The following is a 106207-nucleotide window of genomic DNA, read 5'->3' on the forward strand; positions in this document are numbered from 1 at the left end:
GATCTCCTTCGGAGTCAATCGCGCGCCGGACGCCGCCGGTCATCCGGAAGTGGTGCAGTACGTGCCACGCGACGTCGACGCCCAACTTGACGCCCGACTGGAAGCGCTGGCGGAGACCGGCGGAATACTGCTCCTGACCGGGGATTCGGCGGCGGGCAAGTCGCGGGCCCTGTTCGAAGGCATGGTTCGCAATCTCCCGGAGCGGTCGGTCTGCAAGCCGGATCCCGACGCCGACCTGGCCTTCCTGCACTCCCCCTCCGAAATCGAATACGAGAGCGTCGTGTGGCTCGACGACCTGCACACCTACCTGCGGTCCGACGGGCTGACGCCGTCTCTGCTCGACCGGCTCGTCCGCCGGGGCACGGTCGTGCTCGCGACGCTGCGCACCGAGTTCTACGAGCACTACACGGATGGGGAGGACGCGCCGTCACTCTCGCAGAGCAGCGGGCCGCGTCTGCCGTCCTCGCCGGGCAGGGTGATCCGCGCTGCGCACCACCTCACGCTGGACCGGATCTGGACCGACGACGAGCGGCAGGCCGCGTCGGCGCGCCAGGACCCGCGCGTCGTCGCGGCCTTGAGCGCCGACCGGGCGCACGGGGTGGCGGAGTACCTGGCGGCGGGGCCGCAGGTCCTCAAGCGGTGGAAGGCCGCCTCCCGGGTGCGGGGCAACCCCCGGGGGGCCGCGCTCGTCGAGGCTGCGGTCGCCCTTGCCCGCACGGGTGTGGACAGTGCGCTGCCACCGGATTCACTGGAACGCCTCCACGAGTACTTCCTCGACCTGGCGGGCGGTCCAGCGCTGCGTCCGGAGGACATGGCGGACGCATGGAAGTGGGCGTCCCGGATCGTGCTGGGCGTGACCAGTCCCCTGGTGCCGGGCCGGGGCGGAACGTGGAAGCCGTTCGACTACCTAGTGTCCGATGCTGCGCGCCGGGCCCGTCCGAACGAACTCCCGGAGCAGGTGTGGGAAGAGACGCTGCGCGTCGTGGACGATACGCGCCGGGTGCTGGTGTCGACCGTCGCCAAGGCGGCGGGCCGGCCGGAGGTGGCCAAGGAGGTGCTCCGTCCCCTCGCGGAGGCAAACGATCCAGACGGCCTGATCAATCTGGGGGTGCTGCTGGCAGAGGAGGAAGAATACGACGGCGCCGCCCGCTGCTTCGAGCGCGCTGCCGCTCTGGGCGACTCCATGGGGGCACACAATATGGGTGCCGTCTCCTTCATGCGGGGGGATCTGGAAGCGGCCCGGGAGTGGTACGAGCGCGCGATCCAGAGTGGGGAGCGGATGTCGATCGGAGCCCTCGGCCTGGTTCACGAGAAACTAGGCGACCAGGACGAGGCGGTGGCACTCTGGAAGCGCGGTACCGAGGCCGGAGATCCCGGGAGTGCGCTGCACTACTCGGACTGGCTGAGGTCGAAATGGCAGTCGGTCGAAGCCGTCGAAGCCCTGAGAGTTGCTGCTGACGGCAAGATCCCGATCGCCGCCCTCTCGTACGCCGGTGTCCTCCTGCATAGGAAGGACCACAAGACGGCGAATGCCTACGTGTCGCGTGCCTACGCCGCAGCGGTTGAGCAGGGGGAGCTGGGTGATCCGATCGGCTGTCTGATGGCCGGTGTGACGGCGTACTCCTTCGGCGACGTCCGGCTGGGGAAGAAATGGTGGAGCCGGGCGCAGGAGCGTGGCTGCCCCTCGGACTGGGTGGTCCTGGAGGCGGAGGAGGGCTCGTCCGGACTGCGGCACCTGGCTTTCAGCCAGGTCTGCCTGGACAGACTCGGAGAGGAGGAAGCCCGTTCGCTCATGCAGTTGCTCTGGGCCGGCGACTGCCAGGAGTGCGGGTACCCCTTGGGCGACGGTGTTCCAGCGCTCCACGTGGATGACACCTTGATGATGGCCTACGCGCGGCTCTTCCACTTCGGACTGTGCCGGTATCCGCACTGGAACGAGTCGGCCCTGACCCAGATAGCCAAAAACGCCGGCATCAGCTGGAAGGCATTCACCGCCGGAGTGCCCATGGGGGAGGGATTCGGCCCGCTCTGCCTTCCCGCCCTCGTGGTCAACCCGTCTTTCGAGATCGCCCAGTTGGTCCGCAGCGGGGAGCGCTGGACGGCGACGGCGGCGTGCGGGCCCCGGTCGAATGGCGCCCAGGTGATCGACCTGCGACCGGTGTGGTCCGGGCTGCCGCCCAGGTCCTCCGACGGGCGCGCCTGGGCACTCACCGGCCCCGGCGAGGTTGCGGTGGTAACGCCCGGGCAGGCCTGGAGCGCTCCGGCGACCGAGGCGTTCATCGCGCTGGTGGAGCAGTACGGCGGAATGCTGCTCATCACGGCGAGCACCGTCGGGCCCGAGTCCGAGGCCTCGGTGGATGTCCTGGCGGATGTCCTGCAGGCCTGGGACTCGATGACGAGGTGGGTCCCCTTGGCGCCTGGGGCTCCGGGGTAGGCCGTTCCCTGCGGATCATTCGATTGGCTGCTGCCCATTGCAGACGCCCCGCAGCACGAGATCGACCGCCGCTTCCACGCCATCGTCACCGACGTAGTCGGCGCCCCGACCGAACTGGTCAACGAGCACGGCGCCCTGGCCTGGCAGCAGCGCACCGCGCTGTGCGGCCACCCGCTGCCTGACGCGGTCGAGAGCATCGACTGCCCGCTGTGCTTCCCCGGGCAGTTCCACGACGCCGAGACCGGCCCGCACTGCAACGTCTTCCGGTACTACGGCCCGGCCACCGCCCACTCTCTCAGCCCCGACTCGCTGGGCCTCGATCCGGACCTGATCGACCTGTACCACGCGATGCCAGCAGCGTCGAACAGAAACAGGCCCACAACTGGGCCAACACGGCGATCACGCCTGGCTTAAAGGCCTCTACAAAATCCGATTCAGCTCAAACCGCTGGTGACGGCCTTCTCAACCATCGAACACCCTGTCTTCACACCCTATGGTCGGGCGCGGCCACCTGCCCGCGCCCGACCAGCGCACTCATCAACCTGGACCGATCCCACCATGTGCCACGGCCGCCATCGATCTCAACTAACCAGCCCGATAAAGCCGATGAGTTGCAATCAGGTTTCGATACCAGGTGTACGAGGCCTTCGGGGTGCGCTGCTGGGTGGCGAAGTCGACGTGGACGAGGCCGAAGCGCTGGTGGTAGCCCTCGGCCCATTCGAAGTTGTCGAGGAGGGACCAGGTGTAGTAGCCGCGGATGTCGATGCCTTCGGCGGTGGCCTGGGCGAGGGCGTCGAGGTGGGCGGACATGAAGTCGATGCGGGGCTGGTCTGGGGTGGTGGACTCCTCGACGGAGCAGCCGTTCTCGGTGATGGTGAGGGGCGGGAGGGCCTTGCCGTACGACTCGCGGAGGTTGAGGAGGAGTTGGCGGAGGGCGTCGGGGACGACGGGCCAGCCGAAGGCGGTGTGGGGGACGTCGGGGATGTCGACGAGGTCGAAGGGGAGGCCGGGTTCGGTGGCGGCGGCGACGCGGGTGGGGTTGTAGAAGTTGAGGCCGAGGCCGTCGAGGCCGGGGGTGTGGATGAGGTCGAGGTCGCCGGGGTGGACGGCGCCGAAGATGTCGTCGGGGACGCCGAGGGCGGAGAGGTCGGGGTAGCGGCCGAGGAGGACGGGGTCGGTGAACAGGCGGTTGTGGAGGGCGTCGTAGGCCTCGGCGGCGGCGAGGTCGGCGGGTGAGGGGGTGGCCGGCTCGACGGGGGTGAGGTTGTTGGAGAGCATCGCCTCCAGGCCGCGGTCGTGGAGGACGGTGGCGGCCAGGCCGTGGGCGAGGAGCTGGTGGTGGGCGGCGGGGAGGGCCTCGAACATCAGGGTGCGGCCGGGGGCGTGGGTGCCCAGGGCGTAGCCGAAGACGGTGTGGACGAAGGGCTCGTTGAGGGTGATCCAGGCGGGGACGCGGTCGCCGAGGCGGTCGGCGACGATCCCCGCGTACTCGGCGAAGCGGTACGCGGTGTCGCGGTTCAGCCAGCCGCCGTGGTCTTCGAGGCCCTGCGGGAGGTCCCAGTGGAAGAGGGTGGGCAGCGGGGTGATGCCGGCTTCGAGGAGGGCGTCGACGAGGCGGTCGTAGAAGGCGAGGCCGGCGGCGTTCACGGCGCCCGCGCCGGTGGGCTGGACGCGGGACCAGGCGACGGAGAAGCGGTAGCCGTCCAGTCCAAGGCCCTTCATCAGGGCGATGTCCTCGGGGTACCGGTGGTAGTGGTCGCAGGCCACCGCGCCGGTGTGGCCGTCGCGGACGGCGCCGGGGCGGGCGGCGAAGGTGTCCCAGACGGAGGGCCCGCGGCCGTCCTCGTTCACCGCCCCCTCGATCTGGTAGGCGGCGGTGGCGGCACCCCAGCGGAACCCCGCCGGCAGGTCGAAGCGGTCCGGCATGACAGCCTCCTGACGGAAACATGAGGAGAAGTCATGTTACCGGCGCGGCGCCGAAACACCAGAGTGGGACGACGGAAGGGACCGGAGCCCCGCAGAGGGCCTCGGTCCCTTCCGTCGTCCGGTGGCCAGGGGGTGAGGGGCTCGCCCCCGGCCCCGTCACCACACGTCGGCGAGCTCCCGCAGCAGTTCGACCACCCGTGCCGTCTGCGCCGGCCCGAGCCGCGGGTCCGGCGCCACCGAGGTGAAGACCAGGGCCAGCATCACCGCCGCGTCCAGCCGGTAGAGGAGGTCGGCCGCGGGGGTGACGGAGGACTTCCCGCCCGCGGCCTCGTAGCCCTGGCGGATCGCCCGCTCGTCCAGGCCGTTCTCCGGGATGAGCGCGTACTCGGACATCCGCGCCAGTTCCATCGCGGGGTCGCCGATCAGCACGTTGGACCAGTCGATCAGCGCGGCCACCCGCCCCTGGCTGCACAGCAGGTTCTGCCGGCGCAGGTCCAGGTGGAGCAGCGCGGGCTCGGCCGACGCCTCGGCGAGCCGGGCCGCGATCGCCGCGCGCTCGGGCAGCTCGCCCAGGCCCGGGCGGAGGTCCAGCAGCCTGCCGAACCGGTCGGGCAGCCGCTGCGCCAGCAGGTCGGGGACGGGCCGGCCGTACTGGACGACGGGCGCGAGGTCCGGGGCCGGCTTGGCGTGCAGCGCCGCGAACAGCGCCCCGACCTCGGACCAGTCCGGTGCCTGGGCGTCGGAGTCCACGAAGGCCGAGAGCAGCACCGGCGTGCCCGTCCGGGTGTACTCGATGCCCAGGGCGCGGGCGACCGGGAAGCCGTCCGGGGCCAGCCACTGGGTGATCCGGAGTTCCTGCTCCAGCAGGCCGTCCGCGCCGACGCCGACGTTGTTCGCGGTGTGGAACGTACGGGCGCGCGGCACGCGCAGCACCACGTCCTCGTGCGCCGCGCCGCTCAGCGGGCTCGCCCGGTAGACGAGGAACTCCACGCCGCTGCTGAGCACCACGGGCGGGGTGTAGCCGAGCGAGCCCGCGAGTTCGGCGAGCCCGTCCGTGACGTCCTGGTCGATCAGTTGTCCAGTGGCGGGAAGCCTCACCAGAAACCTTCCTCTGTTTGTCATTTGACGGCCAGGAAGCCCTCGAAGCAGGTGTACTTCTGGGCCGTCATGGCCTGGCCGGACCCGGCCCTGCTGCCCTGGCGACGCTCCGCCAGGGTGCGGATCAGGGTACCGGTCGAGCAGCCCACGTCGAGGAGGAGGCCGTCCTCTACGACGATGCCGGCGTAGTGCCGGGCGACCAGCTCCGGCAGTTGCGGGAACTCCCTCGGCCGGCAGCGGGGCGATGCTCGTGTGGGTCTGGAGGTCGCGGACGGCGTGGCAGTCGCCGATGACGGCCGGGAAGTCGCCCGTGGCGAGCTGGTTGGTGCTCTCCTGGGGCGGCGCGCCGGATTCCGTCGATTCCGCCACGCTGCCGTGTCGCCGTACTGCCGTGCTGCCGCGCCGACCCGGTTCGGGACGCGGCCGGGCCCGTCCTCCCGGTGGGGCGGGAGGACGGGCCCGGGTGGGTCAGCGGTGGATCAGTGGCGGGTCAGTGACGGACCGGCGGCGGCAACTGCCGCTCCCGGGCGGGCGCGGTGAAGGCGACCGGACCGGTGCTGGACGGGGTGCTGCCGCCGCGGACGGGCAGGCCGCCCTCGACGGCGTACATGGCCTCGTCGTAGGCCTGGCCGTCGGCCGGGGCCCTGCCGACCGCGAAGATCGCCACCGCCTTGCCGTCGAGCACGGAGGTGGAGAGGTAGTCGCCGACCATGGCGCCGCCTCCGGTGGCGGCGATCCGGGACAGCGGCATCGGGCCGGCGACGGTCCGCGGCGCGCTCCAGGTGGCGCCGCCGTTGGCGGAGGAGATGAAGCCGACCTCCAACTCGCAGGTGGCGTCCGTGCAGTCGGCGTTCGGATAGAAGTAGTAGTACAGCCCGAGCTTGGCGCTGCGCCCGGAGGTGGCGCGATCGACGCCGAGGCCGGGGAGGAAGTGGTCGGCGCCGCTGGTGGTGGCGTCGATCGGCACCCGGGTCACGGCGGACCAGGTGGTCCCGTCGGTCGAGGTCGCGTAGACGATGTCGTTGCCCGGGCAGCCGACCCGGAACCGGCAGTCCTGCCAGGCGACGTAGACCCGGCCGGCGCCGTCGATCTCGGCCGAGGGCAGGCCCTCGCCGTCGCGCAGGCCGCCCGCGACGCCGTGCGCCACGACGTCGGCGACCAGGACGGTGGAGCCCCAGGACCGGCCCCCGTCGGTGGAGTTGAAGGAGCGGATCGAGGTGGTGTCGGTCGAGAAGGGGACCACGACCCGGCCGTCGGGCTGCACCAGCGGCTGGCCGCCGAGGCCCAGGTTGACGCCGGAGGGGCCCGACGGGGCGGACCAGGTGGCGCCGCCGTCCCGGGAGGCGGACATCACCACCAGGTTGTCGGAGGAGGGGATGTCGACCTCGATGTAGCAGGTGCCGAAGTACGGGCTGGACGGGGTGTTGTCGCAGACGATCCACTCCTTGTCGTAGCCCTGGCCGTCGAAGCCGACCGCCCGCACCGGGTCCTGCCAGCGCAGGCCGTCGGCCGAGCGGCTGACGGTCACCCCGACGGGGTTGATCGCCGCGTCGATGACCAGGCCGGCGATCATCCAGGTGCCGTGCCTGGCGTCGTAGGCGATCGAGGGGTCGGAGGCCCGGGCCCAGTTGCCGCCGCCCTGGTGGGTGGTGATGCCGGGCAGGATGCCGTGCCGCCAGGTGGCGCCGCCGTCCCGCGAGGTGTTCCAGCTGAGGGCGGCCGAACCGCCGGCGGGGAACCGCCCGACCTGGGACGAGGAGACGATCGTGCCGCCGTAGGCGAAGGTGTCGGGCTCCACCTCGGTGGCGTGCTGGCTTCCGGTCCCGGTGTCGGTGAACGGGTCGGCGCTCACCTGCAGCAGGCGCGGTCCGCCGCCGTCGACGGTCAGGGCGTACGGGGCGGCGCCGGCGGCCGGGGCGGCGTTCCAGGCCGCGCCGGTCAGGACGAGGGCGGCCGCGGCGGCGACGGCGAACGGCCGCCGCCAGCGGGCAGGGGTGCGCGGGTGCTTCATCCGAAGCTCCTTCGCGTGGGGGGAAGGTACGGACGACGAGGGGCGGGCCGCGGTCCGAGGGCGCGGCGACCCGCCCCGGTTGGCGCGTGCGGATCGGAGGGGTTCGGCGCCGTCGAGGCTCGTGGGGGCGACGCCGCCCGATCGCGTGCCGCGCGCAGAAGTGCACACGTGTTCGCAAATCGGAAGTGTGAGCCGGATCATGACATCGCACAAGATGTGCGACCAAAACGGAACGGCGCCTCGCGGACCGTCGGGTCCGGTGCCCCTCCCCCGGCGCGGGGCGGCGCCCCCGTGGACGTGAATACTGGCTGGTTGTCATCCGTTTTCCGTGGCTGGGGCGTCCTGAAGGCATGAAGCGCGAATCGATCCTCCCGGGGGGCTCCGGATCCGACCCGTTCGACGAGTTCGTCGTAGCCCGGTACCAGGCCCTGCTGCGGGGGGCGTACCTGATCACGGGTGACGTCCACGACGCCCGGGACCTGCTGCACGACGCCCTCGCGCAGGTGTACCCGAAGCGTTCGACGATCCGGGACACGGCCGCGACCGAGGGGTACGTCCGCAGGACGATGGTCCGCACCCACGTCTCGCGCTGGCGGCGGACCAGACGCGAAGTGCTCACCTCCGCGCTGCCGGACGGACCGGCGGCCCCGGAGGGCGAACGGGACGACCAGCTGGCGGCGGCACTGGCCGGACTGCCCAAGCGGCAGCGGGCCGCCGTGGTGCTGCGCTACTACCTGGACCTGCCGGTCGCTCAGGTGGCGGAGGAGCTGGGGTGCTCGGTGCCCACGGCGAAGACGCACCTGGCGCGCGGGATCAAGGCGCTTCGACAGGACATGGAAAACGTGAGGGAGCTGGTAGGCCGTGAGCGCTGAGGACAGGTTCGAGGAGGAGCTGGTCACCCGGCTCGGAACACACGCGGCAGGGATCGCCGGCACCCCGCCGCTGGCCGAACTGCACCGGGCCGGGCGTCGGCGCGCCCGGCGGCAGGCCGCCGTACGGGGGGTGACGGCGGCCGCGGTGCTGGTCCTCGGAGCGGGAGCGCTGACGCAGCTCGGCGGCGGCGGCCCCGGGAGCGACCGTACGGGGGCGGCCGGGACGGGCCTCAGCGTGCTGACTCCGACGGCGGGGGCGACGGCGCCGGGGCACACCGCCGTGATGCTGAACTGTGTGAACGGGCCCACGTCGATGCGGACACCGGGCTGGCACCAGCACTCCAGCCGGCAGCCCTGGGAGACGCCGTCGGCGATCACCTCGTCGGGCTACTCGTCGTCGTGGACGCCGCCGCCGGGCTCCCCTTGGTTGGGCCTGTTGTCGCCTGCCACCCCTCCGCCGGGACACTCGTCCTCGGACGTCCCGTCGACGGGCACGCCGTTCTCCGGCCTCCCGTCGTCGTCCGGCTCGCCGTCGCCCCTGCCCACGGACTCGGGCTCGGGCTCGGCCTCGGGCTCGGGCTCGGCCTCGGGCTCGGGCTCGGCCTCGGGCTCGGGCTCGGCCTCGGGCTCGCCGTCGTCGCCGTCGTCGCTGTCGTCGGAAGACCCGGCGGAGGCCCGCGTGACCCGGGCGGGTGAGTCCATCGAGACGCTGGCGATGACCGACTACCCGGACCACTACTTCGGCACGTGCCGCGACAGGAACACGGACACGCTCTACGTGATGCGGGTCCCCGGCAGCGGCCTGGACGCCGCCGTGACCGCGAGGGCGGCCGACTGGCCCACGGTGAAGGTGCGGTTCGCCGACGCCGCGGGCTCCCGCGAGCAGCTCATGACCCTCCTGAACCGGATCCGCGCGGACACCGAGGAGTGGCGGACCAGGGGCGTGGTGATCGACGGGCTGACGCTCGCCATCGACGGCACCGGCGTCGTGGTCGACACCCCGCAGTGGCAGTCCGCCGAGGCGGACATCAAGGCGAAGTACGGGGCCCTGGTGGCCGAGGTCCGCTAGCGGTCCCGGTTTCAACACCATTGGCCACCAAGGGACTTGAACCAGGGCCGGAGGGCGGTGTCACCGATCGGGTCGGTGGCTCCGCTGTCCGGCGTGTCCGGGTTCCGGCGTGCTCACTCGTGGGCGCTGATCTCGCCGCCGGCGCTGAGCACGATGGAGACGCCGTTGGCGTCGACCCCGACATCGTGCTGGTTCGCCTCCAGCGTGCCGTACACCGCGTTCTCGTTGCCGAGGATCTCCGCGCGGTACCGGAGTTCGCCGACCTTCGTGACCTTGGCCGTCCAGCCGCCCGCCAGCTTGAAGGTGCCCGGCCCCTGGTGGCTGCCGCCCATCCAGGAGCGGATCCGGCCGTCCAGCGAGAGCATGACGAACATGCCGTTGGCGTCGAGCCCGTCGTCGTGCTCCTTCGTCTCCATGGTGGCGAGGACCTGACCGGCGTTGACGATCTTGGCGGTGTAGTGCTGGTTGCCGAGGTCGTGGATCTCGGCCTTGCTGCCGTCCACCAGGGTCTCGGTACGGACCCCCTGGCCCCCCTTGGGCGGGGTGGCCGACGTGGTCGCGGCGTGCCCGCTGGGCGCGGCGGCCGGAGGGGTGGCACCGCGCGTGCCGGTCGGGGTGGGCGCGGCGGAGGCCGTGGCCGGAGGCTCGGTGGCGGGCGCGGCGGGCGGCGCGGTGGCGGCGGCCGACGCGGTGGTCGGCGCGGCCGCGCCGGTCGCGCCCGACGTGGAGGAGCAGGCCGTCGCGGCGGGCACCAGCAGGGCCGCGGTCAGGACGGTTCCGGCCAGCGTACGGGCAGTGGTCGCGCGGCGGATCGTCGAGAAGGGCATGCGGTTCTCCTGAGCGAAGTGCGGGTGAGGAGCGCGCGGCGCCCTCTCCTGCGGGGACCGGAGGGCGGCTTCGCGTGCAGTTCGAAGGTAGTGCGAACAGTCGACGGAATGGAGCCTTCCGTGTCACCGAACTGCAACGCCCCTGGCCGCACGGCTCCGGTCACGCCGGCGCTGAGCCGTACTCAAATCCCCCGCCACCGCCGTCGGTACGGCCGCGCCGACGGGCGGTCAGCGCTTCGCGGTGGCGGCGGACAGCTGTCCGCGCACCCATGCGGGGTCGGGGTTGGTGTGCGGCCGGCCGGTCACGACGACAGTCGGCACGGTCTCATTGCCGTCGTTGGCCGCGCGCACCACCGCGGCCGCCTCCGGGTCGCTCCAGATGTTCACCCAGTGCACCCGCCGGGCCGCCCGGCCCAGCCGGATCCGCAGCCGCAGGCAGTACCTGCAGCCCGGCCGCCAGTACACCACCGGCCGGCCGTCGGCCGCGCTGCGGCGCTGCGCCTCCGCCGCGCCGAGCGACTTCGGGAAGACCAGGGTCGAGCTCACGGCCGCGAGCCCCGCGAACCCCAGTAGGTACACGACGGCCGCTCCGCGGCTCCCGCTCAACACGAGTCCGCCCGCGACGGCCGCACCGCAGAGCACCAACAACAACGGCAGCATCCACACACGCATCATGGCGGCCCAGGCTATCCGTACACGGCCCCCGCCGCTCCACTCCCCCGGCTGTGCCGCGCGAGGGCCTTCGACACTCGAATCAACACCCTTGCAAGGAGCGAGTAGTGACGCTGCGTCAGGACATCTCGCGATGGCTCGGCGGACCGCCGGGAAGCCCGAGGGCCGAGGTCAGGCGAGGTCGCGCCGACGGCGGAGCGAACCGGCCGTCAGGATCACCGGGCCGGCCAGGCTGCACACCGCCAGCAGGAGCAGCGCCGTACGCGGCCCCCAGGCCGTGGAGGCGGCACCGGCCAGCAGCGCGCCGACCGGGATGGAGCCCCAGGAGACGAACCGGACGGTGGCCATCACCCTCGGGAGCAGCTCCGGCGGAGTGTGGGTCTGCCGGTGGGTGCGGGCGACGATGGTGGTGACGACGACGCCCGCCGCGAAGCCCGCGTTGCCGAGGGCGAAGAGCAGCACAGCCCACCCCGAACCGGCCGCCGGGAGCAGGAAGGTGACGAGCGCGGCGATCCGTGCCGACCACCGCAGGGCCCCGCCGCTGCCGATCCGGGAGACCACCCGGGGCGTCAGGACGGCGCCGACCAGGCTGCCCAGGCCGCCGGTGGCCATCAGCGCGCCGACGGCCGCGGCCGGGGCGTCGAGGGCGTCCACCAGGAACACCGGAGTGAGCGTCATCAGCCCACCGGAGACGAAGTTGACCGCGGTGGCGTAGGCGGCACACGGCCCGATCACCGGATGCCGGGTGACGAAGTGCCAGCCCTCGCGGATCTGCCTCCACATCCCCGCGCCGCCCGGCCGCGGGGCGGGCCGCTCCGCGCGCGGCAGACTGCGCAGCAGGGCCGCCGAGACCAGGTAGCTGACGGCGTCCAGCACCATCGCGGCCGCGCCGCCGACGAGTTGGACCAGCACCCCGCCCAGCGAGGGGCCGGCCAGTTCGGTCGCGGCGCTGCTGCCGGAGAGCAGGCTGTTGCGGACGGTCAGCTCCTCCTTGGCGACGATCGAGGGCAGGAAGGTGGAGTTGCCGACGTCGAAGACCACACCCGCCAGCCCGACCAGCAGCGCGACCACCACCAGCTGCGGCAGGCCCAGTACGCCCAGGGCCGCCGCCACCGGCACCGAGGCCACCGCCGCCCCGCGCAAGAGGTCCATCGCCACCTGGGTGCCGCGCAGCGGGAGCCGGTGGACCAGGACCCCGGCCGGCAGTCCGACCAGCAGCCAGGCCAGGTACCCGGCGCCGGTGACCAGGCCGACCTGCCAGGCCGTCGCGTGCAGGGTGAGCACGGCGATCAGCGGCAGGGCCACGACGGACACCTGGTTCCCGAGCCGGCTGACCAGCGATCCGGTCCAGTAGCGCCAGAACACCCCCGCCGAGGTCCGGTGTCGCGCCTCCCCCTCCGCTGCGCGGTCCGCCGCGACCGCCGTCCGCGTCGTCACATCCATCTTCGGTCCGTCCCTTCCGTCGCAACCGGCCCACCCATCGCTCCCCTGCTTCCCCGGCGCCGGCGCTCCCGGCCGCACGCTGGAGTCCGGCGCCCATCGGGACCGCACGGCCGCACGCACCACCCGCGAGGCCCCGGGCCACCGCACCGGCGCCCAAGTCACGGACCAGCCGGTCGCGTTCGCCGAGCACGCCGCGCCGCACCCGCCCACCGTCCGGGCCGCGGGCGTCGACCGGCCCGAACAGATCACCCTCGCGCCGGACGCCTCCCGCACCATCCGGGGGGTCCGCTACCGGTGATCGACCCGGCGGGATCGGTGAAGGGCGCCCGCGGCCCGGTCGACGGGCTCACGGCACACTGACGGCGGGCCGTGCCCGGCCCAGCCCTGACGCACCGGGCGTCCGCACAGCCGCCCGGGTCCTGACGCGTCCCTGCCCAACTCACCCGACGCCCACACCCCGAACGACCGAACACGCCACGGCCGTCACACCGAAACCCGGCCACCCCATGCGGCGGCCCGCACACCCGGCCGAACCCTGGCCGGATCCCGCCGCCCCCGGGGCCGCCCCCGCGCGCTCCGCCCGACCGCCCCGACACTCCCGCCGGGAACCCTCGCGCGACCAGCCCGCCAACGACGTCCGGCACCAGCCCGGTCGACCCGCCGCGTCGAGGCCCGGCCACGCGCCCGGCCCGGCGGCGCGGCCGTCCCCGCGGGAGAACCACCCGGAAGGCCCGCTTCCGGATTGTGACGTGCCCCTGTCTAGTTCGTTCCCGTCCCGGTGTGGTGGGATGAGCCTCACGGGGATGAACCGCTGACGGGGGTGTGTGCTGGTGCGGAATGGATGGTTGCGGGAGCTGGACGGGGACGCGGTGCGCCTGGCGGCCGTGGGGCTGGTGCGGCTGGGGGCGCAGGACTGGCTGAGTACGGAGGGCGGGGCGCCGGCCTGGGTGGGCGGGTTGCGGGCGGCCTCGTTCGCCGATGCCTGGCTGGCGTTCGGGGACGGGCCCGCGTCCGGGTTGCGGGCGCCCGCGCCGGAGGTGCTGCGGGCCGTCGTCGCCCGGGCCGCGGAGCTGGTGCTGCGCTCCTGCCGGGAGGACGGTCCGGCGGCCCTGGAGTGGCTCGGGCAGCGCTCGGCGGAGGCCCGGGAGCAGGCGCGTCGGGAGGGCGCCTCGCACCCGGCCGAGCCCTGTGCGCTGACCCTGGTGTGGCACGGGGTCCAGGCGCTGACCGCCGAGGACGGGCCGGATCACGCCCGCCGGATCGAGGAGCGCGCCGAGGCGTACGTGCGGGAGCGGCACTGCCGCCAGGACACCCTGGCGCTGGTGCTGTGCTGCACCCGGATCGCCGCGGCCGCGCTGGTGGAGCTGTGCGAGGGCGATCCGGAGCGGGTGGCCGGCTGGCTGGAACAGGACGCGGCACGTTCCATGCCGCGCGCCGGCCGGGTGCCGCTGTGGGTACCGGGCCGACCGGCCCTGCCCGCCGGCTGACCGGGCCGACCGGGCCGGCTGGAACGCCGGCCGGCCCGGTCAGGCCGCGTCGAGCAGCCGGGCGACCTCCGTCATGGCCGCCCCCAGCGGCAGGTCGAGGCGGAGCCGGGCGAGTTCGTCGCCGCGTGTCGGCCCCTGGTTGACGATCGCGACCGGCAGCCGGGCCCGGGCGGCGCGGCGGACGAAGCGCAGCCCGGACAGGACCGCCAGGGACGATCCGAGGACCACCAACGAGCCCGCCGCGTCGACCAGTTCGTAGCAGTGCTCGACCCGGGGCGGCGGGACGTTCTCGCCGAAGAAGACCACGTCGGGCTTGAGCACGCCGCCGCACGCCGTGCAGGCGGCGACCCGGAAGCCGTCCACCGCGGACTGCGGCAGCCGCGCGTCGCCGTCGGGCCGCAGCTCCGCCCGGGTCGGCCGGAAGCCCGGGTTGAGTTCCTCCAGCCGCCGGTCCAGCTCGGCCCGGGTGCTGGTGCGGCGGCAGTCGAGGCAGACCACCCGGCGGAGTCCGCCGTGCAGCTCGACGGCCTCCCGGGTGCCGGCCGCGTGGTGGAGGCCGTCGACGTTCTGGGTGATGACCGCCGCGACGTGCCCGGCCCGGCGCAGCCGTTCCACCGCGTGGTGCCCGGCGTTGGGCCGGGCCCCGGCGATCGCGGGCCAGCCGGTGTGGCTGCGGGCCCAGTAGCGGCGCCGGGCCTCCGCGCTGCCGGTGAACTCCTGGTACGTCATCGGGGTGCCGCTGCGGCGGCGGCCGGTGGCGCCGCGGTAGTCGGGGATACCGGACTCGGTGGACAGGCCGGCCCCGCTGAGCACCACCGCGCCGCGCCGGTCCAGCAGCCGTACCAGGCCTTCCAGCTCCTCCCCCGGGGGAACGGCGGCCTGCCCGCCCGGGTGTTCGAACGCGTCCATACCGTCGAGGTTAGGGCGTGGCGCCGCCGGAGGGGCCGGCACAGGTCCCGGACGCATCGGGACGTGATCGCGGCACCGCGCGGTCCTGTCAGCTCTTCCGACCCCGCGGCACGTGGTTCCCCACCCGCCCGGACGGCTCCTCGGCGGCACCGGCGGCACCGGCGGCGAAGGCCGTGATCCGCTCCAGCGGCGGGTTCCAGCCCCGGGTGGTGTCCACGGCCAGGCAGGGGGCATCGAGCGCGATCGGCACCCAGGACTCGATCGGCCGCTCGCCGCGCGCGATGCGGCGCAGCAGCTCACCGTCCGCGTGGACAGCGCGCCCGGGTTCCTCGGCGGCCCTGCGGGCGATGCGCTCGCGGGCGGTCCCGGGGTCGACGGTGCAGCGTACGATGCGCAGCTCGGCGCGGCCGACGAGCGGCAGCAGACCGGGCCGCCACAGCCGGTCCTGGAAGGCCGCTTCCGCCACCAGGTCCGTTCCCGCGCGCAGGAGTCCGTCGACGGTGCGGAAGAACTCGGTCAGCGTCCGCTGGTTCAGGTCCTGGTCCACGTCCGGGTCCAGGTCCTCGGCCTGGGCCTGCCGGGCGGCGGCCATCCGCTCCTTGATCTCGTCCCGGCAGACCGCCGGGCGGCCGAGCGCGTCGGCCAGGGCGTGCGCCAGCGTGGTCTTGCCCGCCCCGGGCGGGCCGCTCACGACGAGCAGGTGCGGGCGTCGGTCCATGGTGGGGGTTCGGTCCGTGGTCGGGAGGGAGGGCGTCATGCCTGCTGAGTCTGCGCCGGGCGGCCGCCGCCCGCCACCTCCCCTGCGGGTGGCGGACGGCGGCATCGCGCCGCCGGAACCCGCCGGAGCCGCCGTTCCAGTGGACCCGCCCCTCGGGAAACCCCGCCGACGCGGAGGTGAACGAGGCCGAACCGCCGCTACAGGAGCAGATGTTGCCGCATTCCGGCGACCGGACGCCGGACCCGCCGCCTCAGCCCCAGCCGGGCACCGGCGGCAGCGGCCACCCCGGCGGCCCGGGCAGCGGCCCGTCCGCCCGCAGGCCCTCCGCCCGCAGGCGCTCCACCGACCCGCGCCCCGACAGCCAGGCGAGCAGGGCGTGGCCGGGGCCGCTGACGGTGGGGCCGGACGGGGCCAGGGCCCAGTCGCGGCCGAGGTCGGTGGCCGTCAGCCGGGCGACGGGGAATCCGCGCGCGGCCAGGGCGGCCGCCGTCCCGTCGAGCGCCCAGGCGACGTACCCGGTGGGCCAGTCGGCGGTCGAGCGGCCGAGGTCCAGGTCGACGTGGTGGGTTTCGAGCTCCCGCCACGCCCGGTGCAGGGTGAACCACGCCGGGTGCCGCCAGCCGGCGAGGGCGGTGACCGGCGTGGACCACCGTTCGGCGGGCATCGCGGCGGCCGCCGCGAACATCCCGTCCAGGCTGTTCCGCAGGTCGGCGGCCGGCTCCGCCGCACCGCGCCCGGCGCCCTCGCGCGGGGCGCGGTCCGGCGCGGCGGCCCCGGCGCGCGGACCCGGCTCGGTGCCGGTGCGGGCCACGGTCAGCAGCCACCGGTACGCGTCGGCGCTGCGGGCGAGGTGGGTGAGGACGTGGGCGCGGCTCCAGCCGGGCAGCGTCGAGGGCTCGCGGGCCTGCCGGTCGGTCAGCGTGCCGACGGTGGCGAGCACCCGCCCGGCGGAGGCGCGCACCTCGGCGAGCAGCGCGCCGGCCCCGGCCCCGTCCAGGCCTGCGGGCGGCGGCCCGGGAGACGTCACGGGTGGCGCGCCCACGCCGAGATCATCGGGGCGGTGGCCAGGTCGAGCCGGCCGGTCGCGACGTTGGCCAGGTGACGGTCGATCTCCTCGTCCGTCGCGAGGCCTTCCCGTACCAGCAGTCCGCGGATCTGCCGGACGGTCGCGTCCTCCAGGACCGCGCAGGCCGGCGAGGTGATCGGGAAGTACGCGTCGGCCTGGACGTCGACCAGGCCCGCCTCGCGCAGCGCCCTGGGCAGCGTCCGCCCGTACGCGAGGTCGGCGCCGCGGCCCGCCATCAGGGTGCGGAAGCCGGTCCGCAGCCGGTTGGCGAGGCGCTCGTCGGGGCCGGACTCGTCGGGGCAGAGCAGCGGTTGCAGGGCCGGGTCGGCGTCCTCCAGGAGCAGCCGGCCGCCGGGGCGCAGCGCCCGCACCATCCTGCGCAGGGCCTCGGCGCGGTCGGCGACGTGCACCAGGACCAGCCGGGCGTGCACCAGGTCGAAGCCGCCGGGCGGCGGCGGGTCGGCGGCCACGTCGTGGCGCAGCACCTCGATCACGCCGCCGGCGGCGGGGGCGGTCCAGGAGACGTCGATGTCGGTGGCGACCACCGCGCCGGTCGGGCCGACGCGTTCGGCGAGCCCGAGCGGCACCGAGGGGCCGCCCGCGCCGACCTCCCAGCAGCGCATGCCGGGGCCGATCCCGAGGGCGTCGACGTGCCGGAAGGTCACCGGGTCGAAGAGTTCGGCGAGGGCGCCGAAGCGGGTGCCCGCCTCCGACTGGCGGTTGTCCAGGAGGTAGCCGTGGTCGCTCTCGTGCTCAGCCATGCCGGGATTCTCGCAGACGCGAGTTCGAAGACAGCCCCTCGGGGCGCGGCGCTCGGGTCGGGCCGTTCAGGGCTGCGGGGCCGGGTCGGTGAGCGCCGGGATGTCGTAGGTCACCTTGCCGATGTCGGAGATCAGGTAGCCGCCGTCGGGCCCGCGTCGGAGCGTCAGTCGCGGGGTGTACGACTGCCTGGGCGTTCGGAACCAGCCCTCCTCGGCGGCGTAGGTGCAGTAGGCGGAGACCTCCAGCTCGACCACCTCGCCGGTGAGGTCGCGCGGATCGAAGCGGCCCGCCGCGGGCCCCGCGACCACCCATCTGACCAGCGACCAGCCCCGGCGTGCGGTCAGGTCGGCGGGCCAGGCCGACCCGTTCTCCTCGCAGGCGGTCAACCCGCCGTCGGCGGCGGCCAGTTCGGAGGTCAGGTACCGGCGCGACCGGCTCAGGACGGCCGCCGGGCCGGTGTCGCCGCGGGAGGTGTCGAAGGTGCCCGAGGTGACGGCCCAGGCGATCGCGACGGACTCCGCGTCGTGCCCGTCCACCGTCAGCGGCGGCGTCTGCGCGGTCGGCCGGTCCTTCGGCGGGGCGATCGGATCCCCCGGCTGGTATCCCGGTTTGGAGGGGAAGCTGTAGCCGGCCGGAGCGACGGCGACCGTGGTGCCCGGGATCTCCTGCTGGTCCTGGTCGTAGCAGGGGTTGCACCGGATGCGCTCGCCGGAGCCAGTGCCGTAGCTGGTCTCCCAGCCCCTGCCGTGGGTCGACAGCTCGGTGCCGGACTCCCTGCGCACCCCGGAGACGTGGAACGGGCGGTCGCCGTCCTTCAGCGTCCAGGTGCGGCGCTTGCCGTCGACGGTGCCCTCGACCGTGAGCACGTAGTCGTAGCTGTGCCGGGTCGCGAGCACGGTGAGGCTGACGATCTCGGGCTTCCGGTCCTCCAGATAGAGGTACTTGTCGGTGAAGTAGGGCGCGAACGACACCGGTCCGGCGGCCCCGATCAGCGCGACCGGGTTCGGGGAGTCCAGGTCGACGCCCATGTCGATCTTCTTGCCCTCCCCCTGTCCGGCGCAGTCCACGACCGTGCCGGACAGCGGGTCGCGGGGCTCGCCCACGATCGTCGCCCGCACCTGTTCGATCGCCACGGTGTGGCCGTTGCCGACCATCGAGACCGACAGCGGCGACGCGCCCACGTCCGTACCGCCCTGCGCGTGCGCCCACGTCCGGGCGGCTTCGCAGCCGGTGACGGCCGGCGGGTCGGTCGGTTTGACGACCCGGGGGACGACCGTGGTCGAGTCGGCGTCGGCGTGCTCGGGGTCGTAGTGGGCGCCGAGTTCCGGCCCCCTGCCGCCCTCCGTCGCGGTCAGCGCCCAGTACGTCGTGCCGGCGCCCAGCAGGGCCAGCACGCACAGCACGGCGATCAGCAGCCGCAGGCGCGGTCTGCGGCCGCCCATCAGCGTGAGGACGCCGCCCATGAACACGTTGCCGTGGATGGTGCTCTGGCTGATCCTGTTGTGCGTCTCGTGCTGGTCGCCCACTCCACCCACCCCGTCCGAGGGATCCGCGTCCACCACAGTGGCGGTTCCCGGCGGGTGGAGGGAAGACCCGCGCCGCAAGCCCCGGGCGCCGTGGCGTCGCGGCGCCGTGGCGTCGTCGGCGCGGACGGTCTTGTTGACGAAATGTCAGCAAGTTCGTCCGATCGCCTTGACGGCATGCGGTCACGGCTGGACCCTGTGGACCCGGAAACGCCGCGCGCTCCCCGGCCCCCACCGCTCGGGAGCGCGCGAGAGGACGTCTTCTCGCCCCTCACCGAGGAAGAGGTTTTCCCATGCGCTTCAGCCGCCTCCCCGCCACCGCCGCCGTCTGCGCGGCCGCCGCGCTCGCGCTGGCCGCCGTACCCGCCTCCGCGTCGCCCGAGTCCCTCGCCGCCGGCCCGGTGCTCACCGCCGGGAGCGCGGGCGGCACCGCCGTCGCCGTCGGCGACGCGCTCGCCGCACCGCTCGCCCCGGGCACCAAGGCCACCTTCTACTCGACCGCGACCAGCACCACCGGTGTCACCTGCGCCACCTCCCAGCTCTCCGCCTCGGTGCTGGGCAACCCGGCGGCGCCGGGCAGCGCGACCGCGTCGCTGACCGGGCTGACCTTCAGCTCGTGCACCGCCAACGTCACCGGGGTCACCTCGGTGCGCAGCCTGACGGTCGGCAACCTGCCGTACGGCGTCACCGTCTCCGACGCGCCCGGCCTGCCGGTCACCCTGACCGGCGGGTCCGCCGGGACGATCCAGGCCACCGCCGTGCTGGACACCTGGTTCGGCACCATCACCTGTTCCTACCAGCTGAGCGGCGCGTTCACCGGCAGCGCCGACAACACCGCGCACAGCCTGGCCTTCCGCACCGAGCACTTCGCCAAGAGCGGCGGTTCGACGCTCTGCCCGGCCGACGGCTACTTCTCCGCGACGTACGGGCCGGTCGCGGACACCAGCCAGTCGGGAAGCCCGGCGGTCTTCGTCAACTGACCGCACCCGCAAGGGAGTCGGGGTGGGTGCGGCTGCGCCGCCGGGCCCACCCCGGCTCCGGTCAGACCCGGAGCAGGCCGAACTCCCGGGTGGCGGCCCGGAGTACGGCGACCAGTGCCAGCAGCATCAGCGCGCCGTGGGCCGGCATCGACAGGTACGGCGCCACGCCGGGAGCGATGAACTTGAGGTAGCTGCCGAAGGACGCGAGCTGGACCAGCACCGGCAGGTACCAGAGCCGCCGGGGCAGGTGGAAGGCGACGATCACGCTGAGGACGTCCGCGACGTAGAAGTAGCGCTCGTGCATGGACGGCAGCAGGAAGGGCACCGCGATCGCGAAGACCGTGGCCAGGAGCAGGATCCCCGTCCCGGTGAGCCCCGCCCGTCCGCCCCCGGCCGTGGACCTGTCGGCAAGGGGCTCTCTGGCCGCGCCTCCGGTGCTTCGCAGGGCCCGGACCGCCAGGGCGATCAGCGCCAGCACCAACGCGCCCGCGACCAGCACGCCCGCCCGGCGCACCGGATCGTCCTCACCCGACGGCACCGAGACGAACTGGTAGACCGACGGCGCGTTGAGGGTGAGGTCCCGGTAGGTCCCGGTCTGCCGGGCGTACACCGTCAGCAGCTGCCAGGGGTCGGCGCCGAGCAGCACGGCGGGGACGTCGAGCGCCAGGTAGGCGGCCGGGACGGCCAGCAGGCACCGCCACGGCATCCGCCGGGCCAGGACCACGACGAGCAGCAGGGGGAAGAGGAAGACCGCCTGGAGCTTGAAGGCCAGGGCGATCCCGAAGAAGGCGCAGGTCCACCAGGGCCGGCCGCGCAGGAGGTGGTGGACGCCGCCGAGCAGGAAGGCGGTGAAGATCGCGTCGGCCTGGGCCCACCACCCGCTGTTGGTCACGACCGTGGGCAGGAACAGCACGGTCACCGCTGCCGCGAAGGGCCGCCAGGGCCGGTGCGGCCACCGCAGCGAGACGATGCGGTGGGTGTAGTACGCCAGCGCCAGGTCGAAGAGGACCGACAGGCACTTGACCGCCGCCAGCGCGGGCACCGGCAGCCGGCCGAGCGCGGCCATCAGGTACAGGTAGGGGACGTTGTAGTCCGAGAAGCCGGTGTCGCCGAGGGCCTGGAACCCGCCGTGCGCCGCGATGTACCGGTACCAGGGGCCGAGGAAGTAGTACCAGTCCGACGACTCGTACTGCAGCAGCAGGCCCCGGAGCAGGAGCGCGGACGCCACCGCCGCCACCGCGGCCAGCACCGGCACCACCGGATCGGCCCGGCGGGGAGGCGGGGTCCCTCGGTCCGGCGCGGCTCCCTGGGGGCCGGGGCGCAGGTCGGGTTCGGGTCGGACTGGACAGTGGTTCATACCACCAGGACGCAGCACCCACCGGAAACGGACGACAACGAACCGGTACGGATTTCCGCGGGCCGCCGACCGACCCGCCATCCGACCCGACCGACCCGACCGACCCGACCGGACCGCCCGGACCCGCCCCGGACCGGAGCTCGTGCGGCTCCGGTCCGGGGCGCGAGCGGGCGACCGGCCGCGGTCAGGCCCCGGCCTCCCGGTGCCGCCACCGCACCGGGTCCTCGGCCACCGCCGCGCCCGCCGCGGTCCGGGCCGGCGTCCGGTAGCCCGCCGTGGCGAGCACCAGCATCTCGTTCTCCCCCGGCCGGAACTCGTAGGCCACCCGCTCCACCCGGCTGGGGACGCCGAGGTCCGCAAGTTCCTCGCGCAGCGGCTCCAGCCCGGGGTAGCGCTCCCGCGTGTCGTACACCATCAGCGGGAACACCCGCACCTCGTGCCGCGCCACCCGGGCGAGCTCCAGCAGGGCCGCCCGGTGGAAGTCCCCGTCCAGCCGGTTGCCGTACGAGAACAGCAGGTGCGAGCTGAGCACCAGGTCGAAGGAGTCGTCGGCGAAGGGGAGTTCGGGCAGCGAGCCGGCCACGTAGCGGTCCGGGCGGGCGGCGATGTCCGCGCGGAAGTCCCGGGCGCTGGCGGTCCACTGGCGGATCATGTCGTCCGCGTCGGTGTACCAGGACCACACGTGGTCGGCCGTCTCCTTCACCAGCCGCTCGCGCTTGAACCCGGTCTCCCGCTCCACCAGCAGGCCCAGCTCCTCGCGGTGCTCGGCGTACTGGCGGTCGACGGCGACGGCGTCGATGCCGCGTCGGCCGGCCTCCGCCACGAAGCTCGCGGCACCGCCCGGGCAGTCCAGGACGCGCTGCTCCAGGTCGCGTTCGGTGAGCGCGAACATCGCCCGGTACTCCGCGAAGGAGCGTGCGCTGACCAGCACGGCTCACCCCCTCCCGACGAACGGCATGGTGGTCGGCAGCACGACCAGGGACTGGATGGTGGTGTCCGGCGGCTGCGAGGCCATCAGCACCAGGGCCTCGGTGAAGCGGTCCACCGGGATGGTCGCCTCGACGGCCATGGTCCGGTCGGCCTGCATCGCGGCCGGCTGCGGGCCGCCGTCCACCGGGGTGACGTTGCCGACGTCGATCTGCCCGCAGGAGATGCCGTACGCGCGGCCGTCCAGCGCGAGCACCTTGGTGAGGCCGAGCACGGCGTGCTTGGCGGCGGTGTACGCGATGGAGTTGGGACGCGGCACGTAGGCCGAGGGCGCGCCGTTGTTGATGATCCGCCCGCCCTGCGGGATCTGGGTGCTCATCACCCGGAACGCCTCGCGGGCGCAGAGGAAGCCGCCGGTGACGATGGTGTCCAGCACCCGGTTCCAGTCCTCGAACGGGGTCTCGGTGATCGGCCGGCGCGGGGCGGCGGCGCCCGCGTTGTTGAACAGCAGGTCCACCCGGCCGTAGCGGTCGAGGACGGTGTCGAAGAGCCGGGCGACCTCCTCCGGGCTGCGGATGTCCGTCGGGACGGGCAGCACCCGGGCGGCTCCGGGCCCGGCCAGGGCGGCGGTCTCCTCCAGCGCGTCCTTGCGCCGCCCGGCGACGGCCACCGTCCAGCCGGCCGCCAGCAGGGCCAGTGCCGAGGCCCGGCCGAGGCCGCTGCCCCCGCCGGTGACGATCGCCACCCGCCCGTGCGGCGCCGTCACACCGTCGCCCTCTCCCGCTGTGGTCACGGCGCCCACTCCTCCCCCTCGTTCACCCAGACCCGCAGCATCCGCCGGGCGTACGGCCCGGGCTCGTCGATGAATGGCGAACGCCCGTGCAGCACACGGCTGTTGCGGATGATCAGCAGGTCACCGGCGGCCATCGGCAGCCCGAAGGCGATCTCCGGCCGGTAGAGCACCTCGTCCAGCACGCCGAGGGCCTCCCACTGACGGTCCGTCAACTCCGGTCCGCCGCGGTCCGGGGAGGAGCGGACGGTGCGGGTCTGGTAGTAGCACCCGATCGTCCCGTCCTTGCGGTCGTACAGGATCGGGGTGACCACCACCTGCGGGCCGGCCCGGCCGCTGCGGTCGAAGGTCCACTCCTCGCGGAGCGTGGCCAGCGCGTCCGGCCGCTCCCGCTCGATCAGGTCGTGCACGTGCCGGGCGCTCGCCAGCTTGGTCAGCCCGCCGCCGTCGAAGGCGGGCCGCAGGCAGAGCAGCACCAGCAGGTCGCAGGTGTCGCAGTGGAAGCCGAGCTCCGTGTTGCCGTCGCCGTCCTGGTCGTGCAGCACCGAGGTGAGGTCGCCGCGCCCGTTCTGCGGAACGATCCGGCCGAAGTCCCCCAGCAGGAAGGAGAGCACCTCGGTGATCTCCTGCTCCGGGCGGGTCGGGTCCACCAGGCCGCTCACATGGGTGATGCCCACCGAGTCGGCGGCGTTCCGGACGAACTCCCGCAGCCTGGTCCGCACCTGCTCGCCCGCGCCCCACTGCCCGGCCCGCGCGTCGGCCCAGAGCAGCCGCCGCTCACGTTCCTCCAGCGGGAGCGACCAGAGCTCCCGCCGGGCGTCCAACTCCAGGCTGCTCCAGCCGATTTCGGTCACCGCGTCCATGTCCTCTCCTCCCTACCGGCCGCCGGCCGCGACGGCCTTCGCCCACAGCTCCAGGCCCTCGTCGATCTGTTCGGCCGTGACCACCAGCGCGGGGATCATCCGGACCGTGTTGAGGTGGATCCCGCACAACAGCAGCAGCAGGCCGTGCTCGGCCGCGGCCTGCTGGGCCCGCCGGGCCGCCTCCGGGTCCGGCGTCCCGTCCGGGCGGCAGAACTCGCTGGCCGCCATCAGCCCGAGCCCGCGGACGTCGGCGATCCCGGGCGCCTCGGCGGCGACCGCCCGCAGGCCGGCCAGCAGCCGGGCGCCCTGCTCGGCCGCGTTCTCGACCAGCCGCTCCTCGCGCAGCACGTCCAGGGTCGCCAACGCGGCGGCGCAGGCCACCGGGTTGCCCCCGTAGGTGCCGCCCTGCGAGCCGGGCCAGGCGCGCCCCATCAGCTCGGCGGGCGCGGCGATCGCGGACAGCGGGAAGCCGCTGGCCAGACCCTTGGCGGTGATCAGGACGTCCGGACGCACCCCTTCCTCGTACTGGTGGGCCCAGAACCGGCCGGTGCGGCCGAAGCCGGTCTGCACCTCGTCCACCACCAGCAGGATCCCGTGCCGGTCGGCCCGCTCGCGCAGCCCGGCCAGGAAGCCGGGCGGGGCCGGGACGTAGCCGCCCTCGCCGAGCACCGGCTCGACGAACATCGCGGCCGTCTCGGCGGGCGCGGAGACGGTGGCGAGCACCTCGTCCAGTCCGCGCAGGGCGTGCGCCACCGCCTCGTCCTCGGACAGCCCGAGCCGGAACGCGGCCGGGAAGGGCGCCACCGCGACCCCGGGCATCAGCGGGCCGATGCCGGCCCGGAACCGGGTGCCGGCCGTGGTGAGCGAGGCCGCGCCCATGGTGCGGCCGTGGAACGCGCCCTCGAAGACGATCACGTTCGGCCGCCCGGTGGCGTGCCGGGCGAGCCGCAGCGCGGCCTCCACCGCCTCGGTGCCGGCAGTGGCGTAGAACAGCGAGTCCAAGCCGGACGGCAGGACCTCGCCGAGCCGCTCGGTGAGCGTGAGCAGTTGGTCGTGCAGCACGGTGGTGTACTGCCCGTGGATCAGCCGGCCGGCCTGTTCCCGGACGGCCTCGACCACCCTCGGGTGACAGTGGCCGGTGCTGGTCACCCCCACGCCGGAGGTGAAGTCGAGGTGGCGGCGGCCGTCGGCGTCGTAGAGGTGGAGTCCTTCGCCGCGTACGGCGACGACCGGGGTGGCCTGCTTGAGCGCCGGGGAGAGCTGGGACACGGGGCCTGCCTTCACGGGTTGGTCCTGCCTTCACGGATGTCGTCTCGGGTGTCGTGGCCTGCGTCGTCGCGGACGTCGTCACGGGTGCCGTCACCGGCCTCGTGACCGACGTCGTCACGGGTGGGCGGGGTCGGGCCGACGGGCGGCAGGTAGCCGGCCTCGGCGGCCCAGGTGAGCGCGGCCGACCACCACCGCGGGGTCGGCGCGGCGAAGCGCACGCCCAGCCGGTCGAGCACCGCGGTGGTGTACGAGCTGTCCACCAGGACGCGGCGCTCCTCCTGCGCCGCCCAGGCCGCGGCCACCCGGGCGGCCGTCGGGTGGCGGCGCTCGGCCCGGGCGAGGGCGGCCGCGAAGGCCGCCTCGTCGGTGAGCCGTACGGGGTGGCCGTGCCCGGCCAGCCACCGCACCAGCTCGTCGTGCGGGACGGCGTGCGGCGTCTCCACGTGGTACGCGCCGGGCGCGGCGTACGGGTCGAGGGCGATCGCGGCGATCCCGGCGGCCACCGTGTCCACGTACGAGAACGCGAAGGCGGTGCCCGGCCGGCTCGGCGCGGCGCCGGCCAGCAGGTAGCCGCGGAGCAGCTGGTAGATCCGGTTGTCGCCGCCGTTGGCCTGGAACGCGCCGGTCCGGCTGTGCGCCGCGATGTGGCCGCTGCGGTGCAGGTAGGCGGCGTGCCCGCGGGCGGCCCAGGCCCGGACGGCCTGCTCGGCCCGGTACTTGGTCCGCTCGTACGGGGTGCGGAAGTGCTGGCCGATCTCCAGGTCCGCCTCGCTGAAGCGGCGCGGCGGGCCGTCGACGCCGCCCGAGACGGCCAGCGTGGAGACGTGGTGGACCCGGGCGTCCGGGGCGTGCTCCCCGACCCAGTCGAGCAGTCGGCGCACCGCCGTGTGGTTGGTGCGCTCCAGTTCGTCGGGCGAGGCCACCAGCCGGACGTCCGCCGCCGCGTGCACCACCAGGTGGGCACCCCGGGCGTGTTCCAGCGCGGCCGGGGAGAGGCCGAGGCCGTCCCGGTCGATGTCCCCGGCGAGCGCCCGGGCCGGCCGGACCGCGCCCGCCGCACCGGTGCCGAGCCGCCTCAGCGCCTCGGCGTCGTCGGCGGCCCGCACCAGGCAGGTGACCTCGGCGCCGCGTGCCAGGAAGGCCTCCAGCAGGTGCCGCCCGAGGTAGCCGGTGGCGCCGGTGAGCAGCACCCGGGCGGGCTCGCGCACCGTCGCCCGGGCCGTCGGGGCGACGCCGGGGTGCAGCAGTTGGCCGGAGGTGGACAGCGGTGCCCGGACGGGCGGTGCGGCCTCCGGCACCTCGGCGTCGGCCCGCGCGTCGGCCCGGGTGTCGATCTGGACATCGGCCCGCGCCTCGGCCGCCACCGCGCGGGCGAACCGCCCGGTGATCCGCTCGGCGGCCGGGTGCGGCAGGCCGGGCCGGCCGTACACCAGGTCGGCGACCAGCCGTTGCTCCACCACCCGTGCGGTGAGCCGCAGTTCGTACAGCGGGTCGCCGCCGGCACATCGGGCCGTGCCGGCCTGTTCGGCGGCGACGGTCCAGTCCAGCGCGGGCTCCTCGGGCAGCCGGAAGGTGCCCAGGAAGTTGAAGCCGACGGCGGGCCGTCCGCCGGGCCCGTCCATCGGCCGGACGGGCGCCTCGCGCAGCCGCCGGGCCACGGTGTCCGGGGTGGCCCCGGCGTCCAGCTCGACGTGCTTGACGGCGGTGAACCAGCCGACGGTGTCCAGGAATTCGCCCGGGTCGCCGACCGCGTCCCGGCCGTGGGTCTCGACCTCCACCGCGAGCCGGGGACGGCCGCTGTCGCCGGTGACGGCCTCCGCGAAGGCGGCCAGCAGTACGGCCTCCAGCCCGGCCCCGGCACCGTGCCGGGCGATCAGCCGGGCGGTGGCGTCCGGGTCGAGCGTCCAGCTGAGCGCGGCGGGCTCCTCGGCCTCCCCGACCTCTCCGACCTCCTCGACCTCCCCGACGGTGGCGTCCTCGACGGTGGCGTCCCCGACGACCGGTTCCGCCGCGGCGGAGGACGAGACCGCCGCCCAGGCGTAGAAGTCCGCCGTCGGCGGCAGGTCGACCGGCTTCCGGTCGAGCACCGCCCGGTACGCGTGCGCCAGGTCGTCCAGCAGGATCCGCCAGGACAGCCCGTCGACCACCAGGTGGTGCGCGATCAGCGCGAGCCGGTCGTCGGTGCCGGGCGGGCCGGTGAACAGGTGGGCGCGCAGCAGCCGGCCGGCCGACGGGTCGAGGCTGCGGTGGAGTTCGGTGCAGACCCCGGCGACGGTGTCGGCGATCTCCCCGGCCGCGCGCGGGATCCGGGAGAAGGAGACCGGGTCGAGCTCGGCCACCGCCCGGACCTCGCCGCAGCCGTCCGGGGTGACCGGCCGGCGCAGCGCCGGGTGCCGTTCCAGGACGGCCGCGACGGCCGCCGAGAGCGCCTCCGGGTCGACGGCGGTGCGACAGCGCAGCAGCACCGACTGGTTCCAGTGCCGCAGGTCCCGCACCGTCCGCTGCCGGTACAACCACCGTTGGGCCGGGGCGAGTCGGCGACCGCTCGTGGAGCCGCGCGCGGCCGGGACGGACGGCGCGACCGGGACGGCGACCGCCGCCAGGCCCTCCGCCGTCGGGTACCGGTAGAAGTCCTCGTAGGCGACCCGCAGGCCGGAGCGCCGCAGGAGGGCGATGGTGCGCATGGCGAGGATGGAGTCCCCGCCGAGGCCGAGCACGTCGGCGCGCGGCCCGACGGCGGGCAGGCCCAGGGCTCCCGCCCAGAACCGGGCGATCTCCCCGACCGGTCCGCTCCCCGCACCGCCGTTCACCCCGGTGTCGTCCGGTTCGGTTCCGTCCGACCCGGTTCCGTCCGACCCGGTGTCGCCCGACTCGGCCCGGGCCTCGACCAGTTCGGCCGCCAGCTCGGCCAGCCGCTGCCGGTCGAGCTTGCCGTTCGGTCCGACCGGGAACCGCGGCAGCACCAGGATCGGCTGCGGCACGGAGTAGCCGGGCAGCCGGTCCCGCAGGTGCGCCCGCAGCCCGTCCAGGCTCCCAGCCCCGCCCAGGCCCCCCGTCCCGTCCGCGCCGTCCAACAGCCGGACGACACCGATGAGTTGGTTGCCGAGCGCGGTCTCCCGCAGCAGCGCCGCCGAGCGCGCGACACCCGGGTGGCCGTCCATCGCCCGCTCGACCTCGGCGAGGTCCACCCGGTAGCCGCGGACCTTGACCTGGCGGTCCACCCGGCCCAGGAAGACCAGGCTGCCGTCCGGCCGCCGTCGGCACAGGTCGCCCGTACGGTAGACGAGCCGGCCGTCGCGCCGGACGAAGCCGCGGGCGGTCTCGTCCGGCCGGCCGAAGTACCCGGCGGCCACGCCCCGGCCACCGATGAGCAGTTCGCCCACCGAGCCGTCGGGCACCGCCCGGCCGTCGCCGTCCACCACGGTCAGCAGCACCTCGCCGATCGCGGTGCCGATCGGTACGGTCGGCTCCTCGGCGGGCAGTTGGCGGGCGGAGGTGACGAGCAGGCAGGTGGCGCCGACGGTGGTCTCGGTCGGTCCGTAGTGGTTGGCCAGCCGCGCGGTGGTGCCGCCGTCGAGCAGGGCGGCGGCGAGCGGGCGGGGCAGCGCCTCGCCGCCGAGCAGCACGGTGCGCAGCGGCGGGGAGTCGGCCGGGCGGCCCTCCAGCAGGGCGGTCAGGTGCGAGGGGGTGGTCTTCAGCACGTCCACCCGGGCCCGCCGCAGCGAGGCCCAGAAGGCTTCCGGGTCGCGCACCTCGCGGTCCGGCACGAGGTGCACCGAGCCGCCGGTGGCCAGGGCGAGCAGCCAGGCGGTGTGGCCGAGGTCGGCGGCCAGGGTGGTGACGTGGGCGGCGCGGGGCGCGTCGGCCTCGGTGAGGTCGAGCCGCCCGGCCAGGGCCCTGGCGTAGTGCACGGCGTTGGCGTGGGTGACGGCCACCGCCTTGGGCTCGCCGCTCGACCCGGAGGTGAAGGAGAGGTACGCGAGGTCCTCGCCCCGTACCTCGGTGGCCACCGGGGGCAGCTCCGGCAGCGCCTCGACGTCCACCACCTCCCCGCCGAGGCCGCCCTCGGTGGCGAGCACCCGGGCCACCCGGACGGAGGCCAGCCGCCGGGCCAGGTCGGCCGCCGACCAGTCCGGATCGGCGAGCACGGCCGCCGCGCCCGCGCGCAGCACCCCGTACAGCAGCACCAGCATCCGGGCGTCCCGGGGCCCGAGCAGAGCGACCCGGTCGCCCCGGCGGGTGCCGGCGGCGGCCAGCCGGGCGGCGATCCGGTCGGCCGCGGTGTCGACCGTGCGGTAGTCGAAGGTGCGGACGCCGTCGCCCAGGGCGGGCCGGTCGGGGTGCGCCCGGGCGTGGTGGGCGAGCAGGTCGGGCAGCGAGCGGGCCCGGTGGGCGGGGTCGGCCGGGTGGCCGCAGGCCGCGGACCGGAGGTGCTGCGTCGCGGAGGTCACGCCGACTCGTCCCCCCTCCGGCCCGCCCGGGCGGGGCCGGCGGCCACTCCCGGGTCGCCCACCAGGTAGCCGTCCAGCAGCTCCCGCTCGGGCAGCCGTCCGGCCAACTCCCAGGCCAGCATGCGGTGCAGGCCGTCGAGGTGGATCAGTCCCGACCGGAGCACGAGGTCCCCGTAGTCGGAGTGGTCGACCGGGGCGGTGCTGAGGAAGACGGGCGTGAGCGGGGCCCACCTCAGCAGCCGCAGCTTCGCCGCGCAGACCGGGTTGGCGGCGGTCCAGGCCGCTCCGCCGGCCCGGACCCGCTCGGCCGCCTCGGCCACCGTCAGCCCGGAGCGCGGCACCAGTTCGAGCTCCCCGCCCTCGCTCAGGTGCCAGGGCAGCACGATGCCCAGGACGTCCGTCCGGGAGAGCCGGATCCGCCACCAGCCGCCGGGGATGCGGTCGGCACGGTCGAGGTTCTCCTCGCCGTACATGTTGCTGTTCGCCTCGTGGGCCCGATCCACCGGGTGGTCCCGCAGGTAGGCGTCGTGGACCTCGGGGTAGGCGACGGCTGTGACGATCTCCACGGCAGTGCTCCTCAGACGGTTCCGGTGTACTCGGTGCGGGCGTGTTCGCTGCCGGTGTACTCGGTGAAGTGCCGCTCCGCGAACAGCTCGGGCCACTGGCCGTCGGCCAGGTCCAGTTCGCGGGCCCGGGCGAGCATCTGCCGCCAGTACGGCTTCACCGGGCGCCAGCGCGCTCCCACCTGGCAGTAGGAGGCGTCGACGAAGTACCGGGGGCGGCCCGGCCCTTCGGGTGCCGGCCGGCGGGTGTGGAACAGCGCCGAGTTGAGCAGCACGGTGGAGCCGGGCGGCAGCCGGTCGATGACCACCTCGCCGGGCAGTTCGCCGGTGCCGTGGTGGGCGTAGGCGGACTTGCCGACGGTGCGCAGGTGCGAGCCGGGCAGCACGGCCAGGCTGCCGACCTTCTCGTCCAGTCCGCCGAGGTAGTGCAGCGCGTGGACCATCAGCAGCGACGGGTCGGAGCGGTCGTTGGGCTCGCAGTCGTGGTGCCAGGCCTTGCCCGGGATCCCCGGGTCCTGGCGGTCGCTGTGCAGGTGGTGGAAGACGAAGTCCGGCCCGAGCAGGCGGGTCAGGGTGCGCAACAGGGGCGGGTGGGTGAGGAGTTCGCCGTGGGCGGGCAGTTCCAGTTCCAGCAGCGGGGGCGGTCCGTGCCGTAAGGGGTCGGCGCACGCGGCGATCGACCGGGCCCGCAGGCCTTCGTCGACCCACCGGTCCACCTCGGGCGCGAGCCGTTCGCGCAGCGCTTCCGGCAGCAGGCCGGGCAGGACCAGGTACCCGGACTCCAGGAACTGGCGGCGGTGCTCGGTGTCGAGGGCCTCACGCCCTCCGGAGGACGGCGTCACCGAACCGATCCCCTCCTTCCGTTCGGCGGGGAACACACAGGGAATCGGCGCCACGGGACGTGGCGCGGGCAGTGGGGGCACACGGCGTCATCCAGACCTCGGGTGGCGGCGGAGCGTCCGTCACAGGCGCCTCGGCCGCCACAGCTGAATCGTGATCACCACGAAGAGGCATGCGTTGATCACGCAAGGTAGTCCGCCTCAGGAGTATGAACCTGTCTTCGCGTCCACGACAAGACCAATGCCAACCCGTGGACACCTTCCCGCCACCGTGCCGTTCAGCTCCGGCCACCAGTCGTCTCCCGTCCCACAGGGAACTCCGGTCCGTTCGCGCCCCGGTGATTCGCCGCCGCAACAGCGGATGCGGCACAGTGAGGTCATGAGCGACAGGAGTCACCCCGCCCCCGGACCGGTCCGGCGCCGCCCGGTCCAGCAGCGCAGCCTGGAGCGGTACGGCCGCATCCTGGACGCCTGCGCCGGGCTGCTGGACGAGGTCGGGGCGACCGCGCTCACCACCAAGGAGGTCGCCCAGCGCGCCCAGGTGCCGATCGGCACCCTGTACCAGTTCTTCGCCGGCAAGGAGGACCTGCTGGCGGCGCTCGCCACCCGCAACCTCGACCACTACCTCCAGCGCCTGGACGCCCGGCTGGCCGCCGCCGCGCCGGTCGGCCCCGCCCTCTTCGCCGATCTCGCGGTGGAGGAGTTCGTGGCGATGAAGCGCGCCGTGCCGGGCTTCGGCCAGCTGGACTTCGGCCTGGCCGGACCGGCCGTCCCCACCGGCGTCCGGGACGACCGGTACCTGCTGGACGCGGGCGTGGACAACAACACCGCCGTCGCCCTGCGGCTCCAGGCGCTCGGCGGCGAACTGTTCCGGGCGGGCGACCCGACGGCCGTCATGCTGACCCTGCGGGTGGCCCTGGAGGCCGCCGACGCGGTGCTCAAACTGGCCTTCCGGGAGTCCCCGGACGGCGATCCGGCGCTGATCGCCGAGTGCAAGCGGCTGGTCCGCGGCTACCTCGCGCAACAGCCGTCCGCCCGCTGAGGCCCGGCCCCGCGGGCCCCGCCCGCCCGAGGCGTTGCGCGCCCGCCGCCCCCGCAGCACAGTGGATAGCGGGAACCGTCCGCGGAGGCGGCCCGGCACACGACCCGAGGGAGCAGACCATGCACGCGGCGGTAGGTGACCGGCTCCACATCCACAGCAGGTCGGTGGGCATGGTGGACCAGAAGGGCGAGATCGTCGAGGTGCGCGGCACCGACGGCGAACCGCCGTACGTGGTCCGCTTCGAGGACGGCCACGAGGGCCTGATCTACCCCGGCCCCGACTGCAACATCGAACAGCGCCAGGCGGAACGCTGACCCACTCCCCCGCCACCCCGCCCCGCGCGAGGTGGTGAGGAGCGGTGCCCGCCCCCACGACCCCGCTGCCCGGGGCACTCGCCGGACTCGCGCCACTGCTGGACCACTACGGGTACCTCGCGGTGGCGGTGCTCGTCCTGCTGGACAACTGCGGCGTCCCGGTGCCCGGGCAGACCGTCCTGGTACTGGCCTCGGTGTACGCCGGCACCGGGCACCTCGACCTCGCCGCCGTCCTGCTGATCGCGACCGGCGCCGCCGCGCTCGGCAACGGCCTCGGCTACCTGATCGGCCGCACCGGCGGACGCGCCTTCGTCCACCGCTGGGGCCGCTACGTGCTGCTCACCCCGGCCCGGATGGAGCGCGCGGACGGCTTCTTCGCCCGGCACGGCGGCAAGGTGGTCGCGGTCGCCCGCTTCGTGGACGGGCTGCGCCAGTACAACGGGATCATCGCCGGGACCACGGAGATGCCCCGGCGCCGGTTCCTGGCGTTCAACCTGCTCGGCGCGGTGCTGTGGACGGCGGTCTGGGGCACCTTCGGCTACCTCGCCGGCGCCAACATCGGCGCCGTGTACCACACGGCGCTGCGCTACCAGGTCTGGTTCGCGGTCGGGTTGGGCGTGCTGGTCGCCGCCCTCCTGCTCCGGCAGGTGCTGCGCTACCGGCGCCGGCGCCGCGCGGGCACCGACGCCGACGCCGGCCCCGACGCCGGCTCCGGCTCCGAGTAGCCGGAGGTCAACGCAGCGGGAACACCTCGAACGGCACCGCGAAGCGCGTCCCCAGCCGGCTGCCCGCACCCCGGCCGAAGCCCTCCAGGAACTCCCGCGGCTCCGCCATCGCCCCGCCCAGCCCGGCCAGGTACGCCTTGTGCTCCTCCAGCGAGGCGACGCCGAGGTCGAAGGTCCCGGTGGTGTCCACCGCGTGCTTCGCCTCCGGCGAGGCCACCGCCCAGATCTGCCGCACGCCGTTCCACGGCTCGTGGCCCTCGGCCAGCAGCTCGCGGAACACCCAGCGGTTCCCGGCGTCCCGGACCCCGTCCAGGGTGGCCCGGCCGACCGCGACGTGGTCGGCCTGGTTGAGGAACACCCCGCCGTAGGTGTCCCGGAAGTTGCTGGTGATCACGATGTCCGGCCGGTGCCGGCGAACCACCCGGGCGATGTCCCGGCGCAGCGGCAGCCCGTACTCCACCACGCCGTCCGGGTGGCCGAGGAACTCCACGGTGTCGACGCCGACCACGCGCGCCGAGGCGATCTGCTCCGCCTCGCGCAGCGGACCGCACTCGGCCGGGTCCAGCGTGTCGATGCCCGCCTCGCCGCTGGTCACCATCACGTAGACGACCTTCTTGCCCTGCGAGGTCCAGCGGGCGACGGCCGCGGCCCCGCCGTACTCCATGTCGTCGGGGTGGGCGACGATCGCCAGCGCCGTCCGCCAGTCCTCGTCGACGGGCTCGAAGGGCTCGGGGGCCTGCTCGGTCATGCTGCTCGTTCCTCTCGGTGCGGCTCGGGGTCGTCCGGCGGTACGGACGTACGGGGGTATCACAGTCGTACGTCCGTACCACGCGTGACTCTAGAAGACCCGCGTCCCCCACGCCCCGTCAGACACCTCCGCGGCCAGGCGGCTTGCCCCTGACGCAAGGGTCAGGGGTTAGCGTCCGGGCGTCCCGCGGCGGCACCGACCGCCGCCGCCTCCCCCGCCCGCTCAGAGGAGTGCCGCCATGGCCCTGCCCACCACCGCCCGCGTCGTCCGGCTGACCGCCGCACCGGCCGGACTGCCCGCCCCCGGGGACTTCACCGTGACCGAGGAGCCGCTGGCGGCGCCCGGCCCCGGGGAGGTCCTCGTCCGCAACCGGGCCTTCCTGGTCTTCCCCGGGCTGCGCACGCTGATCGGCGGCGCGGGCTCCGGCCTGCCGATGCCGCACATCGCCCCCGGGGACGCGCTGTTCGGGCCCGCCCTCGGCGAGGTGCTGGCCGCACCGGAGGACGGGCCGCTGCGCCCCGGCGACCTGGTCACCCACCTGAACGGCTGGCGGAGCCACGCGCTCGCCGAGGCCGCGCATCTCACCCCCGTCCCGTCGGACTTCCCGGACCCGCTCGCCCTGGTCTCCGCCGCCTCGGCCGGCTACGGCGGGCTGACCCGCTCCGCCGGGGTGCGCCCGGGCGACGTGGTGCTGGTGACCGGCGCGGCCGGCGCGGTCGGCACGGTGGCCGGGCAGGTCGCCCGGCTGCTCGGCGCCGCCCGGGTGATCGGCACCACCCGCTCGCCCGCCAAGGCGGAGCGGCTGACCGCCGAACTCGGCTACGACGCGGCGCTGGTGCCCGGCGGGCGGCCCTTCGCCGAGCAACTGGCCGCGGCGGCACCGGAGGGCGTCGACGTCGTGCTGGACCTGGTCGGCGGCGAGCAGCTGACCGCCGCCGTGGACGCGGCCCGGCACGGCGCCCGGTTCGCCCTGGTCGGCGCGTTGGACGGCCAGCTCGCACCGGAACGCCGGGGCGGCGACGCACCCGCCGTGATCGACGCCTTCCGGGTCGCCACCCTCGGCCTGAGCCTGCGCGGCTTCACCGTGCTCGACCACCCGGACCTGGAGGCCGAGTGGCAGGAGCGCCTGGCCGGCTGGCTGCGCGCCGGGGAGATCGTCCTGCCCCGGACGCCGGTGGCGGGCATCGACCGGGCCGTCGGAGCGTTGACCGGACTGTTCACCGGGGACACCTTCGGGACGACCGTCGTGGAACTCTGACGACCAGGGAGCGGGCATGCGGATCGGGGACGCGGCAGCGGCGGCGGGCACCACACCCAGGGCGCTGCGCTTCTACGAACAGCGCGGCCTCCTCCACCCGCCCGCCCGCTCCGCCTCCGGCCAGCGCGAGTACGGCCACGCCGAGGTCGCCCGGGTCCGGGTGATCCGCCAACTCCTCGCCACCGGGCTGACGGTGGACGACCTGGCCAGCCGGGCCCACCGCCTCGACCTGCTCGACCAGGACCCGCCGGTGCGCTGCTCCGGCTCCCCCGGTCCCGACACCTTCGCCCCCGTCGTCCACGCCCGGCTGGCCGCCCTGGACGCCGAGATCGCCCGCCTCACGGCGCTGCGCGCCAGGCTCGCCCACCACATCGCCACCGGCGGCGCGGACGTCCCGGCCGGGGACTGACGGGCGCCCGGGTCACCGGCCTCCGCAACGGACTCGCCCGGCACCTCGCGACGGGGGTGCGCGAGGTACCGGGCGAGGGTCCGGGGGTGGGGTCAGGTCGCGTCGGCGGCGAGCCGGGGTTCGGCGGGGGCGGCGGGGGCGTCCTGGTCGGGCCAGCGGATCCGGGTGGCGCAGAGCGAGACGACGGCCGCCGAGGCGGCGACGGCGGCCATGCCCCAGAGCAGGCTGGTGGCGCCGGCGATGAAGCCGATCACGGCGGGGCCGGCCAGCAGGCCGGTGGTGCCCATGGCGGCGACCAGGGAGAGCGCGTCGGGGCCCTGCCGGGCGGCGGCGACGTAGACGCACGGGGTCACCGCGGCCACGCCGAGGCCGACGCAGGCGAACCCGAGCAGGGTCGGGACGACGCCGCCGACCGCCAGGGCGAGGGCCAGTCCGAGGCCGGCCAGCAGGCTGCCGGTGCGCACGATCCGGCCGTCGCCGAAGCGGGTGCGCCAGCCGTCCGCGAAGATCCGGGCGCAGACCATCATCACCGAGACCACCGCGATGCCCATCGGGGCGAGTCCGGCGCCGGCCTGCACGTAGTCCTTGAGGTAGAGCGCCGACCAGTCGTTCATGGCGCCCTCGGTGACGGTGCCGAACACCATCGCCAGGCCCATCCAGAGGGTCACGGCGGTCGGCAGCACGAAGCCGCGGCGCTCCTTCCGCTCCTCCGGCTCGGCGGCCGCGGCCGGGCCGTCCGTCAGCAGACCCGGCCGGGCGGCCACGACCAGCACCGCGAGCAGTGCGGCGGCCACGCCGAAGTGCACCGCCAGGGTGCCGGTGACGGAGGTGACGCCCGAGGCCAGCAGGGCGGCGAGCAGCGAGCCGGCGCTGAAGGTGGCGTGCAGCCGGGACATCGTGGTCCGCTCGAAGCGGGCCTCCAGCGCGGCGCCCTGGGCGTTCATCGCGACGTTCAGGGCGCCGACCGCGACGCCGTCGAAGAACAGCACCAGCAGCGTCACCGGATAGTTCGGCACCACCGACAGCGCGAGCAGGACGACGCCGAGGGCGAGCGCGGACAGCACCGAGAGCAGGCGGGAGCCGAGCCGCCGCATCAGCACCGCGACCAGGGGGAAGGACACCGCCGCGCCGACCCCGCAGGTCATCAGCAGCAGGCCGATCTGGGCCTCGCCCAGGTCGAGCCTGGCCTTGAGCGCGGGCACCCGGGAGACCCAGGTCGCGTACTGGAATCCGAGGACGAAGAACAGTGCGCCGATGGCCACTTGGGACCGGCGGAAGTCGTCGCGAACGGGGGACATCGGTATCAGCCCACTTCGGCTCTGGAGTGCGGCCCGGGGGTCGGGTCGGTGGGGTGCGGCAGCGGCCGGGACGGGACGGGGTCCAGCGGCATCGCCATGTAGACCGCCCGGGTGCCGTAGCTCTCGGGCAGGTCGATCTCGGGCCGGGCGCGGTAGCCCAGCGTGGTCCACAGCACGTGCGAGCCGCGGACGGCGACCAGCGAGACGCTCCGGTAGCCGGCCGTCCGGGCGGTCTCCTCCAGGTGCCGCAGCATCCGCAGGGACAGGCCCCGGCCGCGCAGCTCCTCGGCGACGACCAGGTCGTGCGCGTGCATGTTGGTCGGCCGCTCGCCCGCGCCGTGCCCGTCCTCGCCGTCCCCGTCCTCGCTGCGGGCGAGGTCCGGGCAGCGGAACAGCGGGTACGGCAGGGCGAGCAGGTAGCCGCCCACGCTTCCCGCTCCGCCCTGGCCGCCCTGGTGCTCCAGCACGAAGCAGGTGTCCGGCGAGGCGCGGTGCCGGGACCGGAGCGCCTCGCGCCCCTCGGACAGGCCGCTGGCGGCGTAGGCGCGCTCCTCCAGCGCGACCACGGCGTCCCAGTCCTCCTCCCGGAGCAGCCGGATGCGCAGGTCGGTCGGAGGGTCGACGAGGGCGTCGGTCATGCGGTGCCTCCGTGGTGGTCCCGGCCGTCGCCGCCACCGATGCAGGTGTACGGCAGCGGCGCGAAGCCGTTGAACCCGCGGGTGGCGTAGGCCGTGGCGTACGCGCCGCAGGAGTGGATCCAGACCGGGTCGCCGGAGCGGACCGCGCGCGGGACGCGCACCCGGCCGCCGTCCTGGGCGTACGCGTCGTCGCTGTCGCAGGTCGGGCCGGCCACCACGGCGTTGACGAACTGGCCGCCCGGGTGGGCGGGGAACTCCAGCCGGTACTGGAGCTGGTCCATCTCGTACAGGCCGTTGAACTTGCCGCAGCTGAGGTAGAGCCAGTCCTCCCGGGTGCCGTCGAGGCGGTGGCGGGAGGTGAGCCGGGAGACGTGGGCGCGGATCGCACCGTGGTCGGCGACCAGGTGGCGCCCGGGCTCCAGCAGGAACTCCAGCGGCCCGGCGGTGACGGCGCGCAGCCGTTCCATGCCCTCGCGGATCACCACGAACATCTTGTCCAGCGGCGGGTCGAGCGGGCGCCCGCCCCGGTCGAGGACGCCGAGGGCGGGCAGGCCGCCGCCGAGGTTGATCCGGGTCGGGGTGATCCCGCGCCAGTTGAGCGCCTCCAGCACGGCGGCCAGCGCGTCCACGGCGGCGGTCCAGGCCTCGGCGGTCATCTGCTGGGAGCCGACGTGCACCGACAGGCCGGACGGCACCAGCCCGGCGGTCCGGGCGGCGTCGAGCACCCGCACGGCGTCCTCGGGCGAGCAGCCGAACTTGTGGCTCAGGCCCCACAGGGCGCCCTCGCCGGTGGTCGCGATCCGGCAGAACACCCGTGCGCCGGGGGCGTGTTCGGCGATCGCCGCGACGTCCTCCAGGCTGTCGGTGGCGAAGTCCCGCACGCCCAACCGGTAGGCCTCGGCGATGTTGCGGTCCGACTTGATGGTGTTGCCGTAGTGGATCAGCTCGGGCGGCACGCCGGTGCGCAGCGCCTGGGCGATCTCCTGCGGGCTCGCCGCGTCGAAGCCGGAGCCGAGCGCGGCGAGGTGCTCCATCACCTCGTCCACCGGGCAGGCCTTCATGGCGAACCGGACGGCCACGCCGGGCAGTTCGGCGCGGAGCGCGGCGTACTGGCGGCCGATGCCGTCCAGGTCGTAGATGATCCGGTCGTCGGTGCCGTCGGCGAGTGCGGCGCGCAGCGCGCCGCGGTCGTGTTCGTCGGCGCGGGGTGGTTCGGTGTGCAGCACGGAGACGGACGGGGCGCGGTGGGCGGGCGGGTGGCCGGCTACGCGGGCGTTGGCGTGGCCGGCGGCCGTACTGGTCTTGCTGGTGGTCTGGCGTATCACGGTGAGCTCCCCGTCCGGCTAGCGCGGCGACCGGTCGGCGGGGGTGGCCTTGGCCGCCCGCACCAGCGGGCCCCACGCGTCGATCAGCGCTGCGAAGTCCTCGATGTCCGCCTGCGCCTCGTCGAGCAGGCGCGCCCGCAGGGGCGCCAACCGGTCCGCGAAGTCGGCGTACTTCCCGCCGAGCCGCCGGTAGCAGCGGTCGAGTTCGGCGAGCCTGCGGTGGTTCTCCGCGCGGTCCGTCGCGGCGCTGCGACGGGCGGAGTCGGCGATCGCCTCGGGGCGGACGCGGTGCTGCTCGTCCAGCAGGGCGCCGCCGGCGGTCTCCATGTCGGAGTAGACCGGGTAGAGGTAGAGCATGGAGAGCAGGAACTTGGCGTAGCGTAGCTGGTAGGCGGTGAAGCCCGGGCCGGTGCGGCGTTCCGGGGTGTAGTAGTTGACGATGTGGCGGTTGTGGGTGACGCCCGGCAGGGTCGCGTCACGCACCAGGTGGTGCAGGAAGTAGTCGCTGCCGATGGTGTCGGTGGCGGGCGGCAGCGGCACCCGTTCGTACACCTCGTGGTGGAGGCCGATGTTGCACATGTCGATGTGCCAGATGTCGGGCAGGTCGAGCACCGCGCGGTCGGCGGTGAACGGCTCGCTGCCGCCGCCGGTGAAGGAATCGGCGACGAGTTCGCGCCTCTCCTGCTCGCTCGCCCCGGTGGGCGCCCAGAGCGCGACCACGTCGTGGTAGACCTCGGGGTCGAGTTCGCGGATCTCGCCGATGTCGACGGAGAGTTCGCCGACGAAGGAGGCGCCGACCAGCGCGACCGGCTTGTCCGCGTGCGCCGGGTCGAGGCGGTTCTCGGTGACGGCGGCGGCCGCGTCGGCGGCCTTCAGGCCGAGCGTGGCCAGCTCGTGCTCGATCGGGAACACCGGTTCGCCGTCGAGCAGTTGGTAGCTGCTGTCGGAGTCGCGGCGGTGCACCGACGCGCAGCCGAGCGCGGCGGCCAGCAGGAACGCCCGGTTGGTGCAGGCGCCGTAGGAGAGGGCGTCGGGCAGCATCAGGCGCAGCAGCCGGTCCGGGTCGGCCGCGCCGGAGCGCTCGACCGCCTCGCGCAGGAAGGCGCGTTGGGCGTCCTCGTCCAGGTGGTGGACGACCACGCCCTCGACGGCCGGCAGGGCGGCGAGGGCCGCGGCGTGCCGGGCGCGGGTCGCGGGGTCGGCGGAGTCCAGCACCAGCAGGTGCACCCGGACGCCGAACCGCCGTACGGCGTGGGCGGCTTCGGCGCCGATCGCGGTGATGGTGTCCGCGCACGCGCGGTTGGTGGGCAGGGTCAGGCAGACGTCGCGCATTCCCGCTCCCCCGTGTCCCCGCGTTCGTCGAACGGCTTGCCGCTCCAGGAGCTCAGGCCGAGCAGCTTCTCCCCCAGCTCGGTGAGTTCGGCGGTCCCGTAGCGCTGCGCCTCGGGCCGGTCGGCGTCGCCGACCAGCGTGCGGTTCCAGTCCGGCGTGCCGAGCGTGCGCCAGGACTCCACCCGGGAGCGGCGCAGCTTCTCGGACTCCTCCAGCGCGGGCATCATCGACAGGTACTGCACCGCGCGCACCCCGCCCGCGGAGGTGTTGGGCGCCACGCCGTGGGCGAGCAGGCCGTTCCAGATCAGCAGGTCACCGGCCTTCAACTCGGGCCGGACGACCGGGTACTCGGCGCGGTCGACGTCCGGGCGGATCGGGTCGCGGTCGGCCGGCTGGGCGGCCTGCCACTGGTTGAAGCGGCGGAACAGCTCCGGGTCGCACTGGAAGCCGCCGTGGTCGGGGGCGGTGTCGTTGAGCGCGATGATGCCCTGGACGCGCTGCGGCAGCACGCCCCGGGTGGTGTCGACGTCCCAGTGCAGCTCGATGTCGAAGCCGCGGTCGGTGGGCTCGATCAGCGCGCGGTCGCGGTTGCGGACGTTCGGCGGGTTGAGGTTGAGCCGGTCGAGGGTGACCCACAGCTCCTCGCAGTCCCACACGTCGACGAAGGCGTCGTAGACGCGCTGCGCCTGGCGGCTGTCCCAGATGAGCTGGTGGTGGTAGGCCTCGACGAAGCCGTAGATGTGCAGGTGCCGGTCGAGTTCGTCGCGGTAGTGGCGCTCGCGGTACCAGTCCTCGGGGCGGTCCGGCGACAGGCCCTGGAACTCCCAGGCGAAGTCGAGCAGTCGGCGCGCGGCCTCGGCCGGGATCGCCTGCTTCACCACCACGTAGCCGTAGTCCTGCCAGAAGGCGTGGTCCTCCTCGGAGAGCACGCGTAGCGGGTGCGTCTTGCGGACCTCGCGCAGTGCGGTCGGGGCGAGGTAGCTCTCGGTGTCGGCACTGAAGTAGGGGCGCTCCGACGCGGCCCGGTACAGGTATTCCCCCGCGGGTCCGTCGGAGTGTGGGGCAGGGCTCGGCATGGGCAGTCACTCCATGGTTCGTAGTCGACGCAGCGCTTCCTCGTACGCCAGGTGCGGGCACGGCGAGTCGGCGGCCGGTCACCGGCCGCAACGGGAATTCGAGCGCGGACCGGAAGGCCGTCCGCACACGGCCCTTCTCCCCTCGGCCCGCGGGCGCGGAACAGCGCCACGTCAGGGGGTCAACTCGTCCGTCCGGCAAGGCCGCTCACCCTGCATCAGCCATTGCCGAACCGCGCTCCCCATACGTTGGACTAGACCAACTAATGGTGTCAACCCTTTCCCGCGGGTTACCGATTGGGAAATCAACGCAGCTCACGGCGCCTCTCGGGGTTCGCTTTATGTTTCGGAGGCTGACATAAGCGCGGGTATGTTTCCGGAATTGACATAAGCGCGAACGGTGAACCGCCCGGGTCCGCCGTACGTTGGGCACATGGCACGCGCGTTGACGGCTCCCCCGTGGCTGACCGAGGGCCTGCGCCCCCGGTCCGCGCCGGTCCCCTGGGCGGCGGCGGCCCGCGCCTCCGTCGCGCTCGCCGCCCCGCTCGCGGTGGGCACCGCCACCGGACGGCCCGGCTACGGCGCGCTGGTGTCGATGGGCGCGCTGTCCGGAGTCATCGGGGACACCGCCGACGCCTACCGGATGCGGGTGTTCAACATCGCCGTGCCCCAGCTGTTCGGCGCCCTCGGGATGCTGTTCGGCACCCTGGTGTTCGGCACCGGCTGGACGGCCGTCGTGACGGTGACCGTCGTCGCGCTGGTCTCCGGCATGATCTCCTCGATCGGCGCGGTCGCCTCCGTCTCCGGACTGCTCCTGCTGCTCAACGCGGTGGTCGGGGCCGGCCTGCCGCTGCCCTCCCCGTGGTGGCTGCCGCCCGCCCTGCTGCTGCTCGGCGGCCTGGTGGTGCTCACCCTGACCCTGCTCGCCTGGCCGCTGCGACTGGGCGTCCCCGAGCGGGCGGTGGTGGCCGGCACCTACCGGGCGGCCGCCGACCTGCTGGCGGCCGCCGGCACACCGGAGTACGACGGCCGCCGCCACGCGCTCACCCAGTCGCTCAACCAGTCCTACGACCTGCTGCTCGCCCGGCGCGCCCGCCGGCACGGCCGCTCACCCACCCTGGCGCGGCTGCTCGCCCAGCTCAACGCGCTGATCCCGGTGGTCGAGGCGGCCCCCGCGGCCCAGCTGCGCCCGCCCGAGTTCGGCCCGCTGCCGGCCGACTACCCGGCCGCCGTCCGCGCGCTCGCCGACGCCGTCGAGCGGGACCGCGCCGGCCCGGCGCCGCCCCTCGCCCTGCCGAGCCCCGCCGGGCCGTCCACCCGCGCCCTGGTCGAGGCGATCGAGCACGCCGCCACCGTGGCGTACGAGGCCTCGCCCGACCCGTACGCCGCCGACGACCGGCTCGGCCGGCCGGCCCGCCTCGCGGTGCGGGCCCGGCGGGCGGCCAGGGCGCTGCTGCTGTCCGGCGCGTCCTGGCGGTACGGGCTGCGGCTGGCGCTGTGCATCGGGCTGGCGCAGGTGCTGGTCTCGGTGATCGCGGTGCCCCGCTCGTACTGGGTGGCGCTGACCGTGACCTTCGTGATGAAGCCCGACTTCGGCTCGGTGTTCTCCCGCGCGGTGCTGCGCGCGTTCGGCACCGCGGCCGGGCTGCTGATCGCCATCCCGGTCCTGGCCGAGGTACCGCACGGCTGGTGGGACGTCCCCGTGATGGCGGTGCTGGCGACGCTGATCCCGGTGCTCTCCGCCAAGGGGTACGCCTTCCAGACCGCGGCCATCACCCCGGTCATCCTGCTGCTCTCCGACCTGCTCAACCACCAGGGCTTCCACCTGGTGCTGCCCCGGCTCTACGACTCGCTGATCGGCTGCGGGATCTCCCTGCTGGCCGGCTACCTGCTGTGGCCGGAGTCCTGGCACACCCGGATCGGCGACCGCCTCGCCGACGCCGTCCAGGACACCGCCTCGTACGTGTCGCTGGCCTTTGCCACCGGCCCCGGACCCGACGAACCGGCCGCCCGCGCCCGCTACCGGCGGCGGCTCTACCGGGACCTGTCCGCCGTGCGCAGCGAGTTCCAGCGGGCCCTCACCGAGCCGCCGCCGGTCGGGGCCCGGGCGCGGGCGTGGTGGCCGGTGGTGATCGCGGTCGAGCGGATCGTGGACACCACCACCGCCACCCGGGTGCGGATCGAGCACGGCGCGCCGGTGCCGACCACCGCCGAGGTCGCCGCCGTCACCCGGGAGCTGGCCGACCTGGCCGAGGCGCTGCGCACCGGCGAGCGGCTGCCGGAGGCGCGGCCGGACGCGCTGTCGCCGGACTGCGCGCTCGCCCGGCTGCACCACGAGGTGCGCGCGGCCCGGGCGGTGGCGGCGCCGCTGCCCTGAGCACCGCTACCCGGAGCACCGGGGTCCAGAGCGCCGCTGCCCTGAGCGCGACGGCCCTGAACGCCGTCGCCGAACGGCCGACCGGGCCCCGGACCGGCCCGCTCAGTCCTGGATCCGCCGCCAGGGCCGGTCCGCCTCCAGCGCGAAGGCCAGCTCCAGCAGCAGCCGCTCCTGCCCGTGCGCCGCCGACAGGTGCACCCCGACCGGCAGCCCGCCGGGCGCGGAGCCCGCCGGCAGGGCGATGCCCGGGCCGCCGGCCACGTTGTTGACCGGGGTGAAGGCCACGTAGCGCGTCAGCCGGTCCATCAGCTCGTCGAAGTCCACGTTCGGGCTCAGGTGCCCGATCGGCGGGGTGGTGTGGGCGAGCACCGGGGAGAGGATCACGTCGTGGGTGCGGAAGATCCGCGCGTACACGCCCTCGGCCCGGCGCAGCCGCCGCAGCACGCCGGGGGTCCGCGGGAACTCGGCCTGGAACCGGCGGCGCAGCCCGGTGGTCAGGCCGTCCAGCCTCCCGGCCCGGAAGCCCGGGTCGATCAGCAGCCGGCCGGTGGCCGCGACGGCCCAGGCGATGTAGCCCCAGTAGCTGACGAAGTCGCGGGAGAACTCCTCGCCGAAGGGCAGTGCGGCGGGCTCGACCAGGTGGCCCATCGCCTCCAGTCGGGCGGCGGTCTCCTCGACCACCCGCCGGGTCGGCCCGTCGGTCCTGGCCGTCGGCGAGTCCACCACCAGGCCGATCCGCAGCCGCCGCTCGCCGGGCCCTTCGACCAGGCCGAGCGGGGGCAGCGCGGGGTTGCTCCGGTGCCGCTCGGCGGCGGCGAGGAAGGCGGCGGTGTCGCGCACCGAGCGGGTCAGCACGCCGTCGGTGACCAGGTCGATCGGCAGTTTGCCGCTCTGGGCGTTGGTGACCAGCCGGCCCCGGGTGGGCTTGAGGCCGACCAGCCCGCAGCAGGCCGCCGGGATGCGGATCGAGCCGCCGCCGTCGTTGGCGTGGGCGATCGGCACCACGCCGGAGGCCACCAGGGCGGCCGCGCCGCCCGAGGAGGCGCCGGCCGAGTGCGAGGGCTTCCACGGGTTGCGCACCGGCTGGGCGGTGGCGAACTCGGTGGAGGCGTTGAGGCCGAACTCGGGCAGCCGCGTCTTGCCGAGGACGGCCAGGCCGGTGGCGAGGAACTGGTCGGTGAAGCGCGCGTTGCGGCGGGCCGGGCGGGCGGGGAAGGCCTCGCTGCCCATCCCGGTCGGCAGGCCGCGCAGGTCCACGTTGTCCTTGAGGTAGGTCGGCACGCCCCAGAGCGGACCGCCGATGCCCTCCCGGCTGATCCGCGGCCTGTCGTACGAAGCGTGGGCGACGGGCAGCAGCGCGCCGTCCACCCGGGCGGCCCGGTCGACGGCCGCGCCGACCAGCTCCCGGGGGCTGACCGTACCGGCCCGGACCAGCGCGGCGAGCGCCACCGCGTCGTGGGCGCCCAGGGCGTCGTCGGCGAACGCGTGGACCCGCTCGTCGGTCATCCGAACCCCCCACTCCCCGCCGGACGTTCCGCCGTCCGACCATCGCACCGGCTGCTCGTACCTGCCCGGTTCTACTGACCGGTAATCTCACACTGGGCTCCGAGTGTAGGCCCACCCGGCGACGCCCTACGGCCCGGGGTGCCCGCTCCCGGGCGGACGAGCCGTCAAGGCAGCGAGGGCGCACGATCGTTCGCCCCGCGCCCCCGCGTTCACCCCGTCCGCCGGTCCACGATCGTTTCGCCGCACACCGCCGGGAAAGATCACGTTCGCGATTCGTCCCGGTCCTCCCGCCCCAACCAAGGTGACGCCCGTGCCGACCCCGTTCTTCCCGACCACCCGGTTCACCGCGGCCACCGCCCCCGGCGGCCTCCCGCTGCTCGGCCACGCCCCCGCCCTCCTCCACCACCCCCACGAGTTCGTCGCCGGCCTGCCCGCCCACGGCGACCTCGTCCGGCTGCGGCTCGGCCCGCTCCGCGCGTACGTGGTCTGCCACCCCGAGCTGGTCCGCCGGATGCTCACCGACGACCAGACCTTCGACAAGGGCGGGCCCCTCCTCGACAAGGCCCGGGAGGTCTTCGGCAACGGCCTCGCCACCTGCCCCGCCGCCGCCCACCGGCGCCAACGGCGCATGCTCCAGCCCGCGTTCCACCGCGACCGGCTGCCCGGCTACGCCGCGCTGATGATCGAGGAGATCGCCGGCGCCACCGCCCGCTGGCACGACGGCGACGTGATCGACGTCCCCGCCGCGATGTACCGCCTCTCCACCGCCGTCACCGCCCGCTGCCTGTTCGCCGCGCACGAGCGGGCCGGCTCGCTGCCGGTGCACCGGAGCATGGACGTGGTGACCCGCGGCGTCGGCCGGCGGCTGATGCTGCCGCTGCCCGGCACCGACCGCCTCCCCACCCCCGGCAACCGCCGCTTCCGCCGCGCCCAGCAGGACCTGCGGGAGATCACCCGGCGGCTGATCGCCGAGCACCGCGCCACCGGCACCGACCGGCACGACCTGCTCTCCACGCTCCTCGCCGCCACGGACGAGGACGGCCTGGGCCTGTCCGACACCGAGGTCCACGAGCAGGTGGTCACCTTCCTGCTGGCCGGCATGGAGACCACCGCCGCCACCCTCTCCTGGGCCTGGACACTGCTCGCCGCCAACCCGGCCGTCCGGACCCGCCTGCACGCCGAACTCGACACCGTCCTGGACGGCCGGCCCGCCCGCCACGAGGACCTGCCCTCCCTGCCGCTCACCGCCCGGATCGTCAGCGAGACCCTGCGGCTCTACCCGCCGCCGTGGATCCTCAGCCGCACCGCCACCACCGACACCGAGCTCGGCGGCCACCGCGTCCCGGCCGGCGCCACCCTGCTGTACAGCCCGTACCTGCTGCACCGCCGGCCCGACCTGTTCCCCCGCCCCGACCGCTTCGACCCCGACCGCTGGCTCACCACCGCCCGCCCCGCCCCCGGCACCTACGCGCCCTTCGGCCTCGGCGCCCGCCGCTGCATCGGCGACGCCTTCGGCACCACCGAGGCCGTCCTCGCCATCGCCACCATCGCCGCCCGCTGGACCATCGCCCCCACCCCCGGCCGGCCCGTCCGCCCCGTCCGCGGCTCCTCCCTCGTGCCCCGGCCCTTCACCGCGACGCTGACCCGCCGGGTCCGCTGACCGGATCCCCACCGGGCTTCGGTACTGTCCCGGCAGGGCCGGCCGCACGGGCGCCGGCCGCGGACCACACCGCTCGACCGGGACACCACCAGACCATGAACGCACCCACCCCATCGGGGCTCCTGACCGGGCTGCTCCGCGCCGTCCGGACGTACCCGCGCCGCTCGCCGCTGACCTTCGGCTACGTCCTCCTGCTCCTGCTCGGGAACGTCTGGGTCGGGAACCTGCTCGCCCCGGACCGGGCGGACGCGCTCCGCGACCACATCAGCACCAACCTCGACAACCTCCACGACCACCCGGTCACCGCCCTGTTCGGCAGCGCGCTGCTGTTCGACGGCACCCTCACCGAGGTCCTCTCCACCGGCTTCGGCGGCACCCTGATCACCCTCGGCCTCGGCATCGGCTGCTGCCTCGCCTGGACCGAGCGCCGCTTCGGCAGCCCGCGCGCCGCCGCCGTCCTCCTCGGCGGGCACATCGGCGCCACCCTGCTCACCGCCGCGGTGATCGTGTTCGCCCTGCGGCACGGCTGGTACCCGGAGAGCGTGCGCCAGGCCTCGGACTACGGCATCAGCTACGGCGCCCAGACCGTCCTCGCCCTCGCCGTCCTCGCCCTGCCCCGCTGGGCCCGGCTGCCCTGGGCCGCCTTCGTCCTCGCCTGGCCGCTCTCCGGCGACGGCGAATGGCCCGGCCCCCTCCCGCCGTTCACCACCGTCGGCCACCTGCTCTCCGCCGCCCTCGGCTTCGCCCTGGCCGCCGCCGTGGCCCTCACCGCCGCCCGCCGCCGGCGCGCCGAAACCCTTGCCCCGGCGCCGGCCGACCGGTGATCATGCCTGGATGACCAGGAGTGCGAAGACCCCCTTCCACAGCCCCCGCTCCTTCCAGCTCTGGCACTACGGCATCGGCCACAAGGAACTGGTGCTGCGCAGCCAGGCGGGCGGGCAGGAGCCGGAGACCCTCGACATCGTCTTCGAGACGGTGCGGGCGATGAAGCTCCACACCCACTACCCCACGCTGACGATCCGTTCCGCCACCCCCGAGGAGCGCAGGAGCATCCGGGAGTTCTCCGACGGCGGCCCGGGCGAGCTCTCCGGCGCGGGGCACTACTACCTGGTCCTGGAGTCGGAGCGGGACCCGGCCTTCGTGGTGTGCCGCCGGGTCGAGGCCTACGCCCGGCCCGGTGCGGAGGCCGACTACCGCATCACGGCGTCGACCGGGCGCCTGGTCTGGGCCGGCAGCCGGGCCTGAACCCGGGCCCGGGCCCGGCTCTGAACCTGGACCCGAGCCCGAGCGCGAGCCCGCCTCAGCCCGGCGGGCGCCGGTCGGCGGCGATCGCGGTGAGCAGCCGCTCGATCTCCGCCAGCCGGCGCCGCAGGTCCTCGACGTCGGCGCGGGTGGCGCTCTGCTCGCCGTGCTTGAGGGCCACCAGCAGCTGCCCGTCCGGCTCCAGCCGGGCGCGGGCGACGTCGCCGACCTTGTCGCCGTTCTGGATCCGGATGGCGTGCTCCAGCTCCGACGGGCGCAGCGCCAGGCTGTGCAGCGCGCCCTCGACCAGCTTGCCGTCCTTCACCACGGTGGTGGGCCTGCCCTCCAGGAGCCGGGCGGCCTTCGGGTCGCGGGCGAGCCAGCGGGTGACGCCGGCGTTCACCGCGACCAGCGTGACCGCCCCGATCGCGCCGCCGAGCAGGCTGTTGTCATTGCCGATGATGGCGTTCTGCACCACGTTGGAGAGCAGGAAGACGACCACCATGTCGAAGGTGTTCAGCCCCGCCAGCCCGCGTTTCCCGGCCAGCCGGAACAGCACCAGGATCAGCACGTAGACGGCGACCGTACGGAGGACCTTCTCCACGATCGGAATCTGGACGGCCATCAGGTCGTGCCACACTGCCCCGCTCCTCCCGCCTCGACTGCAAGCGAACGGGGCAGACGCTACGCCACGGTCACCGCTTGGGCCTGCCGCGCCGGGCCGCCGCGCCCCGCCCGCCGGCCTTGGCACCCCCGGCCTTCGGCGCCCCCGCGCGCTGTCCGCCGGACTTCTGCCCGCCCGCCTTCTGGCCACCCGCCTTCTGCGCGCCGCCCTTCTGCCCGCCGGACTTCTGCGGCTGCGGCTTGCCCCGGCCGGCCACCGCCTTCTTCGGCTGCGCCTCGGGCGCCGCCTGCCCGGCCCCGCGCCCGCGCGAGCTGTTGACCGTACGGCCGCGGACGATCCCGATGAACTCCTCCACCAGGTCCGTCGTCCGCTCCTGCGGCCAGGCCAGCGCCACCTGGGACTGCGGCGCCTCCACCACCGGCCGGTACGTGAGGTCCCGGCGGTGGTGCAGCCGGGCCAGCGACTGCGGCACCAGGAGCACGCCGACGTTCGCGGCGACCAGCTCGATCGCGTCCTCCGTGCTGTCCGGACGCGCGATGGCGGGCCGCCCGGGCAGGGTGTCGGCGGTGAAGCCGAGGGTGTCGTCGAGCGGGTGGAAGACCACCTCCTCGGCCAGGTCGTCCAGCGCGACCTCCTCGGCGGCGGCGAGCCAGTGGTCCTTGGGGAAGACCACGACGGTGGTCTCGCTGTAGAGCGGGATCGCGCTCAGCACGTCCTTGTCGACCGGCAGCCGGACCAGCCCGGCGTCCGCGCCGCCCTCGCGCAGCGTGCGCTCGCCGTCGCCGAACGGGACCGCGAGGAGGTCCAGCGGCACGTCCGGGAGCCGCTCGCTCCAGACCCGGACCCATTTGCCGGGGGTCACGCCCGGGACGTACACGAGCCGGAAGGACGGGTTCACCTGCATGTCTGTCACAAGGCAAGGCTACCGACCGTGACCGGGAGCGCCCGCGCACTCCCTTACCCTTGTCACCATGACATCGCTCAAGCAGAAGACCAGCCAGACCATGAAGCCGGCCACCGCGGCCAAGAAGCTGGGGATCTACCTCGACGCGGCGCCGACCGGCTTCCAGGAGGGCGTGGTCTCCCGCGAGGAGCTCAGCGCGCTGCAGGCCGAGCCGCCGCAGTGGCTCCAGGACCTGCGCAAGAACGGCCCGCACCCGCGCCCGGTGGTCGCCGCCAAGCTCGGCATCTCCATCTCCGGCCTGGCCCGCGGCGGCGTGACCGAGGCGCTCACCACCGAGCAGATCGAGGCGGTCAAGGCCGAGAACCCGCTCTGGCTCCAGCACGAGCGCGCCAACCAGGTGGACGTCCGCAAGGAGACCGCCCGGATCAAGGAGAAGCACGAGAAGGAGGCCGCCGCCCAGGCCGCCAAGGAGGGCAAGGCCGCCAAGGCCAGCTGACCCGTCCTCCCCCGCCCGGCACGGCGGCGCTCCGGCGCCGGTTGCCGGGCCCCGCGCGACGACGGTGCCGGCGTCCGTTCCGACGGACGCCGGCACCGTCGTGTGCGCGGGTCCGTACGCGGGTCCGCGGGTGGGTCCGTACGCGGCTTCGCAGGTGGGTCCGTCCACGGGTCCGTACGCGGGTCCGTGCGTGGCGGGCGCCGGCGGGAGGGGACGGAACCTCCGTCCCACCAGCGCGTATTGACCGGGCCGCCGGTCGCTCCGAATAATCGGCGGGACCGGGCACGGCGGTACGCCGCGCCGCGGTACACCGCATCGGGGGAGCGACCGTGATCGAACAGCCTCAGCACACCGGACTCGCCGCACTCGCGGAGGAGTTCTTCGACGCCGAGAACACCCACAACCCGTTCGACGCGACCCTCAGCGGGGTCGAGGGCTACGCCCACCTGGTGCCCGACCCGTCCCGCGCGGCCGCGCACCGCCACCGCGAGGCCCTGCTGGGCTTCACCGCCCGGCTGGCCGCGATCCCGCTGGACTCGCTGACCGGCGAGGACCGGATCACCCACCGGGTGCTCGCCCGGCTGCTCGCCAACGGCATCGGCCAGATCACCCACGGGCTGGCCGAGTTCAGCGTCTCGGCGACCATCGTCGCCCCGCAGAACGAGGCCTTCACCGCGCTCGCCATGACCTCGATCGACCAGGAGGGCGCCGACGCCTACCTGGAACGCCTCGCCGCGCTGCCCGACTACTTCGACGCCGTCCTGCGCCGCACCCTGGACGTCGCCGCCGAGGGCCGCCACCCGCTGCGCAGCGGGGTCGACGCCGCCGTCGCCCAGCTGGAGACCCACCTGGCGACCGCCCCGGCCGAGGACAAGCTGCTGCGGCCGCTCGCCGGCCGCCCGGAGTCCGAGCGCGCCCTGGTGATCGTGCGCGACGCCGTCCGCCCCGCGGTGGCCCGCTTCCTGGCCGGGCTGGCCCAGCGGCTGGCACCGGGCGCCCGGCCGGACGACAAGCCCGGGGTCTGCCACGTGCCGGGCGGCGCCGAGGGCTACGCGGACGCCGTCGCCCGCTTCACCCGGCCCGGGCTCACCCCGGAGGAGGTGCACCGGATCGGTCTGGAAGCCGTCGCGGCGCTGCGCGAGGAGTTCGCCGAGCTGGGCGGCAAGGTGCTGGGCATCACCGACCCGGCCGCCGTGCTGACCGCGCTGCGCGAGGACCGCTCGCTGCGCTTCGGCAGCGCGGCCGAGATCGTCGCCCTGGCGGACGGGGCGCTGGACCGGGCCCGCCGCGCCGCCCCGGACTGGTTCCGCCCGTACCCGATCGCCGACTGCGTGACCAGGGAGATCGACCCGATCGAGGCGGAGACCGCGCCGCTGGCCTACTACCAGCCGCCGGGCCCGGGCGGACTGCCCGGCACCCACTGGATCAACACGCTGCGCCCGGAGACCCGGTTCAGCTACGAGTACGAGGCGATCGCCTTCCACGAGAGCGTTCCCGGCCACCACCTCCAGCTCGCCGTCGCGCAGACCCTGCACCACCTGCCGCGGTTCCGGCGGAACCCGAGCGGCCAGCTGACCGCCCACGTCGAGGGCTGGGGCCTGTACACCGAGCGGCTCGCGGACGAGATGGGGCTGTACGGCTCGGAGCTGTCCCGGTTCGGGATGCTCTCGCTGGACGCGATGCGGGCGGTCCGGCTGGTGGTGGACACCGGGATGCACCACTACGGCTGGTCCCGGGAGCGGGCGAAGGCCTACATGCGGGCCAACACCGCGACCCCCGAGGCCAACGTCCGCAACGAGATCGACCGCTACATCGCCTGGCCGGGCCAGGCCACCGCCTACCTGATCGGCCGCCGGGAGATCGTGCGGCACCGCGAGCGGGCCGAGGCGGCGCTCGGCGCCCGGTTCGACGTCCGGGAGTTCCACCACCGGCTGATCGGGCACGGCAGCCTGCCGCTGGGGGTGCTGGAGGAGCTGGTGACGGACTGGATCGCGGAGCAGTAGGCCGCAGGCCCTCCGGCCGGGCTCAACGGCCCAGCACCGCACCGCCGTTGAGCCCGATCACCTGACCGGTCAGGTACCCGGCGGCCGGCGAGGCCAGGTAGGCGACCGCCTCGGCCACGTCGGCCGGGGTGCCCGCCCGGCCGACCAGGGTGTCGGCCACCTTCCGCGCGTGGAACTCCTCGCTCCAGCCCGCCCCGAAGATCTCGGTGGACTCGACGTACCCGGGCGCGAGCACGTTCACCGTGATCCCGTCCGGCCCCAACTGCCGCGCCAGGCCGAAGGCCCAGCCGTGCAGCGCGGCCTTGGCCGCGGCGTACGAGCCCGCCGAGTGCGGGCCCGCGCCGCCGCGCTGGGCCGCGGCCGAACTGATCACCACCAGCCGGCCGCCGGGCCGCCGCAGCGCGTCCTGGAGCGCGGTGGTCAGCAGCACGGCGGTGAGCAGATTGCCGTCCAGGTCCCGCCGCCAGGCGGCGGCCAGCGCGGCCAGACCGTCATCGGCGGGCGGGGTGACGATCGCGCCCGCGTTGTTCACCAGCACGTCCACCGGCCCGAGCCCGGCGATCCGGGCCGCCGCCGCCTCGACCGCCGCCGGGTCGGTCAGATCGGCCGCCACCGGCACGACGCGCCCCGGCCCGGCGGTCCGCTCGATCTCCTCCCGGGCCTGCTCCAGCACCGCCGCCCGGCGGCCGACGACCACCACCCGGTGCCCGTCCCCGACCAGCCGCGCCGCGATCGCCCGGCCGATCCCGGTCCCGCCCCCGGACACCACCGCGAGCCGCTCCACCGTCGTCACTCCGCCCCCCTCGGGCTTCGGCCCGTACGCGCCGGGCGCTGCTCGGCAGGCTCCCCGGTCACCTGCCGGCACCGGGGGCCTGGTCGTCCACGTCCTGATCAGACCGCCGAGGGCCTTCGCCCCCTCGGCCCCCTCGGCCCCGGCGGACCGCTCCGGAGCCCGGCGCCGGCGGCGCGCTCGTCCGGACCGGTCAGACCACCGGCGGGACGACCGGCAGGTTGCGCTTGTGCTCGGTGCGGCGGTAGTGGCCGAGGACGGTGCGGAAGACCTCCTCGCTGACCGGCATGCCCTCCAGGAAGTCGTCCAGGGCGTCGTAGCTGACACCGAGGGCGTCCTCGTCGGGGCGGCCGGGGGCGAGGTCCTCCAGGTCTGCGGTCGGGACCTTCTTGACCAGCTCGGCGGGCGCGCCCAGCGCCTCGGCGACCGCCCGCACCTGGCGCTTGGTGAGGCCGGACAGCGGCATCACGTCGGCCGCGCCGTCCCCGAACTTGGTGAAGAAGCCGACCGCGGCCTCGGCCGCGTGGTCGGTGCCGACGACCAGCCCGCCCTTGGCGCCCGCCGCCGCGTACTGGACCACCATCCGCTGGCGGGCCTTGACGTTGCCGCCGACGAAGTCCTCGTGGCCGTGGTCGCCGTAGGTCAGGCCGGCCGCCTTCAGGGCGGCGAGCGCGCCGTCGGTGGCGGGCTTGACGTCGACGGTCAGCACCTCGTCGGCGCGGATGAAGCCGAGCGCGAGCTGGGCGTCCGCCTCGTCCGCCTGGACGCCGTACGGCAGCCGCATGGCGGTGAAGGTCACCTGGTGCCCCTCGGCCCGCAGCCGCTCGACGGCGAGCTGGCACAGGCGCCCGGCGGTGGTGGAGTCGACGCCGCCGCTGATGCCGAGCACCAGGCTGCGCGCGCCGGTGGCCCGCACCTGGCCGACCAGGAACTCCACCCGCCGCTCGGCCTCCTTCGCGGGGTCCGGCACGGGGACGACCCCGAGGGCACGGGCGATCTCCCGCTGGACGTCGGCGGGCAGGGGCTCGGTCATTCCGACTCCTCGGGACGGTGGGTACGTGACGCGATCACGAGGATACGACCACCCACGACGCGGCCGTCACGGGCGGGGGGCCTCCCCCGGTTCCGCCGCTTCCCCGGGCCCGGCTGGCTTCCGGAGCGAGACCGGCCGCTCCGGGCCCGGCGCCGGGTGCGACAGGATGTCGAGCACCACCCGGCCGTCCACCGTCTCCTGGGCGACCAGCAGCGCCGCCAGCTCGTCCAGGTGGTGCCGGTGGTCGGTGAGCAGGGCGACGGCCCGCCGCTCGGCGCCGCGCAGCAGGCGGGCCACCGCCTCGTCCACGGCGCGCTGGGTCTGCTCGGAGTACGGGCGGCGCAGCAGGTCCTCGGGGTTGTCGCCGAGGTAGTGCGGGGTGCCGCTGGAGTAGCCGACCGGGCCGAGTTCCGGGGAGAGGCCGAACTCGCGGACCATCCGGGTGGCGACCGAGGTGGCGTTGGCGAGGTCGTTCGCGGCGCCGGTGGAGCCCTCGCCGAAGACCACCAGCTCCGCCGCCCGGCCGCCGAGCTGGACGGTGATCAGGTCGACCAGGTAGGCCTCGCTGTACAAGTGCCGTTCGGCCTCGGGCAGCTGCTCGGTGGCGCCCAGGGCGACGCCGGCCGGGAGGATCGTCACCTTGGCGACCGGGTCGGCGTGCTCGCACAGCGCGGCGACCAGCGCGTGTCCGGACTCGTGCACCGCGACGGCGTGCCGCTCGTCGGGCAGCAGCGCGTTGGAGGACTCCCGGCGGCCGAGCAGCACCCGGTCGCGGGCGGTGTCGAGGTCGTCGGCGGTGAGGGTGGCGCGGTCGGCGCGCACGGCGTTGATGGCGGCCTCGTTGACCAGGTTGGCGAGGTCGGCGCCGGAGAAGCCGGGGGTGCCGCGGGCGAGCCGCCCGAGGTCGACGTCCGGGGCCAGGGTCTTGCCGCGGGCGTGCACGGCGAGGATGGCGGCCCGCTCGGCCTGGTTGGGCAGCGGGACGGTGACCTGCCGGTCGAAGCGGCCGGGGCGCAGCAGGGCCGGGTCGAGGGCGTCCGGGCGGTTGGTGGCGGCGATGACGACGATGCCGGTGCTCTGGTCGAAGCCGTCCATCTCGGCGAGCAACTGGTTCAGGGTCTGCTCGCGCTCGTCGTTGCCGCCGAGCCGGGTGCCGCCCGCCCGGCGGCCGCCGACGGCGTCGATCTCGTCGATGAAGATGATCGACGGCGCGCGCTTGCGGGCCTCGTCGAAGAGGTCGCGGACCCGGGAGGCGCCGACGCCGACGAACATCTCCACGAAGCCGGAGCCGGTCACCGAGAGGAAGGGCACCGAGGCCTCGCCGGCGACCGCCCGGGCGAGCAGGGTCTTGCCGGTGCCGGGCGGCCCGACCATGATCACCCCGCGCGGCCCCTTGGCCCCGGCGGCGGCGTACCGCTCCGGGCTGCGCAGGAAGTCGACCACCTCGCTGACCTCCTGCTTCACCCCCTCGTACCCCGCCACGTCGGCGAACCCGGTGTCCGGCCGCTCCGCCTCGATGATCTTGGCCCGGGACCGTCCGATGGCACTCAGACCGCCGCCCAGCGAACGGGCGGCCATCCGGCCGGACCAGAGGAAGAGCCCGCCGAAGATCAGCAGCGGCAGGAACAGCAGCAGGGAGGACCAGATCGAGCCGCCGCCGCTGCTCCGGCTGCCGGTGACGGTCACGTGGTGGTCGGAGAGCGCGCTGCTGAGCTGGGAGGTGTCCAGGGCGGTCGGGATCTGGCTGCTGAAGTGGGTGCCGTCCTTGAGCGTGCCGCTCACCGCGCCGGTGTCGCTGACGTCCACGGTCTGCACCTGGCCGGCGTCGACCCGGTTCACGAAGTCGGTGTAGCCGTAGCGGGTGCCGGGCTTGCCGGGGTTGGAGAAGAGCACCAGCAGGAGCAGCGTCACCAGTACGGCGACGGGCAGCAGCCAGCGGCGCCACGAGGGCGGCGGGGGCTTGGCCGGGCCGCCGGGGCCGGGGCCCTGGTTCCGGCCCGGGCCGGGGCCCTGGCCCGGGCCCCGTGGTTGGCCCCAGCCCTGCCTCGGGCCGGGGTCGGGGCCGGAGCCCTGGCGGCTACCGGGGCCGGGGTCGGCACCCGGCGGGGTCGTGGGGTGACGGGCGGCGCGCAGCCGGATTCGTGCGATCATCCACGCTCACCGCCTCTCGGGGGGGCCGGACAGCCTCCGTCCCTCCATGGTCGGACTCTCCGCGCCCGGACGGGAGCTTGAAGGGGGTGGCAGCGGTCCACTCGGGGGAGAACGACCCACTCGACGCCACGGCCCGCGGCGTCGGATCGGGCTCGGGCGCCGGGCACGGGCGTCGGACACGGGAGGCGGACTCGGGCAGGCCGAAGGCCGGTCCGGTACGTGGGGTCGGGCCGTCGCGAACGGTTTGCGGAAGCCTGCCGGGCGCCTCCACCGCACCCGGCGGAGCCTTCGCCCGGCCGCTCCTTCGGCTGCCCCTCCGACCGCTCCTCCGGGCCGCGCTCAAGGATCATCGGGCCGTACGGAGTTGGCGATCGAGCCGCCCACCAGGACGATTCGCGACCTAGAGTAGCCGCATGGTCAACGAGGAACTGCCAGCGCCGCACAAGACGCCCGAGGCCGCCGTGGAACCCCGGGCCGGGGACAGCGACCGGGACGCGGTGGCCGAGCAGTTGCGGATCGCCGCCGGCGACGGCCGCATCGACCTCGGGGAACTGGAGGAGCGGCTCGACCGCACCTACGCCGCGCGGACGTACGGCGAACTCGACATCCTGGTGGCCGACCTCGGCGGCCGGCTGGAGGCCCGGGAGGCGTCCGCGGCGGAGGAGGTCCTCACGCTCCGGCCCCGGATGAACAACATGGTGCAGAGCGGCCGCTGGTCCGTGCCCCGTCGGATCGTCGCGGAGACCAAGCTCTCGCTGCTCACGGTCGACTTCACCGAGGCCGTGTGCCCCCACCGGGAGATCACGGTCGAGGCCTCGACCGGCATGGGCCACATCCGGCTGATCGTCCCGCGCGGCTGGGGCGTACGGATCGACCCGACGAGCACCAACACCGGAAACATCGTCAACAAGGCGGCCGAGCAGGCGGAGCCGGGCGCCCCGGTGCTGACCGTGATCGGCCACCCCCGGTCGGGGCCGATCAGGATCAAGCAGCGCCGCCGGGACTGACGGGCCGCAGGCCGAACCCGCGGCAGTCCTCCGTGCGGGCACGCCCGAGGCGGGCTCGGCGAGGGCTCAGTGCGGGCTCAGTGCGGGCTCGGCGCGGCCTCCGCCGGGGCGGGTCAGGAGAAGTCGAGCGCGTCCGTCCGGGTCCGCTTGAGCTCGAAGAACTTCGGGTACCCGGCCAGCAGCCGCACACCGTCGAAGACCCGTACGGCGTCCTCGCCGCGCGGGATGGCGCTCAGCACCGGGCCGAAGAAGGCGACGCCGTCCACGTGGATGGTCGGCGTCCCGACCTCCTCGCCGACCGGGTCCATGCCCTCGTGGTGGCTCTTGCGCAGGGCCTCGTCGTACTCCGTGCTGTTCGCCGCCTCGGCCAGCTCCTCCGGCAGGCCCGCCGCCGCCAGCGCCTCCCGGATGACGGCGTCGTCGGCGGCCCGGTCCTGGTCGTGCAGCCGGGTGCCGAGCTCGGTGTACAGCTCGCGCAGCACCTGCGGGCCGTGCTGCTCGGCGGCGGCGATGCAGACCCGCACGGGGCCCCAGCCGGTGGTCATCAGGCGCTGGTAGCGCTCGGGCAGGTCGGTGCGGCCCTCGTTGAGGACGGACAGGCTCATCACCCGGAAGTTCAGGTCGAGTTCGCGCTGCTTCTCGACCTCCAGGATCCACCGGGAGGTTATCCAGGCGAAGGGGCAGACGGGGTCGAAGTAGAAGTCGACCTTGACGGTGTCGTCGCCGGCCCGGTGGCCGTTGCCGGGGTGCCGGTCGGGAAGCTGGGCGGTGAGCTGGTCGAGGTGGTGCTGGGCGGGCGCGGTGTTCGTCACGTCGTTGGTCACGCTGAGAAGACTAGTGACAGAGTGGCCCACTCTCCAGGGCCAATCGATGGCCATTCCAGTGGGCCACTTTCACTCCCGGCCGTCCGTCCCCGCACGCCCTACGCGCCCGGCACTGCCCGCATGCCCTACACGCCCCGCACGCCCCGCACGCCGCGCCGACCGCTCAGCCGCAGGTCGTCCCGTCCGCCGGCACCGTCCCGTCCAGCAGGTAGGCGTCCACGGTCTGCTTCAGGCACGGGTTGCCGGTGTTGTAGCCGCCGTGCCCCTCGCCCTGCAGCGTGACGGTGACGCCGACGCCCGCGCCGAGCTGCTGCGCCATCGTACGGGCGCCCTCCACCGGGGTGGCCGGATCGCCGGTGGTGCCGACCACCAGGATCGGGGCGGCCCCCGGCGCGGACACCTCCGGATGGGCGGCCTTGCCGGGGACGGGCCAACCGGTGCAGGCGGTCAGTCCCCAGGCGGTGTAGGACCCGAACACCGGGGAGGCGGCCTGGAACTGCGGCAGCTGCTGCTGCACGTCCTGGTCCGAGTAGCGCTGCCGGGCGTCCACGCAACTGATCGCCCGGTTCGCGGCGTTCAGGTTGCTGTAGTGCCCCTGCGCGTCGCGCCCGTTCAGCGCGTCGGAGAGCTGGAGCAGCGTGTCGCCGGTCCCCTGGTCCATCGCCTGGGTGAGCCCGGCGGCCAGCACGGGCCAGGTCTCCTGGCTGTACAGGGCACCCGCGATGCCGGTGATCGCCAGGCTCTCGGTGAGCTGCCGCCCTTGGGTGGTCGGCAGCGGCGACTGCGCCAGTTTCTGCACCAGGGCGGTGACCTTCGCGGTGCCCTCGTCGCCGCCCGCACCGGTCGGGCAGGCGGCTCCTACCTGGGCGGCGCAGGCCTTCATGAAGTCGTCGAGGGCGAGTTGGAAGCCCTGGGCCTGGCCGAGCGCGGCCTGCTGCGGGTCCTTGGTGGGGTCGACCACCGAGTCCAGCACCATCCGGCCGACCTGCTGCGGGAACAGGTGCGCGTAGACGCCGCCGAGCTGGGTGCCGTAGCTGATGCCGAAGTAGGAGAGCTTCGGGTCGCCCAGCACCTGCCGCATCAGGTCCATGTCGCGCGCGGCGCTCTCGGTGTCCACGTACGGCAGCACCGCGCCGGAGTTGTGCTCGCAGGCGGCGACGAAGCGGGCGTTGCCGTCGTCCAGGGCCTTCACCGCGTCGGGGGTGTCGGGGGTGCTGTCGGCGGCGGTGGCGGCGTCCATCGCCCGGTCGTCCAGGCACGTCACCCCGTCGCTGGCGCCGACCCCGCGCGGGTCGAAACTCACCAGGTCGTAGCGGGAGTTGAGGGAGGAGTAGGTCGCGGCCAGGGCCGGCAGGGTGGCCACGCCGGAGGCACCGGGGCCGCCGAAGTTGAACAGCAGCGAGCCGATCCGGTGCTGCTCGTCCTTGGCCCGGCTGCGGATCAGCGCGAGACCGATCGTCGTGCCGTCCGGTTTGCCGTGGTCCAGCGGGGTCTTGAGGGTGGCGCACTGCCAGTCGGCGGCGGGCGCGGTGCCGTCGCCCTGGGCGCCGGTGGGGGCGGGGCAGGCGTGCCAGTCCAGCTGTTGGGCGGCCAGTCCGGTGGCGGTGCCGGTGGCTGCCGCCGTCCCGGTGGCCGGGGAGGTCGGGGAGGTCGGCGCGGGCTCGGCGGCGGAGGAGCCGTCGCCCTGGCAGCCGATGGCCGCGGTGAGCAGCAGGACGGTCAGGCCGAGCGCTCCGGCGCCGCGGACGACGGTGTGCATGGGGCGGGTCCACCTCTCGGTCGGCCGGGCACCCCGGCGCGCGGTCTCGGGCCTGCCGGACACCCCGGCGCACGGCGGGAGGGCTCACGGCGGGACGGCCTACGCCTGGCGGGCCTGCGTGCGCGCGGCACTCGGTTCGCCGACGCACCACAGACCCTAGGGGCCGGGGACCGCCGATGCCCTGCGGAGACCCCCGGACGGGGGGCGTGCGCCGAACCGACTGCCACCGGCCGAACGGGTGCCGGGCCGGTGGGCCGACGGGCTCCGGCTGACGGGCCGACGGGCTCGGACTGACGGCTCGGCCCGGCTGCGGGGCCTCTCCGCGGCGGCGGGGCACGTCTCTCTCCGCCCCCGGGCCCTGTCGCCGTTCCTGTCTCGACCCTGCCGATCGGCAGGGTCGAGACAGGAACGGCGCAGCAGGAACCTCCCGATCGGCACATGTGCGACGGACCGGCGGCACGCAAGGATGACGGCCATCGGAGCCCCGCCGATGGGGCCCGGGAAGGAGCCTCCCGTGACCGCCCTGACTCTGTCGTCCCTTTCCCCGCTGTTCCCGTTCCCGCTGTTCCCGTTCCTGCCCTTCCTCTTCCTCTTCCTCTTCCTGCTGTTTCGCCGGCGCACCGCCTCAGTACAACGCCATGCCCGGGGTTCCCCGCACCGCGTACGCCGGCAGGCGCAGCCCGCCGAAGGCGTCCCGGGGCAGGCTCAGTCCGAAGCGCCGCTCGACGGCGCCGAGGGTGCGGCGGCGGGCGGCCCCGTCGGGCTCCCGCCCGGGGTCGCAGGAGGTCACGCCGTCGGCCTCCAGGACTCCGGCGGCGACGAGGTCCGGCACCAGCAGGTCCGGCTCCTGGCCCCAGCGCCAGCGCTCCTCGCCGAGGCCGAAGCCGCACAGCACGGCACCGTCCCGGGCGTAGTCCAGCAGGGCCGGCCGCCGCTCCGGCATCGGACGGAAGTGCACCACCTCGGCTCCGTCGCGCGCTATCTCGGTGAGCAGCTCACCGCCGGTGGAGTCGCCGTACTCGATCGCGAACGACCAGCCGGCGCACGCGCCGACCCGGATCACGCCGTCGCCGTCGTCGCCGGGGCGGTAGACGTCGATGTCCAGGTCCCGGATCTCGGTGTCACTGATCGGCTCGGTCGCGGTGGCCGGGTCGGCACCCATCCGGTGGGCGAGCTCCGCGGGCGTGATCCCCCGGGCGAAGACGACGCCGCCGACCTCACCGTCCGTGCCGGGCCCACCCATTGACGACCGGCTGGTGCCCGGTCGGCCGGTGCTCGGCCGACCGATCTCCAGGAGCCACTGGATACCGTCGCCGTCCTGCCCCACTCCCCCGTGCGTGCCGTCGGTCATGCCGCCCTCCCCTCGCGCGCGGCCTGCGGTGACCGGGCGCGCCCGTGGGCACCCTAACCGACCCGGCCGACACCCGGCCGCCGGTCGCCGGATCGCCGCCCGAACCAGCCGCGCCCGGATCGCCAACCACCCCTGATCGATCGGAAGGAGACCGATCCGAAGCCGAACTCACCCGTCCCCCTTAGCCGTTCACCCGGACGAGGCGGCACACGCCCCGCCCCGCCACTCACCGGGACGCGGCCGGTACCTTCTTGCCCACCGCCTCGAACAGCAGCTTCGCGGCCACCGTCGCCCCGTCGGTGCGGATGCCGCCGGCCACGGCCCCCGCCCGTACCCGGGTCTCGGGCGCCAGGGCCGTGGCGAGCGCGGCGGAGAGCGAGTCGACGGTCGGCGTGCGGTCGAGATGGGCCGCGCCGATGCCCAACTCGGCCACCCGGCCGGCCCAGTACGGCTGGTCGGCGATCCGGGGGACGACCACCTGGGGCACGCCCGCCATGGCCGCGGTCGTCGTGGTGCCCGCACCACCGTGGTGGACGACGGCGGCCACCCGGCGGAACAGGGCCTGCTGGTTCACCTCGCCGACGACGTGGCAGTCCTCGTGCTCGTCGACCGCGGCGAGCCCGGCCCAGCCGTGGGCCAGGAGCACCCGGCGTCCGTGCGCGCGGCCCGCTTCGACGGCCACCCGCGCGATGTCCTCCGGGGTGTGCGCGGCCATGCTGCCGAAGCCGACGTACACGGGCGGTTCACCGGCGGCCAGGAACGCCTCCAGGTCGGCCGGGAGCGGTCGGTCGTCGGGCAGGATCCACGCGCCGGTCTGCACCACGTCGAGTTCCGTCCTGCCCTCCGACGGGCACAGCGTCGGGTCCGCCGCCAGCCACGGCCGTCCGGTGAGGACGTGGTCGCGGACGTTCTCCACCGGCGGCAGGCCGATCGCCGCCCGGTGGCTGTTGAGCGCGTCCCCGTACAGCGCATTCACCCGCTGGGCGTCCTGCTCCCAGAGCTTCCGGTAGTCGGTCTCGTCGTCCGGGGACGGCGTGCCCGGCCGCCGGCCGGGCCGGGAGTGCCGCGAGGGCAGTCCGAGGATGTGGAAGCAGGCCAACACGTAGGGCAGGCCGAGCTTCTCGGCGACGTCCCGCGCACCGGCCGGCATCAGGCCGGTCGCCAGCACCACGTCACAGCCCTCGGCCGCGGCGGTCAGCGTCTCGAACCGCACGGCGACCAGCTCACGGGCGAGCCGGAACGCGTCCTCCGCCGTCGGCGGCTTCGGGCCGGCCACCACCGACCGCACCGACGGACCGAGCGGCACCAGCGGCACCCCCGCCCGCCCCAGCACCGCCGCGAACTCCTCGTCCGGCGGCGCGCACACCCGCACCTCCGCACCGAACCCCCGCAGCGCCACCGCCAGCCCCGCCAGCGGCTCGACATCCCCGCGCGACCCCCAGGTCGTCATCAACACACGCATTTCACGACTCCCGTTTCCGCAGGTCATGGCCTTACGGCCGGGATTCTGCGCCATGCCGGGGGCCTTGCCGCAAGCCCCGGGGCACGGTATAGCTTGAAAGTGGCAAGGGGATTCACTCTCCTCGCCTTTTTCTTTGGCCGCCCGGTCCCACCCACTCCCCCGAACCGGCCACACCGGAGCAATCCCCACCCGAAACCCGCCGCCTACCACGCGCCGCTCACTCCGAACCACCACCAAGCAGCCCGCTGCGAGCCACCGTCCCCTACCGCGTGGCCGCATACCCCCCGTGGTGTCAGCTCCGGAACACCCACCGCAGTCACCGTCACGAAGCACCCACTCCGGGCCCCGCCATCGGCCGCTTCCCCAGACCTCACACGCCCGGGCCGTCCGCACAGGGGCCACCTGCCCGGTCAGCCCATCCCAACACGCCTGTTCCAGACGGCCCCACACTCGACCCGCCCACCCAGGACCCCTCCCCCCAAGACCCCGGAACTCACCCCAGCCACACACACCCAGCTCTTCCCCACTGGCGTGCCGAGGCGCCCACAGCAGACCTCCTGACCAGGGCAGCCCACCCCAACACGCCTGTCCTGGACGAGCCTGCGTTCCTGGCGGCTCCTCAGCCGGGCCGCCCAGCCCCGGGCCCCGTCCCGGAGACGCCGGACCCCCGGCCGGTCGGTCGTCGCGCAAAACAGCGGCCCCGCGTACGACCCGCCGCCGCCACCGTGCCCACCGGCAGCACCAGGTCCACCCCGCCCGGCCCAGCCACAGAACCACCCACGCCCCAGCACAGACCTCACTCGCCGCCAGCGACAAGCGCCGAACCGACTGTCCGACCCACGACCAACCGCTCGGCCCAGGGCCAGCCACCACGGTCAGGTCACCCACCAACCCGGCCAGCCTGGCCACCGAGCCGGCGGAAACACCACCGCACCCCCACTCCCACCCGCCCGGCGGCGGGACAGCCGATCCATGGCCAGCAGCCCCAACTGGCGTCACCCCCGCCAACGACGCATCAGCACCGCATCCAGGACCGCCACCACCTCGCCCACCGGCAGCGCAACGTCCGCCCCGACCAGCGCGACCACAGAACCACCCACGCCCCCGTGCGAACCTCACTCGCCGCCAGCGACAGCACCGAACCGACTGCCCCCAACCGCCCGGCTCAGGGCCGACCGCAAACAGGGCAGGCCCGGCCCCCGAGTCGGCGGAATCACCACCCAGCCCGCCCCGCGGCAGCGCAGCCGGGCCACGACCAGCAGCCCCGACGGGCGTCACACCCACCAACGACGCATCAGCACGGCGTGCTGAACCACCACCGCCGTCACCATGCCCACCCGCAGCGCGAGGTCCACCCTGGCCGGTCGGCCAACCGACGCGGAAACGGCGGCCCGGCGTACAGATCCGCCACCACCACGCCTACTGGAAGCGCGAGGTCTCCCCCGCCCGGCCCAGCCGCAGAACCGCCCACGCCCCAGCGCGAACCTCACTCGCCGCCCGCGACAGGCACCGAATCGGCTGCCCGCCCCACGACCAACCGCCCGGCCCACAGCTGGCCGCCACGGGCAGGTCACCCACCAACCCGGCCAGCCCGGGCGCCCGGCCGGCCGGGCGGTAGAAGCACGCCCACCCGCCCTGCGGCGCGCACGCGGCCGGACCGGTGTCACCCCCGCCGGCGAGGCATCAGCACGGCGTACAGGACTGCCGCCACCACCATGCCCGCCGGCAGCGCGACGTCCGCCCCGGCCAGGGCGGCCAGCGGGCCGGTGTAGAGGGTGTCAACGCCGAGGGCTGCGGCTGTGACGCCGCCCGTGAGGGCGATGGCGCCGGCGGGGTTGACGCCGGCGCGGTACCAGAAGGGGCTGCCGGGGCGTTCGTCGCCGAGGGCGCGGCCGTCGTAGCGGTTGCGGCGGAGCAGGATGTCGGTGGCGTAGACGGCGGTGCTGGGGCCGAGGAGGACGACGGTCAGCTGGAGCACGTTGCTGACGGTGTCGAGGAAGTTGGAGACCAGGAGGGCGTACAGCGTGAGCGAGACGGCGACCGCGCCGTCGAGCAGCACGCTGCGGGTGCGGCGGATGCGGATGCCGACGGCTTGGAGGGCGAGGCCCGCGCTGTAGGCGGTGAGGGCGTTGACCGCGATGGTGCCGACCACCAGGGAGAGCAGGAAGACCGGGTTGAACCAGCCGGGCAGGATCTGCCGGAGGGCGGCCTGCGGGTCGGTCATGTCGACGGCGGTGGCGCCGAGCACGCCGAGGCCGCCGACCACCACGCTGGGCAGGAAGCCGCCGAGGGCGGTCCAGCCGAGGACGGCGCGGGGGGCGGTGGTCGCGGGAAGGTAGCGGGAGAAGTCCGCGCTGGTGGTGTAGGAGAGCGGGCCGGAGGCGATCAGGGTGACGCCGGCCAGGACGGCCGCCCAGAGTCGGCCGCCGGTGAGGGGTTCGGGCTGGGTCCAGCCGGGGTCGGCGTGGGTGACGATCGCGTAGCCGACCACGGCGAAGGCGGCGGTGAGGGCGAGGGTGATCGGCAGGTAGAGCCGGACGATCAGGGCGTGCCCGTAGACGCTGATGGTGAGGGTGAGTACGACGATCACGATCACGATGGCGATCTTGATCGGGGTGGTCGGGGTGATCCCCGCCTCCTCGGCGAGCGAGAAGGCGGCGACGGCGGCCGCGGCGAGGTTCAGCGCGAAGTAGCAGACGGAGATCATCCAGCCGGTGACCGCGTTGTTCACCCGGTTGCCCCGGATGCCGTACATGGCGCGGGTGATCACCTCGCTGGGCGCGCCGGCGGCCGGTCCGGAGACCGCGAGCAGGCCGGTGCCCAGCCAGAACAGGTTGCCGAGGACGACCACGGCGAAGGCCTGCCAGAGGCCGAGGCCGCTCAGGACCAGGGCGCCGCCGACCACCAGGTTGAGGTAGTTGACGCTGGCGGCCGCCCACACGGGGAACAGTTCGCGGGCGCGACCGCGTCGCTCGGTCTCGGGGATGTGGTCGATGCCGTGGACCTCGACCCGGCCGCCCGGTTCCCGTTGGGGCGGGGCGGCGGGGTGCGCCGGGTGGTCCGGGTGGTCCGGCGAGGTGTGGGGGTGGTCCGGGAGCGTGGACGTCATGCGGGGGCCCTCCGTGGGGTGTCGTGCCCACCTGCTTGCTTATTGGTCGCACACTCAATAGCATCCGCCCCATGACGTCAAGCGTTCAGCGCAAAAGGGTTCGCAAGTCCCCCGAGGACCGTCGGGCGGAGATCGTCGGCGCCGCGGCCGAGGTCGCCCTCACCGAGGGCCTGGAGTGCATCACCCTGCGCCGGATCGCCGACCAACTGGACGTCCGCCCCGGCCTGATCAGCCACTACTTCCCCGCCGTGGAGGACCTCGTCGCCGAGGCCTTCGGCAGCGCCGCCACCGCCGAACTGGAGGCGCTGCTGCCCGCCGACCCGCGGGACGGGTCCCCGTTGCGGCACCTGGCCCGCTTCTTCGCCCGCACCACCGGCCCGTCCTACGACGACGTGAGCCGGCTCTGGCTCAACGCCCGCCACCTCAGCCGCTACCGCCCCGTCCTGCGCGACCGCGTGCTCGACCAGGAGGCGGACTGGCGCGGCCGGCTCGGCGACGTCATCGCCGCCGGGGTCGAGCAGGGCGAATTCCGCACCGCGGACCCGGTGTTGACGGCCGTCCACATCCTCGTCGTGATCGACGGCCTGGCCGTCCACGCCAACACCGGCCTGCGCAAGGACCCGTACGCCGCCACCCGGCTCGCCGCCGCCACCGCCGAACGCGAACTGGGCCTGACCGACGGCGCACTGGCCTCTGCGGACCCGGCGGACGCGCCCGAGACCCCCGCCCCCGAGCAGCCCTGACCACCACCGCAGCCCCCTCAGCCCCCTCAATCCCCTCAAGCCCCGCAGACACCACGCCCCCACCCCGAAGCACCACTGGAGTCGAAGTGCGCACCTCCCTGGTCCTCCTCTCCGCCCGTCTGCTCGACCCCGCCTCCGGCGGCTTCCTCCCGCAGACCGCCCTCGCCGTCGTGGACGGCCGGATCGCCGCCCTCGGCGACGACCGCACCGTCCGCGAACTCGCCGACCCCGCGACCACGGTGATCGACCTCAAGGGCGCCGTGGTCACCCCCGGCCTGGTGGACGGCCACCTGCACCCGGTCACCGGCGCCGAGCTCACCCAGGGCCTGGACCTCTCCGGCTGCACCGACCTGGCCGGCGTCCGCGCCGCCCTCGCCGCCGAGGCCGGACGCCTCGCCCCCGGCGCCTGGCTGCACGCCTGGGGCCTGGACCCGAACGTCTTCGGCGACCGCCCGGTGGAGTCCGCCGCCCTCGCGCCCGTCCTGGACGGCGTTCCGGCGCTGCTCCAGCTCTTCGACGCCCACTCCATGCTCGCCAGCCCGCGCGCCCTGGAGCTGGCCGGCGTGGACGGCCCGCGCCGCTTCGACCAGGCCGCCGAGGTGGTCTGCGACGCCGAGGGCCGCCCCACCGGCCTGCTGCTGGAGGACGCCGCCTGCGAGCTGGTCGAGCGCGCCGCCCCGCAGCCCACCCGCGCCGAGCGCCGCGACCGCCTGGCCGCCGCGCTGCGCGCCATGGCCGCCGCCGGCCTCACCGGCGGCCACGCGATGGACGCCAACGGCGACAGCCTCGACCTCTACACCGAGCTGGACGAGGCCGGCGAGTTGCCGCTGCGGCTGCGCGTGGCCCCCTGGTGCCAGCCCGGTGTGGACGCGGACGGCCTGCGGGCGCTGATCGGGCAGCAGGGCCGGAGCGGTCGGCTCTGGCGGGTGGACGGCGTGAAGCTGTTCATGGACGGCACGATCGACAACGGCACGGCCTGGCTGGAGCGCCCGGACTGCCACGGCGAGTCCACCCACGCCTTCTGGCCGGATCCGGCGCACTACACCCGCGTCGTCCGGGAGCTGCACCAGGCCGGGGTGCCGACCGCCACCCACGCGATCGGCGACGCCGCCGTACGGCACGCCCTGGACTCGATCGGGGCGGCGGCGGACGGGGGGACGACGCACGGGGCGTCCCCCGTCCGCCACCGGATCGAGCACATCGAGACCGTTCCGGACGCGGTGGTCCGGCGCTTCGCCGAGCTGGGCGTGGTCGCGTCCATGCAGCCCACCCACTGCTGCGACTTCACCCGGGCCGACCACACCGACAACTGGTCCCGCCGCCTCGGCGAGGAGCGGGCCGACCGCGCGTGGCGCTGCCGGGACCTCTGGGACGCGGGCGCCACGGTCGTCCTCGGTTCGGACTGGCCGATCGCCCCCTACCCGCCGCTGGGCGTCATGGCGGGCGCCCGCCACCGCCGTCCCACCCGCGACCTGAGCCAGGCCCCGCACAACCCCGGCCAGGCGCTCACCGCCCTGGAGGCCCTGCTGGCGATGACCGCCAACGCCGCCCACGCGGCCGGCGAGGAGCAGCTGGCGGGCCGGATCACCGTCGGCCACCGCGCGGACCTCACCGTGTTCGCCGCCGACCCGCTCACCACCCCGGCCACCGAACTGGCGGACCTCCCGGTCCTGTTGACCGTCCTGGACGGCCGACCGACCCACCGCTCCGCCACGCTCTGAACCCTCACCCGGTACCGGCCCCGGCACACCCCCGCGCACGGGTGTGCCGGGGCCGCCCGGGGGTTATCCCCCTGGTCGATCCGGCGGCACTCCTCAGCGCGCCGAAGCCCCCCGGTGATCGACTATTCATTGACCGGCACGTTCGCCGGCGAACCACTCGAACCACCGTGGCCGTTCCGACGGGTTGACGGTTCGACGAATTTGAGGAGCCCCCGAAGTGACCGTACGCAGCGAGAAGCACGGCAAGCCCATCGGTCGACGCGCCCTGCTGGCCGCCACGGCGGCCGTCGCGACCACCGCCCTGCTCGCCCCGGCGGCACACGCGGACCAGCCCGGCACCGACAAGATGACGAACAGTCAGATATCCACCGTGGCACGCGAACTGAACGGTCTCGCCCACCCGTTGCGGTCCACCGAGCCCGGGGGCCGGACCACCGACCTGCGTCCGCTGGGCGCGATGATCGGCGACGCCAAGGTGGTGGGGCTCGGCGAGGCCACGCACGGCGCCCACGAGTTCTTCACCATGAAGCAGCGGGTCCTGCGCTACCTGGTCGAGGAGAAGGGCTTCACCGCCTTCGCCCTGGAGACGAGTTGGTCCTCCGGTCTGCGGATCGACGACTACGTGCAGGGCCGCACCGGCGGCGACGCCCGGCAGCTGGTCAAGGAGACGATGGGCAAGTCCCCGTGGGAGCGCCAGGAGTTCGCCGACCTGATCGACTGGATGCGCGACCACAACCGCGAACACCCGCAGCACCCGGTCCACTTCGTCGGCGACGACCTGGACTTCCCCGCCATCGGCGACCAGCTCTTCGACCGGGTGACCTCCTACGTCCGCGAGGCCGCCCCCGCGTCGCTGCCGCGCCTGGAGCAGCTGTACGCCGGGCTGCGCCCGTTCGACGACGCCATCGGCTACATCACCACGCGCCCGCTCGCCGAGCGGCGGCAGAACGCCGCCGTGGCGCAGCAGACCCTGGAGCTGGTCACCGCGGCCAGGGGCGAGGGCGGCGAGGCGTACGACTGGGCGGTGCAGAACGCCCGGAGCATCGCCCAGACCTTCACCTTCACCGCCATGAACCTCGAGGACAACAGCGAGGTGGCCGCGATGCAGAACCTCCGCGACCGCGCCATGACCGACAACACCCTCTGGTGGCAGCGCCGCACCGGCGGGAAGGTGCTGCTGTCCGCGCACAACGGCCACGTCGGGTACCAGAGCAGCGACCCCGAGCTCTACCCCAAGACCCAGGGCTCGTACCTGCGCGACGCCCTCGGCGCGGACTACCTCGCCGTCGGCTTCACCTTCGACCGCGGCTCCTTCCTCACCAAGGACGACCCGTTCGCCGCCGCCTGGAAGCCGGTCACCGTTCCGCCGGCCACCGCGGACATGAACGAGTACCCCCTCGACCGGGTCCGTTACCGCGACTACTACGTCGACCTGCGCTCCGCCCCGCTGGCCACCCGGTCCTGGCTGAACACCGCCCGCCCGACCTACGACGCCGGGACGGAGTTCCGCAGCGACCCGCTGCCGCGCCTCGCGATCGGCACCGCCTACGACGCGCTGGTCCACCTCCACGAGACCAGCGCGGCCCGCACCCTCTGAGCATCGTCGCCTGCGCGCCTCTCCGTCGGCACGGGCCGCACAACGCGCGGCCGCACGGTCGACGGGGAGGCGCCCGCCGACCGCACCACCGACGGGGAGGCCCTCGCCGGCCGCGGGACGCCCGTCAGCCCGTGAACCGCCCGTCCCGCGCCACCACCCGGCCCGCGCGGACCACCAGCTCACGCGCCGGCAGGTCGATCACCACCTGCGGCAGGCACTCGCCCGTCACCAGCATGAAGTCGGCGGGCGAGCCCGGCTCCAGGGTCACGGCCGGCAGGTCCAGCAGTTCGGCGCCGCCGTCGGCCGCCAGGGCGAAGCAGTCGGCGAGCTGCTCGTCGGTGCGGGCGTCGGTGGTCCAGCCGAGCAGGTGGGCGCGGTGCAGCGGGTCGGCGTTGCCGTACGGGCTCCACGAGTCGCGCACGCCGTCCGAGCCGAGCCCGACCCGCACCCCGTGCGCCCGCAGCTCGCGGAACGGCAGCACCTGGTGGGCCGAGGGCGCCACGGTGGTGAGGCCGACGCCGGACTCGGCCAGCTCGGCGGCGAGGTCGGCGAGCTGGGCGCCCGCCAGCTCCGGGACGCAGAAGGCGTGGCTGACGACCACCCGCCCGGCCAGTCCGGCCGCCCTGGTCCGCGCGGCGATCTCGCGCAGCGGGCCGAGGCCGCGCTCGCCCCGGTCGTGCAGGTGGATGTCGAGGCGCAGTCCGTGCTGTTCGGCCAGGCCGAACAGCAGCTCCAGCTGGGCGGGCCCCTCGCCGTCCGGGCCCTCGGCCGGGACGGCGTCGAAGCCCGCCGGGTCGATCCCGCCGATGGCGTCGACCAGCCCGCTGGCCGCCGCCTCCGCGAGCAGCGCGCCCGCGCCGGGCGTCCGCCGGACCCCGTGCTGCGGGAAGGCCACCAGCTGGACGTCCAGCGCGCCGGCCAGCCGCTCGCGCGCCTCGGCGAGCCCGGTCACCCCGGCCAGCCCGTACGCGGGCGCCACGTCCACGTGGGCCCGCACGGCGCGGGTGCCGCGCGTCACGGCGTGGCTCAGCAGCCGGTGGGCACGCTCGGCGAGCGGGGTGCGCTGGTGCCGGTGCAGGTCGACGTCGCCCTGGACGTACTCGGGCAGCGAGCCGGCCGGGCGCCGGCTGTACCAGGGCTCGCCCCAGGCCGTCTTGTCCGGGTGGATGTGCGCGTCCACCAGGGTGGGCAGCGCGATCCGGCCGCCGCCCTCGACCACCTCCGGCACCGCCCCGTCCGGCACCCGCTCGGCCAGCAGGCCGTCCACGGCGATCAGGTCGACGGCCCGGTCGGCACCGTACGGGCGGACGTCCCGGAAGACGGTGACGGAAGGCGTGGTCATGGGCTGCTCTCTCTCGCTCTGGTTCCGCTGCTCGCTCTGGTTCCCCGGCTCGCTCTGGATCCCCGGGTGGTCCTGCCCCCTGGACGGAATGTGCCCGACAGGCAAAACGTCCTACCTTTCATTCAACAGTCTGTTTATCATCTCCGGGTCCCCGTCCCTCGTCCGGAGTAGCTCACGCATGTCCACACCACCGCCCGCCGCCACGCCCGGACGGCACCCGCTGCACGCCCTGCGGGCCACCGTCTTCGCCATCGGCGCCCTGCTCCTGCTGGTCGGGGTGGGAGTACTGCTCGACCAGCCACTGCTGATCCCGCCCCTGGCCGCCAGCGCCGCCCTGGTGCACGGCGCGCCCGGGCTGCCGATCTCGCAGCCGCGCAACCTGGTCGGCGGGCACCTGATGTCGGCCCTGATCGGCTTCGCCACCCTCGCCGTCACCGGCAGCACCACCTGGGGTGCGGCCGTCGCCGCCGGGCTCTCGCTCGGCGCGATGATGCTCACCCACCTCTCGCACTCCCCGGCCGCGGCCACCGCCGTGATCGTGGTCCTGCAGGCGCCGCACCCCGTGCCCTTCCTCCCGCTGCTCGTCCTGGCCACCGGGCTGCTGGTCGTGATCGGCCTGCTGCCCGGCCGGATCGGCGGACACCCGGTCCGCTACCCCGTGTCCTGGTGACGGCCGCGCCGTACTGACCGGCTCTCCACTCTCCCGCCGAACGCCGACGGCCGGGTCATCCGATCGGATGACCCGGCCGTCATCCGTTCCACCCGGCACGGACACCCGCTCCGCCCATACCGAGGCGAGCGCCCCCGGCACGACGCACCCCGAGCATCGGCGCGCCGCCCCTCCGTCGTACATCACCGCTCTTGCACGGAACTGCTCTTGAACAGATGCGGGTCGACACCCGCCCGCCGCTCCCGCCACAGCGTCCGGAACGCCGGCGGGGTCAACGGGCGGGTTGCCGCCCTGGGCCCTGGTCCGATGATCGATCCCCCGCAACACCCAAGTCAATCCGCCGATTTGCTGGGACCCCTCCAAGCGATACCTTGGGTCTCCGTGACCATTGACGACCTCCGCGTCTTCGCCGCGGTCTGCCGGGCCGGCTCGCTCAGCGCCGTCGCCCGCGAGCTGAACTGCACCCAGTCCGCCGTCAGCCAGCACGTGAAGCGGCTCGAACGGGAGGTCGGCCTCGCCCTGATCGAGCGCCACCCGCGCGGAGTCGTCCCCACCACGGCGGGCAGCCTGCTGCGCACGGCGGTCGCCACCGGCCTCGGCGGCATCGACCACGCGCTGCACCGGATCGCCGAACTCTCGCGCGGCGAGGGCGGATCCGTCCGGATCACCACCGGGGCCACCAGCATCCGGCACTTCATGTCCGCGGCCGTGGTGGACTTCCGGCGGCGCTTCCCCCGGGTCAGCCTGGAGTTCCAGACCGAGGTCTCCAGCCGCAGCTGCCTGGAGTCGCTCAACGCCGGCCGGGTCGACCTCGCCTGGATCACCCTCGGCGCCCCGGCCCGGGGCATCGACCAGCAACCGGTGGTCGACCTGCCCTGGGTGCTCGCCGTCACGGCAGGCGACCCGCTCGCCGCCCGGGCCAGGATCTCCCCCGCCGACCTCCAGGACGCCCGGCTGATCGGACTCCCGCAGAACTCCGTCTCCCGCTCCCAGGTCGAGTCCTGGCTGGGGAAGTCGGGCATCCGGCCGGTCTTCGACACCAGCGTCGCGGACTGGGACACCGCGATCCTGCTCGCCGAACTCGGCCTCGGCCACGCCGTCGTCCCGGCCCTCCCGCAGTGGCAGGGCCCCGGCCACCCCGGCCTGCGGCTGCTCCCGCTGCCCGACCTGCCCGCCCTCACCGCCGGGTGGGCCGTCCGGGACTGGGAGAACCTCGGCCCGCTCGCCCGCGCCTTCGCCGACACCGTCGCCGCCCACTGCGGCCGCGAAGCCCCGCCGGCCGTCGATCCGGAGACGGCCTGACCCCGCCATGCCCCGCCCCCGCCCGCTCCCCGGAGCTCGCCGTCCGCAGCGGGGCGAAGTCCTCCGGCAGGACGTCCAGCAGGCCGCGCACGCGGTCCCCCGCCCGCACGGCGTGCGCCGCCTCGCAGCGCAACTGCCTTGGCAGCTCCGGCCGGTGGAGCAGACCGTGCCACCGCCCCGCGCCCCGACCGTCACCGACCATAGAAGGCGTGACCGCGCCCGATCTCCTCGAAACCCCGGCGGCCGTACCACTCACGCGGCCAGTCCACCGCGTCCGCGAGCAGGAACAGCTGCGGGACACCGGCCTCGGCCGCCAGTGCCAGGCCGGTCGCCAGCAGGGTGTCGCCGTGCCCCGCACCGCGGTGCCGCGAACCGGTCACCAGATCCTCCAACTGGCCGAGCCCGACGGCTGGTTCGAGATAGAGGTCGCTCCAGGCCGCGACCTCGCCGGCCGGCGTCCGAGCGGCCAGGAAGTGCACCCGCTCGGCACCACGCAGCCGGGCGGAACGGCGGTCGGTGAGCTGCCGGGCGAGCTCCTCGTCCTCGATCCACTCCCACTGCTGGCGCAGCACCGCCTCCCGTACCTCGGCCAACTCGACGGGGAGCGCGGCCGGTTCGGGCCGCCGGCAGCCGAGCGTCGACCGGGCCAGGACCACCACGCCCTCCCGCTCCCACCCCGCCGCCGCCAGCACCGGGGCGGCCCGCTCACCCGACTCCGGGTCCAGCACCGTGACGCGGTACCGGTGGCGGCGCCCCAACCACCGGGCGGCCAACTCGGGCAGCACCGCCGGGTCGGTGCCCGGGCCCTCGACGATCAGCTGGTTGTGCTCCTCCGATTGGCCGAACGCCGCGTCCCGGACGGCGAACACCCCGGGGAACTCCGGAAGTTCGACGGTCTCCGCCGCCTGGCGGCGGGCGAAGGCGGCGCGGAAGGCGGTCACACGGGCGAGTAGATCCGACATCCCGCCATGATCAGCCCCCGGTCGCCCGCCGACAACAACTTTCCGGTACCGCCTCAGGATTCCGCACCGGAGGACGAGCTGCCACCGGAGGACGAGCGGTCCAGGAAGCGCCGGATCCCGTCCCGTACACCGTCCGTCGGCACGGTCGCCGCGAAGGCCGCCGCCTCCACCGCGAGCCCCTCGTCGATCGGCAGGTTGATGCCCCGGGTCACCGCCCGCAGGCAGGCGGCCACGGCGGTCGGCGCGTGCCGGATGATCCGCTCGGCCAGATCCCGTGCGGTGTCCAGCAGTTCGTCCGCCGGGACGACCGAGTTGACCAGGCCGATCTCGGCGGCGCGGGCGGCCGGGACAGGGTCACCGGTGAGGATCATCTCCAGGCCGCGCTTGCGGCCCACGTGCCGGGGCAGCCGCTGCGAGCCGCCGAAGGGCGGCGGGAAGCCGAGCGAGATCTCGGGCTTGGCGAAGGTCGCGTGCTCGGCCGCGACGGCCAGCGGGGCGGCCTCGGTGATCTCGCAACCACCGCCGAAGGCAAGGCCGTTGACGGCCACGATGACCGGCTTGGGGAACTCCTCGATCCGCCGGGTGAGGGTGTGCCCGCGCCGGACGAACTCGCGCAGCGCCCGCTCGGGCCCGCCCGCGATGCTGGCCGCCAGCGACGGGATGTCGGCACCCGCGCTGAACGCCCGCCCGCCGGCGCCGGTGAGGATCACGGCGCGGACGGTGTCGTCGGCGTCGATCCGGTCGAGCTCGGCGAGCAGCGCGTCGATCGTCGGGTAGTCGAGGGCGTTGAGCTTCTTCTCCCGGTCGATGGTGAGGGTGACGACGTGCCGGTCCCGCTCGCTGCGGATGGTCATGGGCGCGTGCTCCGTTCCTGGCCTCGCTGCTGGATGTGACGAGGCTAGGAACACCGGCCCAGGACAATCCACTTATTGTCCTGGATACACTCCGGTACGCACCCGTCCACGCCTGTGCACGCCCGTGCCCGGACCGTCCACTCCCCGGAAGGGCAGGTGACCCGTGCGACCGCCCTCCTACAAGGCCATCGTCGACGAGTACGCGACCGCCATCCGCTCTGGCGCGCTCCCGGCCGGCACCCGGCTGCCGACCCACCGCACCCTCGCCCGCGAGCGGCGGATCGCCCTCGCCACCGCCACCCGGGTGTACGCCGAACTCGCCGCCGCCGGGCTGGTGGTGGGCGAACAGGGCCGCGGCACCTTCGTCCGGCTGCGCTCCGGCTACGACGGCCTCGAACCCTCCCGCGCGCTCCCCGTGCCCCGGGTGGCCGACCTCTCCTTCAACCAGCCGCTCTCCCCCGGGCAGGGCGACCAGCTGCGGCAGGCCCTGCGCGCGCTCGCCTCCTCGGGCGACGCCGAGGCCCTGCTGCGCCAGCACCCGCCGGGCGGCCACCGGCACGACCGGGCCGCGGTGGCCACCCACCTGCTGGACCGCGGGATCGACACCGCACCCGAGAACGTCCTGCTCACCAGCGGGGCGCAGCAGGCCCTGGACTGCGTCCTGCGGACGCTCACCCGCCCCGGGGACGTCCTCGCCGTGGACGCGCTCGGCTACCCGGGCATCAAACTGCTCGCCGCCGCCCACGGACTGGACCTTGCGCCCGTCCCGGTCACCGCCGACGGCCCGGACCTCGACGCACTCGACCGGCTCTGCCGCACCCGGCCGGTACGGGCGGTGTACACCCAGCCGACCGTCCACAACCCGCTCGGCTGGGTGCTCGCCCCGGCACAGCGCGAGCGCCTCGTCCGGCTCGCCGCCGACCACGGCCTCACCCTCATCGAGGACGGCACCTACGCCTTCCTGGAGGCCGCCCCGCCCCCGCCCCTGCACGCCCTCGCCCCCGAGCGCACCTGCTACCTGGCCGGCCTCTCCAAGAGCGTGGCACCGGGCCTGCGGTTCGGCTTCGCCGTCCTGCCCGACCACCTGCTCCGGGCCGCCACCACCAGCCTGCGCGCGGCGGCCTGGGGCGCCCCCGGCCTGATCACCGCCCTCGCCACCGGCTGGCTCACCGACGGCACGGTCGCCCGGCTGGAACAGGAACGCCGCACCGACGCCGCCGCCCGCCAGTCCATCGCCCGCACCGCCCTGACCGGCCTGACCACCACCGCCCACCCCACCTCCTACATCCTCTGGCTCACCCTCGAACCCCACCAGCGCCCCGACCACGCAGCCGCCGCCCTGGCCGCCGAAGGCATCCTGATCTCCACCGCCGACGCCTTCGCCACCACCCCCCACCACCCCAACGCCCTCCGCCTCGCCCTCGCCACACCCCCACTCCCCACCCTCCCCACCGCCCTCACCCACCTCCGCACCACCCTCGAAGCCATCGCCCCCTGACCCCCCCACCATCAAAAGCCGACGGCCCCGACTTCCCATTCCGCCACCACAACCCGGCCATACCGAGCGCCGACAGCACATCAGGCCCCACCCGACCCGCTCTCACCACAACCACACCAGAAGTCGGCCATGCCGACTTCCCACGCCACCCCGCCCACAAGGACCCGCCCCATCCCCACCTGACAAGCCCCACTTGATCCCCCACGCCCGCGCGTACGTCGACGGGTCCGATTTCCCACTCCGCCCACCAGCCCGCCACGAACCCGAACCCGCCCAGACCGGCGCCAGAAGTCGACGGGTCCGACTTCCTACTCCGCCATGCCGCCACAGCTGCACAGACCGGAAACATGGCATTCGATGGCAGGGGCACACTCACCGGCCACACCAGCACTCGGCCCCGGCGACTTCCGACGCCAGCACCTGCACCGGGCCGAGGCGCTAACGCCCCAACGGCCACCCGTCAGAAGTCGGCCTGGTCGACTTCCTACTCCGCCACAACGGGCCGTCATCCGACCATGGCGAGCGCCAGAACAGCAGACCACGACAAAGCAGCCGCCGGAACGCTGCACCACACCCCTTGCCAACGCCAGAAGTCGGCCGAGCCGACTTCCCACGCCACCACCCACCCTCGGCCGCAACCCAGGGACGGGGCGAAGGCCGAGGGTGAGGGCAGAGGCGGGGCAAACTCCGCCCAGGCGCAGCAAGGTGCGCGGACTGTCAGCACCAGAAGTCGACCAAGCCGACTTCCCACGCCACGACCCGCCCCCCACGCCCACGCGGCACCCACGCCCACGCCAAATGCCATTGGGCCTGAACCCGCCCAGGGCCCCGCGCCAAAAGTCGACGGGTCCGATTTCCCACTCCACCTACCGGCCCGCCACAAACCCGAACGCGCCCAGAGCGGCACCAGAAGTCGACGGGCCCGACTTCCTGCTCCACCAACACCGGCCATGCCGCCATAGCTGCTCAGACCGGAAGCACGGCATTCGGTGGCCGGGGCACACTCGCCGGTCACACCGGCACTCGGCCCGGGCGACTTCCGACGCCGGCACCGGGCCGAGGCGGTGATGTGCCGATGGCCACCCGCCAGAAATCGGCCCGGCCGACTTTCCACACCGCCAACCGCTCCCGGCCGCGCCCCGGGGACGGAGCGAACGCGAAGGCCGAGGACGAGGGCAAGGCCGAAGGTGAGGACAGAAGCGGAGCACGATGCGCGGACCGTCAGCACCAGAAGTCGGCCGGGCCGACTTTCCACTCCACCACCCACCCCGACCGCAGCCCAGGGACAGGGGCGAGCACCGACACCGGAGCGAGCATGAAGGCCAAGGCCGGGCGCAAACGCGGGGCCGGGCAAGCAACAGCCAGGCGCAGCGGGATGCACGGACTACCGACACCAGAAGTCGGCGGGGCCGACTTCCTACTCCGCCGCAACGGGCCGTCGTCCGCCCATGGCAAGCACCGAAGCAGCAGACCACGACGAAGCGGCCGTCAGAGCGGCGCACCACGCCCCTTGCCGACGCCAGAAGTCGGCCGGGCCGACTTCCCATGCCACCACCCACCCCGGCCGCAGCCCAGGGACAGGGGCGAGCACCGGGGCCGGGCAAGCAACAGCCAGGCGTAGCGGGATGCACGGACTACCGACGCCGGAAGTCGGCCAGGCCGACTTCCTACGCCTCCTCCCCCTCCGCCGCTGCGCGGGCGAAGCGGGTGCTCCAGTCCGTGAGCAGGGTCCGGAGGGCGTCCGGGGCGAGTACCTGGAATTCGGCGCCCAGGGAGCCGAGGGCCATGGCGGGCCAGTCGAGCGAATCGGCGGTCATCCGTAGGCGGCAGCGGTGCGGGGTGACGGGTTCCACGGTGCCCCAGCGGCCGACGCGGGCGCGGACGAACTCCGCCGGTGCCTCGATCAGGGCCTCCACCTGGTGCGGTCGGGGCATCCTGTTGAGGCCCGCGCGGACGAATTCCGCCGCGTCGGCCGCCGGGAGGGTCCGGGGGGCGAAACGGGCGCCGCTGCCGGTCGGGGCGGTGAGGCGGTCGAGGCGGAAGCTGCGCCAGTCGGCCCGGTCGAGGTCGTACGCGACGAGGTACCAGCGGCGGTTCAGGCAGACCAGCCGGTGCGGTTCGACGTGCCGGTCGGTACCGCGCCCGTCGGCGGCCGTGTACGAGAACCGCACCCGCTCGCCGTCCCGGCAGGCGAGTGCCACCACCGTCAGGACGTCCGGGTCGACGCCCGTGCCCGTCCGCGTCCCCCAGTCCACCGGGACGGTGACCGCGCGCAGCGCCTCGACCCGGCGGCGCAGCCGGGCCGGCATCACCTGGACCACCTTCGCCAACACCCGCGCCGAGGCCTCGGCGACGCCCTCGACCGGGCTCTCGGCCGCCGCCTGGAGGCCGACCGCGAGGGCCACCGCCTCCTCGTCGTCGATCACCAGCGGTGGCAGCGCCGCGCCCGCCGCGAGCTGGTAGCCGCCGTCGACGCCGCGCTGGGCCTCGACGGGGTAGCCGAGTTCGCGCAGCCGGTCGATGTCACGGCGCAGGGTGCGGACGGAGACGCCGAGCCGGTCGGCCAGTTCGTCGCCCGGCCAGTACCGGTGGGTCTGGAGCAGGGAGAGCAGTCGCAGCGTCCGCGTGCTGGTGTTCGCCATGCGTCGATTCTCCCTGGGATTCAGGACAGGAAGTGACCGCAATGGTCCGTAGCGTTGTTCTTGTCCGAGGGAGCAGGAACCCGTAGCAGGAACCCAGCGAAAGGCCATGACGATGACCACGACCACCACCCCCGCCGCCACGCAGAACCTCACCGGCGAGCGCGCCGACCTCCTGGCGGCCCTGGAGAAGCAGCGGCACTTCCTGCGCTTCACCACCCGCGACCTCACCGACGAGCAGGTCGGCCTGCGGACGTGTGCGAGCGAGCTGTGCCTGGGCGGCCTGATCAAGCACGTGACCAGCGTCGAGCGGCTCTGGGCGGAGTTCATCGTGCAGGGCCCGGCCGCGATGCCCGACTTCACCGCCTGGACCGAGGAGGACTTCGCCCGCCGCGCGGACGAGTTCCGCATGCTGCCGGGCGAGACGCTGGCCGGTGTCCTCGCGGCCTACGCCGAGGTGGCCGTGCGCACCGACGAGCTGGTGGCCACCCTCCCCGACCTGGACGCCACCCAGCCGCTGCCGAAGGCCCCGTGGTTCGAGGCGGACGCCGAGTGGTCGGCCCGCCGGGTGCTGCTGCACATCGCCAACGAGACGGCCCAGCACGCCGGTCACGCCGACATCATCCGCGAGTCCCTGGACGGCGCGAAGAGCATGGGCTGAGCCCGGCCTGCGGGACAGCGGCGGGGCCCGTCGACGACAGCCGACGGGCCCCGCGCCCCCGGCACCGCACCCCCGGACCGCCCCACCCCCGGAACCGCCCTCAGGCCTGCCCGACGAAGATGAACCCGGCCCCGTCGACGACGCGGCGGACCAGGGCCTCGTCCAGCGGCTGCGCGGAGGCCACGGTGACCCGTCCGCTCGGCGCGTCGGCACTGACGTCGGTGACGCCCGGCAGGACGGCGAGCCCGGCGCTGACCGTCTTCTCGCAGTGGCCGCAGCTCATGCCGTCGACGGTGAAAACAGCGGTGGTGGACATGACGGCGCCTCCGATGGCAGCTCGCTCGGGACAGGGCCGACCCGGACGGATCGACCCGCCCTACGACACCCGAATCCGACGGCGCCGCCCAGGGACACGCCGCCGGGGTGACACCATCGAGCGGTTCCGGGAACCACCCGGGCCTCCCGTCCGACAGGGGCTGGCACCGTGGCGCACGCCACCGCCCGAACCGCGAAGGCGCCCCGTACCGCGAAGGCGCCCTGAACCGCCGCCGCACCCCGCCCCGTTCCTCCAGGTACCACCCTTTCGCACGACCGGGCGACGGCCCGGTCGCCGATCGGCCGCCCCGGCCCGCCGATCCCGTCCTGGAGCACTTCCGCCATGTCCACCCTGGCCCCGATCCACGCCCGACCGGACACCACCGCCCTCCTGATGGCCCACGCCGCCCTGCGCGGCGTGTACGGCCATCTGGCCGCGGCGGGAGCGGGCCGGTGAGGGCGCCCGAGCGGCTGCGCCGCTGGAAGCCCCGGCACGCTCTGCCCGCCCTCGCGCTGGTCGCGGCGCTGACCGCCGGGCTGCTCTGGTGGCAGCCGTGGAGCGGCGGGGACGGTGACCGGCTGGCGTTCACCACCGCGCCGGGCGGCTCCGCCCGCTTCGGCACCGGCGAGCACCTGTACCGCTACAAGGTGCGGGTGGAGGACGGGATCGCGGAGAGCCCGGCGCAGTTCGCCGCCGAGGTCGACGCGGTCCTCGGCGACGTCCGGCACGGCTGGGCGGCCGGCGGCACGGCCTCGTTCCAGCGGATGCCCGCCGACCCGGTGGACTTCACCGTCTACCTGGCCACCCCGAAGTCCACCGACCGGATCTGCGGCCAGTACGGGCTGGACACCGGCGGCTGGGTGAACTGCGGCGTCACCCACCAGGTGGTCGTCAACCTCACCCGCTGGACCGAGTTGTCCGAGTTCTACCAGGGCAGGCCCGAGCAGTACCACGCGCTGGCCGTCAACCACGAGGTCGGCCACATCCTCGGCAACGGCCACGTCGACTGCCCCGGCCCGGGCGCCCCGGCGCCGGTGATGATGCAGCAGATCAAGGGGCTGCACGGCTGCGTCCCCAACGGCTGGCCGTACTCGGACACCGGCACCCTGCTCACCGGCCCGCCCGTCCAGGCCCCCACCAACGCCCCGTAGCCGGCCCGCACGCCGCCGCACACCGCCGAGCGGCACAACCCGGCACCGACGGCCTCACGACACCGCACGGGGCGAACCACCCACCCCCCTCCCGACCCACCCGCCCGAAACACGGATAATCCTGGTCGGACCGGACGCACCGCACCGCGCGCCCGGTCCCGGTCGTGTTCCCAGTCGGTGCCGGTGGAGGAGAAGCGTTGAACGGTGTGCCCGGCGGGGAGTACCTGGACTGGCCGGTCCTGCTGGAGGCCGCCGAGGCGGCCGCCCGGGCGACCACGGGCCGGGGCCGGGTCGCCGACTACATCCCGGCCCTCGCCACCGCCGACCCGGAGGCCTTCGGCATGGCCGTCGCCACCGTCGAGGGGGAGCTGCACGGTGTCGGGGACTGGCAGCGGCCGTTCTCCGTCCAGAGCGTCTCGAAGCTGTTCTCGCTCGCCCTCGCGGTGGCCTACGGCGGTGACACGCTCTGGCAGGGCGTCGGCCGCGAGCCGTCCGGCAACCCGTTCAACTCCCTGGTGCAGCTGGAGACCGAGCACGGCATCCCGCGCAACCCGTTCATCAACGCGGGCGCCCTGGTGGTCACCGACCGGCTCCACACCATGACCGGCGACGCCTCGGGCGCGGTACGGGAGTTCCTGCGCCGCGAGTCCGGCAACCCGCTGCTGGACACCGACCCGGTGGTCGCCGCCTCGGAGGCCGAGCACGGCCACCGCAACGCCGCGCTGGCCCACTTCATCGCCAGCCACGGCAACCTGGAGAACCCGGTCGAGACCGTCCTGGAGCACTACTACGCCCACTGCGCCGTCGCGACCAGCTGCCGCGACCTGGTGCTGGCCGGCTCCTTCCTCGCCCGGTACGGCGTGCGCGCCGACGGCACCCGGCTGATGTCCCGCAGCGAGACCAAGCGGATCAACGCCGTCCTGCTCACCTGCGGCACCTACGACGCCGCCGGCGAGTTCGCGTTCCGTGTGGGCCTGCCCGGCAAGAGCGGCGTCGGCGGCGGCATCCTCGCGATACTCCCCGGTCGCGCCGCCGTCTGCGCCTGGGGCCCGCGCCTGGACCAGGCCGGCAACTCCGTCGCCGCGGTCGCCGCCCTGGACACCCTGACCACCCTGTCCGGCTGCTCGGTCTTCTGACCTGCGGACAGCGGAACGCGGGCCCCGGCCGTCCGCACAGCGACCGGGACCCGCGGGTCCGTGACGAGCGCCCTCCGCTCCGAGGACGCCCTCCCCCGAGGCTCCGGGGGACTACTCCACCGTCACGCTCTTCGCGAGGTTGCGCGGCTTGTCCACGTCCCGCCCCAGGGCGACGGCGGCGTGGTAGGCGAGCAGCTGGAGCGGGATGTTGAGCAGCAGCGGGTCCAGCTCGGGCTCGCTCTTGGGCACCAGGATGCAGTGGTCCGCGAGCTTCTCCTCGGGCCGCCGGTGGCCGACGGCGATGACCCGCCCGGAGCGGGCCTTGATCTCGCCCAGCGTGGTGAGGTTCTTGTCCAGCAGCTCGTCGTCCGGAACCAGTGCCACGGTGGGCAGTTCGGTGCTGATCAGCGCCAGCGGGCCGTGCTTGAGCTCGCTCGCCGGGTAGGCCTCGGCGTGCACGTAGGAGATCTCCTTGAGCTTCTGCGCGCCCTCGCGGGCCACCGGGTAGCCGCGCACCCGGCCGATGAACATCATGCCTGCGGAGTCGGCGTACTCGGCGGCGAGTCCGGCGATGGCCTCGCTCTGCTCCAGCACCTCGCGGATCTGGTCGGGCAGCGCCTTGAGCGCGGAAACGATCCGGCGCCCGTCGGCGGGCGACAGGTCGTGGATGCGCCCGAAGTGCAGGGCGAGCAGCGCGAAGGCGACCACGGTGGAGGTGAACGCCTTGGTGGAGGCGACCGAGACCTCCGGACCGGCGTGCAGGTAGATACCGCCGTCACACTCTCGGGCGATAGCACTGCCCACCGTGTTGACGACGCCGAGCACCCGGCCGCCCTTGCGCTTGACCTCCTGGACGGCGGCCAGCGTGTCGTAGGTCTCGCCGGACTGGCTGACCGCGACGTACAGGGTGTCCGCCTCGATCACCGGGTTCCGGTAGCGGAACTCGGAGGCCGGCTCGCTGTGCGCGGGGATCCGGGCCAGCTCCTCGATCAGCTGCGCGCCCATCTCGCCCGCGTAGTAGGCCGATCCGCAGCCGAGGATCTTCACCCGGCGGATCTCGCGCAGCTCCCGGGCGTCCAGGTTGAGGCCGCCGAGGTGCGCGGTGGCGAAGCGCTCGTCGAGCCGGCCGCTCAGGGTGCGCTCGACCGAGCCGGGCTGCTCGTGGATCTCCTTGAGCAGGAAGTGCTCAAAGCCGCCGGTGTCGTAGGAGTCGACCTCCCAGTCCACGGTGGACGGCTGGCGGTGCGTGGTGCGGGCGTCCTCGGTGAAGGTCCGGAAGCCGTCGGCCCGGACGGTGGCCAGCTCGCCGTCCTCCAGGTGGACGACCTGGCGGGTGTAGCGGACCAGCGCGGAGACGTCCGAGGCGGCGAACATCTCCTTCTCGCCGATGCCCAGCACGATCGGGCTGCCGTTGCGGGCGACGACGATCCGGTCCGGCCGCTCGGCGTCGAGCACCGCGATGCCGTAGGTGCCGACCACCCGGCCGAGCGCGGCCCGCACCGCGTCCTCCAGCTCGACACCCTCGGCCACGTTCGCGGCGATCAGGTGGGCGAGCACCTCGGTGTCGGTCTCGGAGCGGAACACCGCGCCGTCGGCGGCGAGCTTGGCGCGCAGCTCGTCGGCGTTCTCGATGATGCCGTTGTGGACGACGGCGATCCGCTCGGCGTTGTCCAGATGCGGGTGCGCGTTGGCGTCACTGGGGACGCCGTGGGTGGCCCAGCGGGTGTGGCCGATGCCGGTGGTGCCCTTGAACCGGGCCGGCACGGCCGCGGCCAGGTCGGCGACCCGGCCCTTCACCTTGCGGAGCTTGATCCCGCCGCTGCGCCCGGTGACGGCGACACCGGCCGAGTCGTAGCCGCGGTACTCCAGCCGCGCCAGCCCCTCCAGCAGGAAGGGGGTCGCGTCCTTGGGGCCGATGTAGGCCACGATTCCGCACATGCGTGGTCTCCTCTTCGAAGTCTTCGGAAGGTCGGGAACGAGAGCAGTCAGCCCGCTGAGGGCAGCGAGGGCAGTGGGCAGCGAGCGCGGTGAGGGCGACGGGCGCTCGGCCGCCTCAGCCGCCTCAACCGCCTCAGCCGTAGACGATCCGCCGCAGCTGGCGGGCCGAGAGCTCCGGCGCCGAGACCCGGCGCTGCGGCAGCTCCTCGGTGAGCCGGGCGAAGATCCGCTCGTTGGTCAGACCGCGTGCCTGGAGCTCGGTGTGGCGGCGGCGCACGTACTCCTCGGTGCTCTCGGAGAAGTACGCCAGCACCTCCGCCACGACCCGCGCCGCCTCCCGGGGCCCGAGCGGGCTGGTCCGGGTGAGGTGGGCGAGGAGGTCTTCGTGGGGGTGGGGTGAGCTCGGCACGAGTGTGGAGCCTAGGTCGGGCCGGCCGCCGAAGCCAAAGTTTCTGCCCGAAATCGGGCAGACATTACGACTTTCAGACCACATCCACGACTCCTTCACATTCGGCCGTCGAACGGCCACCCGTTCGCCCCTGTTCCCGAAAGCCCCTTGAAGCGGCGCCAACTCCGCACGTAGCGTGACCCCCTGAACACGAAGCGGAAGACCGGAGGCTTGCTGATGTGCGGGATCACCGGATGGGTCGCGTTCGAGCGCGACCTCACCGCCGAACGGGGGGTCATCGACGCGATGACGGCCACCCAGGCCCGCCGCGGCCCGGACGCCGGCGGCGTCCACCTGGAGCCGCACGCCGTGCTCGGCCACCGCCGGCTCGCGGTGATCGACATCGCGGGCGGCGTCCAACCGATGACGGTCGAGCACGACGGCCGGACGCTGGCCGTGCTCACCTACAGCGGCGAGGTCTACAACCACCGCGAACTGCGCGCGGAACTGGAGGCGGCCGGGCACCGCTTCCGCACCCGCAGCGACACCGAGGTCGTGCTGCGCGCCTACCTGGAGTGGGGCGAGCACCTGGCCGAGCGGCTCAACGGCATGTTCGCCTTCGCGGTCTGGGACATCCGGCGCGAGGAGCTGCTGCTGGTCCGCGACCGGATGGGCGTCAAACCCCTGTACTACCACCGCACCCCGGACGGCGTGGTCTTCGGCTCCGAGGTCAAGGCCCTGTTCGCCCACCCCGCCGTCCGCCCGGTGGTGGACCTGGACGGGCTGCGCGAACTGCTCGGCTACGCCCGCACCCCGGGGCTCACCCCGTACCGGGACATCCACGAGGTCCGGCCCGGGCACGTCGTGCGGGTGCGCCGCGAGGGCCTCTCGGTCCGCCGCTACTGGGCGCTGGAGGCGCGCGAGCACCGCGACAGCCTGGAGGCCACGGTCGCCACCGTCCGGGCCCTGCTGGACGACATCGTGCACCGTCAGCTGGAGGCGGACGTCCCGCTCTGCTCGCTGCTCTCCGGCGGCCTGGACTCCAGCGCCGTCACCGCCCTGGCCGCCCGGACCCTGGGCGCGGCCGGGGCCGGCCCGGTGCGCTCCTTCTCGGTCGGCTTCGCCGGGCAGAGCGAGACCTTCAACGCCAACGACGTCCGGCAGACCCAGGACGGCCCGTTCGCCCGGCTGCTCGCCGACCACGTCGGCGCCAACCACAGCGTCGTCGAGCTGGACGCGGCCGACCTGACGGACCCGGCCCGGCGCTCCGTCGTGCTGCGCGCCCGTGACCTGCCCAACGGCGTCGGCGACATGGACACCTCGCTGCTGCTGCTCTTCCGGGGCGTGCGCCGCCACTCCACCGTCGCGCTGTCCGGCGAGTCCGCGGACGAGCTCTTCGGCGGCTACCGCTGGTTCCACGACCCGGCCACCATCGCCGTCGACGACTTCCCCTGGGCGCTCGGCCTCACCGGCATCGCCGGCGGCGGAGCCACCCCGCGCGAGCACCTCCTGGACGCCGAACTGCTCCGCAAGCTCGACCTGGACGGCTACCGCAGGGCCCGCTACCGCGAGGCGGTCGCCGAGGTCCCGCACCTGCCGGAGGCGGATCCGCTCGAACGGCGGATGCGCGAGATCTCGTACCTCAACCTGACCCGCTTCGTCTGCATCCTGCTCGACCGCAAGGACCGGATGAGCATGGCCAACGGCCTGGAGGTGCGGGTGCCGTTCTGCGACCACCGGCTGGTCCAGTACGTCTTCAACGCCCCGTGGGCGATGAAGTCCTTCGACGGGCGGGAGAAGAGCCTGCTGCGCGCCGCCGTCCGGGACGTGCTGCCGGCCGCGGTCGCCGAGCGGGCGAAGAGCCCGTACCCGGTCACCACCGACCCGCACTACCCGGCGAAGCTGCGCGCCGAACTGGCCCGGCTGGCCGTCGAGCGCACCTCCCCGGCCCTGGACCTGCTCGACCGGCGGCGCCTCGCCGACGCGCTCGCCCCGGACACCGACCCGCAGTCCGTCCGGCTGGCCGTCGACCTCGCGCTGGACTTCGACGCCTGGCTGACGGAGTACCGGGTGACGCTGGAGCTCTGACCGCCGGGGCCTGAACGCGTGTGGGGCGCGGGTGCCGCCACCCGAACGGCGCACCCGGCGACGCCCGCGCCCCCGTACTCCGTCCGGGTGATTGTGCGGAACCATCCCGCCGGGCCCGGAGGTCCCACGGTGCGATAGCGTCGCCGACACCTCCCGAATGGCGGGCGAAATCGCGGCTTACCGCTCACGTGCCGTCAGGATGGGAGCGAAACGTTCACCTCGATCCGCCGGGGGATCCCGTCATGCAGCCGCGAGTCTTCGCGATTCTCACCGCCCTGCTCCTGGGCGTCCTGGGCCTGGGGTCGGTGGCCGTCACCGACTGGTCGCCCGCGGCGGCCACCGCGTCCCTGACCGCCGTCGCCCCCGGGGCCCCCGCCGCCGGCGCCCGGCCGGCCGCGGCCGGCCCCGCGAGCGCCACCCCGACCGGCGACCCCGCCGTGTGGACCCGCTCCACGCTGCGCAACAAGGTGATGGCCGAGATGGACGCCACCGACCCCGGTGTCGCCCTGGCCGACCTCGACAAGATCACCAAGGAGAAGCCGTACACCGTGCGCTTCTGCCACCCGATCGCGCACGAGCTCGGCCACGCGGCGGTCAAGCGCTTCAACGCCGACTTCCAGAAGGTCATCTCCTTCCCGCACGAGACCTGCGCGGCCGGCTACCTGCACGGCGCGGTCGAGGAGATGCTCAACGCCTCCACCCAGCCCGAGACGGACCTGCTCAAGCTCTGCGCGCCCAAGAACACCGGGCCCTGCATCCACGGCGTCGGCCACGGCACCATGTTCGTCGCCAAGCAGGACGTCGCCAAGGCGCGCGACCTGTGCAACAAGTTCCCCTCCGACCAGAACCGGATCCGCTGCTCCGAGGGCCTGTTCATGCAGCTCTTCGGCCCGGACGAGGAGGACGAGCAGGCCAAGGCCAACCTGCCCGCCGACAAGCTCGCCCAGGACCCGCTCTACCCGTGCAAGGACCAGCCGTCGCTGTTCCAGTCGGCCTGCTTCTTCTACGCCCCGACCTTCTTCCTCTCCTCGCACGACTACCCGAACCACCCCGAGGTCTACGCCGAGGCCCTCAAGTGGTGCCTCAACGGCAAGGCCAGCGGCGGGGCGGTGGACTGCAGCCGCGGCGTCGGCTCGCGCACCATGAAGTACAACCTGGACCGCGAGGACTGGGCGTCCGAGCAGTGCGCGACCGCCGCCGACGGCTGGCAGCGCAAGGCCTGCGCCGAGGGCCTGGTCAGCTACTACACGGTCAACTACACCGACGGGGGCGCGGCCGGACGGCTCTGCGCCAAGATCACCAACAAGGAGATGCAGGGCTACTGCCGCTCGGCGAGCGGCCTGTCCAGCTCGCTGGACTGACGCCCCCGGTCCCCCGGACCGACGCCCCCGGGTCTCGGCAAGCAGGCTCGCACCGCACGGTGCGGGCCTGCTTGCGTAGGATCACCCGATCATCGCCTGACCCGGGTGCGCCAAGGACGCCGCGCCTCGCCCAGCCCGTCCCCCGGCCTCCCTGGAGCACGCCATGACCACCGAGGACTCCCCCGGCACCGACGTCACCGACGCCGACCTCACCGACGCCGATTTCCGCCGTGCCGCCCACGCCACCGCCGACCTCGTCTCCGACTACCTCGCCGAACTGCCCGGACGCCCGGTCTGGCAGCCCATGGACGAGACCGCCCGCCGGGCCCTGCTCGACGCCCCGCTGCCCGCCGAGGGCCGCCCGCTCGACGAGCTGATCGGCGCCATCGGACGGGACGTCCTGCCGTACCCGATGGGCAACGGCAACCCGCGCTTCTTCGGCTGGGTCAACTCCGCCCCCGCCCCCGCCGGGGTGCTCGCCACCCTCGCCGCCTCCGCGATGAACCCCAGCTCGGCCGGCGGCGACCACGCCGACGTCCACCTGGAGCGCGCCGTGGTCCGCTGGATAGCCGAACTGGTCGGCTTCCCCCACCCGGCCGGCGGCGGCCTGCTCACCTCCGGCACCTCGATGGCGACCATCGTCTGCCTCGCCGCCGCCCGTAACCGCGCCGCCCGGCGGGCCGGCCGGGACGTCCGCGAGGAGGGCCTGGCGGGCCTGCCGCCGCTGGTCGGCTACGTCACCGGCGAGACCCACTCCTGCGTCCGCAAGGCCGCCGAGCTGCTCGGCCTCGGCAGCCGGCAGCTGCGCACCGTGGCCACCGGCCCCGACGGCCGGCTGGACACCGCCGACCTGCGAGCGGCCGTCGAGCGCGACCGCGCGGCCGGCCTGCTGCCCTTCCTGGTGGTCGCCTCGGCCGGCACCGTCGGCGCCGGCGCGGTGGACGGGTTCGGCCCGATCGCCGACCTCTGCGAGGAGCAGGGCCTCTGGATGCACGTGGACGGCGCGTACGGCGCCTTCGGCCGGCTCGACCCGGCCATCGCCCACCGCTACGCCGGGCTGGAGCGCGCCGACTCGCTCGCCCTCGACCCGCACAAGTGGCTCGGCGTCCCGGTCGACTGCGGCTGCGCGCTGGTCCGCGACACCGAGGAGCTGCGCGGCACCTTCAGCCTCGTCCCGTCCTACCTGCGCGACGAGTCGGCCGGCGCGCTCGGCTGGTTCTCCGAGTACGGCACCGAGCAGACCCGCCCCTTCCGGGCCCTCAAGGTCTGGGCCACCATCGCCCACAAGGGCCGGGCCGGGCTCGCCCGGGACATCGCCCGGTGCACCGCACTGGCCCGCCGGCTCGGCGAACTCGTCGAAACAGACGAGGAGTTGGAGCTGCTCGCCGAGGTGCAGACCTCGATCGTGGCGTTCCGCCACCGCGCCCCCGGCCGGGACGGGGCCGCCCGCGACGCCCTCAACCGCGACCTCCCCGCCGCCGTCCAGCGGCGCGGCCGGGTCTTCGTCACCGGCGCCCGCCTGGACGGCGCCGAGCTGCTCCGCGCCTGCCTCCTCAACGCCGCCACGACGGAGGCCGACCTCCACCTCCTGCTCGCCGAGGTCAAGGCCGCGGCCCGCGACCTGCTCGGCTAGACCACCGGCGGCCCGGCCTCCCGACTCGGCCCCGCGCGTTCCTCCCGTAACACCCCGGCGCGGACCGTAACCGGCCGGTCACGACGGATGCCCGACCGGGAAACACCGGTCGGGCACGGTGGTGGCATGGAGCATTCGAAGCCCTCTCCCCTCCGTGCCCCCGCCGGCCCCGGTGCCCGCCGCACCCACCGCTGGCGCCGTGACACCGTCGAACTCGCCGCCGTCTTCCTCTCCGTCACGGCGGCCGACCTCATCGCCAAGATCGTCGTCCACGGCCCGGACGGCCCGGTCGTCGTGGCCGCCTCCGCGCTCGCCCTGCTCGCCACCGCCCTGCTCCACAGCTGGTGGTCACCGCACGCCCCGCCCCCGGTCGCGCTCTGGCGGGTGCGCACCACGGCCCTCGCCCACACCCGCACGGCGCTCGCCGACCACCGGATCACCCTGCTCTCCGTGCACCCCCACCCCGCCGCCGACGAGCTCTACCTCCGCACCGAGCACCCGGTCACCCCGGCCGTCCTGACGACGCTGCTGACCGCCACCGGCCACACCCTCCAGGACGCGCCGACCCGCATCGCCTGAGCCGTCGCCTCAGGCCGGGCCCGGGTCGTTGGGGTGCGGTTCGAGCGGGGTCACCACGACGGTCATCCACGGCCGCAGCGGGAGGCTGCCGAGCACCTCCGCGCGCAGCCGGGCCTCGTCGGCCGCCCGCCAGACGCCGATGCTGCGCCGTTCGCCGACCGGGCGCCACAGCCTGGCCAGGTGGCCGGTGGCGGCGAGCTCGCGGGCGCGGACGGCCTCGGCGGCGCGCCGCCGGTCGACCTCCTCCTCGGCGGTGCCCTCGGGGACGCTGGTGGTGATCTCGACCAGGAACTCCTGCACGGTCCTGCTCCCTTCTCGCCCCCGCCCCGCCCCCGCCCCCTCATCGTCGGCCCGGCACCCGACCGCCGCCACGACCGGCCCGCACCCGGTGGGCCGGCCGGGCGAATCCGGAGCCGGCCTCCGGCGGCCCCGCACCCGGCGCGGGCCCGGGATCCGGCTCCGCCGGCGGCGGCCCGAGGAGGGCGGCCACCGCCGGCGGCGGATTCCCGGGAGGCGTCAGCCCTTGTCGGCCGGTTGCACGACGCAGACGGCCTCGCCGAGCATCGGCCCGAAGCCGCCGAGCAGGGCGCCGAGCACCTGGTGGCAGGTGGCGGCCTCCTCGGGCGTCTTGGGGCCGTTGCTGTCGGCGGCGGCCGACTGGGCGAGGGCGAGCGGCAGGGCGAGCAGCAGGGCGCAACAGGCGGTGGCCAGCGCGGAGTTCTTCACGGACATCGGAAAGCCCCTTCGGAGGAGACGGGATCGGCGGAAAAGCCGAGCCATCCCTATCCGAAGGGGCTCCCCCGCTCACGGATCCTGAGCCATCCGTGAGCGTGTCCACATCATCCGATCAGCGGCCCGGGAGCTCCCCGGGGCCCGTCCGTTCCACCTCCCGGATCGCGGCGGCCAGCTCGGCCACCCCGTGCTCCCGCAGCACCCCATAGTGGTCGCCCGCCAGGTCGACCACGGTGGGCGGGGCCGCGGAGTAGCCGGTGCTGCCCTCGATGAACGAGTAGTCGTCGCCCGCGGCCTTGAAGACGGTCACCGGCGCCTCCAGCCGCCGCTCGGCGAGCTCGCGGAAGCTGTACTCGAACTCGTAGGTCTCGCCGACGATCCCGGTGATCCGCCGGATCAGCTCCTCGTCCAGCTCCGGCAGCATCCGGTGCACGGAGGCGACGAAGGTCGCCTCGTCCACCGTCTCGGCCAGGCAGCGCTCCAGATCGGGGCCGCTGATCCGGCCGGCGAACACCCCGAACAGGATGGTCAGGTACGCCGGGTTGGCGTACGAGGCCTCACGGCCCCACGACCGGGCGTCGTCCCGGCGCACCTTCGGGTTGCCGGGGCAGATCAGCAGCAGCCGCTCGACCCGCTGCCCGGCCCGCTCCAGCTGCCAGGCCGCCTCGAAGGCGACCCGGGCGCCGAAGGAGAAGCCCCACAGCGTGTACGGCCCCCGCGGCTGCACCCGGCGCAGCTCGGCGACGTCGGCGGCGGCCATCTCCCGGATGGTCGGGTACGGCGTCTCGCCCGGGTTGACGCCGTGCGCCTGGACGCCGTAGAAGGCCCGGCCCGCACTCGCCTCCCGGCCGAGCGGCCGCAGGTTCATCGGGTAGCCGCCCAGTCCGGGCCAGCAGAACACGGCCCGGTCGGCCGCCCCCGGGTGCAGCGGCACCAGCCGGGAGGCCGCGCTCCCGCCGGTGTCCCCGCCCGCGCGCTCGCCGCCCTCGCCGCAGGCCCGTTCGACGCGCGCGGCCAGGTCGCCCAGCCGGGGGCACTCGAACAGCACCTGGAGCGGCAGCGCGACGCCGAACTCGCGGTTGATCCGGTGGACCAGGGCGACGGCGATCAGCGAGTTCCCGCCGACGGCGAAGAACTCGTCCGTCACCGACACCTCCTGGTACCCCAGCGCCCGCCCCCAGGCCTCGGCCAGCCACCGCTCGTACCCGGTGGCGGGTGCGACGTACGCGCCGCGCACGTCGGCCGTGCGGACGGCCTCGGAGGCGGCCAGCGCCTTGAGGTCCACCTTGCCGTTCGCGGTGAGCGGCAGGGCGTCCATCACCAGCACCCGGTTGGGCAGCATGTAGTCGGGCAGCAGGGTGGCCAGTTGGTCCTTGATCAGCTCGGCCGGTCCCTTCATGTGGACGGTGTCCTCGTGCATGCCCTCGCTGCGGATCTGCTCCTCGCTCACCTTGCCGCCGAGGAAGAAGTAGGACGGTCCCGGGGTGATGCCGCGGCCGGCCAGGATCTCGTCGATGCGGCGCGAAGCGGGCAGCGGGTGGCCGGACTTGGAGCTGTAGCCGGAGGACATGAAGCCCAGCCCCAGGCCGTTGCGCTGGAGGCGGTGCAGCTCGGCGCCGAGCACGATGTACCGCAGCCACTCCTCCTCGGCGCGGGCGACGGCCGTGATGCCGAACGAGGCCCGGGCGTAGACGGCCTGGTTGATCGCGATCACGTGCCGGGACTCCACCACCTCCTCCGAGACGTGCGTCAACTCGCCGTCGGCGTACCGGTAGAGGCCGCCCGGCAGGCCGTCCACCCGGCCCTCGTGGGCCTGGACGTACAGCTCGGTGCCCTCGTCCCGCGCCGGGCCGCCGGCCCGGACGACCGCGAAGGCGCCCAGGTAGTGGTCCTCCTCGGCGACGTCCAGCCGGCCCTTGGCCGCCGGGTCGAGGCCGATCGGGCGCACGTCCAGCCCGTACTCGGGCAGCACCTCCGCCAGGACGCCCAGCATGTGGCCGGTCTCGAACTCCAGCACCTCCCGGATGTTGTTCTTGTAGACCGGCTCGATGGCGCCGTGCTTCCCGGAGAAGTGCAGCGTCAGGTAGGCCCCGCCATCCGGGCCCGGCCGCGCCCCGGCGGGGCCGATCCGGACCAGGACGTGCTCGACCGGGTGGTAGTAGTACAGCCCGGCCGCGAGCCCGTCCAGGCCGCCGGTCTCCAGGTACAGCTGGGTCGCGTACAGCGCGCCGGGCGAGGCGTAGGCGTACTTGGGCAGCAGCCGCTCCTCGCTGTGGAACTGGCCGAACCACCGCAGGACGCGGCCGAGTTCGGGCAGGCTCAGCAGTTCCAGGTCGCGGCCGAAGGTGCGGGTTTGGCGCGGCGCGAGCAGCGCGATGAGGTCGTCCCGGGTGACCGCGCCGCCGTTGTAGAAGCGGTAGCTCTTGCGGGCGAAGGCCTCCCGGCGCTGGGCGTCGGTCTCCTTCCGGCCGGGCAGCCCGACCCGCTCGCGGCCCGCCAGCCGGGCCCGGTCGCGCAGGCCCGGGTCGGACAGCTGGGCCTTGACCTGGAGCTTGCTGGCCTTGGACTGGTGGTGGCCGCCGTGGCTGCCCTGGTCCATCAGGGCGGCCTCGCGCGGGTTGAGCTCGACGCAGGCGACCAGGTTCGGGTGCCCGGTGCGGTCGTCCCCGGTGACGACCGCGGCCGAGCGGCGCACCCAGGTGTGCTCCTCGATCGCGCGGGCGATCTCGTCCAGCTCGACCCGGTACCCGCGCAGCTTGACCTGGTTGTCCACCCGGCCGGCGAACTGGAGGGTGCCGTCCGGGTTCCACCGCACCAGGTCGCCGGTGCGGTACAGCCGCTCGCCGGGGGCGAACGGGGAGCGGACGAACCGCTCCGCGGTCAGCTCCGGCCGGTTCAGGTAGCCGCGGGCCAGCTGGACGCCGCCGATGTACAGCTCGCCGACGCCGCCACTGGCGACCGGCCGCAGCTCCTCGTCGAGGACGTGGCACTGGGTGTCGGCCACCGGTCGGCCGATCGGCACCGAGCCGGCGCCGTCGGCCGGATCGGCCGGGTCGACCAGGTGCCAGGTGGCGTTGATGGTGCACTCGGTCGGGCCGTACAGGTTGACCAGCGCGGCCTGCGGGAGGGCGCGGCCCAGGTCGCGGGCGAGCCGCCGGGAGAGCGCCTCGCCGCCGGAGAACACCCGGGTCAGGCCGGTGCAGTCGGCGAAGCCCTCGGTGTCCAGCAGCGCCCGGAGCAGGGTGGGCACGCACTGGAGCGCGGTCACCCCGTGCCGCCGGACGGCGGCGACCAGCGCCTCCGGGTCCCGGTAGAGGCCGGGCGTGCCGGCCGCCACCCGGGCGCCGACGGCCGGGGCGAGGATCTCCCACTGCGCGGCGTCGAAGCTCATCGGGGTCTTCTGCAGCACGGTGGTCCCGGGGTCGAGGTGCCCGGCGGAGTGCATCCAGCGCAGCTGGGAGACCACCGAGCGGTGCTCGATCATGACGCCCTTGGGCCGGCCGGTGCTGCCCGAGGTGTAGATCACATAGGCCAGCGACTCCGGCTCGGCGGCCGCCTCGGGCGCTTCCTCGTGTGCCTCCTCCGCCACCTCCGGCGGCGGAGCGGCGTCCTCGCAGGCCTCGAAGGTGACGACCGCGGTCCCGGCCGGGACCAGCGCGGCCAGCCGCTCGCGCAGGTGCGCCTGGGTCAGCACGATCCGGGTGCCGCTGTCCTCGACCATGTAGCGGATCCGGTCCTCGGGGTACTCCGGCGACAGCGGCAGGTAGCCGGCCCCGGCGTACAGCACGCCCCAGGCCCCGGCGACCAGCTCGACGGACGGCTCGACGTACAGGCCGACGCAGCCGTCCGGGACGGCGCCCAGGCGGCGCAGCCGCGCGGCCAGCCGGCGGGCCGTCCCGGCCAGCTCCTGGAAGGTGAGGCCGCCGCCCTCGCCGAGGACGGCCGGCCCGCCGGGCCGGGTCTGCGCCTGCCGGTCGAGCAGCCCGGTGAGCGCGGTGCCGACCGGAGCCCGGCGGGCGTGCGGGACGGCGGGGGTGCCGGTGGTGGCGGCGGTCTCGGTAGTGGCGGTGGTGTCGGTGGTGGGGACGGACGGGGTGTCGCGCATGGAAACGGCCTTCGGTGTGTGGACGTACGGGTGTGGCCGTACGGGGCGTGGCCTCCTGCTCACCAGGAGCACCGGGGAACGCCATCCACCGTCGGCCGCCCGCTGTCCCACCCGCCTGAGGCACCGGTCGCGACCTGCGCCGATGCCGTCCCGGCCACCCGTGCCGCCGTCCCGGGCGGGGGCCCGCCCTGTCCCACCCCGCCCGGCCGCGCACCCGGGCATTCGCCCGTTCACGATCACGTAACCGAACGGAAGCGCACCGTCGGTAGCGTCGGCGGCATGAAGGCATCACGCACTCGCCCCGAACGGCTCTGGCACCGGCCCTTCCGCAGGTCCGACCGCAGGTGCGCGGCGCCCGAGGGCCAGGCCACCCGGCCGCCCGCGCTCACCGGCGGCCCGTACCGGACCGTGCGGCCGCACCCGCCCGCCGTCCGCGCCGCCGGTCCGGCGCCGGAGGCCCCGTCCCGGCTGTCCCTGCCGGATGGGACCGGGCTGCTGCTGCGCCCGGCCGGGCCGGCCGACCGGGCGGCGGCGCTGGCGATGCACGGGCGCTGCTCCCCCGCCGCGCTGCGGCTGCGCTACCACGGCCCGGTCCGCGACGCCGGCCGCTACCTGGACCACCTGCTGGACCCCCGGCACGGCCGCAGCTACGCGGTGACCGCCCCGGACGGGCGGATCCTCGCGCTCGGGCACCTGATGTGGGACGACGGCGAGGCCGAGCTGGCCGTCCTGGTCGAGGACGGCTGGCAGCGGCACGGGCTGGGCGCGGCGCTGCTGCGGCGGCTGTCGGCGACGGCCCGGGCGGCCGGCGTCCGCACGGTGTACGCGGTGACCCAGGGCGGCAACACCGGGCTGATCGCCGCGATGCGACGGCTGGACGCGCCCCTGGACTTCCGGGCCGAGGACGGCACCCTGGTGATCACCGCCACGCTGGCCGCCGGGGATCCGGCCGGCTGCGCCCACCATCCGGGACGCTGATCATTTCTTCACCAGATCCTTACCCGGGCAGGTCGGGAACCCGACGGTGGTCGTCGAGCGTCGTCAAAGCAGTAGGGGTTCGGAGCCGAACCCTTGGGGCTGCTCCGTACACCGCTCTCCCCGACAGGCCGTCAGCAGCACCCGCGAGCGCGTCGCAGCAGGCGGCACGGGGTCCGGATCGTCCGGTCGGGCGACGGAGTCGGTAGGCTGACCCCCGTCCCCGCCGCCCGACGGCCCGTTATTCGGCCACGGGTGGTGCCGCAGCAAGGAGGAACCACTGAGCATGGCAGGCACCGAATCGGAGCCCACAGGCGCACGCGACGCCTCGCTGCCGGCCCGCGCCAAGATCGCGGTCACCGCCGGCCGGGTCGCCGCCGCCGTGTCGCGCAAGGCCGGGCGCGGGAGCGGCTCGGTGATCGGCGGCAAGGTCGCCCTCAAGCTCGACCCCGACCTGCTCGCCACCCTCGCCGAGAACCTCGACGTCGTCCTGGTCAGCGCGACCAACGGCAAGACCACCACCACCCGCCTGATCGCCGAGGCGCTGCGCGCCGCCGGTCCGGTGGTCTCCAACGCCCTGGGCGCCAACATGCCCGCCGGCATCACCTCCGCCCTGGCCGGCGGCAACGACGCCCGCTTCGGCGTGATCGAGGTCGACGAGAAGTACCTGGCGATGGTCGCCCGCGACACCCGCCCCAAGGCGATCGCCCTGCTCAACCTCTCCCGCGACCAGCTCGACCGCGCCGCCGAGACCCGGATGATGGCCGAGAAGTGGCGCGAGGGCCTCCAGAACACCGAGGCCGTGGTCATCGCCAACGCCGACGACCCGCTGGTGACCTGGGCCGCCTCCTCCTGCAAGAAGGTGGTCTGGGTGGCCGCCGGACAGGCCTGGAAGGAGGACGCCTGGTCCTGCCCCGCCTGCGGCGGTGTGATGCAGCGCCCCGGCGACGACTGGTTCTGCCAGGACTGCGGCTTCCGCCGGCCCAACCCGCACTGGGCGCTGCAGGGCACCCACGTGATCGACCCGCAGCGCGGCGCCTGGCCGATCCAGCTCCAGCTGCCGGGCCGGGCCAACCTGGCCAACGCCACCAGCTCGGCCGCCGTCGCCGCCGTGTTCGGCGTCGCCCCACAGGTCGCCCTGGAGCGGATGCGCTCGGTGGCCGCCGTGGCCGGCCGCTACGACGTGGTCCAGTACCAGGGCCGGGACATCCGCCTGCTGCTGGCCAAGAACCCGGCCGGCTGGCTGGAGACCTTCTCGCTGATCGACGGCCCGCCCGCCCCGGTGATCCTCTCCGTCAACGCCCTCGACGCCGACGGCACCGACACCTCCTGGCTGTGGGACGTCGACTACGAGCGCCTCGCCGGGCACCCGGTCTTCGTGATGGGCCAGCGCAAGCTGGACCTTGCCGTCCGCCTGGAGGTCGCCGGACTCCAGTTCCACGTGGTCGACACGCTGGAGCAGGCCGTCCGGATGGCCCCGCCCGGCCGGATCGAGGCCATCGCCAACTACACCGCCTTCCAGCAGCTGCGGAAGGTCGTGGCCGGCTGATGCCGCGCCCGCACACCAGTCTTTACGTGACGGAAGGCCTTCGAGGATGAGTGAGAGCAGCCTGCGCGTGGTCTGGGTCTACCCGGACCTGCTCAGCACCTACGGCGACCGGGGCAACGCCCTGGTCGTGGAGCGCCGGGCCCGCCAGCGCCACCTCAACGTGACCCGGATCGACGTCCGCTCCGACCAGGCGATCCCCACCAGCGGCGACATCTACCTGATCGGCGGCGGCGAGGACCGCCCGCAGCGCCTGGCCGCCGAGCGGCTGCGCGCCGACAGCGGCCTGGTGCGGGCCGCCGAGAACGGCGCGATCATCTTCGGTGTCTGCGCCGGCTTCCAGATCATGGGCCACGAGTTCATCAACGACCTCGGCGAGCGCGAGCCGGGCCTGGGCCTGCTCGACGTCTGGACCACCCGCGGCGAGGGCGCCCGCTGCGTCGGCGACGTGCTCGCCGACGTCGACCCCCGGCTCGGCCTGCCGCAGCTGACCGGCTTCGAGAACCACCAGGGCGTCACCCATCTCGGCCAGGGCGTGCAGCCCTTCGCCACCGTCAGCGTCGGCCGGGGCAACGGCACCGGTGACGGCACCGAGGGCGCCTGGCGGGACACCGTGTTCGGCACCTACCTGCACGGCCCGGTGCTGGCCCGCAACCCCGCCGTGGCCGACATGCTGCTCAAGCTGGCGCTGGACGTCGCCGCGCTGCCGCCGGCCGACACCACCTGGTACGACGCGCTGCGCGCCGAGCGCATCGCGGCCGCGACGCGTCCCCAGTAGTACATCCGTACGCCCCGGCCGGGTGCCCGCCATGCGGTCACCCGGTCCGCGGGCGGCCCCGGACGTACCACAATGGGGCTGCCTACTGCACACCCTCCTCGGCAGCAGGCTGCAATTCCGCGCGGGGGCGCCGACGGCGCCGCTCCCGCGTCGGCTCCTGCCCGGCCGGACCAGGGGCCGTATGCTCGACTTCGCGGCCGTTTTCGGGCGTTCTGTCCGGATCGGCCGGTCCTTCACCCCGCGGCCACCTCCCCGCCACCACGGCGAGGGAGCGCCCCGTTACGGTGACGGCTCGTCGTCCCAGCCTGTAGTCCGGCCGTTCCTCGGTTCTGCTCGGGAGTTGCAAAGCTAATGCGTATCGGAGTGCTGACCAGCGGCGGTGACTGCCCCGGCCTGAACGCGGTGATCCGCTCCGTGGTCCACCGGGGGGTGGTCGACCACGGCGACGAGATCATCGGGTTCGAGGACGGGTGGCGCGGTTTCCTTGAGGGCCACCACCGCCCCCTGACCCTGGACTCGGTGAGCGGCATCCTGGCCCAGGGCGGCACCATCCTCGGTTCCTCCCGGGTCCAGCCGAGCCACCTGCGGGACGGCGTCGAACGGGCCAAGAAGTACTGTGCCGACCTCGGCCTGGACGCGGTCATCCCGATCGGCGGCGAGGGCACCCTGAAGGCCGCCAAGCTGATGAGCGACGCGGGCCTGCCGATCGTCGGCGTGCCCAAGACCATCGACAACGACATCGCCGCCACCGACGTGACCTTCGGCTTCGACACCGCCGTCTCGGTCGCCACCGAGGCGCTGGACCGGCTGAAGACCACCGCCGAGTCCCACCAGCGCGTCATGGTCGTCGAGGTCATGGGCCGGCACACCGGCTGGATCGCGCTGAACGCGGGCATGGCCGCCGGCGCGCACGCCATCGTCGTCCCGGAGCGCCCGTTCCACATCGACAAGCTCACCGAGGTCGTCCGCGAGCGCTTCGACCGCCAGAAGAAGTTCGCCATCGTGGTCTGCGCCGAGGGCGCCAAGCCCGAGCCCGGCACCATGCACTGGGAGGAGGGCACCAAGGACATCTACGGCCACGAGCGGTTCACCGGCATCGCCACCCAGCTCTCCCGCGAGCTGGAGCACCGCCTCGGCAAGGAGGCCCGCCCGGTGATCCTCGGCCACACCCAGCGCGGCGGCACCCCGACCGCCTACGACCGGGTGCTCGCCACCCGCTTCGGCTGGCACGCCGTCGAGGCCGTCCACAAGGGCGCCTTCGGGCACATCACCGCGCTGCAGGGCACCAACATCAACCTGGTGCCGCTGGCCGAGGCGGTCGCCGAGCTGAAGACCGTGCCGCAGGACCGCTACCTGGAGGCCGAGACGGTCCTCTGACCGCCCCCGCCCTCCCCGGAGGCCCCCGGCCCGCCCCGCGCGGCCCGGGGGCCTCCGTACGTCCCGGGGGCGCCTGCCGCACCCGGCGGGCGTCCGGCGGCCCCCGCCGCTAGCGTGTCCGGCATGGAGATCCTCGCCTACGGAGTGCAGGCCGACGAGCGGCCGCTGCTGGAGCAGGCCTTCGCCGGCCGCCACGGGCTGCGCTGCCTCGACGTGTTCCTCAACCGCGACACCGCCCCGCTGGCCGCCGGCTACCCGGCCGTCAGCAGCAGCGTCAACGCCGTCCTGGACGCCGAGACCCTCGCCGTCCTCGCCGCCGGCGGCACCGAGCTGATCGCCCAGCGCTCCACCGGCTTCAACAACATCGACCTCGACGCGGCCGCCGAGCTCGGCCTCACCGTCGCCCGGGTCTCGCACTACAGCCCGTACTCCGTGGCCGAACACGCCTGGACCCTCGCGCTGGCCGTCAACCGCCGCCTCACCCGCGCCGCGAGCCGCTCCCGCGAGTTCGACTTCCGCCTCGACGGGCTCCTCGGCCGCGACATCCACGGCATGACCGTCGGCGTCATCGGCACCGGCAAGATCGGCGAGTGCTTCGCCCGCATCGCCGCCGGCTTCGGCACCGAACTCCTCGGCTGGGACATCGCGCGGAACCCCGCCTGCCTCGACCTCGGCATGCACTACACCGAACTGCCCGAACTCCTCTCCCGCGCCGACCTGGTGAGCCTCCACGTCCCCCTCCTCCCGGCCACCCACCACCTCATCGACGGCGCCGCCCTCGCCCGCATGAAGGACGACGCCATCCTCATCAACTCCAGCCGCGGCGGCCTCGTCGACAGCGCCGCCCTCGTCGAGACCCTGCGCGCCGGCCGCCTCTCCGGCGTCGGCCTCGACGTCTACGAGGAGGAGACCGGCGTCTTCTTCACCGACCGCTCCATCGAGGGCATCACCGACGACACCCTCGCCCGCCTCGTCACCTTCCCCCAGGTCCTCGTCACCAGCCACCAGGCCTACTTCACCCGCACCGCCGTCGGCCAGATCATCGACGCCACCGCCCGCAACATCGACGACCACGCCGCCGGCCGCCGCAACGAGAACACCCTGGTCCCCAGGAACTGACGCCGCGGATGGTGACCCGGGTCACGGGAACCGGTCCTCCCGCCCGGACAAGGCATGACGTGAACCATCCACACTCCCGGCTCCGGGCCGGGAACCCCGAAGCGTTCCGCGACCTCTTCCGGGACCACGCCTCCCTGGTGTACCGCCACGCCGTGCGCGTGACCGGGAACTGGGCACTCGCCGAGGACGTGGTCTCGCTGACCTTCCTCGAGGCCTGGCGCCTGCGCGGGAAACTCCGCGACGAGGGCGACAGCCCACGCCCCTGGCTCATGGGCATCGCCGTCAACGTGCTGCGCAACACGACGCGCGCCGCCCGCCGCCACAGCGCGGCCCTGGCCCGCATGCCCGCGACCGACCCGGTCCCCGACTTCGCCGACGAACTCGTCGGCCGCATCGCCGACTCCGAGCAACTCGCCGCCGCCCACAAGGCCTTGGGGCGCCTGCGGCGCTCGGAACGCGAGGTCTTCGCGCTCTGCGTCTGGTCCGGGCTCGGCTACGCGGAGGCGGCGGCCACCCTCGGCATACCCGTCGGCACCGTACGCTCGCGCCTCTCCCGCGCCCGCACCCGACTGCGCAGACTCGCGGCCGAGGAACTGCGCGCCGCGCAGCAGAACACGGAACCGCTCCCGATCCCCGGACAAGTACAGGGCAGCCGCAGCACCGCGGCCCGGCCGCACAAGGAGACGCACCGATGATCCGCAACTCGCGGCGGCACACCGAACCGCTCGACCACGCGGAACTGGCCCGTCTACTGCCGGCGCCGGCCGATCCCCGCCTGGCGGCCGACCGCCAGGACCTGCTCGAGGAGCACCTGATGAGCGAGATCCACCGGCCCGACCAGGCCGCCCCCGCGGCCGCCCCGGTACGGCGCCCGCTGCGCCGCACCGTCCTCTTCGCGGCGCCGGTCGCCGCGGCCGCGGCCCTCGCCGTGGTCGTCTCCCTGAACACCCCGGCCGACACCGTCGGCTCCCCACGGCTGGTCAGGGCACCCGTCGTGCAGATCGAGGAGGGGAGCACCGTCCAGCTCGCCTCGACGGTCCACGCGATCGCCGCCGCCGCGACGGCGCGCACCACGCCCCAGCCCGGACCGGGCCAGTTCGTCTACGTCAAGAGCCAGGTCTCCTTCATGGCCACCCGTCACAACGTGGACACCGGGGAGTCCGCCACCTGGGTCCAGCCGCTCCACGACCGCGAGGTGTGGAAGTCCCCCGACGGCACCAAGGGCTGGTTGGACGAGCCGGGCTACCAGTCGAAGGGCGGCATCACGCTGGACACCAAGGAGCCCCGCGAGCAGCTGACCTACCAGTGGCTCGCGGCCCAGCCCGCCGACCCCGACGCGCTGCTGAAGTCCGTCTACTCGACGGTGAGCGGCGACCGGGACCACGACCAGCAGGCGTTCAACGAGATCGGCTCCATCATCCGCGAGCAGCTCGTCCCCTCCGCCCTCGCCGCCGCGCTCTACGAGGCCGCCGGCAAGATCCCGGGCGTGGTGGTGGTCGAGCACGCGCAGGACGTCTCCGGCCGCGACGGGATCGCGTTGGCGCGGCTCGACCCCCAGACCGGCGAGCGATCGGAGTGGATCTTCGATCGGGAGAGCCACCAGTACCTCGGCAGCCGTGGCGTGCAGGTCCGGGAGGAGTACGGCATCAAGCCCGGCACCGTCGTGGAGCGCACGACCATCGTCACCCGGGCCGTCGTCGACGCGAAGAACCAGCGCCCCGGCGCCGGGCAGGCCACGGCCTGACGGTCCCACGCCCGATGGGGGCCGCCGGCCGCCGCAACGGGAACACCCCGGCGCCGGCGGCCCCTCAGGGCCGGCCGAGCGCCTGGCGGTACCAGGGGGCGGCCTCGGGGAGGCGGGCCAGGGGGCCGGGGCCGGGCGGGCAGGCGGCGAGGTGCCAGATCCGGTCGCTGCGGTACCAGTGGTCGCGGGCGATCAGGCCGAACTGCCGCTCGGAGACCCGGCCGGGCGCGGCGGCCAGCAGTCGGCGGCACTCCTCCCAGGGGGTGTCCGGGCCGTCCGGGGCGGGCAGCAGGCCGAGGGCGGCCAAGGCCGTGAGCAGGTCGCCGCCGCGGACCGGGTCGGGGTGCGAGGCGTGGTGGACGCCCGGCGGGGCGGCCTGCCCGTCCAGGGCGAGCGCGGTGATCAGCCGGGCCAGGTCGGCGCGGTCGACCATCGAGAGCCGGGTGCGGCCGCCCTCCCAGCGGACCGGCACCCGGCGGACCAGCTCGGCCAGCGCGGGCACCACCCAGCGGTCGCCGGTGCCGGTCACCAGTCCGGGGCGCAGCACGCACCCGCCGGCCGCCAGCGCGTGGCGCTCGCCGAGCAGCCGGGTGCGGCTGGCCTCGGACACCGGGGCGGGCGGCACCTCGTCCACCTCGATGCCCTGGTGCGGGCCCTCGCCGTAGACCGCGGCCGTGGAGAGGTGGACGATCCGCCGCACCCCGGCGCGGGTGGCGGCCGCCATCAGGGCGGCGGTGCCCCGGTCGTTGACCGCCTCGCACTCCTCGGCTCCGCCGTCGACCCGGGAGGCGAGGTGCACCAGTGCCCCGGCGCCCGTACAGAGCTCCGTGAGCGCCGCCGGGTCGGCCAGGTCGCCCGGGACCCAGGCGGGGCCCGGTACGGCCTCCTGGGGCGGTGTGCGGGCCAGGGCGCGTACCCGGACGCCGCGCGCGGCGAGGGCCGCGAGCACGCCGGAGCCGATGAAGCCGGTCGCCCCGGTCAGCGCGACCGTGGTGGGCGCCGCGGGGCCGTGTTCCGTCGCCATCTCCGAGCCTCCCTACCGAATCCCCGAGCCCTCGGACTCCGAGCCCCGAGCCTCCCCGCCGACCGGCCGGTCAGTCTAGCCAGGAGGCGCTCCGGTGGGGAGACACCCGTACGGAGGGGGTGGGGGGATGGCCCGGGGTAAGGCCCACCTAGGCTGTATGTCAAGCAAAACGGGCGAACCGGACCCGCGTTTTGGACCACGAGGACGGAAAGCAGGACCCGCCGATGGGCGACGGAATGTCAGGAATGCACCACCACGGCGGGATGACCCAACTAGGCCCGTTCAGCTTGTCCAACGTCTGGACCTGGTCCCCCGACTGGGTGTTCCTGCTCGGCGGACTGGTCCTCCTGGGGCTGTACGCGGCGGGCGTGGTGCGGCTGTACCGGCGCGGCGACCGCTGGCCGATCGGCCGGGCGGTCGGCTGGGCGGCGGGTGTCGCCACCATGCTGCTGGTCACCTGCACCGGGCTGAACGACTACGGCATGGTGCTGTTCAGCGCGCACATGATCCAGCACATGGTGCTCTCCATGCTGACGCCGATCCTGCTGCTGCTGGGCGCCCCGATCACGCTGGCGCTGCGCGCCCTGCGCCCGGCCGGCAAGGGCCGTCCGCGCGGGCCGCGCGAGCTGCTGGTGGCGCTGCTGCACAGCCGGTACATGCGGATCGTCTCGCACGCGGCGTTCACCATCCCGATGTTCATCGCGAGCCTGTACGGGGTCTACTTCACCCCGCTGTTCGACTTCCTGATGCAGTACCGCCTCGGGCACATCTTCATGATGGTGCACTTCCTGCTCACCGGTCTGGCCTTCTTCTGGCCGATCATGGGCGTGGACCCGGGCCCGCACCGCCCGGGCCACGTGATGCGGATCATCGAGCTGTTCATGGGGATGCCGTTCCACGCCTTCTTCGGCGTGGCGGTGATGATGGCGGGCCACCCGCTGGTCACCACCTTCACCGTGGAGGGCGCACCACCGGGGACGAACCTGCTGGAGGACCAGAAGCTGGCCGGCGGCATCACCTGGGCGTTCGGCGAGATCCCGACCGCGATCGTGCTGATCGCGCTGGTCTACCAGTGGATGGGCTCCGAACAGCGGCAGGCCCGCCGCCGCGACCGCTCCGAGGAGCGCACCGGCGACGCCGAGCTGGAGGCGTACAACGCCTACCTGGCCTCGCTGCACAAGCGCGACCGGCGCCCCGGCTCGGCTCCGGCCGCCCCGGCCGCCCCGGTGGCGGGCGCCACCCCGGCGGCCGAGGCCGGCTGAGGCCACCCCACCACTCACCGCGGAACGATCGTTCCCGGGAACCCCCGTTCCGCTCCCGGAACGGGGGTTCCGCCGTTCCGGGAGCGCCCCGGAACGGTCGTTCCGCCGCAGGCGTTCGAACGTATATGCACGTCCTGCTGTTCGTCGCCGTCCTGCTCTGCGGGTCCGTCCCGCTCTGGCTGCTCGGCTTCCTCGGCCTGGCGCTGTACCACCGCCGCCGGCCCGTGCCGGCCGGCTCCGACTATCTGGTGGTCCTGGGCGCCGCGCTGGAGGGCTGCGAGCCCGGGCCCCCGCTGGCGGCCCGGCTGGACGCCGCGCTGGAACGTTTCGCCGCCGAGGAGGCCGCCGGGTACGCCCCGCTGGTCGTGGTGACCGGCGGGAAGGGCCCGCACGAGGACTGCACCGAGGCCGCCGCGATGGCCCGCTACCTGGTCGCCCGGGGCGTCCCGGCCGAGCGGATCCGGCGCGAGGAGCGGGCCGTGAACACCGCCGAGAACCTGCGTTTCAGCGCCGCCCTGATGGCCGCCGAGCGCCCCGGCTACCGCTGCACGGTGGTCACCAACGGCTTCCACACCGTCCGCTCCGCCCTCGCCGCCCGCCGGGCCGGCGCCCCCGCCGCCGTGCTCGGCGCGGACGGCCCGCTGGCGCACGGCCCGTACCTCCTGCTGCGCGAGGCCGTCGGCACCGCCCTCGCCCTGTGGCGCCCGCACGGGGCCGCCCTGCTCCTGGTGGTGGCGGCGGCCGGGGCCGGGGCGCTGCTCGGACTGTCCTGAGGACGGTCCCGGGGCAGCGCGGTCCCGGGGCAGAGCGGTCCCGGGGCACAGCGGTCCCGATGCCGGGCTCTGGATCGTGTCGCACCCCTCCGCCAGGATGGAGGCGGAGCCGAGTGCGGAGGGGGCACGAGCGTGTCCAAGTGGAGCACGTTGCAGCGGGCCTGCGTCCTGGTGGCCCTGGCGGCCGCCCTGGTCGCGGCGGTGGTGGGCGGGCTGGCCGCCTGGCAGTGGGTGTTCGACGACCCGGGGTGGCTGTCCTGGCACGGGTGGGTGTTCGGGGCCGCCCTGCTGGCGGGCGCGGCGGCCTCGGGACCGTTCCTGCGGTACGAGGTCTCCCCCGGCGCGGTCGTGGGCATCGGCCTGTTCCTGCTCGTGCCGCCGCTGGTCGGCGTCCTGATGGCGGCGTCCGCCACGGACGACATCCGGAGCTGGATGCGCACCGACAAGGCGGTGACGGCCACCCTGAGCGGCTGCCACGTCTCCGGTTCGGAGACCCTGGAGAGCGACCGCGGCCCGATCGGCTCGATCGACGTCTACAGCTGCACCTACCGCTGGACGGCGGCCGGGCAGGACTGGGAGCAGGTCCGCCGCTCCCACGACGGCGACCACCCGGACGGCCATCGGGAGCAGGTGTGGGCGGACGGTTCGACCGGCGAGGTGGCCGAGCACCGGCCGGTCAGGATCGGCATGGGCATCCTGGTCGCGCTCGCCTGTCTGGTCGGCACCGTGCTGGTGTGGGGCGGCCAGGCGCTCCTGCTGCACGAGACCGGCCTGCTCGGCCGCCGGCGGCCGGCCGACGCCTGAGCACGGAGGAGGCCCCCGGGCTGGTCCGTACGGACCAGCCCCGGGGCCACCCCTGCCCCAACACCCCAGGAA

General features: G+C 74.4%; 90 protein-coding genes (1 of these 90 cut by a window edge). 40 read left to right on the forward strand and 50 right to left on the reverse strand.

Annotated elements, in window-relative coordinates; all coding sequences use genetic code 11:
- Positions 1 to 2434, forward strand: the 3' portion of a protein-coding gene (locus tag ACFVXH_RS30785) for a trypsin-like peptidase domain-containing protein (RefSeq protein ID WP_387829097.1). The gene continues 740 nt to the left of window position 1, outside the view; only the last 2434 of its 3174 coding nucleotides appear in the window; its start codon lies beyond the left edge, outside the window; its stop codon occupies positions 2432 to 2434.
- A gap of 15 nt (positions 2435 to 2449) precedes the next feature.
- Here the strand turns inward: ACFVXH_RS30785 and ACFVXH_RS30790 are convergent, their stop codons facing one another.
- From ACFVXH_RS30790 to ACFVXH_RS30810, 5 genes are all read right to left on the reverse strand, one after another.
- Positions 2450 to 2665 carry a hypothetical protein gene (locus tag ACFVXH_RS30790; protein WP_387829099.1) on the reverse strand — a complete coding sequence of 72 codons (216 nt, stop codon included), beginning with the start codon at positions 2663 to 2665 and terminating at the stop codon, positions 2450 to 2452.
- Between the two features lie 354 nt (positions 2666 to 3019).
- Positions 3020 to 4360: a GH1 family beta-glucosidase gene (locus tag ACFVXH_RS30795; protein ID WP_387829100.1), complete on the reverse strand. Its 1341-nt coding sequence runs from the start codon at positions 4358 to 4360 to the stop codon at positions 3020 to 3022.
- Positions 4361 to 4516: 156 nt separating this feature from the next.
- Positions 4517 to 5458, reverse strand: a complete 942-nt coding sequence (locus ACFVXH_RS30800) for a phosphotransferase family protein (RefSeq protein ID WP_387829102.1) — start codon at positions 5456 to 5458, stop codon at positions 4517 to 4519.
- A 20-nt stretch (positions 5459 to 5478) separates the two neighbouring features.
- Positions 5479 to 5607 (reverse strand): hypothetical protein, encoded by a 129-nt coding sequence (locus tag ACFVXH_RS30805; protein ID WP_255357452.1) that lies wholly within the window; start codon positions 5605 to 5607, stop codon positions 5479 to 5481.
- Between the two features lie 341 nt (positions 5608 to 5948).
- Positions 5949 to 7469, reverse strand: coding sequence for a sialidase family protein (locus ACFVXH_RS30810; protein WP_387829104.1), 1521 nt, complete (start codon positions 7467 to 7469; stop codon positions 5949 to 5951).
- A 350-nt stretch (positions 7470 to 7819) separates the two neighbouring features.
- On the opposite strand from ACFVXH_RS30810, the gene ACFVXH_RS30815 reads away from it, so the two are divergent.
- Positions 7820 to 8341 (forward strand): SigE family RNA polymerase sigma factor, encoded by a 522-nt coding sequence (locus ACFVXH_RS30815; protein ID WP_053112272.1) that lies wholly within the window; start codon positions 7820 to 7822, stop codon positions 8339 to 8341.
- A 387-nt stretch (positions 8342 to 8728) separates the two neighbouring features.
- On the opposite strand, the gene ACFVXH_RS30820 is transcribed toward ACFVXH_RS30815, so the two are convergent.
- On the reverse strand, positions 8729 to 9043 hold the full coding sequence (locus ACFVXH_RS30820) for a hypothetical protein (protein WP_387829106.1): 315 nt from the start codon (positions 9041 to 9043) through the stop codon (positions 8729 to 8731).
- On the opposite strand from ACFVXH_RS30820, the gene ACFVXH_RS30825 reads away from it, so the two are divergent.
- Positions 9021 to 9410: a hypothetical protein gene (locus ACFVXH_RS30825; RefSeq protein WP_387829108.1), complete on the forward strand. Its 390-nt coding sequence runs from the start codon at positions 9021 to 9023 to the stop codon at positions 9408 to 9410. The two genes, ACFVXH_RS30820 and ACFVXH_RS30825, sit on opposite strands and share 23 nt — an antisense overlap.
- Positions 9411 to 9523: 113 nt before the next feature.
- Here ACFVXH_RS30825 and ACFVXH_RS30830 read toward each other — a convergent pair whose 3' ends face one another.
- From ACFVXH_RS30830 to ACFVXH_RS30840, 3 genes are all read right to left on the reverse strand, one after another.
- Positions 9524 to 10237: a hypothetical protein gene (locus ACFVXH_RS30830; RefSeq protein ID WP_380738068.1), complete on the reverse strand. Its 714-nt coding sequence runs from the start codon at positions 10235 to 10237 to the stop codon at positions 9524 to 9526.
- A gap of 228 nt (positions 10238 to 10465) precedes the next feature.
- Entirely contained in the window at positions 10466 to 10912 is a 447-nt protein-coding gene (locus ACFVXH_RS30835; RefSeq protein ID WP_375875316.1) for a glutaredoxin domain-containing protein, read from the reverse strand.
- A 168-nt stretch (positions 10913 to 11080) separates the two neighbouring features.
- Positions 11081 to 12352 (reverse strand): MFS transporter, encoded by a 1272-nt coding sequence (locus ACFVXH_RS30840; protein ID WP_387829110.1) that lies wholly within the window; start codon positions 12350 to 12352, stop codon positions 11081 to 11083.
- Between the two features lie 845 nt (positions 12353 to 13197).
- Between ACFVXH_RS30840 and ACFVXH_RS30845 the strand changes: the two genes are divergently transcribed.
- Positions 13198 to 13839, forward strand: coding sequence for a hypothetical protein (locus ACFVXH_RS30845; protein ID WP_387829112.1), 642 nt, complete (start codon positions 13198 to 13200; stop codon positions 13837 to 13839).
- A 39-nt stretch (positions 13840 to 13878) separates the two neighbouring features.
- On the opposite strand, the gene ACFVXH_RS30850 is transcribed toward ACFVXH_RS30845, so the two are convergent.
- The 5 genes from ACFVXH_RS30850 to ACFVXH_RS30870 all read right to left on the reverse strand — a co-directional run bounded on the left by ACFVXH_RS30850 (position 13879) and on the right by ACFVXH_RS30870 (position 18820).
- Positions 13879 to 14748, reverse strand: coding sequence for an NAD-dependent protein deacetylase (locus ACFVXH_RS30850; protein ID WP_049658636.1), 870 nt, complete (start codon positions 14746 to 14748; stop codon positions 13879 to 13881).
- 88 nt (positions 14749 to 14836) lie between these two features.
- On the reverse strand, positions 14837 to 15505 hold the full coding sequence (locus ACFVXH_RS30855) for an AAA family ATPase (protein WP_387829114.1): 669 nt from the start codon (positions 15503 to 15505) through the stop codon (positions 14837 to 14839).
- Between the two features lie 211 nt (positions 15506 to 15716).
- Positions 15717 to 16508 carry a maleylpyruvate isomerase family mycothiol-dependent enzyme gene (locus ACFVXH_RS30860; protein ID WP_387829116.1) on the reverse strand — a complete coding sequence of 264 codons (792 nt, stop codon included), beginning with the start codon at positions 16506 to 16508 and terminating at the stop codon, positions 15717 to 15719.
- The gene (locus ACFVXH_RS30865; RefSeq protein WP_387829118.1) at positions 16490 to 17293 is read right to left on the reverse strand and encodes a methyltransferase domain-containing protein; all 804 of its coding nucleotides are present in this window, start codon (positions 17291 to 17293) and stop codon (positions 16490 to 16492) included. Before ACFVXH_RS30865 ends, ACFVXH_RS30860 begins: the two co-directional genes overlap by 19 nt.
- A 66-nt stretch (positions 17294 to 17359) precedes the next feature.
- Positions 17360 to 18820: a hypothetical protein gene (locus ACFVXH_RS30870; RefSeq protein WP_387829120.1), complete on the reverse strand. Its 1461-nt coding sequence runs from the start codon at positions 18818 to 18820 to the stop codon at positions 17360 to 17362.
- Positions 18821 to 19110: 290 nt separating this feature from the next.
- On the opposite strand from ACFVXH_RS30870, the gene ACFVXH_RS30875 reads away from it, so the two are divergent.
- Entirely contained in the window at positions 19111 to 19797 is a 687-nt protein-coding gene (locus ACFVXH_RS30875) for a Tat pathway signal sequence domain protein (RefSeq protein ID WP_387829122.1), read from the forward strand.
- A gap of 61 nt (positions 19798 to 19858) precedes the next feature.
- Here the strand turns inward: ACFVXH_RS30875 and ACFVXH_RS30880 are convergent, their stop codons facing one another.
- From ACFVXH_RS30880 to ACFVXH_RS30915, 8 genes are all read right to left on the reverse strand, one after another.
- Entirely contained in the window at positions 19859 to 21052 is a 1194-nt protein-coding gene (locus ACFVXH_RS30880; RefSeq protein WP_387829124.1) for a glycosyltransferase 87 family protein, read from the reverse strand.
- A gap of 286 nt (positions 21053 to 21338) precedes the next feature.
- Positions 21339 to 22085, reverse strand: coding sequence for a class I SAM-dependent methyltransferase (locus ACFVXH_RS30885; protein WP_387829126.1), 747 nt, complete (start codon positions 22083 to 22085; stop codon positions 21339 to 21341).
- A 3-nt stretch (positions 22086 to 22088) separates the two neighbouring features.
- Entirely contained in the window at positions 22089 to 22874 is a 786-nt protein-coding gene (locus ACFVXH_RS30890) for an SDR family oxidoreductase (protein ID WP_387829128.1), read from the reverse strand.
- The gene (locus ACFVXH_RS30895; RefSeq protein ID WP_387829130.1) at positions 22871 to 23734 is read right to left on the reverse strand and encodes a TauD/TfdA family dioxygenase; all 864 of its coding nucleotides are present in this window, start codon (positions 23732 to 23734) and stop codon (positions 22871 to 22873) included. Before ACFVXH_RS30895 ends, ACFVXH_RS30890 begins: the two co-directional genes overlap by 4 nt.
- A 12-nt stretch (positions 23735 to 23746) precedes the next feature.
- The gene (locus tag ACFVXH_RS30900) at positions 23747 to 25003 is read right to left on the reverse strand and encodes an aspartate aminotransferase family protein (protein ID WP_387829204.1); all 1257 of its coding nucleotides are present in this window, start codon (positions 25001 to 25003) and stop codon (positions 23747 to 23749) included.
- An 11-nt stretch (positions 25004 to 25014) separates the two neighbouring features.
- Positions 25015 to 29454: an amino acid adenylation domain-containing protein gene (locus tag ACFVXH_RS30905; RefSeq protein WP_387829132.1), complete on the reverse strand. Its 4440-nt coding sequence runs from the start codon at positions 29452 to 29454 to the stop codon at positions 25015 to 25017.
- Entirely contained in the window at positions 29451 to 30020 is a 570-nt protein-coding gene (locus ACFVXH_RS30910; RefSeq protein WP_387829134.1) for a DUF6309 family protein, read from the reverse strand. Before ACFVXH_RS30910 ends, ACFVXH_RS30905 begins: the two co-directional genes overlap by 4 nt.
- A gap of 11 nt (positions 30021 to 30031) precedes the next feature.
- Positions 30032 to 30859, reverse strand: coding sequence for a phytanoyl-CoA dioxygenase family protein (locus ACFVXH_RS30915; protein WP_375875305.1), 828 nt, complete (start codon positions 30857 to 30859; stop codon positions 30032 to 30034).
- Positions 30860 to 31235: 376 nt separating this feature from the next.
- Here ACFVXH_RS30915 and ACFVXH_RS30920 point away from each other — a divergent pair, with 376 nt between their 5' ends.
- From ACFVXH_RS30920 to ACFVXH_RS30930, 3 genes are all read left to right on the forward strand, one after another.
- Positions 31236 to 31898, forward strand: coding sequence for a TetR/AcrR family transcriptional regulator (locus ACFVXH_RS30920; protein WP_387829136.1), 663 nt, complete (start codon positions 31236 to 31238; stop codon positions 31896 to 31898).
- Between the two features lie 119 nt (positions 31899 to 32017).
- On the forward strand, positions 32018 to 32212 hold the full coding sequence (locus tag ACFVXH_RS30925; protein ID WP_049659048.1) for a DUF1918 domain-containing protein: 195 nt from the start codon (positions 32018 to 32020) through the stop codon (positions 32210 to 32212).
- Positions 32213 to 32256: 44 nt separating this feature from the next.
- Positions 32257 to 32937, forward strand: coding sequence for a DedA family protein (locus tag ACFVXH_RS30930; RefSeq protein WP_387829138.1), 681 nt, complete (start codon positions 32257 to 32259; stop codon positions 32935 to 32937).
- 7 nt (positions 32938 to 32944) lie between these two features.
- On the opposite strand, the gene ACFVXH_RS30935 is transcribed toward ACFVXH_RS30930, so the two are convergent.
- The gene (locus tag ACFVXH_RS30935; protein ID WP_380776945.1) at positions 32945 to 33685 is read right to left on the reverse strand and encodes a PIG-L deacetylase family protein; all 741 of its coding nucleotides are present in this window, start codon (positions 33683 to 33685) and stop codon (positions 32945 to 32947) included.
- Positions 33686 to 33923: 238 nt separating this feature from the next.
- Between ACFVXH_RS30935 and ACFVXH_RS30940 the strand changes: the two genes are divergently transcribed.
- A complete protein-coding gene (locus tag ACFVXH_RS30940; RefSeq protein WP_387829140.1) occupies positions 33924 to 34943 on the forward strand; it encodes an MDR family NADP-dependent oxidoreductase in 1020 nt (339 codons plus the stop codon).
- Between the two features lie 16 nt (positions 34944 to 34959).
- Entirely contained in the window at positions 34960 to 35352 is a 393-nt protein-coding gene (locus ACFVXH_RS30945) for a MerR family transcriptional regulator (protein ID WP_049657112.1), read from the forward strand.
- 92 nt (positions 35353 to 35444) lie between these two features.
- Here the strand turns inward: ACFVXH_RS30945 and ACFVXH_RS30950 are convergent, their stop codons facing one another.
- From ACFVXH_RS30950 to ACFVXH_RS30970, 5 genes are all read right to left on the reverse strand, one after another.
- Complete coding sequence (locus tag ACFVXH_RS30950; protein ID WP_387829142.1) at positions 35445 to 36650, reverse strand: MFS transporter; 1206 nt, start codon at positions 36648 to 36650, stop codon at positions 35445 to 35447.
- Positions 36651 to 36655: 5 nt separating this feature from the next.
- A complete protein-coding gene (locus tag ACFVXH_RS30955) occupies positions 36656 to 37288 on the reverse strand; it encodes a GNAT family N-acetyltransferase (RefSeq protein ID WP_387829144.1) in 633 nt (210 codons plus the stop codon).
- On the reverse strand, positions 37285 to 38511 hold the full coding sequence (locus tag ACFVXH_RS30960; RefSeq protein ID WP_074004673.1) for a type III PLP-dependent enzyme: 1227 nt from the start codon (positions 38509 to 38511) through the stop codon (positions 37285 to 37287). The genes ACFVXH_RS30955 and ACFVXH_RS30960 overlap by 4 nt, the downstream gene beginning before the upstream one ends.
- Before the next feature lie 120 nt (positions 38512 to 38631).
- On the reverse strand, positions 38632 to 39945 hold the full coding sequence (locus ACFVXH_RS30965; protein WP_387829146.1) for a DUF6271 family protein: 1314 nt from the start codon (positions 39943 to 39945) through the stop codon (positions 38632 to 38634).
- Positions 39927 to 41021: a phytanoyl-CoA dioxygenase family protein gene (locus ACFVXH_RS30970; protein ID WP_387829148.1), complete on the reverse strand. Its 1095-nt coding sequence runs from the start codon at positions 41019 to 41021 to the stop codon at positions 39927 to 39929. Before ACFVXH_RS30970 ends, ACFVXH_RS30965 begins: the two co-directional genes overlap by 19 nt.
- A 430-nt stretch (positions 41022 to 41451) precedes the next feature.
- Between ACFVXH_RS30970 and ACFVXH_RS30975 the strand changes: the two genes are divergently transcribed.
- The gene (locus tag ACFVXH_RS30975; protein ID WP_375875297.1) at positions 41452 to 43395 is read left to right on the forward strand and encodes an FUSC family protein; all 1944 of its coding nucleotides are present in this window, start codon (positions 41452 to 41454) and stop codon (positions 43393 to 43395) included.
- A gap of 102 nt (positions 43396 to 43497) precedes the next feature.
- Here ACFVXH_RS30975 and ACFVXH_RS30980 read toward each other — a convergent pair whose 3' ends face one another.
- Positions 43498 to 44901 carry an amidase gene (locus ACFVXH_RS30980; protein WP_387829150.1) on the reverse strand — a complete coding sequence of 468 codons (1404 nt, stop codon included), beginning with the start codon at positions 44899 to 44901 and terminating at the stop codon, positions 43498 to 43500.
- 310 nt (positions 44902 to 45211) lie between these two features.
- Here ACFVXH_RS30980 and ACFVXH_RS30985 point away from each other — a divergent pair, with 310 nt between their 5' ends.
- From ACFVXH_RS30985 to ACFVXH_RS30995, 3 genes are all read left to right on the forward strand, one after another.
- Complete coding sequence (locus ACFVXH_RS30985) at positions 45212 to 46561, forward strand: cytochrome P450 (RefSeq protein WP_387829152.1); 1350 nt, start codon at positions 45212 to 45214, stop codon at positions 46559 to 46561.
- Positions 46562 to 46656: 95 nt separating this feature from the next.
- Positions 46657 to 47385 carry a rhomboid-like protein gene (locus ACFVXH_RS30990; protein WP_387829154.1) on the forward strand — a complete coding sequence of 243 codons (729 nt, stop codon included), beginning with the start codon at positions 46657 to 46659 and terminating at the stop codon, positions 47383 to 47385.
- A gap of 10 nt (positions 47386 to 47395) precedes the next feature.
- Complete coding sequence (locus ACFVXH_RS30995) at positions 47396 to 47806, forward strand: hypothetical protein (RefSeq protein WP_380779289.1); 411 nt, start codon at positions 47396 to 47398, stop codon at positions 47804 to 47806.
- A 55-nt stretch (positions 47807 to 47861) separates the two neighbouring features.
- Here ACFVXH_RS30995 and ACFVXH_RS31000 read toward each other — a convergent pair whose 3' ends face one another.
- Together ACFVXH_RS31000 and ACFVXH_RS31005 are read right to left on the reverse strand one after the other, a co-directional pair.
- Complete coding sequence (locus ACFVXH_RS31000; protein ID WP_049657336.1) at positions 47862 to 48443, reverse strand: DUF421 domain-containing protein; 582 nt, start codon at positions 48441 to 48443, stop codon at positions 47862 to 47864.
- Positions 48444 to 48498: 55 nt separating this feature from the next.
- Positions 48499 to 49341 carry a LysR family substrate-binding domain-containing protein gene (locus tag ACFVXH_RS31005; protein WP_387829157.1) on the reverse strand — a complete coding sequence of 281 codons (843 nt, stop codon included), beginning with the start codon at positions 49339 to 49341 and terminating at the stop codon, positions 48499 to 48501.
- Positions 49342 to 49399: 58 nt separating this feature from the next.
- Here ACFVXH_RS31005 and ACFVXH_RS31010 point away from each other — a divergent pair, with 58 nt between their 5' ends.
- On the forward strand, positions 49400 to 49828 hold the full coding sequence (locus ACFVXH_RS31010) for a DUF5997 family protein (protein WP_049657333.1): 429 nt from the start codon (positions 49400 to 49402) through the stop codon (positions 49826 to 49828).
- A gap of 329 nt (positions 49829 to 50157) precedes the next feature.
- Positions 50158 to 51831 (forward strand): DUF885 domain-containing protein, encoded by a 1674-nt coding sequence (locus ACFVXH_RS31015; RefSeq protein ID WP_387829159.1) that lies wholly within the window; start codon positions 50158 to 50160, stop codon positions 51829 to 51831.
- Positions 51832 to 51853: 22 nt separating this feature from the next.
- Here the strand turns inward: ACFVXH_RS31015 and ACFVXH_RS31020 are convergent, their stop codons facing one another.
- From ACFVXH_RS31020 to ftsH, 3 genes are all read right to left on the reverse strand, one after another.
- Positions 51854 to 52624 (reverse strand): SDR family NAD(P)-dependent oxidoreductase, encoded by a 771-nt coding sequence (locus tag ACFVXH_RS31020; RefSeq protein WP_380780416.1) that lies wholly within the window; start codon positions 52622 to 52624, stop codon positions 51854 to 51856.
- A 190-nt stretch (positions 52625 to 52814) separates the two neighbouring features.
- Complete coding sequence (gene nadE / locus ACFVXH_RS31025) at positions 52815 to 53654, reverse strand: ammonia-dependent NAD(+) synthetase (RefSeq protein ID WP_049651600.1); 840 nt, start codon at positions 53652 to 53654, stop codon at positions 52815 to 52817.
- Positions 53655 to 53720: 66 nt separating this feature from the next.
- Positions 53721 to 55805 (reverse strand): ATP-dependent zinc metalloprotease FtsH, encoded by a 2085-nt coding sequence (ftsH, locus tag ACFVXH_RS31030; protein ID WP_387829162.1) that lies wholly within the window; start codon positions 55803 to 55805, stop codon positions 53721 to 53723.
- A gap of 413 nt (positions 55806 to 56218) precedes the next feature.
- On the opposite strand from ftsH, the gene ACFVXH_RS31035 reads away from it, so the two are divergent.
- The gene (locus ACFVXH_RS31035) at positions 56219 to 56812 is read left to right on the forward strand and encodes a DUF1707 domain-containing protein (RefSeq protein WP_387829164.1); all 594 of its coding nucleotides are present in this window, start codon (positions 56219 to 56221) and stop codon (positions 56810 to 56812) included.
- A 113-nt stretch (positions 56813 to 56925) separates the two neighbouring features.
- Here the strand turns inward: ACFVXH_RS31035 and ACFVXH_RS31040 are convergent, their stop codons facing one another.
- The 5 genes from ACFVXH_RS31040 to ACFVXH_RS31060 all read right to left on the reverse strand — a co-directional run bounded on the left by ACFVXH_RS31040 (position 56926) and on the right by ACFVXH_RS31060 (position 65317).
- On the reverse strand, positions 56926 to 57480 hold the full coding sequence (locus ACFVXH_RS31040) for a DsbA family protein (protein ID WP_074004671.1): 555 nt from the start codon (positions 57478 to 57480) through the stop codon (positions 56926 to 56928).
- Positions 57481 to 57799: 319 nt separating this feature from the next.
- Positions 57800 to 59395, reverse strand: coding sequence for an alpha/beta hydrolase (locus ACFVXH_RS31045; protein WP_387829166.1), 1596 nt, complete (start codon positions 59393 to 59395; stop codon positions 57800 to 57802).
- Between the two features lie 625 nt (positions 59396 to 60020).
- Positions 60021 to 60746, reverse strand: a complete 726-nt coding sequence (locus ACFVXH_RS31050) for a DUF6461 domain-containing protein (protein WP_375875288.1) — start codon at positions 60744 to 60746, stop codon at positions 60021 to 60023.
- Between the two features lie 226 nt (positions 60747 to 60972).
- Positions 60973 to 62208 carry a glycosyltransferase gene (locus ACFVXH_RS31055; protein ID WP_387829168.1) on the reverse strand — a complete coding sequence of 412 codons (1236 nt, stop codon included), beginning with the start codon at positions 62206 to 62208 and terminating at the stop codon, positions 60973 to 60975.
- A gap of 1663 nt (positions 62209 to 63871) precedes the next feature.
- Entirely contained in the window at positions 63872 to 65317 is a 1446-nt protein-coding gene (locus ACFVXH_RS31060) for a purine-cytosine permease family protein (protein ID WP_387829170.1), read from the reverse strand.
- A 71-nt stretch (positions 65318 to 65388) separates the two neighbouring features.
- Between ACFVXH_RS31060 and ACFVXH_RS31065 the strand changes: the two genes are divergently transcribed.
- From ACFVXH_RS31065 to ACFVXH_RS31075, 3 genes are all read left to right on the forward strand, one after another.
- Positions 65389 to 66060 carry a TetR/AcrR family transcriptional regulator gene (locus tag ACFVXH_RS31065; protein WP_387829172.1) on the forward strand — a complete coding sequence of 224 codons (672 nt, stop codon included), beginning with the start codon at positions 65389 to 65391 and terminating at the stop codon, positions 66058 to 66060.
- A gap of 86 nt (positions 66061 to 66146) precedes the next feature.
- Entirely contained in the window at positions 66147 to 67781 is a 1635-nt protein-coding gene (locus ACFVXH_RS31070; RefSeq protein ID WP_387829174.1) for an amidohydrolase, read from the forward strand.
- A 217-nt stretch (positions 67782 to 67998) separates the two neighbouring features.
- Positions 67999 to 69378 (forward strand): erythromycin esterase family protein, encoded by a 1380-nt coding sequence (locus ACFVXH_RS31075; protein WP_387829176.1) that lies wholly within the window; start codon positions 67999 to 68001, stop codon positions 69376 to 69378.
- A 124-nt stretch (positions 69379 to 69502) separates the two neighbouring features.
- Here the strand turns inward: ACFVXH_RS31075 and ACFVXH_RS31080 are convergent, their stop codons facing one another.
- Entirely contained in the window at positions 69503 to 70720 is a 1218-nt protein-coding gene (locus ACFVXH_RS31080; protein WP_387829178.1) for an amidohydrolase, read from the reverse strand.
- A gap of 178 nt (positions 70721 to 70898) precedes the next feature.
- On the opposite strand from ACFVXH_RS31080, the gene ACFVXH_RS31085 reads away from it, so the two are divergent.
- Both ACFVXH_RS31085 and ACFVXH_RS31090 read left to right on the forward strand, forming a co-directional pair.
- Entirely contained in the window at positions 70899 to 71390 is a 492-nt protein-coding gene (locus tag ACFVXH_RS31085; RefSeq protein WP_375875281.1) for an HPP family protein, read from the forward strand.
- 381 nt (positions 71391 to 71771) lie between these two features.
- Positions 71772 to 72692, forward strand: coding sequence for a LysR family transcriptional regulator (locus tag ACFVXH_RS31090; RefSeq protein WP_380781342.1), 921 nt, complete (start codon positions 71772 to 71774; stop codon positions 72690 to 72692).
- A gap of 191 nt (positions 72693 to 72883) precedes the next feature.
- Here ACFVXH_RS31090 and ACFVXH_RS31095 read toward each other — a convergent pair whose 3' ends face one another.
- Positions 72884 to 73654, reverse strand: a complete 771-nt coding sequence (locus tag ACFVXH_RS31095; protein ID WP_387829180.1) for a GNAT family N-acetyltransferase — start codon at positions 73652 to 73654, stop codon at positions 72884 to 72886.
- 53 nt (positions 73655 to 73707) lie between these two features.
- Positions 73708 to 74508, reverse strand: coding sequence for a crotonase/enoyl-CoA hydratase family protein (locus ACFVXH_RS31100; RefSeq protein ID WP_049651648.1), 801 nt, complete (start codon positions 74506 to 74508; stop codon positions 73708 to 73710).
- Between the two features lie 163 nt (positions 74509 to 74671).
- Between ACFVXH_RS31100 and ACFVXH_RS31105 the strand changes: the two genes are divergently transcribed.
- Positions 74672 to 76006: a PLP-dependent aminotransferase family protein gene (locus tag ACFVXH_RS31105; RefSeq protein ID WP_387829182.1), complete on the forward strand. Its 1335-nt coding sequence runs from the start codon at positions 74672 to 74674 to the stop codon at positions 76004 to 76006.
- A gap of 1667 nt (positions 76007 to 77673) precedes the next feature.
- Here the strand turns inward: ACFVXH_RS31105 and ACFVXH_RS31110 are convergent.
- Entirely contained in the window at positions 77674 to 78648 is a 975-nt protein-coding gene (locus ACFVXH_RS31110) for a helix-turn-helix transcriptional regulator (RefSeq protein WP_387829184.1), read from the reverse strand.
- Between the two features lie 106 nt (positions 78649 to 78754).
- On the opposite strand from ACFVXH_RS31110, the gene ACFVXH_RS31115 reads away from it, so the two are divergent.
- Entirely contained in the window at positions 78755 to 79306 is a 552-nt protein-coding gene (locus ACFVXH_RS31115; RefSeq protein ID WP_380781334.1) for a DinB family protein, read from the forward strand.
- 100 nt (positions 79307 to 79406) lie between these two features.
- On the opposite strand, the gene ACFVXH_RS31120 is transcribed toward ACFVXH_RS31115, so the two are convergent.
- Positions 79407 to 79622: a heavy-metal-associated domain-containing protein gene (locus ACFVXH_RS31120; protein WP_387829186.1), complete on the reverse strand. Its 216-nt coding sequence runs from the start codon at positions 79620 to 79622 to the stop codon at positions 79407 to 79409.
- A 452-nt stretch (positions 79623 to 80074) separates the two neighbouring features.
- Here ACFVXH_RS31120 and ACFVXH_RS31125 point away from each other — a divergent pair, with 452 nt between their 5' ends.
- Together ACFVXH_RS31125 and ACFVXH_RS31130 are read left to right on the forward strand one after the other, a co-directional pair.
- Complete coding sequence (locus ACFVXH_RS31125) at positions 80075 to 80773, forward strand: DUF3152 domain-containing protein (protein ID WP_387829188.1); 699 nt, start codon at positions 80075 to 80077, stop codon at positions 80771 to 80773.
- 197 nt (positions 80774 to 80970) lie between these two features.
- A complete protein-coding gene (locus ACFVXH_RS31130; RefSeq protein WP_369808293.1) occupies positions 80971 to 81909 on the forward strand; it encodes a glutaminase in 939 nt (312 codons plus the stop codon).
- A 111-nt stretch (positions 81910 to 82020) separates the two neighbouring features.
- On the opposite strand, the gene glmS is transcribed toward ACFVXH_RS31130, so the two are convergent.
- Together glmS and ACFVXH_RS31140 are read right to left on the reverse strand one after the other, a co-directional pair.
- Positions 82021 to 83847, reverse strand: coding sequence for a glutamine--fructose-6-phosphate transaminase (isomerizing) (glmS, locus tag ACFVXH_RS31135; RefSeq protein WP_387829190.1), 1827 nt, complete (start codon positions 83845 to 83847; stop codon positions 82021 to 82023).
- 133 nt (positions 83848 to 83980) lie between these two features.
- On the reverse strand, positions 83981 to 84256 hold the full coding sequence (locus tag ACFVXH_RS31140) for a hypothetical protein (protein WP_049651654.1): 276 nt from the start codon (positions 84254 to 84256) through the stop codon (positions 83981 to 83983).
- 216 nt (positions 84257 to 84472) lie between these two features.
- Between ACFVXH_RS31140 and asnB the strand changes: the two genes are divergently transcribed.
- The 4 genes from asnB (at position 84473) to ACFVXH_RS31160 (ending at position 89896) form a co-directional block, all read left to right on the forward strand.
- Positions 84473 to 86323: an asparagine synthase (glutamine-hydrolyzing) gene (gene asnB, locus ACFVXH_RS31145; protein WP_074004552.1), complete on the forward strand. Its 1851-nt coding sequence runs from the start codon at positions 84473 to 84475 to the stop codon at positions 86321 to 86323.
- A gap of 242 nt (positions 86324 to 86565) precedes the next feature.
- Complete coding sequence (locus ACFVXH_RS31150; RefSeq protein ID WP_074004551.1) at positions 86566 to 87684, forward strand: hypothetical protein; 1119 nt, start codon at positions 86566 to 86568, stop codon at positions 87682 to 87684.
- A gap of 163 nt (positions 87685 to 87847) precedes the next feature.
- The gene (locus ACFVXH_RS31155; RefSeq protein WP_387829193.1) at positions 87848 to 89317 is read left to right on the forward strand and encodes a pyridoxal phosphate-dependent decarboxylase family protein; all 1470 of its coding nucleotides are present in this window, start codon (positions 87848 to 87850) and stop codon (positions 89315 to 89317) included.
- Between the two features lie 126 nt (positions 89318 to 89443).
- Positions 89444 to 89896, forward strand: coding sequence for a hypothetical protein (locus ACFVXH_RS31160; RefSeq protein ID WP_375875274.1), 453 nt, complete (start codon positions 89444 to 89446; stop codon positions 89894 to 89896).
- A 9-nt stretch (positions 89897 to 89905) separates the two neighbouring features.
- Here ACFVXH_RS31160 and ACFVXH_RS31165 read toward each other — a convergent pair whose 3' ends face one another.
- The 3 genes from ACFVXH_RS31165 to ACFVXH_RS31175 form a co-directional block, all read right to left on the reverse strand.
- Positions 89906 to 90196 (reverse strand): muconolactone Delta-isomerase family protein, encoded by a 291-nt coding sequence (locus ACFVXH_RS31165; protein ID WP_049658392.1) that lies wholly within the window; start codon positions 90194 to 90196, stop codon positions 89906 to 89908.
- Between the two features lie 216 nt (positions 90197 to 90412).
- Positions 90413 to 90628 (reverse strand): hypothetical protein, encoded by a 216-nt coding sequence (locus ACFVXH_RS31170; RefSeq protein WP_049658393.1) that lies wholly within the window; start codon positions 90626 to 90628, stop codon positions 90413 to 90415.
- Positions 90629 to 90743: 115 nt separating this feature from the next.
- On the reverse strand, positions 90744 to 94733 hold the full coding sequence (locus ACFVXH_RS31175; RefSeq protein ID WP_387829194.1) for an amino acid adenylation domain-containing protein: 3990 nt from the start codon (positions 94731 to 94733) through the stop codon (positions 90744 to 90746).
- A gap of 279 nt (positions 94734 to 95012) precedes the next feature.
- Between ACFVXH_RS31175 and ACFVXH_RS31180 the strand changes: the two genes are divergently transcribed.
- The 7 genes from ACFVXH_RS31180 to ACFVXH_RS31210 all read left to right on the forward strand — a co-directional run bounded on the left by ACFVXH_RS31180 (position 95013) and on the right by ACFVXH_RS31210 (position 102272).
- Complete coding sequence (locus ACFVXH_RS31180) at positions 95013 to 95711, forward strand: GNAT family N-acetyltransferase (RefSeq protein ID WP_387829195.1); 699 nt, start codon at positions 95013 to 95015, stop codon at positions 95709 to 95711.
- A gap of 283 nt (positions 95712 to 95994) precedes the next feature.
- On the forward strand, positions 95995 to 97257 hold the full coding sequence (locus tag ACFVXH_RS31185) for a MurT ligase domain-containing protein (RefSeq protein ID WP_049656207.1): 1263 nt from the start codon (positions 95995 to 95997) through the stop codon (positions 97255 to 97257).
- A gap of 46 nt (positions 97258 to 97303) precedes the next feature.
- Complete coding sequence (locus ACFVXH_RS31190; protein WP_074004546.1) at positions 97304 to 98032, forward strand: type 1 glutamine amidotransferase; 729 nt, start codon at positions 97304 to 97306, stop codon at positions 98030 to 98032.
- Between the two features lie 351 nt (positions 98033 to 98383).
- A complete protein-coding gene (locus ACFVXH_RS31195; RefSeq protein WP_074004545.1) occupies positions 98384 to 99409 on the forward strand; it encodes a 6-phosphofructokinase in 1026 nt (341 codons plus the stop codon).
- Between the two features lie 123 nt (positions 99410 to 99532).
- Positions 99533 to 100528, forward strand: coding sequence for a 2-hydroxyacid dehydrogenase (locus tag ACFVXH_RS31200; protein ID WP_049656211.1), 996 nt, complete (start codon positions 99533 to 99535; stop codon positions 100526 to 100528).
- Between the two features lie 59 nt (positions 100529 to 100587).
- Complete coding sequence (locus ACFVXH_RS31205; protein ID WP_074004544.1) at positions 100588 to 101223, forward strand: RNA polymerase sigma factor; 636 nt, start codon at positions 100588 to 100590, stop codon at positions 101221 to 101223.
- Positions 101220 to 102272 carry a CU044_5270 family protein gene (locus ACFVXH_RS31210; protein WP_387829197.1) on the forward strand — a complete coding sequence of 351 codons (1053 nt, stop codon included), beginning with the start codon at positions 101220 to 101222 and terminating at the stop codon, positions 102270 to 102272. Before ACFVXH_RS31205 ends, ACFVXH_RS31210 begins: the two co-directional genes overlap by 4 nt.
- Positions 102273 to 102336: 64 nt before the next feature.
- Here the strand turns inward: ACFVXH_RS31210 and ACFVXH_RS31215 are convergent, their stop codons facing one another.
- A complete protein-coding gene (locus ACFVXH_RS31215; RefSeq protein ID WP_387829199.1) occupies positions 102337 to 103296 on the reverse strand; it encodes an NAD-dependent epimerase/dehydratase family protein in 960 nt (319 codons plus the stop codon).
- Between the two features lie 245 nt (positions 103297 to 103541).
- Between ACFVXH_RS31215 and ACFVXH_RS31220 the strand changes: the two genes are divergently transcribed.
- From ACFVXH_RS31220 to ACFVXH_RS31230, 3 genes are all read left to right on the forward strand, one after another.
- Positions 103542 to 104558, forward strand: coding sequence for a cytochrome c oxidase assembly protein (locus ACFVXH_RS31220; RefSeq protein ID WP_082346077.1), 1017 nt, complete (start codon positions 103542 to 103544; stop codon positions 104556 to 104558).
- Between the two features lie 125 nt (positions 104559 to 104683).
- On the forward strand, positions 104684 to 105331 hold the full coding sequence (locus ACFVXH_RS31225) for a YdcF family protein (RefSeq protein ID WP_117492263.1): 648 nt from the start codon (positions 104684 to 104686) through the stop codon (positions 105329 to 105331).
- A 132-nt stretch (positions 105332 to 105463) separates the two neighbouring features.
- Positions 105464 to 106135, forward strand: coding sequence for a hypothetical protein (locus ACFVXH_RS31230; protein ID WP_380781070.1), 672 nt, complete (start codon positions 105464 to 105466; stop codon positions 106133 to 106135).
- Positions 106136 to 106207 lie beyond the last annotated feature (72 nt).

The organism is Kitasatospora sp. NPDC058184 (assembly GCF_042883725.1).
GTDB lineage: Bacteria > Actinomycetota > Actinomycetes > Streptomycetales > Streptomycetaceae > Kitasatospora.

Bases quoted from the DNA above. Each gene is read 5' to 3' on its own strand.
- ACFVXH_RS30795 (WP_387829100.1), bottom strand. From the start codon at position 4,360: ATGCCGGACCGCTTCGACCTGCCGGCGGGGTTCCGCTGGGGTGCCGCC.
- ACFVXH_RS30810 (WP_387829104.1), bottom strand. From the start codon at position 7,469: ATGAAGCACCCGCGCACCCCTGCCCGCTGGCGGCGGCCGTTCGCCGTC.
- ACFVXH_RS30815 (WP_053112272.1), top strand. From the start codon at position 7,820: ATGAAGCGCGAATCGATCCTCCCGGGGGGCTCCGGATCCGACCCGTTC.
- ACFVXH_RS30820 (WP_387829106.1), bottom strand. From the start codon at position 9,043: ATGGACTCACCCGCCCGGGTCACGCGGGCCTCCGCCGGGTCTTCCGAC.
- ACFVXH_RS30830 (WP_380738068.1), bottom strand. From the start codon at position 10,237: ATGCCCTTCTCGACGATCCGCCGCGCGACCACTGCCCGTACGCTGGCC.
- ACFVXH_RS30835 (WP_375875316.1), bottom strand. From the start codon at position 10,912: ATGATGCGTGTGTGGATGCTGCCGTTGTTGTTGGTGCTCTGCGGTGCG.
- ACFVXH_RS30840 (WP_387829110.1), bottom strand. From the start codon at position 12,352: ATGGATGTGACGACGCGGACGGCGGTCGCGGCGGACCGCGCAGCGGAG.
- ACFVXH_RS30850 (WP_049658636.1), bottom strand. From the start codon at position 14,748: ATGGACGCGTTCGAACACCCGGGCGGGCAGGCCGCCGTTCCCCCGGGG.
- ACFVXH_RS30855 (WP_387829114.1), bottom strand. From the start codon at position 15,505: ATGACGCCCTCCCTCCCGACCACGGACCGAACCCCCACCATGGACCGA.
- ACFVXH_RS30865 (WP_387829118.1), bottom strand. From the start codon at position 17,293: ATGGCTGAGCACGAGAGCGACCACGGCTACCTCCTGGACAACCGCCAG.
- ACFVXH_RS30875 (WP_387829122.1), top strand. From the start codon at position 19,111: ATGCGCTTCAGCCGCCTCCCCGCCACCGCCGCCGTCTGCGCGGCCGCC.
- ACFVXH_RS30895 (WP_387829130.1), bottom strand. From the start codon at position 23,734: ATGGACGCGGTGACCGAAATCGGCTGGAGCAGCCTGGAGTTGGACGCC.
- ACFVXH_RS30920 (WP_387829136.1), top strand. From the start codon at position 31,236: ATGAGCGACAGGAGTCACCCCGCCCCCGGACCGGTCCGGCGCCGCCCG.
- ACFVXH_RS30925 (WP_049659048.1), top strand. From the start codon at position 32,018: ATGCACGCGGCGGTAGGTGACCGGCTCCACATCCACAGCAGGTCGGTG.
- ACFVXH_RS30935 (WP_380776945.1), bottom strand. From the start codon at position 33,685: ATGACCGAGCAGGCCCCCGAGCCCTTCGAGCCCGTCGACGAGGACTGG.
- ACFVXH_RS30940 (WP_387829140.1), top strand. From the start codon at position 33,924: ATGGCCCTGCCCACCACCGCCCGCGTCGTCCGGCTGACCGCCGCACCG.
- ACFVXH_RS30945 (WP_049657112.1), top strand. From the start codon at position 34,960: ATGCGGATCGGGGACGCGGCAGCGGCGGCGGGCACCACACCCAGGGCG.
- ACFVXH_RS30950 (WP_387829142.1), bottom strand. From the start codon at position 36,650: ATGTCCCCCGTTCGCGACGACTTCCGCCGGTCCCAAGTGGCCATCGGC.
- ACFVXH_RS30955 (WP_387829144.1), bottom strand. From the start codon at position 37,288: ATGACCGACGCCCTCGTCGACCCTCCGACCGACCTGCGCATCCGGCTG.
- ACFVXH_RS30965 (WP_387829146.1), bottom strand. From the start codon at position 39,945: ATGCGCGACGTCTGCCTGACCCTGCCCACCAACCGCGCGTGCGCGGAC.
- ACFVXH_RS30970 (WP_387829148.1), bottom strand. From the start codon at position 41,021: ATGCCGAGCCCTGCCCCACACTCCGACGGACCCGCGGGGGAATACCTG.
- ACFVXH_RS30975 (WP_375875297.1), top strand. From the start codon at position 41,452: ATGGCACGCGCGTTGACGGCTCCCCCGTGGCTGACCGAGGGCCTGCGC.
- ACFVXH_RS30980 (WP_387829150.1), bottom strand. From the start codon at position 44,901: ATGACCGACGAGCGGGTCCACGCGTTCGCCGACGACGCCCTGGGCGCC.
- ACFVXH_RS30990 (WP_387829154.1), top strand. From the start codon at position 46,657: ATGAACGCACCCACCCCATCGGGGCTCCTGACCGGGCTGCTCCGCGCC.
- ACFVXH_RS30995 (WP_380779289.1), top strand. From the start codon at position 47,396: ATGACCAGGAGTGCGAAGACCCCCTTCCACAGCCCCCGCTCCTTCCAG.
- ACFVXH_RS31010 (WP_049657333.1), top strand. From the start codon at position 49,400: ATGACATCGCTCAAGCAGAAGACCAGCCAGACCATGAAGCCGGCCACC.
- nadE (WP_049651600.1), bottom strand. From the start codon at position 53,654: ATGACCGAGCCCCTGCCCGCCGACGTCCAGCGGGAGATCGCCCGTGCC.
- ftsH (WP_387829162.1), bottom strand. From the start codon at position 55,805: ATGATCGCACGAATCCGGCTGCGCGCCGCCCGTCACCCCACGACCCCG.
- ACFVXH_RS31035 (WP_387829164.1), top strand. From the start codon at position 56,219: ATGGTCAACGAGGAACTGCCAGCGCCGCACAAGACGCCCGAGGCCGCC.
- ACFVXH_RS31045 (WP_387829166.1), bottom strand. From the start codon at position 59,395: ATGCACACCGTCGTCCGCGGCGCCGGAGCGCTCGGCCTGACCGTCCTG.
- ACFVXH_RS31050 (WP_375875288.1), bottom strand. From the start codon at position 60,746: ATGACCGACGGCACGCACGGGGGAGTGGGGCAGGACGGCGACGGTATC.
- ACFVXH_RS31055 (WP_387829168.1), bottom strand. From the start codon at position 62,208: ATGCGTGTGTTGATGACGACCTGGGGGTCGCGCGGGGATGTCGAGCCG.
- ACFVXH_RS31060 (WP_387829170.1), bottom strand. From the start codon at position 65,317: ATGACGTCCACGCTCCCGGACCACCCCCACACCTCGCCGGACCACCCG.
- ACFVXH_RS31065 (WP_387829172.1), top strand. From the start codon at position 65,389: ATGACGTCAAGCGTTCAGCGCAAAAGGGTTCGCAAGTCCCCCGAGGAC.
- ACFVXH_RS31080 (WP_387829178.1), bottom strand. From the start codon at position 70,720: ATGACCACGCCTTCCGTCACCGTCTTCCGGGACGTCCGCCCGTACGGT.
- ACFVXH_RS31085 (WP_375875281.1), top strand. From the start codon at position 70,899: ATGTCCACACCACCGCCCGCCGCCACGCCCGGACGGCACCCGCTGCAC.
- ACFVXH_RS31095 (WP_387829180.1), bottom strand. From the start codon at position 73,654: ATGTCGGATCTACTCGCCCGTGTGACCGCCTTCCGCGCCGCCTTCGCC.
- ACFVXH_RS31100 (WP_049651648.1), bottom strand. From the start codon at position 74,508: ATGACCATCCGCAGCGAGCGGGACCGGCACGTCGTCACCCTCACCATC.
- ACFVXH_RS31110 (WP_387829184.1), bottom strand. From the start codon at position 78,648: ATGGCGAACACCAGCACGCGGACGCTGCGACTGCTCTCCCTGCTCCAG.
- ACFVXH_RS31115 (WP_380781334.1), top strand. From the start codon at position 78,755: ATGACGATGACCACGACCACCACCCCCGCCGCCACGCAGAACCTCACC.
- ACFVXH_RS31120 (WP_387829186.1), bottom strand. From the start codon at position 79,622: ATGTCCACCACCGCTGTTTTCACCGTCGACGGCATGAGCTGCGGCCAC.
- glmS (WP_387829190.1), bottom strand. From the start codon at position 83,847: ATGTGCGGAATCGTGGCCTACATCGGCCCCAAGGACGCGACCCCCTTC.
- asnB (WP_074004552.1), top strand. From the start codon at position 84,473: ATGTGCGGGATCACCGGATGGGTCGCGTTCGAGCGCGACCTCACCGCC.
- ACFVXH_RS31150 (WP_074004551.1), top strand. From the start codon at position 86,566: ATGCAGCCGCGAGTCTTCGCGATTCTCACCGCCCTGCTCCTGGGCGTC.
- ACFVXH_RS31155 (WP_387829193.1), top strand. From the start codon at position 87,848: ATGACCACCGAGGACTCCCCCGGCACCGACGTCACCGACGCCGACCTC.
- ACFVXH_RS31160 (WP_375875274.1), top strand. From the start codon at position 89,444: ATGGAGCATTCGAAGCCCTCTCCCCTCCGTGCCCCCGCCGGCCCCGGT.
- ACFVXH_RS31170 (WP_049658393.1), bottom strand. From the start codon at position 90,628: ATGTCCGTGAAGAACTCCGCGCTGGCCACCGCCTGTTGCGCCCTGCTG.
- ACFVXH_RS31175 (WP_387829194.1), bottom strand. From the start codon at position 94,733: ATGCGCGACACCCCGTCCGTCCCCACCACCGACACCACCGCCACTACC.
- ACFVXH_RS31180 (WP_387829195.1), top strand. From the start codon at position 95,013: ATGAAGGCATCACGCACTCGCCCCGAACGGCTCTGGCACCGGCCCTTC.
- ACFVXH_RS31185 (WP_049656207.1), top strand. From the start codon at position 95,995: ATGGCAGGCACCGAATCGGAGCCCACAGGCGCACGCGACGCCTCGCTG.
- ACFVXH_RS31190 (WP_074004546.1), top strand. From the start codon at position 97,304: ATGAGTGAGAGCAGCCTGCGCGTGGTCTGGGTCTACCCGGACCTGCTC.
- ACFVXH_RS31195 (WP_074004545.1), top strand. From the start codon at position 98,384: ATGCGTATCGGAGTGCTGACCAGCGGCGGTGACTGCCCCGGCCTGAAC.
- ACFVXH_RS31200 (WP_049656211.1), top strand. From the start codon at position 99,533: ATGGAGATCCTCGCCTACGGAGTGCAGGCCGACGAGCGGCCGCTGCTG.
- ACFVXH_RS31210 (WP_387829197.1), top strand. From the start codon at position 101,220: ATGATCCGCAACTCGCGGCGGCACACCGAACCGCTCGACCACGCGGAA.
- ACFVXH_RS31215 (WP_387829199.1), bottom strand. From the start codon at position 103,296: ATGGCGACGGAACACGGCCCCGCGGCGCCCACCACGGTCGCGCTGACC.
- ACFVXH_RS31220 (WP_082346077.1), top strand. From the start codon at position 103,542: ATGCACCACCACGGCGGGATGACCCAACTAGGCCCGTTCAGCTTGTCC.
- ACFVXH_RS31225 (WP_117492263.1), top strand. From the start codon at position 104,684: ATGCACGTCCTGCTGTTCGTCGCCGTCCTGCTCTGCGGGTCCGTCCCG.